This is a genomic window from Pikeienuella sp. (assembly GCF_046290545.1).
Lineage (GTDB): Bacteria > Pseudomonadota > Alphaproteobacteria > Rhodobacterales > Rhodobacteraceae > Pikeienuella.
In genome coordinates, this window is sequence record NZ_JBKAGV010000017.1 from 25001 (window position 1) to 137404 (window position 112404).

Sequence of the window (112404 nt, forward strand, 5' to 3'; positions counted from 1 at the left end):
GCTTCGGCGCCGCCGTCTCCTCCGCCCGGCCCGCGCCCGGGGGATGGCGGGTCGAGACGGCGGACGGGCGCGCGGAGATCTACCGCTTCCTGATCTGCGCCAGCGGCGCGACATGGGACGCCGCTGCGCCCGCGATTCCCGGCGAGTTCGCCGGCCGGCTCCGCCACGCGCGCGATTATCGGGGCGCGGAGGAGTTTGCGGGCCGGCGCGTCCTCGTCGTCGGCTGCGGCAATTCGGGGGCGGACATCGCCTGCGACGCGGCGCAGCGGGCGGCCTTCGCCGCGATCTCGCTCCGCCGCGGCTACTGGTTCATCCCGAAGCATTTCGCGGGCATGCCGACCGACGTCTACGCCGCGCGGCAGCCGAAGGTTCCGCTCCGCCTCCGCCAGTTCGTGCTGAAGCGGCGGCTGAGGCGAATGATCGGAGACATGGCGCGGCTCGGCCTTCCGGAGCCTGACCACGAATTGCTGGAGACGCACCCGCTGATGAACGACCAGGTTCTCCATCATCTCCGTCACGGCGATCTTGTCGTGCGGCCGGACGTGGCGCGATTCGAGGGCGATGAGGTCATGTTCCGCGACGGGACGCGGGAGGCGTTCGACGACGTGGTGCTCGCCACGGGCTACAACTGGTCCCTCCCCTATCTCGCGGACGCGGAGAACCCGTTTGCGTGCGGCAAGGCGCAGCTCCCGCTCTGCGTCTTCTCGCCGGCGCGGGACGACCTCTTCTTCATGAGCTTCATCAAGGCCGCCGGCTCCTCCATCACCCTCTTCGGGGAAATGTCATGGATCGTGGCTCGTGCGATACGGGCGGCGCAGGACGGCGGGGCCGATCACGCAAAGCTGCGGGCGGAGATCGCCGCGAACCGATACGATCTGCGGAAAGGCTTGCGAATGGTCGCTTCCCCGCGGCACGAAGCCTATGTGAACCGGGACGCCTACGCCGAGGCGCTGCGAATCTTGCGGCGCCGCATGGGCTGGCCGGAGACTGAACAGAACGCCGCATGAGGAGCGCGCCATGAAGATAAAGTATCTGCACACGATGGTCCGGGTGAAGGACATCGAAGCCTCGAAGCGCTTCTATTGCGACCTGCTGGGGCTCGAGGAGATCCGCCGGATGGACAACGAGGCGGGGAAGTTCACGCTCGTCTTCCTCGCGCCTCCGGGGCAGACCGAGGCGCAGGTCGAACTGACTCACAACTGGGGCTCCGAGGAGGAGTATGGCGAGGGGCGGAATTTCGGCCATCTCGCCTATGAGGTGGAGGACGTTTACGCCCTCTGCCAGAAGCTCATGGACTCCGGCGTGACCATCAACCGCCCGCCGCGGGACGGGCGCATGGCCTTCGTCCGCTCGCCCGACGGGATCTCCATCGAACTCCTGAACGCCGGCGGCGCGCAGCCTCCGAAGGAGCCCTGGGCAAGCATGGGCAATACCGGACACTGGTGAGCGCGGGATGATCCGGGCGCTTGCCGTCGCCGGGGCGCTTCTGCTCCCCGGCCTCGCGCCCGGAACGGCGGCGGCGCAGGAGCCCTGCGCCGTCGCGCTCGTCCTCGCAATGGACGTCTCGCGCTCCGTCTCCTCCCGCGAATACCGGTTGCAGATGGACGGCCTCGCCGCCGCCTTCCGCGACGAGGAGGTGCTGGAGACGATCCGCGCGCAGCAGGGTGGCGTCCTCGCCACCGTCACGATCTGGGGCGACCGGACGCAGCAGCGCCAGACGACGGACTGGACGCTCCTCCTCGGGGGGGAGGAGACGCTGGCGTTCGCAGACAGCGTGGCGGCGACGCAGCGCTATTTCGGCTTCACTTTGACCGGCCTCGGCGCCGCGATGGCCCATGCCGCCGCGCTTCTCGAAGCGGCGCCGCAGCGTTGCCGCCGGCAGGTAATCGACATTTCGGGCGACGGGGTCTCCAATGACGGCCCGCGGCCGAACCTCGTGCGGGACGCGCTTCCCGCGGGCGTCACGGTCAACGGCCTCGTGATCCTCGGCGCGACGCCGGACCCGAAGCAGCACTATATCGACGAGGTGATCGCCGGGCCCGGCGCCTTCGTCGAGACGGCGGCGGATTTCGAGGATTACGCCCGCGCGATCCGGCTGAAGCTCCTGCGGGAGCTGGCGCCTGCGCTTTCGATGCTGTCGGAATGATGGGCGCGCGCCGCGCCGCGGCGGCGGCCCTTTTCCTCGCCCTTGCGGCCTGGTCCCAGCCGGCGCGGGCGGCTGATTGCGCGCTGGCCCTCGCCCTCGCGCTCGACATCTCCTCCTCCGTCAATGCAGACGAATACGAGATCCAGAAGGGCGGGCTCGTCCGCGCCCTGCGGGACCCGGAGGTGCGCGCCGCGCTCCTCGCCGCGCCCGGCTCCGTCCGCATCCTCGTCTATGAATGGTCGGGCTGGCAGCAACAGGACCTGATCGCCGACTGGACGCTGATCGCCGGGCCGGAGGACATCGACCGGCTCGCGGCGCGAGTCGAGGCGCGGCGGCGGAGCTATGTGGACTTCTCCACCGCCATCGGCCGCGCGCTCTCATGGGGCGAGGCGCAGTTCGCGCGCTTGCCGGTCCCCTGCGCGCGGCAGGTGATCGACGTCTCGGGCGACGGCGTGAACAATGACGATCTCTCGCCCCGCACCGTCCGCGGCATGGGCGGGCTGGGGCGGGTGACGGTTAACGGGCTGGTCATCAAGGGGGCCGATCCGGACCCGGAGGAATACTACCGCACGGAGGTGATCGGCGGGCCCGGCGCCTTCCTCATGGTCGCGCGCAACGGATTCAGGGACTATCCGGACCTGCTGATCGGCAAGCTCCTTAAGGAAATCGAACCGCCGCAATTCATCGGCCTGCTCTCGCCGTGACGCCGGGCTTCACAAGCGGCCCCCGGCTCGCTACATGTAAGCTGTCCCCTCGGGGACTATGGCGATAAACGCGCACGTAATACACGGATCGGACCCGGGGGCGGTACCCGGCGGCTCCACCACGACCCCGTTCATTGGCGGGCGAGGGGCCGAAACAGGATCGACGGACGTCTAAAGGTGTATGCTTTCGCTCGGTGAGCCACCACCGTTATCGGTGCAAACAGTACAGTTGCCAATGACAACCGTGCTCCGGTGGCCGTCGCCGCGTAAGCGGCGCCCAAACCGAACCTAAGTCCCCTGGCTTAGCCGTCAGGGGCGGGGCTCGCAGGCGCCTGGCAACAGAAGCCTGCACCCACCACCCTTGAAAGTGAAGCCCCGTCGAAGCCACGGTCTATCTTCGTCCCGCGAATCGGATATGTTCCGGAAGGCGGACAGGGAAGTGCCGATGCGCGAGGGCTTGAATTACGGCCAGATGATGGAGCGGGCGCTACGCGGCGTGATGGCCCAGGCCTTGGCGCGCGTAGCGGAGTTCGGCCTTCCGGGCGAGCATCACTTCTACATCACGTTCGCGACCGGGCATGGCGCCGTCAGGCTTCCCGCGTGGCTCCGCGAGCAATTCAGCGAGCAGATGACCATCGTGCTCCAGCACGAATTCGACGGGCTCGAAGTGACGCCGGAAGGATTTCGCGTCGGCCTCAGCTTTTCAGGCCGCCCTGCGGAGATCTATGTTCCCTTCGACGCGGTGCTCACATTCGTCGATCCCTCCGTCGAGTTCGGCCTGAAGTTCGAGGCGACAGAGTCGGAAACCGAGGCGGACGACGAGCCCGAGCCGGAGGAAAGACCCCGCGGCTCGGCGGACGTCGTCAGCCTGGATCAGTTCCGCAAGCCCTGACCGTGCCGAGCCGCAATTAACCGCGGCGAAACAACTTGCGGCGAGACAATCTGGGCGGAAGGCCGGAGCCACCTATGGTTCGACAGATCGTTTATATCAGCTCCAGTCCGAGCCGGGAAGAGCCGAAGGAGATCGTCGCGATTCTCGCGGCCGCGCGCCGGAACAATGCGGCGGAGGGAATCACGGGGCTGCTCGCATTCGTGGACGGCTCCTTTCTTCAGGTTCTGGAAGGCGAGGCGGACGCCGTCTCCCGCCGGTTCGAGATCATCCGCAGGGATGCGCGCCACTCCTTCGTCATCAAGCTGCTCGACCGCGATTTGCCGGAGCGGATGTTTCCCGACTGGTCGATGGCGTGGCGCGCCTGCCCGGCGGATCACCCGGCTGCGAGGGAAGTCCGCGCGATCGCGAGCCGCGGCGAGATCATGCCCGGCGCGGGCGACGCGGCGCTCGACGCGCTGATCGCGTCCGTCTTTCGCTCCGTGCCCGCCTGACGGGGCGACGAACGCCAAATTGACGCAGCCTCGCAGGCCCCGCTATAGCGGGGCGACCCACCCGCGCGAGGAGCCGCGACCATGACCACGACCCGCACCGAGACCGACAGTTTCGGACCGCTCGAAGTCCCGTCCGACCGCTACTGGGGCGCGCAGACCCAGCGCAGCATCAAGAACTTCCCGATCGGATGGGAGAAGCAGCCGGTCGCGGTGGTCCGCGCGCTCGGGGTCATCAAGCAGGCCTGCGCCGAGGTGAACATGGCGCAGGGCAAGCTGGACCCGAAGATCGGCGCCGCCATCGTCGCCGCCGCGACCGAGGTGCGGGAGGGGCGGCTGGACGATCACTTCCCCCTCGTCGTCTGGCAGACAGGCTCCGGCACGCAGAGCAACATGAACGCGAACGAGGTGATCTCGAACCGCGCGATCGAGATGCTGGGCGGCGTGATGGGCTCGAAGAGCCCTGTTCACCCGAACGATCATGTGAACATGTCGCAATCCTCGAACGACACGTTCCCGACCGCGATGCACGTCTCCGCCGCGATGACGGCGCATGACGTTCTTCTCCCTGGCCTCCGCAAGCTCCACGCGGCGCTGGCGGAGAAGGCGGAGGCGTTCTCCGACATCATCAAGATCGGCCGCACCCATACGCAGGACGCGACGCCCCTGACCCTCGGGCAGGAATTCGGCGGCTACGCCTATCAGGTGGAGCAGGGCATCCGCCGGGTGGAGGCGAGCCTTCCGAATCTCTATGCGCTGGCCCAGGGCGGCACCGCCGTAGGCACCGGGCTCAACACCAAGACGGGCTTCGCCGAAAAGGTGGCGGAGGCGGTCGCCCGGATCACCGGCCTTCCCTTTGTCACCGCGCCCAACAAGTTCGAGGCGCTGGCCGCGCATGACGCCGTGGTCGAGGCTTCCGGGGCGGTGAAGACGGTCGCCGCCTCGCTCTTCAAGATCGCGAACGACATCCGGCTGCTCGGTTCGGGTCCGCGCTGCGGGCTTGGCGAGCTGATCCTGCCGGAGAACGAGCCCGGCTCCTCGATCATGCCCGGCAAGGTCAACCCGACCCAGTGCGAGGCGCTCACGATGGTCTGCGCCCATGTCTTCGGCAATGACGCGGCGATCGGCTTCGCCGGCAGCCAGGGCCATTTCGAGCTGAACGTCTACAAGCCGATGATGTCCTACAACCTCCTGCAGTCGATGCAGCTCCTCGGCGACGCCGCCGCCGCCTTCACCGACAATTGCGTGGAAGGGATCAGCGCGGACGAGGAGCGTATCTCGAAGCTGATGTGGGAGAGCCTGATGCTCGTCACCGCGCTCGCGCCCGAGATCGGCTACGACAACGCCACGAAGGTCGCCAAGACGGCGCACAAGAACCGCACCACGCTGAAGCAGGAGGCCATCGCCCTCGGCTTCGTCGATGCGGAGACCTTCGACCGGGTCGTGCAGCCGAAGGACATGCTCGGCCCGAAGGACTGACGGGCGCCGCCGCGCAACCGCGCGGCGAGGCTGGCGAGGCGCTTCGCGGCTCGGTCGAAGGATGGCCGCTTCATAGTCGATTGCGCCGGTTTTCGCCCGACAGGAGACACGTTTTCGCCATGATTTGCCCCCCTCCTGCCGCCGCCCGGATCGGGGCCACGGAAGGAGGGGACGAGTCTGCATGCCAAGTTATACGCGCCCGGCGAAGCGATCCCTCACGCTCTGCGGCCACCGCACGAGCGTCACTCTGGAAGAGCCGTTCTGGCGCGCATTTCAGGTTGCGGCCAGGATCGAAGGCGTCTCCGTCAATGCGCTGGCCGCGCGAATCGACGCGACGCGGCCGCAGGGCGTGGGCCTCGCATCGGCAATCCGAGTCTATGTGCTCGAAGAGGCGCTGAAGGCGCCGGAGCGCTTCGCCGCGGAGTGACCTTCACCGCGGCACCACCAGAAGCCTGATCCCGCTTGCCGAGCGGAGCGTCAGCCGGGCGACGGGGCGCGGCGGAGACCCTTTCGCCGGAGCGAATGAGAAGCGCGCGAGCAGAATGGCGAGCGAGAGGACACCCTCCATCATCGCGAATCCCGCGCCGGGGCACACGCGCGGGCCGGTGCTGAAAGGAATATAGGCCTCCCGTCGCGGCGCGGCCTCCTCCGGCCGACTCCATCTTTCAGGATCGAAACGGTCGGGCTCGGGCCAGATGCGTTCATGCCTGTGCAGATGCCACGGTGAGAGAATGAAGAAGGAGCCGCGCCTTATGTCGCGCTTGCGGAGAAGCTCGGGCCGCGCCGTCTCCCGCACGAGCATCGGCACCGGCGGATAGAGCCGGAGCGCCTCGCGAAACACGTCCCGCGTGAAGGGGAGCCGGCGCAACATGGAAGGGGAAGGCGGGCCGGCGGCGTCTATCTCGGCCCGCGCGCGCGCCTGCGCCTCCGCGTCATTGGCGAGGAGCCAGAGCGCCCAGGCCAGCGCGCTGGCCGAAGTCTCGTGCCCGGCGAGGAAGAAGATCATCACCTGGTCCAGCATCTCCGCGGCGCCGAAAACGGCGCCCGTCCCGGGGTCGGGCGTCGTCATGATGCGGGTTGCGAGATCGTCCGGCGCGGCTCCCGCGGCGATCTCCTCCGCCCGGCGCGCGACGAGGGCGCCGACGAGCGCGCGGATCGCCCGCGCCTCCCGCCGCCCGCGCCTGAGCCGCGGGGCCCAGCGCGGTGCGCCGATCACATCGAGGAGGGAGACGACCGGCCCAGCGGCCTGGTAACGGCTGAACGCGTCGAAGACCGCCGCCGCCTCCGCCGCCCCGATCGGCGCGGAAAAAAGCGCGCGGAAGATGATGTCGGCGGCGAGGCGGCTCGCCTCCGCCTCGATCTCCACCGGCTCTTCGCCCGCCCGGGCCGCGAGCCGTTCCGCCGCCGCCTCCGCCGCCTCCAGCATCGACGGAAAGATCGCCTGAAGCTTTCCGCCCTCGAAGGCCGGGTCGATGATCCGCCGCTGGCGCTCCCATTGCGGGCCGTTCGTGACGAAGACGCTCTCGCCCAGAAGGTCCGCGAGGGCGGTGGCGATGGCGTCCGCCTTGGGGAAGTCCTGAGGTCGGCTGACGAGGGCGAGACGGACGAGATCCGGCTGGTTGACGAGATAGGCGTCGCGAAGCGGGGTGCGGACCTCGGCCATCCACGCGCGATAGAGGCCGGGCTTGAGCGCGGAAAAGAGATCGCGCCGCGCGCGCCGCCATCGGCCGAGGACGGATACGCCCTCGGGCCGGTGCGGGGGGCGCGGGGCGAGGAAGCGCGCCATGTCAGCCGGCCCCGAAACGGTTGCGCCGGTCCGCACGCGGCGAGTCGCGGCGCCCGGCGAAGCACGGGCCCAGCCGCTCCGGCCCGGCCGTCACGGCGAAATAGTCGAAACCCGCAGGCCGCTCGAAGGCGCAGAGATATTGTATGTGCTTTCGGAACCACCGCCCGCGGAGCGCCCTTCGCGTCTCGGGCGCGAGCCCGTCGGCGAACCGGGCGGAGATCACCTTCGGATTCCGCCCGGGCGGCCCGCCGCTCACCGCCGCAGCGTCGGAAAGCGCGTAGCAGCCGCCATCGGCGGGGGAGGACACATCCACCCAGTCGAGCCGCGGCTCCGCGGCGAGCGCGGCGAGCTCCGCGCGGAGCCGCTTCGCGCCCGGAAGGAAGCTCAGCATCGGGATCGTCTGCCCGAGCGTCAGAAGCGAGAGCGCGGCGCCTGGCCGGGCGGCGGAGAGCGCCCGCGCCGCGGCGCTCGCGGCATAGGCCGCGCCGGAGGAATGGCCGACGAGCAGAACCTCGTCCCAATCCTCCGCCATCGCCTCGCCGATGCGGTGGGCGAAGGCGTCGATCCGCGCCTCCATCTCCGGCGCGCGCCCGGCGGCGTGATCGGCGGTGAAGCCGAGATCGGCCATGAGATAGTAGACGAGCGTCGCGCCGTCCGCCCGTTTCGAGAACCGCATGACGCCCCAGGCCGTCGCCGCGCCGCAAGGAGCGGAAAGCCAGAGCGGCGCGCCGAGGCCTGCCGCCGCACCATGGACCAGCGCGCCCGCGAGACAGGCGCCGGCGAGATAGAGCAGCATCATCAGAGGCGGATAGAGGCCCACGAGCGTCGAGACCAGACGAAGGCGGCAGAGGCGGAAGAAAGCGCCGGTGAAGACATAGGCGGCGAAGGTTCGCGCCATGAGAATATAGAGCGCCGGGAGCGGCCTTCGCATCCGCGAGCGTGCGATATCGTCCCAGCGGAGCATCTCGAACGCCGCCTCCGCCCCCTCCCGCGAGACGCTCCAGCGCGCGGCGCCGGGCGAGAGGCGAAGCGGGCCGACCTCTATCGGGTTGCCGTCGATCCCGCCTTGCCGCGCCGCCTCGGCCCGGTAGAGCGCGTGGTACCGGCGCGGGCCGTTCGGATCGAACCCCGAGACGAAGAAGACGCGCCGCCGCGTGACCCGTCCCCGCCCGTCCGCCTCCGCCATGCGCGCCCTCCGGCGGCCAAAGCGGCCGCTCGGGGTCACTATCCGGCGAAATCCTGCGCGCTCAAGCCCGGCCCGTTCAACCGATGGTCGCGAGCGCCGGGAATGTGTCCAGGAGCCAGAAGGCGGCCCGCTCGAACTGCCCCGTCGCCATGGCGACGCCGACCACGATGAGGAGCAGGCCCATCGCCTTCTCCACCGTCGGCAGATGGCGGCGGAAGCCGCGCATCCACCGCATGAAGGGCCGGATGAAGAGCGCCGCGAGGATGAAGGGGAGGCCGAGGCCCGCCGCATAGACCGCGAGCATGGCGACGCCGCGCCCGATCGTCTCCTCCTGCCCGGCGAGGACGAGGATCGTCCCGAGGATCGGGCCGATGCAGGGCGTCCAGCCGAAGGCGAAGGCGAGGCCGATCACATAGGCGCCGGCATAGCTCCCCGCCGCGCGCCCCGCGTCCAGCCGCGCCTCGCGATAGAGGAACGGGATCCGGATCACGCCGAGGAAGTGGAGGCCGAGCAGGGCGATGATCCCGCCGGCGATCTGCCCGAACAGGATCTTGTTCTGCAGCAGGACCTGACCGATTGCGGAGGCCGTCGCGCCGAGGGCGACGAACACCGTGGCGAGCCCGAGCACGAAGAATAGCGAGGAGATGAAGACGCGCCGCGCCAGCGCGTCGTCCACCCCGTCATCGTCCGTCAGCTGGTCGAGCGTCGCGCCGGCGATGAAGGCGAGATAGGGCGGCGCCAGCGGCAGCACGCAGGGCGAAAGGAAGCTGAGCACGCCGCCCGCGAAGGCGGTGATGAATTCGAGCATTGTCCGGTCTCCGTCGCTTGCCGGATTAGCGGAGCCGCGCCGCCCCGTCGCCTCACAATCGCATCAGCGCGTGTTTCAATTCGCCGCGCCGGAGAGAAGGAAAGCGACGAGCTGCTCGATCTCGAGCGCGGTCAGCCGGGTGCGGCCCACAAGCGCCTCCTCAACCTCCCCGGCGAGGCCGGGCGTGTAGTAGGCGGGCATTTCCGTCTCCGGATAGACGACGCGTGGCTCCACGATCATGAGCCTGATCTCGCCCGCCGTCAGCCGGGAGCCTGCGCCTTCCAGCGCCGGCGCGCGCCCGCGCTGGTGGCATTCGGCGCAACCGGCCTCGCGCCAGAGCGCCGCGCCGGGTTCTGGGCCGCCGGTCCATTCGGCGAGCGGATCGGGGATCGCCGACGCATTCTCTACGACGTAGTCGACATGTTCAGCGGCTGCGCCGGCGGCCCAGACGACGAGGGTAAGAAAGGCATAGCGCGCACGTGCCATCGCAATGCGAACCTATCGCATTGCCGCGCCTCCGCAACCGGACTAATCAGGCGCCCGTCGAAACGGAAGGGCGCGGACATGGGCTTCAGATGCGGGATCGTCGGGCTGCCGAATGTCGGCAAGTCCACCTTGTTCAACGCCCTCACGCGCACCGCGGCGGCGCAGGCGGCGAATTTTCCCTTCTGCACGATAGAGCCCAATGTTGGGGAGGTTTCCGTCCCCGACGAAAGGATCGGAAAGCTCGCGTCCATCGCGGCGTCGAAGGAGATCATCCCGGCGCGCTTCACCTTCGTGGACATCGCCGGCCTCGTGCGCGGCGCCTCGAAGGGGGAGGGGCTCGGCAACCAGTTCCTCGCCAACATCCGCGAGGTGGACGCCATCGCCCATGTTCTCCGCTGCTTCGAGGATGACGACATCACCCATGTCGAGGGTCGGATCGACCCGGTCGCGGATGCGGAGACGATCGACACCGAGCTGATGATCGCTGACCTCGAAAGCGTGGAGCGGCGCGTCCAGAACCTTCAGCGCAAGCTGAAGGGCGGGGACCGGGAGGCGCTGCAGCAGGCGCGACTGCTCGAGGCGGCGAAAACCGCGCTGGAGGAAGGCCGCCCCGCCCGCTCCGTCGAGATCGCGGAGGAGGACGCGAAGGCGTGGCGCGGCCTTCAGCTCCTGACCGCGAAGCCGGTTCTCTATGTCTGCAACGTCGCGGAAGCCGAGGCGGCGACGGGCAATGACTGGACGCGCAGGATCGCCGCGCTGGCGGAGGCCGAGGGCGCCGGCTGCGTCACCATCTCCGCCGCCATCGAGGAGGAGATCGCACAGCTCGATCCGGAGGAACGCGAGGTCTTTCTCGCCGAGCTCGGGCTCGCCGAGGCCGGGCTCGACCGGCTGATCCGCGCCGGATACGACCTCCTCGGCCTCGTCACCTATTTCACTTGCGGCCCGAAGGAGACGCGGGCGTGGACAATCCAGCGCGGCTGGACCGCGCCCAGGGCGGCGGGCGTGATCCACGGAGACTTCGAGAAGGGTTTCATCCGGGCGGAGACCGTCGCCTATGACGATTATGTCCATCTCGGCGGCGAACAGAAGGCGCGCGAGGCGGGCAAGCTCCGGGCCGAGGGCAAGGCCTATGTCGTCGCCGACGGCGACGTGATGCATTTTCTCTTCAGCCGCTGAGCTCGGCGAATCGCGCGAGAAAGGCTCGCGCCGCCTCCTGCGCGGGAAGGGGCCGGAGACGGATCGACTCCCATCCCTCCACCTTCGGCCGCGCGAAAAGCCGGTTCGCCTCCGCCGCCTCGAACCCGGCGAGCTGCACCGCCTCGATCCAGGCCGCCGCCCGGTCCGCCCGCTTGATCCGGGCCTTCAGCGCCGCGGTCGTCTTCGCGGGCAGGCCGAAGCGGAGATGGATCGCGGCCTCCAGCCGATCCTCGAAAGCCCGGTAGTCGAGCCCGAGCGCGGCCTTGAACGGTGAGATCATGTCTCCGATCACATATTCCGGCGCATCGTGCAGCAGGGCGGCGAGTTGCTCGGTCACATCCGGGGCTGGACGGCTCCCGCTGAATAGCCGCTCCACGAGGAGGGAATGCTCCGCGACGGAAAAGGGCCATTCGCCCTTCGTCTGCCCGTTCCAGCGCGCCACGCGGGCGAGGCCATGGGCGATGTCTTCGATCTCGACGTCGAGCGGCGAGGGATCGATCAGGTCGAGCCGCCTGCCCGACAGCATCCTCTGCCAGGCTCGCCGCTCCGCCATCGCTATCTCCGCCTGATGCCCGCGACGCCCGTGCGCGTTGCCCGTCGCCGGCTTCGCTGTTATAGCGCCCGCCGACCGGAGACCAGCGCGCCGTGCGCACAAGGAGCCACAGATGCAGGATCATATCGTCAGGGACATCGGCCTCGCCGAATTCGGGCGCAAGGAAATCGCGATCGCCGAGACCGAGATGCCGGGGCTCATGGCGCTGCGCGACGAGTTCGGCGCGGCGAAGCCGCTGAAGGGCGCCCGCATCGCCGGCTCGCTCCACATGACGATCCAGACCGCGGTTCTGATCGAGACGCTGGTCGACCTTGGCGCTGATGTCCGCTGGGCCTCCTGCAACATCTACTCGACGCAGGATCATGCGGCCGCCGCCATCGCGGCCGGCGGCACGCCGGTTTTCGCCGTGAAGGGCGAGTCGCTGGAAGAGTACTGGGCCTATACCGACCGGATCTTCCGCTTCGCCGAGGGCGGCGCGAACATGATCCTCGACGATGGCGGCGACGCCACCATGTACGTCCTGATCGGCGCGCGCGTCGAGGAAGGCGAGACGAGCCTGATCGAGACGCCGACCTCGGAGGAGGAGGAATACTTCTTCGCGCAGATCCGCAAGCGGATGGCGGAGGAGCCGGGCTGGTTCGTGAGGCAGCGCCACATGATCAAGGGCGTCTCCGAGGAGACGACGACCGGCGTTCACCGGCTCTACAAGCTGATGGAAAAGGGCCACCTGCCCTTCCCCGCGATCAACGTGAATGACAGCGTCACCAAGTCGAAGTTCGACAACAAGTATGGCTGCAAGGAGTCGCTCGTGGACGGCATTCGCCGCGCGACCGACACGATGATGGCGGGCAAGACCGCCGTCGTCTGCGGCTATGGCGATGTCGGCAAGGGCTCCGCGGCCAGCCTGCGCGGCGCCGGCGCGCGCGTGAAGGTGACGGAAATCGACCCGATCTGCGCGCTTCAGGCGGCGATGGACGGCTATGAGGTCGTCACCCTCGAGGATGCGGTGAAGACCGCCGACATCTTCATCACGACGACCGGCAACAAGGACGTGATCCGCATCGAGCACATGCGCGAGATGAAGGACATGGCGATCGTCGGCAATATCGGCCACTTCGACAACGAGATTCAGGTCGCGTCGCTGAAGAATCACAAGTGGACGAACATCAAGGACCAGGTGGACATGATCGAGATGCCCTCGGGCTCCCGCATCATTCTCCTGTCGCAGGGTCGTCTCCTCAATCTCGGCAATGCGACGGGGCACCCCTCCTTTGTCATGTCGGCGAGCTTCACGAACCAGGTGCTCGCGCAGATCGAGCTTTGGACGAAGGGCGACGAGTACGCCAACGAGGTCTTCGTTCTTCCGAAGCATCTGGACGAGAAGGTCGCGCGCCTTCACCTCGCACGCATCGGCGTGAAGCTGACGGAACTGCGGCCGGATCAGGCGGACTATATCGGCGTGGCGGCCGCGGGCCCGTTCAAGCCGGATCACTATCGCTACTGACCGTCCGCGCGGCGCGCGCCAGACAGGGGTCGCGCCGCAAGGCGCGGCCCTTTTTTGTTCTGGGGATGGCGCGCCTGTCGTCTGGCCTGGCGTCTGGCAGCTCATCGCGCCGTTGCCGGGATTCGCCGCCAGCGCACCGGATCCCTATCGCCCTTGATCGTCCTCCCGCCGGCCGGATCGGGGACCGCGAGCCAAGACATTTCCCCCTTTTCTTGCGCAGCAGACGGCGCGCCTACCCCCGGCCTGATGCCGATCTGGTCGTGGATCCCGGTGCGGTTTGCGCGCCCGGGACGGCGGATTGCCATCGCTCTGGTTCATCTCCGCTCAGGCGCAGGCTACGTCCGGGGGCGGTGACGCGAGACATAGGTCCCTTCGCGTGCGGAGCAGACGGCGTGCCTGCCCCTTCCCTGATTCCGATTTGATTGTAGCGGCCAGCCCGGAATGCGCGGCGGGCGCACCCTGTGTGATGTGCGTCAACGCGCGGCCCCTCTTCTCGTATGGAAGTCAGCGCTTTCGTCGGGACAGCTCCATCCGTCACTTCCTCACAGGTGCGTCGGCGTCTCACTCCTGGCCGAATCATCGGGCGTGAATGGTGCTGCCTGAAGCGCAGTCTCTGCATGGATGGTATGATTCTTCGCGAATCTTGTCGCGCTGCGAATGGATGGGAGTCATTCCAGGGAAGTGTTTTCGCCCCTTCGATGGCTATGAGATCCCGTATACCCGCTATGGTTGTCTCCATTCATGCAGGAATGTCTCCACTCATGCTCAGACGGCGGAAAATGGCTCTCCACTCATGAATCTTTCATGATGCAGGAGCTGAACCATCGGTTTTCGCTTTGCCCGTCGACAAAAATGCGCAAATGTCGGTTCAGGGGATGGGAGCGAGGTCGCATCCGAGAATGTCGACGATCTCGAACCCGCTGTGTGTGGAGGGGTGATGTTGAGTGTGTCGCGTTTCTGCAGGTCGCAGCTGCGCCTTCTGACGCTTGGCGTCGTGTTTGGGGCGAAGTGCGCGCTGGAGCCGGGGTTCTCGGGGGAGAATCCCGGCCGACCGGGCGGAGACGATTTGCCGGGGCCAGACGGCGGTGCGGGGGCGCCGCCGTCTGTGCTACGCCCCAGATCCGCATCCTTCACAGCGTTCACGCTCATCCCCCCTCGTCGGCGGGCGAACAGGAGCGGCGAATTCGATCCGGGTGAGGCCGCCGCCTCGTTTCCGAGACAGGCGCGCGCCAACGCTCGCGCCTTGTCAGCGCACTCGGCTTGTCACACGCCGGTTCCTGGGGAGTTCGCCTGATGACCGCCACCCGCACGTACAAATTCACGGCCTTCACAGCCGATGATCTTCTTCGCGCCGGCGACGGAGCGCTCGGACGGGGAGACGTCTTCACAATGCCGGCGGAGGCGACGACGCTGTTCGTCGTCGGGGATGACGACAAGGCTCTCTCAGGCGACAACCTGCGCAACGAGAACGCCAACGACACGTCGGGACAGACGGCCTCCATCAGGGACGGGAACGGCGCAGAGCTCGGAAACGGGCGGCAGATCTACGCCGAAAGCTACCACTGGGTCTCCGACCAGCATGGCAACTGGTACGTGCTGATCGAGATCGAGCAGGAAGGCGTCAGCGGCGGCCTGAACGACTATTTCACCTTCTACACCGGCGGCTGCTATTCCGTGCCGCCCGCAGGGGCCGTCCTGACGGTACATGGAGCGTGCAATGTCTGTGGCGACTGGCTGAATTACTGCGATATGGACGGCGGCGACGCGCCGCCGCCTCCGTCGCCCCCGGGCGCGGTTCATGGCCGGTTCTTCTTCGACGAGGACCATGACGCCACGGAATGGAACGCGGATACAGGCGGCTGGGAGCCCGGCGTTTCGGGCGCGGTGGTCAAGCTCCTGGACGCGTCGGGCGCGGTCGTCGCGACGACGACGACGAGCGCCGATGGAGGCTACGCCTTCCTCAACGTCCCGCCGGGCGACTACCGGGTCAAGTTCTTCTCCCCCGAGGGATACGAGTTCGTGCGGAAGGATGTCGGCTCCTGGAGCGCGGATTCCGATGCGAATGCGAACGGAGTCACGGATCTCTTCCACGTCGCCGCGGGCGAAAAGAAGACGAATATCGACGCAGGCGTGAAGATGGACCTCGGCTCGATCCAGGGCCGTTTCTTCCTCGACGCAGACGGCGACGACACGGAATGGAACGCGGCGACCGGAGCCTGGGAAGCGGGCGTCGCGAACGCCGAGGTCCGGCTGATCGACGCTGCGGGCGCGGTGGTGGCGACCACAACGACGGACCCTGACGGAGGCTACCGGTTCGACGGCGTCCGCGCCGGCGATTATCGCGTGAAGTTCTTTTCTCCCGAAGGCTTCGAGTTCGTCAGGAAGGATATCGGCGGGCCGGGGATCGACTCCGATGCTGACGCGGCGGGCCTCACCGACCTCTTCCACCTCGCAGCCGGCGCACATCTCTGCAATATCGACGCAGGTATCGCACGCGTCCTCATCCTTGATGCGGTGGACGACACCCTGACGGTTCTGGAGACCGAAGGGGCCGGCGAAACGGATCTGAACGTCCTCGCCAACGACATCGACGATTTCGGGCCGGCCGGCCCCGTCCTGATGGTGGACGGCCAGAGCGCCGCCGTCGGCCAATGGATCGACCTCGCAGGCGGCGGCAGGGTCCGGCTCGACGCGAACGGAGAGCTGGACTTCGACGCCGGCGGCGATTTCGACGCCCTGAACGCCGGCGAGTCCGCCACCGTCTCGCTCACCTACACGATCGCGGAGATCGAGACGGCGCCGCCGGTCTATCAGTGCCTCGACTTCAACCATCTGGCGCGCGGAACCATCGTCACCAACCAGTTCACTTCGGCCGGGCTGACGGTAACGAGCGCGAACCCGTCCAAGCCGGTCATGATCTTCGACACGGCGAACCCGACCGGGGGTGACTGGGACCTTGCGACCTCGAATCTCGGCAAGGCCCTGATCATCTCGGAGAACGGCAGCACCACCAATCCGGACGACAACGCAGGCGGCGGAACCTTCATCTTCACCTTCGACCGCCCCGCGCAGGTCACCTCGCTGACCTTCCTCGACACCGAGGAGCCGGTCCCCGTCATGCGCTTCTTCGACGAGGGCGGGTCGCTGATCGCCACGATCAACGGGCCGGTGACCGCCGACAACGGCCAGGGCGTTTCCCATTTCAACGTGTCGGGCGTGGCGCGGATGGAAGTGAAACTGGCGGGCTCCGGCGCGATCGACAATCTCGTCTACACGCTTCCGGGCGTCGAGACGGTCATCGCGGAGGATACCGCGACCGTCACGATCATTGTCGAAGGCGTCGACGATCCGAACGCGCCCCCGGTCGCCGTCGATGACGCGATCACGATCGACGAGGACGGCGCCATCGCGCCCGATGCCGCCGCCGCGCTCAACGTTCTCGCGAACGACACCGACCCTGAAAATGGCCCGCTTGTCGTCTCCGCTGTCGAGGGTGGAGCTGTCGGCGCGCCCGTGACCGTGCGGACGGCGAACGGCGTCGATGTATCCGTCATCCTCGAAGCGAATGGCGATCTCCGCTTCGATACCGCCGGTCTTTTCGACGATCTGCCGCTCGGCGCCTCGGACAGCTTCACGCTTGGCTACACCGCAGCAGACAACGAGGGGGCGCTGGCGACGGCGACGATCACTGTCGTGATCGAAGGGCTTAACGAGCCGCCAGTCGCCGAAGACGATTCGATCACCATCGGCGAAGCCGATGAGATCGGCGGCGTCGGCGCGTTCGCGCTGAACCTTCTCGACAATGACGTCGACCCGAATGGCGACTCGCTCAGCGTCTCCGCCGTGGAGGGCGTCGCACTCGAAGGCGGCTCCGCGATCGTCACCGCGACAACGGCGGGGGGCCGCATCGTGGACGTGACGATTGCGGCGGACGGCGCGGTCTCCTTCGCCACGGCAGGCGCGTTCGACGACCTGAACGAGGGCGACACCGACAGCCTGACCCTCGCCTACACGGCGGCGGACGGAAATGGCGGGGAAGACGACGCGACGCTGACGATCACGATCAACGGAGAAGGCCCGGCGGCGCCGACGGTGAGCTACAACATCATCTTCCTGCTCGACGCCTCCGCATCGCTCGTTGGCTCTTCCGGCGCCGGCGCCGCGATCATCGGCGCCGACGAGAACGGGCAGCAGCGAGTGCTCGACCTGAATGGCGACGGCGTCTTCAACTCCGAGTTCGACGCCTCGCTGCTCATCACGCAGAAGCTCGTCTCCCAGCTTGGCGCGCTCGGCCTCGGCGATGTCGAGATCGGCATCGCGACCTTCGACTCGGAGCTCGGCTTCGGAACGCCCAACGCTCCGGTCGAGCGGTTAACGGATACGGATGGGGACCAGATCTTCGCCGCGGGCGCCGATCTTTCCTCTTCCTTCCTTGGGACGGGCGGGAGCGGCTTCGCCTTCTACAACACGGCCATCGACGGGGCGAACGACTTCTTCGCCGAGACCACGGCGAACGACGCGGCGTCGACCGTCAACCTCGTCTTCCTGTTGACGGATGGAACGGGCCTCAACTGGACGGCGGGCGGGAACCCTGCGCTCGCGGCGGAACTCGCGGAGCTTCGCGGCTTCGACGCAACGCTCGACGCGCTGCTTCTCGACGCCGCGGGGGCAGGCTCCCCGCTCATCGCGCAGATGGAGGCATCGTCGGGGGACGGCGCAGCCTCGATCCTGGACGACGACCTTGCCGTGACCGCCTATGTCGGCGGCCTCGGCGACCAGCTGATCGCCTGACAGGGGCCTCTCGGGCGATCGGGAACGGCGCGCAGGGGGGCTTGCGCGCCGTTCATTTCGTTCACGGATTCGTCGCGCGCATCCACGGCTGTTCGGCGAACTTCGCCCCCCAGGCGGCGAGACCGGGCCGCCCTTCCCGCCAGTCTCCCCAGCCGCCCATTTCCAGCCGGAAATCGAGATAGCCGAGCGCGCAGCCGACCGCGACCGTTCCCATGTCGAGCGGTCCGGCGAGATGCGCGAGCCAGCGCGCCTCCAGCGCGTCGAGCCCGCGCCCGATCTTCGCCCGCTGGCCCGCCACCCACTCCGCCGAGCGCAGCCCCTCCTCCCGCATCCGGACCTCATAGACGCAGAGCAGCGCCGCATCGAGCATTCCGTCCGCATGCGCCTCGAGCGTCAGCGTCGTCCAGATCGCCTCGCCCGAAGGGTAGAGACCCGTTCCATACAGGGCGTCGAGATAGCGGGTGATGACGCGGCTGTCATAGAGGGCCGGGCCATCATCGCGCACGAGGCAGGGGATCTTGCCGATCGGGTTGGCGGCGACGACGGCCGGATTCGGCGCGCTCGGCGCCGTGGCGCCGTCGATCAGGGCGACATCGCCCGTCTTGCCCGCGATTTCGAGCACCGCCATGACCTTGCGGACATAGGGCGAAGGGCCGGCGTGAAAGAGCTGCATTGGCGATTTCCTCGGAGTTCGTGGTCTTGAGCACAGCAGAGCGCCGGCGTGGAGCTACAGCATGATCCGCCTCTGCGCCGGGGGCAAGACCGCCGCCTGGGCAGTCTTCCGCCGGGAGCGAGGAAGCCAGGCCCGCCGCTTCAGAAGCGGTATTCGACCCCGGCAGTGACGGTGAAACTGTCGAGGTCGAAGGTTCGGATGTTCGACTCGCGCAGGTAGTATTCGGCCCGCGCCACGGCCGCGAAGCCCTGCTCCAGATAGGCCGTGTGGCCGATCGAGAAGCGAAGATCCACGTCTTCCCGGTCCGTCGCAGGGTCGAAGATCCCCGGCGCGTCGAACTGGCGCCAGACGGCCCGCGCGCCGAGGTCGAACGCCCAGGGCCGCGCCGCAACGTCCATTCCGCTCTCGTAGCGGACCGTGGCTACGCCGCCGAGACCGAGCGACAGGTTCTTCTCGGAATCCGTCCGCGCGCCATCGAATTCCAGGAGACCGAAGCCGACAAGGCTCAACTGCTCGTCATGCACGTGGGAGACGCCTGCGCGGGCGCGGATGTTCGCGCCGTCCTTGTCGATCCCGGCCGCGCGCTCGTGGTTGTCGCGCCAGCCGACCCTGAGGTCGGAGAAGGCCACCGTCGCCGCCCCAAGAGGGGCTGTCATCTCCAGGCCGAAGCCGAACGTCGTGTGGAGCGCGTCGTCGCCATAGCGGACATGGTCGAACTCGATATAGGGGCGGCCCTTGATCCCGTTCCGCTCGTCATCGAAGGCGAGGCTGGGCCCTGTACGGAGAACGAGGACGGCGGTGTTGCCGCTGTCCACCTCCCCGAAGCGCACGCCGTACACCGCCGCATCCGAACGCCATTCCTCGCCGAGCGGGCCGCCGAGATCCTGCACCCAGGTGACCTGGCCGGTGACGGCGACGCCGCCATCCGTCTGCGCGGTCGCGTTAGGGTCGGTCAGCTGCGCCGGCACGCCGAGGAACTCGATGGTGCGGGAGCCGGGTCCGTTGTTCGCGTTCGTGGTGAAGAGCGCATTCACGGTGACCTTGCCGGTGAAGTAATCCGTGCGCATCCGCCGCTCGATCTCTTCGAGGTAGAGCGCGACGCGCGCTTTCAGGTCGGCCGGCGAGGCCGGATCGGCGGCGACCTCGGAGAAGTACTGCCGCGCGACAGGATAGGAGCCGATCCGGAAATAGGAGGCGCCAAGCTCGGTCCGCACCTGAGGCAGGGCCGGATCATAGATGAGAATCCGCTCCAGCGTGCTGATCGCGGCCTCATAGTCCTGCAAGCGGATCGAGACGAGCGCGTATCGGAACATCAGGTCGAGATCGGCCGGAGCCGCGAACATCTCGGAGAAGAGCTGCGCCTGCTCCGCCCGGAGCGCCGCCGCATCGGCTTCTTCCTGTGCGGCGACCGGCGCGGAGATCGCGCCGAACGCAAGAACGGCGGAGAGAATGATCTTCTTCACGGCATATCCCCCTCGGATGACCGTCAGTTGTTTGCCGAAATCAGCGCGAGCGAATCCCGGAGATTGTCGATGGCGAGGTCGAAATCCTCGATCGCGATGCGGATGCCGCCGATATCGACGATCTGGCCGGAAGCCGACCTTATGCCCGTGAAGATCGGCGTTCCCTGGTAGTTGATCGCGAAGGAGCCGTTGAGCCGGTCCGAGGTCGAGATCGTGAAGTCGGCGTTGTCGACGGAGCCGAACAGGGCGGTCGTCCGGATCGGATCCTCCACGATCCTGTCCCCGTCCTGCACGACGATGAAAAGGTCGCCGACGAAATCCTGCCCCTCGATGCCCGAACTCTGGAGATCGGGCGCGAGCTCGGCAGGGTAGGACACGCTCGCGAGCCCCTGCCCCCCGGCGATCGAATAGCTGAGCGAGAACGGGAAGTTACCCGTGACGTTCTGCGTGCCGCCGGCGTTGATGTCCGCGGCGTAGAGACCGCTGAAGACGATGACGTCCATCTCCTGGCCCGGCCGCTCCGCCAGCTCCTCCGCGAGGTTGGCTGTCGCGAAATCGTCGGAAGGGGACTCGAGCGCCGGGTCCGGCCCCTCGTCGAACGCCGCGGCGAAGCGCTCTCCGGTGGTGGAGATCGCAGGGGCGGTGACCGCGCCCTCCACCCCCGACACCACCGCCGCGACGGCGGCCACCGCCCCGCCGGCGCCGGACGCATCGCCGCCGCCGCCGCCCTTCCCGGCGCCGGAGGAAAGCGCCGCGGCGAGCGCCTCGGGCGTGGCGAGCCCGAGATATTCGAGCGCGCCATCGAGCGCGATGCGGGCATAGCCCCCTTCCCGCGTGATCGTGAGGGAGCCGCGCGGGCTCGTGATCGTGGAGGAAATGCCGGCGAAGTGGAAATGCAGCGCCGTCCCGTCCGGCGCCACCACAGTCTGTCCGATGCCGCCGCGGATGCCGATGGTCGCAGTCGGCGTTCTTATCGTCGCCTCGCCCGTCTTGGTGATCCTGCCGCCCACGAGACGCAGCGCGCCGCGCGCCACGCTCACCCCGATCGCGCCGGTCTGCGCGTCCGGGTCATAGACGTACTCGTCGAGGACAATGTCCGAGTTCGGGGAGAGCGTGAGAGAGGTCTGATCGAGGAAGAGAATCTGCCCGCCGCCCTGCTCCGATGTCGCGATCCTTTCATTCCGGACCAGACGCTCCTGGATGAAGACCGGCCGCGGCGGCTCTGCGGGCCGCGCGCCTGTCATGTCGCGGTTCACGGCGGCGAGCACGCCGATTTCCGCCGAAGCGGGCGTCGCGAGGGCGCCGCAGAGGCCAAGGATCATCATGGAACGGAGCGCATTCATCACGTTTTCTCCGGATCGAACACGTTTGCCTCACAGGCTTAGTGCGGCCAATTCGACCCGTCGAGAGGGAGAAGCGAGGAATTCGCGGCGAGGACGTCCTTAACATCGCCTTCAGCCATTGAATTTTCATACATGCCGGCGCAAGAGGCGCGCGAACCCGGCCCCGGCGCCGGCCGTCGCGAAGAAAATATCAGGACCGTCTTCATGTCCACGAACACCGCACCGATCCCCGAACTCTATGTCTCCGGCGATAGCGCCGCGAAGCTGAAGACCGAGGCGGGCGCACTTCTCTCCTGGGATCTCACGCCGCGCCAGATCTGCGACCTCGAGCTTCTGATGAACGGCGGCTTCAATCCGCTGAAGGGCTTCCTGGGCGAGGCCGACTACAATTCGGTCGTCGAGACGATGCGCCTCGCCGACGCGACGCTGTGGCCGATCCCGATCACGCTCGACGTGTCGGAGGCCTTCGCGGAGAAGGTGGGGCCGGATACGGACATCGCGCTCCGCGATCAGGAGGGCGTCATCCTCGCCATCATGTCGATCACCGACAAGTGGCTTCCGAACAAGGCCCGCGAGGCGGAGAAGGTCTATGGGGCGGACGATCTCGCCCATCCCGCGGTCAACTATCTCCACCACACGGCCGGGAAGGTCTATCTCGGCGGGCCGATCACCGGCATCCAGCCGCCTGTCCACTACGACTTCAAGGCCCGGCGGGACACGCCGAACGAGCTGCGCGCCTTCTTCCGCAAGCTCGGCTGGCGCCGCGTCGTCGCCTTCCAGACGCGCAACCCGCTCCACCGCGCGCATCAGGAACTGACCTTCCGCGCGGCGAAGGAGGCGCAGGCCAACCTCCTGATCCATCCCGTCGTCGGCATGACGAAGCCGGGCGACATTGACCATTTCACGCGCGTCCGCTGCTACGAGGCGGTGCTGGGCCAGTATCCCGCCTCCACAACGCACATGTCGCTTCTCAACCTCGCCATGCGCATGGCCGGGCCGCGCGAGGCGCTCTGGCACGCCCTGATCCGGAAGAATCACGGCTGCACGCATTTCATCGTCGGGCGGGACCATGCGGGCCCGGGCAAGAACAGCCAGGGCAAGGACTTCTACGGCCCCTATGACGCGCAGGAGCTGGTGACGCAGTACGCCGGCGAGATCGGCATCGAGATGGTGCCGTTCAAGCAGATGTCGTACGTGCAGGAGCGCGCCGAATACATGCCCGCGGACGAGGTGCCGGCGGGCTCCACGGTGCTCGACATTTCCGGCACGGAGCTGCGCCGCCGCCTGCAGGAGGGGATCGAGATCCCCGACTGGTTCTCCTTCCCCGACGTGGTGGCGGAGCTTCGGCGCACGAAGCCGCCGCGGGCGAAGCAGGGCTTCACGGTATTCTTCACCGGCCTCTCGGGATCCGGCAAGTCCACCATCGCGAACGCGCTGATGGTCAAGCTGATGGAGCTCGGCGGCCGCCCGGTGACGCTGCTGGACGGCGACGTGGTGCGGAAGCACCTCTCCTCCGAACTCGGCTTCTCCAAGGAGCACCGGGACATCAACATCCGCCGCATCGGCTATGTCGCCTCCGAGATCACGAAGAACGGCGGAATCGCCATTTGCGCCCCCATCGCCCCCTACACGGCGACGCGCCGCGCGGTGCGCGAGATGGTGGAGCAGTACGGCGCCTTCCTCGAAGTCCACGTCGCGACCAGCGTCGAGGAATGCGAGAAGCGGGACCGGAAGGGCCTCTACAAGCTGGCCCGCGAAGGCAAGATCAAGGAATTCACCGGCATCTCCGACCCCTACGAGGCGCCGGAGACGCCCGAACTCCGCGTAGAGACGGTGAACACCACGCCGGACGATTGCGCGGCGGACGTGATGCTGAAGCTGGAGAGCATGGGGCTCATCACGGGGTGAGCCTTCATCGCCACGCTTGACCGCCGCGGCGGACATGCCATCCTCCCTGTCCGGACAGGCGGGAGGGTTCCATGAGCTGGTTGAACGACTCGGTGATGGCGAAGCGCGGCGTCGCGAAGGGTGCGGCGGGGGCGCGGCATGTGCTGACGGAGGAGGCGCAGGGGACGTTCCATTACGTCTACGGCCCCTATTCCGAGCCCGTGATGCACATTCGCCCCGGCGACGTGGTGGAGGTGGAGACGCTGGACGCCTTCGGCGGCGCCATCAAGTCCGAGGCGGACATGCCTTCCGCCGTTCTCAACATGCCGTTCGTGAACCCGCAGAACGGGCCCATCGCCGTGGAAGGGGCGGAGAAGGGGGATACGCTCGCCGTCTACATCCATTCCCTGCTCCCCCGCGGGCCGCAGCCGGCGGGGACGACGGCGCTGATCCCCGATTTCGGCGGCCTCGTCTCCACCGGGCTCACCATGCTCAACAAGCCGATCCCCGAGCGGGTGAAGAAGATGGAGGTGACGCCGGCGGGCGTGAAGTTCTCCGACCGGATCACGCTCCCCTACGAGCCCTTCGTCGGCACGATGGGCGTCTCCCCCGAGATCGAGGCCATCTCCTCGCTCCAGCCCGATTACTGGGGCGGCAACATGGACCTGCCGGACGTCGCGCCGGGCTCCGTCATCTACTTCCCGGTCAACCGCAAGGACGCGCATTTCTTCATCGGCGATTGCCACGGGCGGCAGGGCGACGGGGAGCTGTGCGGCGTCGCGGTGGAGATCAACGCGACCGTCACCGTGCAGATCGACCTCATCAAGGGCTGGACGATCCCCGGCGTGCGACTGGAGACGGAGGAGTTCATCATGTCCGTCGGCTCCGCCCGCCCCATGGAGGATGCCGCGCGGATGGCCTATCGCGATCTCGTGCGCTGGCTGGTGGACGATTACGGCTTCGACGAATCCGAAGCCTATTTCCTCTGCACGCAGGCGGGGAAGATGCGCGTCGGCAACATGGTCGACCCGAAATACACGCTCGGCGCGTCGATGAAGAAATCCTGGCTGGGAGCCTGAAGATGGATCTGGGTCTGAAAGGTCTGCGCGCCGTCATCACCGGCGGCACGAAGGGAATCGGGCGGGCGGCGGCGGAGATCTTCGTCGCAGAAAGCGCGCGCGTCGCGCTCTGTGCGCGGAACGAGGGCGAGGTGCGAGATACCGTCTCCGCCCTGATGAAGGGCGGCACGCCCGCCTTCGGGCAGGCGGTGGACGTCTCGAAGAAGGCCGCGCTCGAAAGCTTCGTCGGCGAGGCCGCGAATGCGATGGGCGGGATCGACATCGTCGTCGCCAACGTCTCCGCCCTCGCCGTGGCGGATGACGAGGCGGCGTGGAAAGCAGGGTTCGAGACGGACATGATGCATTCCGTCCGCCTCGTGAACGCCGCTATGCCCTGGCTCGAAAAGTCGAAGGCCGCTTCGATCGTGCTCGTCTCCTCGGTTTCGGGGCGGGAGATCGACTTCACGGGGCCCGCATACGGCGCCTTCAAGGCGGCGCTGGTGCATTATGCTCAGGGCCTCGCCTACAAGCTGGCTGGGAAAGGCATCCGGGCGAACACTGTCTCCCCGGGCAACACCTATTTCCCAGGCGGCATCTGGCAGCAGATCGAGACAGGCAACCCGGACCTCTTCAAGACCGCCCTCGGCCTCAACCCGACGGGGCGCATGGCGACGGCGGAAGAGATCGCCCGCGGAATCGTCTTCCTCGCCTCCCCCGCCTCAAGCTTCACCACTGGGACGAATCTCGTGATAGACGGTGCGTTGACGAAGGGCGTGCAACTCTAGACGCTCAGTCAGGACCCTGAGGGGGGCTCCATCGATGCCGGGCGGCCAGAAGAAGGTTCAGATCGTGATCGTCGGCGGCGGAGCGGGCGGGCTTGAGCTCGCCCGCAAGCTCGGCGCCCGCTACGGTCGCGCCAATCACGACGTGATCCTGATCGATCGCAACCGGACCCATATCTGGAAGCCTCTGCTCCACGAAGTGGCCGCCGGCTCGCTCGACGCGAACATGGACGAAGTCGGCTATGGCGGCCACGCGGCGCGCTGGGGCTACCGTTTCTTCAACGGCTCCGTGGAGCGGATCGACCGGGAGAGGCGGCGTGTGATCTGCGCGCCTATGCTGGACGAGGAGGGGCGGGAGATCATCGGCCGCCACGAGATCCGCTATGACTGGCTCGTCCTCGCCTTCGGCGGCGTCTCCAACGATTTCGGCGTCCCCGGCGTCCGCGAGCACGCGCTCTTTCTGGAGAACCGGGAGCAGGCGGATTCCTTTCGCACCCGGCTCCTGAACGTATGCCTCCGCGCGAACTACCGGCACGAGCAGGGAGACCACGAAAGCCGCGTGCGCATCGCCATTGTCGGCGGCGGGGCCACCGGCGTTGAGCTTTCCGCCGAACTCTACAACGCCGCCAAGGGCCTGCGGAACTATGGCCTCGAAGTCTTCGACGAGTCGAAGCTGGAGGTGACCCTGCTCGAAGCCGGCCCGCGCATTCTCCCCGCGCTCGACGAGGAGCTTTCGGAGACGGTGACGGAAGAACTGCGCGCCCTCGGGGTCCGCGTCCTGCAATCTACCCAGGTCACCGAAATAGCCGAGGGCGCCGTGCGCACAAAGGCGAGCGGGGACATCCCGGCAGACCTGATCGTCTGGGCGGCGGGGGTGAAGGGGGCGGATTTCGTTCCCGGTCTCTCGGACCTTGAGCTCAACCGGCTCAACCAGATCGTTGTCCGCCCCAGCTTGCAGACGACGAAGGACGACCGCATCTTCGCCATCGGCGATTGCTGCTCGTGTATCCTGCCGGGCTCCGAGCGGCCGATCCCGCCGCGGGCCCAATCGGCGCATCAGATGGCGAGCGCCGTCTTCGCCAATCTGGGCCATGCGATGAGCGGCCGGCCCCTCGTCGATTTCGTCTACCGGGACAAGGGCTCCCTCGTCTCGCTCTCCCGCTATTCGACGGTCGGGAGCCTGATGGGCAATCTTGTCGGCGGGCGCATGGCGATCGAGGGGCGGCTGGCGCGGCTGGCCTATCTCTCGCTCTATCGCCTCCACCTGATCGCCATCCACGGCTGGCTGCGCGGCACGGCGCTGATCGCGGTCGGCCATGTAAACCAGATCGTGCGGCCCCGGCTCAAGCTGCACTGAGCGGCAAGTGCGTCAGGCAAGACGGGCGGCGCGAAGAATGGCCTCTGCGTCCCTCAGAAGCGCCTCGTTCGTCTCCGCACATTCGAATTCGGTCTCCGCGGCGACGATGATCTTCATGGCCAGATCCTCGAGCGAGCGGACGGGCGCCGCAAAGAGATCGCGCTCGGCGGCGTCCCGGGCGTCGTGCGCGTCGGCCTCCAGCCGCTCCGACGCTTCATCCTTTCCCACACGGCGAAGATCATCCGCCTGCGCCTGGAGAACGATGAGGCGTTCATCCGCGAAGCGATACGCCTCCATCGCGGCGGCGACGCTCAGGGAGCGGTTCAATCCTTCAGCGCACGGCACGGGCTGCGGCGCCGAAACGAGGCGCAGGTTGCGGGTCATGGGCGGGGTCCGTTGTTTCTCGGGCGTCTGTGGCGGCGTTCGCTCCGACGCGGCGCGCAGTTGATGCAGAATCGTCGCCAACGCCAGTGATCTGGCGAAAAACTGCTGTTTATTCCTCTGATCGTTGCCGAACTGCAACTTCAGCGCGAGAAGATTTCCTCGGCCGTCACGATGGTGACCGGGCCGTCGAGCAGCCCGCCCGCCTCCGCGAAGAACGTCTTCGAGCCTTCCCCTTCGTTATGCGTCATCATCGCCGCCGCGTCCGCGAACCTTTCATAGGTCGTGAAGCGGGCCGCGTCCTGAGGATCCTGCGCAACGAAGTAGTCGAGCGTTCCCGGTTCGTGGGCGCGCACGAAGTCGCCGACCTTGAGAAGCGCGGCGCGGACCCTGTCCTCCGCCCCGGGTTTCGCGCGTATGATTGCGGTGAGAGTCGCAGTCATGGCCTCGCCATCTCCTCTTGCATGCGGAACTTCTGCGGCTTGCCGGTCGCGGTGAGCGGATACTCCGCGACGAAGCGGACATGGCGCGGAATCTTGTAGCCGGCGATCTTTCCCTTGCACCAGGCGCGGAGCGCCTCGGCCTCCAGTTTCGCGCCGGGGCGGAGGATGATCCAGGCCGCGACCTCCTCGCCGAGGCGTTCGTCGGGCATGCCGAAAACCTGCGCCTGCTGGATATCGGGATGCGTCATCAGGAAGTTCTCGACCTCGACGGGATAGACGTTCTCGCCGCCGCGGATCAGCATGTCCTTGATCCTCCCGTCGATCCGGCAATAGCCCTCCTCGTCGATCACCGCGAGGTCGCCGGTCTTCATCCAGCCGTCATCTATGCTCTCGGCCGTGCGCTCGGGATCGCCCCAATAGCCCTTCATCACAAGATAGCCGCGAGTCCAGAGCTCGCCCTTTTCCCCGACCGGTAGCGTTCCGCCATCCTCGCCGACGACCTTGCATTCGACATGCGGCTGGATGCGCCCGACTGTGGAGACGCGGCGCGCCACCGGGTCGTCCACCGCCGACTGGAAGGAGACTGGGCTCGTCTCCGTCATGCCATAGGCGATGGTGATCTCGGAAAGATGCATCTTTTCCATGACCTTGCGCATCAGCGGCTCCGGGCACGGGGCGCCGGCCATGATGCCCGTGCGGAGCGAGCGAAGATCGAACCGCTCGAAATCCGGATGGTCGAGCATCGCGGCAAACATGGTCGGGACGCCGTGGAGCCCGTTGCAGCCTTCCGCCTCCACCGCCTCCAGCGTCGCCCGCGGCTCAAAGCCCTCCCCGGGGAAGACCATCTTCACGCCATAGGCGCAGGCGGCGAGGTTGCCGAGGACCATGCCGAAGCAATGGTAGAACGGCACCGGAATGCAGAGCGCCTCCCCCGGCTGAAGTCGCATGGCGCGGGCGACGGAGACGCCATTGTTGACGATGTTGCGATGGGTCAGCGTCGCGCCTTTCGGCGCCCCGGTCGTACCCGAGGTGAACTGGACGTTGATCGCATCATCAGGCTTCAGAGACGCGGAAATGGCGTCGAGCCGCGCGAGCCCCCCGGCCCCGCCCCGCGCCATGACCTCCGCGAAGGAGAGCGCGCCGGGCGCCGGGTCCGGCCCGAACTGCACGACAGCGCGAAGATCGGGGAGCCGCGCCGCTTCAAGCGCGCCGGGCGCGGAAGCAGCCATTTCGGGCGCAAGCTCCGCGATCATCGCCATGTAATCCGATCCGCGGAATTCGGGCGCGACGAGCAGCGCCTTCACGCCGACCTTGTTGAGCGCGTATTCCAGCTCATGCGTCCGATAGGCCGGGTTCACGTTCACCAGCACGGCCCCGATCCGCGCCGTCGCGAACTGGGCCAGCAGCCATTCCGAACGGTTGGGGGACCAGACGCCGACCCGCTCGCCCTTGTATACGCCGAGCGAGAGCAGCCCTGCGGCGAGCCGGTCCACCTCGGCGGCGAACTCCCGATAGGTCCAGCGGACGCCTTCAGCGCGGAACACGGCCGCGGGGCGCTCGCCGTGCCGGCGCACGACCTCGGCGAGAAAGGCGGGGATCGTCGCCTCGATCAGCGGCCGCTCGGTGGAGCCCCTGACATGGGAAAGGCCCCTGATCGGCCGCACCCCCGGTTCGGCGCCCATCGTTCTCTCCTCACATCCCCCGCCAGTCCCCCGCCCGCTCGAAGGCGCCGGCGGCCCGATAGATCGTCGCCTCCTCGAAGCGCCGCCCGACCAGCATCATGGAGACGGGCAGACCCTCCGACATGCCGCAGGGTATCGCCATCGCCGGGTGGCCGGAAGAGTCGAACGGCGCCGTGTTCGCCAGCATCTCGAAGGCGCGCTGGATGTAGAGCGAGAGCGGGGCGTCCTTCGGCGGCAGCGGCGTCGCCTTCATCGGCGTCGTCGGCATCAGCAGAAGATCGTAGGCGGTCAGCGCCTTGTCGTATTCTGCGCGGAGCTGGCGCGAAAGATTCTGCGCCTTCGCATAATAATGCCCGCGATTGTGCTTGAGATGATACTGCCCTACCATCATCGAGATCTTGAGGGACTCGGAAAGCTCGTCCGCCCGCGCGCGCCAGTTCGCGTGATAGTCTAGCAGAGAGGTGGTGTAGAGCCCCTCCCAGCCGGTTCCCATGCCGTTGCCCGCCATCATCTGGTTCATCAGGCCTTCGAGGGCGATGGGCGTCCAGATCGCCGAGCCATGGTTGTGCCAGGGGATCGAGATCTCGTCGACGGAGGCGCCGAGGCTGCGGAGCGTCTCCGCCGCCGCGCGGTTCTTCGCGTCGACATCGCGCTCGCTCTCCGGCCGCCCGAAGCCTTCCTTCACGACACCGATCCGGAGGCCGGAGACGCCGCGGCTGATTGCGGCGGTGTAGCGGTCGGTCTTCACGTCGTATTGCCGCGGGTCGAGCCCGTCAGGCCCGGCGATGACTTCGAGCATCAGCGCATTGTCCGCGACATTCCCGGTCATTGGGCCAAGATGGTCGATCGTCGTCTCGATCGGCATGGCGCCGGTATAGGGAACAAGGCCGTGCGTCGGCTTCATCCCGTAGCAACCGCAGAACGAGGCCGGCATCCGCACGGAGCCGCCCTGGTCCCCTCCGATCGCCATGTCCACGAGCCCGGCGCCGACAAGCGCGCCTGAGCCGGAGGAGGAGCCGCCGGCGCTGTAGCCATGCTTGTGGGGGTTGTGGACCGGCCCGGTCGCATTCGTGTGGCTCCCCCCCGAAAGGCAGAAATACTCGCAATGCGCCTTGCCGGCGATCGTCGCGCCCGCCTCCAGCAGCCGCGTGACGACCGTCGCGTCGATATCGGGCGTATAGCCCTTCAGCGTGGAGGCGCCGTTCATCATCGGAACGCCCGCAACGCAGACATTGTCCTTGATCGCCACGGTCCGGCCGAGAAGCGGGCCGCGCGGGGCGCCCTTGATCTCGGTCTTCACATACCAGGCGTTCATCGGGTTCTCCTCCGGCGTCGGGCGATAGCCCGAGGTGCGCGGATAGAGGACGGGCGGCAGGTAATCCGGCAGGGAATCGACCACGTCATAGGCGTCGAGCGTGCCCTGCATCACGTCGAGGAATTCCTGGACGCGCGCATCGGACATGTTCATGCCGAGCTCCGCCACGATGACCTTCATCTGCGAAAGCGTGGGGCGCTGGACGGTCATGTAGGCGATCCTTTCCTGAATCGGCGCGGACGGGGCGGGCGCCGCCGTTTTCGGCGCGCCCTGCGCCGGCTTGGCTGCCGGCGCGGAGACGGCGGAGGGCGCGGGCGCGGCGCCGGCCTTGCCACCGCCAAAGCCGGTGAATTCGTCGATCAGCGCGGCGCCCGCGGCGTCGTCGCCCGAGACCTCGCCGATGATCGCGCCCTTCTGGATCAGAAGCACCCGGTCCGAAAGCGCGGTGATGAAGTCGAGGTTCTGCTCGACGAGCACGACGGCGACGCCCGTGCGCTTGTTGAGCGCCTTCAGCGTGTCCACGATCTCGTCGAGGATCGAGGGCTGGATCCCCTCGGTCGGCTCATCCAGGAGGATCAGGTCGGGCTCGGAAATCAGGCAGCGCGCAAGGGCGAGGAGCTGCTGTTCGCCGCCGGAAAGCGCGCCGCCTTCCCGCTCCAGCAGCCGCTCGAGCCGCGGAAAATCCGCGAGGATGCGGCTGATCGCCTCCTCCTCGTCCATCTCCTGCGCCGCGACGCCCATGCGCAGGTTGTCGCGAACCGTAAGCGCCGGGAAGATCCCGCGCCCCTGAGGGACATAGCCGACCCCCATCTGCGCGCGGGCGGAGGGGCGGAGCCGGGCGAGGTCCTCGCCGTCGAAACGCATGGTCCCGCCGGTCGCCGGGACGATGCCCATCAGCGTCTTGAGCAGGGTCGTCTTGCCCATGCCGTTATGGCCGAGGACGCCGAGTATCTCCCCTTCCGCCACGTCGAGGTCGATCCCGTGCAGGATCGGCACGCGGCCATAGCCGGCGCGAAGGCCCCGGACTTCCAGCAGCGCGCTCATGCGCTCCGCCCGAGATAGATCTCCCGCGCCCGTGGGTCGGCGGAGATCGCGTCCATCGTATCCTCCATCAGGATGCGCCCCTCGTGGAACAGGGTGACGGTGCGGGAGATCATGCGGATGAACTGCATGTCGTGCTCGACGACGATCAACGCCGCCGTCTCGTTGATCTCGCGGATGATCTCGGCGGTCCGCGCCGTCTCGTCATGCGTCATGCCGGCGGCGGGCTCGTCGAGGAGGACGAGCCAGGGCTCCATCGCCACCACCATGCCGAGTTCGACCCATTGCCGCTGTCCGTGGGCAAGCCGGCCGACGAGGCTGCGGCGGATGTCTCCGAGCCGCAGCCGTTCGAGCACCTCCGCCGTCAGGCTCCGCGCCCGCGCCGCACCGTGCCAGCGACGGGCGGCGAGCCAGAGATTCTCCTCCACCGTCACCCCGTCGAATACGTTCGGCACCTGCGTCTTGATGCCGACGCCGAGGCCCGCGATCTCGTGCGGCTCCGCGCCCGTCGTCTCCCGCCCGCGGATGGTCACCTCTCCATGCGTCGGGCGGAGCTGGCCCGTAAGGCACTTGAAGAAGGTCGACTTGCCCGCCCCGTTGGGCCCGATCAGGCAGCGCAGCTCCTTGTCGTAGAGCGTGAAATCCACCTGGTCGACGGCGCGGACGCCGCCGAAATGCATGGAGAGGCCGCGGGTCTCCACCACCGCTTCGCCGCGGCGCGCCTTCGGGTTCATGCGCCGCCCTCCGGCCGCGCACGTCGCCGACGCGTGCGCCCCGGCGCGCGGCGACGACCGCGCGTCCAGTCGACAATCGTCGGCGCGACGCCCTTGGGGACGAGCAGCACGAAGAGGATCAGGATGATCCCGAGCACGAGGTTGTTGTTGAAGACGCTCTGCCCGCCGAGCGAGGCGGTGAGATAGAAGAGCCCGAACGTCGCCCCGATCGGCCCGATCAGCGTGCCCCGCCCCCCGACGATCACCCAGATGATCGTCAGCGCGGCGTTGTAGAGGCTGAAGACATCCGGCGTCACCCGCCCGACCCCATTGCAGAAGAGCACGCCGCCGATCGCAGCGATGCCCGCGCCGATTGTGAAGATGCCGAGCTTGTAGAGCCGCGTGTCATAGCCGAGCAGCTCCGCCCGCGTCTCGTTTTCCCGTATTGCGACGCAGACCCGCCCGAAATGCGTCGTCACCAGCCAGCCGACGAAGACATAGAGGATGATGAGCGCCGCCATCGCGACATAGAAGACCTGTTCCGGGAAGAGGATCGCCCGCGCATCCCAGGGCGCATTGAGCGGCGGGGAGGAAACGCCGTTGAACCCGCCGAGGAGAGCGTTGCCGATCTTGTATTCCGGCCCGCTCGTCCGCCGGATCAGCGAGAACAGGATCAACGTCACCGTCAGAGTGATGACGCCGAGATAAACATCCGAGACCCGGCCATAGAAGATGAAATAGCCGAGCGCCGCGGCGAAGGCGGAGGCGACCATGACCGCGACGAGGATCGCCCAGGTCGATCCGCCGAAATTGATCGCTCCGATCGTATAGGCATAGGCCCCGAGCCCGAAGAAGGCGACCTGCCCGAAGCAGAGTATGCCGCCATAACCCCAGACGAGCGCGAGGCTGAGCGCGAGAACGGCGAGGGCGATCGCCGTCGTCAGGTTGATGATGGTGAAGAGCTGGAGCACGGAAGGCGCCGCCAGCGTGAAGATCACGCCGATCAGCGCCCAGACAAGCGTCGGCCGCAATTCGCGGAGCGTCCCGCCCATGTCAGAGCGACTTCCGGAAGAAGCGCCCGGTGATCCCGCGCGGCATGAGGCGCAGAAGCACGATGGCGGCGAGAAGGAGCGCGACCTCCCCGAAGGTCGGCCCGGTGAGGAACGAGAAGATCCCGTTCACCAGCCCCAACAGGACCGAGCCCGCTGCCGTCCCCGAAAGGATCGAGGCGCCGCCCGAGATGACGGTGATGAAGGCCTTGGCGATATAGGTCGCGCCGATGGTCGGCAGGACGCCCGTGACAGGCGCGAGGAGCCCGCCGGCGAGCCCCGTCACGGCGGCGCCAAGGCCGAAAGTGATCATGTAGATGCGGCTGGTGGAGACGCCCAGCGCGGACGCCATCTCCGCATTTTGCATCGTGCCGCGCGCGACCAGGCCGAGCTTCGTGAGCTTCAGCACGGCATAGACCGCGCAAAGGAGACCGAGCGTCACCCCGATCAGGAATAGATCGTATCCGGAGACGGAATACTCCCCGATCCGGATCACGCCGATCGGGACGGAGACCGTTGTGGCGGTCGACGCCCCGAAAATCGAGGTGACGACCCCGATCAACAGCAGCGAAAGGCCCCAGGTCGCCAGGAGCGTGTCCACCATCCGGCCATAGAGCCAGCGGATCAGCAATCGCTCCACCACCACCCCGATCACCCCGACGACAAGCGGCGCAAGGATCAACATGGCGATCCAGAGGTTGACGCCATTGTTCGTCGCCACGACGACCGTATAGCCGCCGAGCATCAGGAACTCGCCATGCGCCAGATTGATGACGCGCATCATCCCGAAGATGATGGCGAGGCCCAGGCTGATGAGCGCTAGGTTGGCGACGCCATAGACGAGCTGAATGACAAGGGCGGCGACTTGATCCACGCAGGGGCTCCCGGGCCGAAAGAGAAAGGGCCCGGCCCCGAAGGGCCGGGCGGCGCGGGGTCAGAGCTTGATGCCGGCGGCTTCGAGCCCGTTCTCGAACAGGAACGTGTTCTGGTTCGGATTGGCGTTGAGATCGCAGACGAGCTGCGTGTCCGCCGGCGGCTGGTCCGAGAAGCTTTCGAGGATCTCGAACATCTGGTTCTTCACCTCGGCGATGTAGACGTTCTGCACCGCATGGTTGGTCTGCGGATCGATCGTCACCACACCCGACGGGCCGCTATATGATTGCGGCGCGCGGAGCGCCTCGATCACCGCGGCGCGGTCCGCCGTGCCGGCCGCCTTCACCGCCTCGGCCCAGAGCATCGCGCCTTCGTAAGAACGGACGGAGAGCTCGTTCATGGTCGGCCGGCCAGGGCCGAGCCGCGCGGTGAGCCGTTCGAGGAAGGCCTTGTTCACCGGGTTGTCCACCGCCTCGAAATAGGAATAGGCGGCGATGAGACCCTCGCCCTCTTCGGCGGAGATCAGCGTCTGCTCGTTGCCGACGCCGAAGGTGGTGGAGGCGATCGGGATCTCCTTGTTCATGCCGGCGGCGGCGTACTGCTTGTAGAAGGAGACATGCGCGCCGCCGACCAGCGCCGAGATCACGAGGTCGGGCTTGGCGCCCTGGATCTTCTGGATGGTCGGGCCGAAATTCGTCACGTCCAGCGGGAAGAACTCGACGCCCAGCGTCTCGCCGCCATTGTCCTTCACGAACTTCTGCATCCACTGCGCAGTGATCTGCCCGTAATTGTAGTCCGCCGCGACGATGTAGACCTTCTTGCCCCACTTGTTCATCACATAGGGCACGACTTTCGCAACCGTCTGCGCCGGCGTGGAGCCGGTGTTGAAGTTGTTGAAGTCGCAGACGCCGCCCTCATACTGGGTATTGTAGAAGTAGAGCGTGTTGAAACGGGCGAAGGTAGGCCTGATCGCCTCGCGGCTGGCGGAGGTGATGCCGGCATGAACAACGTCCGCCCGGTCCCCCGCCGCGGCCTGCGTCGCGTACTGGGTGTAGAGCTGGATGTTCGACTGGGCGTCATAAAGGATCAGCTCGACCTCGCGGCCGTTCAGGCCGCCGGCGGCGTTGATGTCGTCGACCGCCATCTTCGTGGTCTCGACCATCGGCGCGCCGTAGATATCGAGGCCGCCCGACTGGTCGAGGATCGACACGAACTTGATCTTTCCGTCCTGCGCCCGGCCGATCGTGGCGGGCGCCGCGAGCGCGATGGCGGAAGCGCCGGCGACGAAGCTTCTGCGGGTCAGTTTCATCCTGGTCTCTCCTGTCGGGTTGCCCGGCCGTCGCGGCCGGATCGTTGGGTCGTCTCTGGCTTCAGTCTTTCTTCGGTTTCCGGGCCTCGTCGCGGCGCGCGACGCCTTCGGCGAGCCCTTCGAGCCCGCCGCCGACATTGAGGCCAACCTCCTCGCCCAGCTTCTTCACGGCCGGGAGCTGGAGCGCCATCGCGAGCACGCTGTCCACCACCTGGTTGACCGCGCTCTTCTCGCCGGATGTCCCGCCCTCGCCGCCGGCTCCGCCGAAGCCGCTGATATGGTTGATGCGGATGGACTCGATCCGCTCGGCCGGCTTCAGCATCCGCTCCACGACCTCGGGCAGGGCGCGAAGCCGCGCCTCCTCCAGCTTCATGGAGATGAGCGCCTCGCTCTGCCCGTTCTCGGCGGCGATCACGGCGACGCGCCCCTCGGCCTCCGCGAGCAGCCGGTCCCGCGCCGCCTGCGCGCGCTCGAGCGTCGCCTTCGCCTCCGCCGCGGCCATCGAAAGGATCGTGTCGGCCTCCGACTTCACCCTCGTATCGTCCACCGCGGCCTGCTCGGAGGCGCGGATGAGGGCGAGGGCCTTCTGCCGCTCCGCCGCCGCCGTCTCCCGCACCGTGCGGACATCTTCCTCGGCTTTCGCCTCGCCGGCCTTGGCGGCGACGGCCGCCGCCTCCGCCTCGGCCTCCTCGACGCGCTTGGCGGCGAGCTGAACCGCATTCTCGGCCCGGGCGAGCGCCGTGGCCAGTTCGCTGTCCAGCGCCTTGCGCCGCAATTCCCGGTCCCGTTCGATCTCAGAGAGGCGGATCTCCCGCTCCCGCGCAATCCGCGCCGCCTCGCGCCGCTTCTCGGATTGCGCCTGCTCCTCCGCCGTCTCCGCGAGGCTCCGGGCGCGCGCGATCTCGATTTCGCGCTGCTGCTGGATCATCGCCTCCTCTTCCTCGCGGGAGATGGTCAGCTTGCGCTTGGTCGCGTCGAGATGGCTTTGCCGGACCGCGACCTCGGCCTCGGATTCGATTGCTGCGCGCTCCTTCTTGTTGACCGCGATGATCTCCGCGAGCCGCCGCATGCCGAGCGCGTTGAAGGCGTTGTTCTCATCCAGCGCGTGGAACGGCGTCTGGTCGATCCGCGTCAGGGATACGGATTCGAGCATCAGCCCGTTCTGCGCCAGATTTTCCTTGAGCATCTCGGAGACCTCGCGCGCATAGGCGCCGCGATTGTCCTGCAGGTCGTCCATCGTATAGCGCGCGGCGACGGAAAGCATGGCGTCCACGAGCTTGCCTTCGAGCGTCTCCGCAAGCTCGGCCGGGCGGAAGGACTTGCCGGCGAGCGCCTGGGCCGCGGTGGCGACGCCGGCGGCGCTGCCCTCCACGCGGACATAGAACTCGGCCCCGACATCGACGCGGAGGCGGTCCTTCGTGATGATCGATTTCGGCCCCAGCCGCTCGATCTCGAGCCGGCTCGTGCGCATGTTCACCTCTGCCACCTTGTGAAGGAACGGCAGGGCGAGGCATCCGCCATCCAGCACGACCCTCTGCCCCCCGGCGCCCGTCCGCACGATGGCGATTTCCCGCGTCGCCTTCCGGTAGTAGCGATTGAGGAACAGGATCAGAAGGATCGCGACGACGACAAGGATGATAAAGCCGACGAACCAGGCCATGAACGCCTCCCTCCCAGCCCGCGTTCATCGTCGCGTGGCGGCACATACGTCCGGACAAGTTAACGAGGTGAGAAGAGTCGCTGTCAAGCGATTCGAGCGAATCGACCGCCATGTGGCCCGGTCAGGCCGGCAATGCTCCGCGCCCGCCGAAATCCGCGGTGGCCGCCCTCGCCGCCGCGAGCGCCTCCGCCGCAGCGTCGCGGTGCGCCGAAGGGTTGAGTCGCGCCGAGGGGCCGGCGACCGTGATCGCCGCGATCACCGCGCCGAGTTCGTCGAAGACCGGGGCGGCCGCAGCGCGCATTCCGATCGCCTGCTCCTCGTCATCAAGGGCGACGCCGCGCGCACGGATTTCCCGCGCCTCCGCGATCAGCGAATCCGCGTCGGCGATCGTCCGCTCCGTCAGGCGGGAGAGCTCGGCTCCCCGGATCAGACGCATCATCACATCATCCCTGCGGAACGCCAGAAGCGCCTTTCCGGCCGCGCCCGCATGAAGCGGCGCGCGTCCGCCGATCACGAAGACGGCGCGCATCTCGTTCGCCGATTCCGCCTGCGCCATGCACACGACTTCGGCGACGTCCGCGATGAACAGCGCCGCGGTCTCCCCCGTCCGGTTTCTCAGAGTCTCGAGCGCCGGGCGCGAGATCTCGACCAGGTCGCGGGACCGGGCGAAGGCGGAGCCGGTGGAGAACGTCTCGACCCCGACTCGCCACCGGTTGTCTGTCGCGGATATGCGCACGAAGCGTTGCGTCTCCAGCGTCGTCAGAAGCCGGTGCGTCGTCGACGGGGCAAGGCCGACCCTCTGCGAGAGTTCGGTCAGCGTAAGACCCGCCGCTTCGCGCCCCAGTTCCCGGAGGATCCCGAGGGCGCGCGCCAGGGCGCGCACCTGTCCTGGCGTTCGTTCGTCGTAGCGATCTGTCGGCGTTTGAAGCACGATCCACCCTTCGGCGACGCGGCGTCTGCGCGCCAGAGATCGAAGTAGCACGGTTTTCGCGCCCGTCCAGCGCCGTCGCGCTTGACCTCGAGCCGGTCTCTGCCCGCTATGACGCAGACCGTGACGAGACAGGGGGCGGGGTGTCCGAACGAGGCGCGACAGATCAGGCGCTCTTCGAAGCGAAGGGCCTCAGGAAGGCCTTTCCAGGCGTCGTCGCCAATGACGACGTCTCTCTCAGCGTCGGAACCGGCGAGATCCATGCGCTTCTCGGCGAAAACGGCGCAGGCAAGTCCACGCTCGTCAAGATGATCTATGGCCTGATGCGGCCCGACGGCGGCGAAATGCGATTGCGCGGCGCCCCCTTCGCGCCGGCCCGGCCGAGTGAGGCGCGGGCGGCCGGGATCGGCATGGTGTTCCAGCACTTCTCGCTCTTCGAAGCGCTGACCGTGGCGGAGAATGTCGCGCTCGGCATGAACGACGCGCCCGGCGCCCGGGCGCTCGACGCGCGCATTCGCGAGGTGAGCGAGGCCTACGGGCTTCCGCTCGATCCGGGCCGGCGGGTTGGAGAGCTTTCGGTGGGCGAGCGCCAGCGGATCGAGATCGTGCGCGCGTTGCTGCAGGCCCCGCGGCTCCTCATCATGGACGAACCGACTTCGGTGCTCACGCCGTCCGAAGCGGAGACGCTGTTCGGCACGCTGAGGACGCTGGCGGCGGAGGGCGTCTCGATCCTCTATATCTCGCACAAGCTCGAGGAAATCCGGACGCTTTGCTCGGCGGCGACGATCCTGCGGGGCGGAAAGGTCAGCGGACGATGCGACCCGCGGGCGGAAACCGCGCGGAGCCTCGCCGAAATGATGATCGGCCGCGCCCTCGCCGCGCCCAAGGCGACGGACTGGAAGCCCGGCGCGGCGCGCCTCAGCGTCGAGAAGCTGACGCTTCCCTCGGCTGAACCCTTCGGCGTCACCCTCCGGTCGCTCGACCTGACCCTGCGCGCGGGCGACATCCTCGGCGTCGCCGGTGTGGCGGGCAACGGGCAGGACGAGCTGATCGCCGCGCTTTCCGGCGAGACGCGGACCCGGCCGGAGGCCATCCGGCTCGGAAACACGCCGATCGGCGGGCTCGGCCCGCAGGCGCGGCGTGCGCTCGGCCTTTCCGTCGCGCCCGAAGAACGACTGGGTCACGCCGCGGCGCCCGACATGTCGCTCTCGGAAAACACGATCCTCACGGCAAGGGGCCGCTCCGGCCTCGCTTCGCGCGGGTTCCTGCGCAAGACGGCGGCCGAGGCGTTCGCAAGGCGCATCGTGGCGGAATTCGGAGTCAGAACAGCGGGGGTCTCCCACGCCGCCAGGTCGCTTTCGGGCGGCAACCTCCAGAAATTCGTCGTCGGCCGGGAAATCCTGCAGAAACCCGATATCCTCATCGCCGCGCAACCGACCTGGGGCGTGGACGCGGGCGCGGCGGAGACGATCCGCGGGGCGATCCGGTCGCTCGCCGCGGGCGGCGCGGCGGTGATGGTGGTCTCGCAGGACCTCGACGAGCTGATGGAGATCTCGACGCTTCTGTCCGTGATCTCGGAGGGTCGCCTATCCTTCCCTGTGCCCGTCGCCGACATCACGGTGGAGCAGATAGCCATTCTCATGGGCGGCGGGGCGCGCGCCGAGGCGGAAGCCGATGCTTGAGCTCGTCGCACGGAAGGAAGCCTCCCGGTTCATGCTCTGGCTTACGCCGGTGCTGGCGGTGATCCTGACGATGCTGTCCGGGCTCGCGCTCTTCGCGCTGCTCGGCAAGGATCCCTTCGAAGCGGTCCGCGTGATCTTCGTCGAGCCGCTTCTGGACCCTTTCAGCCGCACGGAGCTTCTGGTCAAGGGCGCGCCGCTCGTGCTCATCGCGATCGGGCTCAGCTTCGGATTTCGGGCCGGCATCTGGAACATCGGCGCGGAGGGGCAGTTCACCATCGGCGCGCTCGCGGCGGGCGCCGTCGCCCTCGCCTTCTGGAATATCGAGGGTATGTGGCTTCTGCCGCTCATGGCTCTCGCCGGCGCGGCGGGCGGCGCGGCCTGGGCGATGATCCCGGCATGGCTCAGGATCCGCTTCAACGCGAACGAGATTCTCGTGTCGCTCATGCTTGTCTATGTCGCCGAGCTGTTGCTCTCGGCGATGGTCGGCGGCCCCCTGCGGAATCCGGACGGATTCAACTTCCCCGAAAGCCGGATGTTCCATGACAGCGCGACCCTGCCGATCATCATCGAGGGGAGCCGCGCCCATGTCGGCGCTCTCGCCGCGCTCGGCGCGGTCGTCATCGCCTATGTTCTGCTCCACCGGCATCTCTTCGGGTTCCAGGTCCGGCTCTTCGGTCAGGCGCCGCGGGCCGCACGGTTCGCAGGGTTTCGGGAGGCGCGGATCGTCGCCGCCTGTCTCGGCCTTTCCGGCGCGCTGGCGGGGCTGGCGGGCATGTTCGAGGCCTCGGGTCCTGTCGGGCAACTGGTGCCCGCCCTGCCTTCCGGCTACGGCTTCACGGCGATCATCGTCGCCTTTCTCGGGCGGCTCCACCCGGTCGGCATCCTGCTCGCGGGCGCGGTGATGGCGCTGACCTATATCGGGGGGGAGACGGCGCAGATGGCGATGAACCTGCCCGGCGCGGCGATCAACGTCTTCCAGGGGATGCTGCTTTTCTTCCTGCTCGGGATCGACGTGCTCGTGAACTACCGCATCCGCCTGCGGAGGACCGTGTGATGGACTTGTCTGCGCTGAACCCGGCGGACCTCGCCTTCAGCCTCATCATCGCGGCGACGCCGTTGCTCTTCGCCGCGCTCGGGGAGCTGGTGGTCGAGAAATCGGGCGTCCTCAATCTCGGAGTCGAGGGAATGATGATCCTCGGCGCGATCGGCGGCTTCGCGACCGCGTACGGGTCAGGTTCGCTCGCGCTCGCCGCGCTCGCCGGAGCGGGGTCCGGAGCGCTGCTGGCGGCGCTCTTCGCGATCATGACTCAATATCTGATGTCGAACCAGGTGGCGACGGGGCTCGCGCTCACGTTGTTCGGGCTCGGCGTCGCGGCGCTGGTCGGCCAGGGCTACGCGGGACAGACGCTGCAGGTGTCGACGCGGCTCGACATTCCCGGGCTGACGGACATTCCGGTGATCGGGCGCCTTCTCTTCGGCCACGATCCCCTCGTCTATCTCTCCCTTGCGGCGACCGCGCTCGTCTGGTGGTTCCTGAACCGCAGCCGGGCCGGGCTCATTCTGCGCGCGGTCGGGGAGAACCATGAGGCGGCGCATGCGATCGGCTATCCGGTGCGGCTGGTGCGGGTTTGCGCGATCCTCTTCGGCGGGGCGATGGCGGGCCTGGGGGGCGCCTATCTCGCGGTCGTGCAGACGCCCCTCTGGGTCGAAGGGATGACGGCGGGGCGCGGCTGGATCGCGCTCGCGATCGTCGTCTTCGCGGCCTGGCGGCCCTGGCGGGCGCTGCTGGGCGCCTATGTCTTCGGCGGGGTCACCATCATCCAGCTCAATCTTCAGGCTTTGGGCGTCGCCATCGAAAGTCAGTACTTGTCGATGGCTCCCTATCTCGTCACCATCCTTGTGCTGGTCGTGATTTCGGCCGACAGGGCGCGAGCGCGGCTCGACGCGCCGGCCTGCCTGGGCAAACCGTTCTACGCTTCGTCCTGACCGTGGAGGACGGGGCGATACAGGGAGAGGAGAAAGGAATGAAACTCTGGAAACAGGCGCTCGCCGCCGTAGCGGGCGCGGCGCTGGCCGCCTTCGCGCTCGGCGCCGCGGCGGCCGATCCGCTGAAGATCGGGTTCGTCTATGTCGGGCCGACCGGCGATTTCGGCTGGACGCACGAGCATGACCTCGCGCGGCAGGCGGTCGAGGCGCATTTTGGCGACAAGGTGGAGACCACCTATGTCGAGAACGTGGCCGAAGGGCCGGATGCGGAGCGCGTGATCCGGCAGATGGCGCAGAGCGGGCACGGGCTGATCTTCACCACCTCCTTCGGGTTCATGAACCCGACGATCAAGGTCGCGAAGCAGTTCCCTGACGTGAAGTTCGAGCACGCGACGGGGTATCAGCGGGCCGACAACGTCTCGACCTATTCGGCCCGCTTCTACGAAGGCCGCCACGTCATCGGCCTGATCGCCGGCAAGATGACGAAGACGAACACGATCGGCTACATCGCCTCTTTCCCGATTCCCGAAGTGGTGCGCGGGATCAATGCCGCCTACCTCGCGGCGAAGTCGGTCAACCCCGCGGTGAAGTTCCGTATCATCTGGGTCAACACCTGGTTCGACCCGGGCAAGGAGGCGGATGCGGCGAACGCGCTGATCGAACAGGGCGCAGACGTGATCATGCAGCACACCGACAGCGCGGCGCCGATCACGATTGCGGAGGAGAAGGGCGTCCTCGCCTTCGGCCAGGCCTCCGACATGACGCGGTTCGGGCCCAAGTCCCACCTTACGGCGATCATCGACAACTGGTCTCCCTACTACATCGCACGCACGCAAGCCGTTCTGGACGGAACCTGGGCCAGCACGGACACCTGGGACGGGATCGCGCCGGGGATGGTGGCCTTCGCGCCCTACAACCCGGTCCTGCCCAAGGAGGTTGTCGCGCTGGCGGAATATGCGCGGTTCGGGATCATGCTGGGCAAGATCCATCCCTTTACCGGCCCGATCAACCGGCAGGACGGCACGCCCTGGCTCGCGGCCGGGGAGACGGCGTCCGAAGGGGATCTTCTCGGCATGAACTTCTATGTCGAGGGCATCGAGGGAGCCCTGCCGAAATGAAGGACTGCACGCGGGTCGCCCGGCTGCGCCTTCCATAGCCGTTCGTCGCCATTGAAGAGGGGAGCAGGGCCGCCTAAACCGGAGGAAACGGACCGGAGGCCCGCATGCCCGAGAGCGACCCGCAGCTCCTAGTCAGCACCGAATGGCTCGCCGATCACCTCGGCGCGCCTGACGTAAGAATTCTGGACGGAACATATCGCCTTCCAGGACAGGGTGGCGACCCGAAAGCAGATTACGAACGGGCGCATGTTCCGGGCGCCCGCTTCTTCGACATAGACGAAATCGCGGACACCTCGTCGCCCTTGCCGCATATGCTGCCGCCCGCGGAGAAATTCGTCTCCCGGGTTCGGGCGATGGGCGTCGGAGACGGTCACCGGATCGTCGTCTACGATCAGGACGGGCTGTTCTCGGCCGCCCGCGTCTGGTGGATGTTCCGGGTTTTCGGCGTTTCGGACGTTGCAGTGCTCGACGGCGGATTGCGGAAATGGCTTGCCGAGGGCAGGCCGGTGGAGGACATGCCGCCGGCCCCGCGGGACCGGCACTTCACCGCCCGAAAGGATTCCTCGCTGGTCCGCGACGTCACGCAGGTCGCGGCGGCGCTGAAACTCGGCGAGGCGCAGATTGTCGACGCCCGCTCCCCCGCCCGCTTCAGGGGCGAGGAGCCGGAGCCCAGGCCCGGGCTCCGCTCCGGACACATTCCCGGCGCCAAGAACGTGCACTATGCGACGCTTCTGGGCCCTGACGGCACGTTGAAACCGGTCCCGGAGACACGGCGAATCTTCGAGGCGGCCGGCGTCGATCTTTCTCAACCGATCGTTACGAGCTGCGGCTCGGGAGTGACTGCGGCGATCCTTGCGCTCGCGCTGGAGCGGCTCGGTCACCGGAAATGGTCGGTCTATGACGGCTCCTGGTCGGAATGGGGCGCTTATCCCGATCTGGCTGTCGAGACCGGATGAGGCGGAGCGACCCCCTGCTTGAATACACGATCACCTTTCTCGAAATGACGTCGCCTCCGGGCGCGCCCCCGCCGCCGCCCTCCGGAGCGGGGGGCCTCGCCCTCATTCGCGCGAAGGAGCCGCCGCGCCGATGGTTCCTTCATCTCTACCAGAGCGTCGGCGCCGGACATGAATGGACGGACTGGCTCCGCGCCGATCCCGCCGAACTCGACGCCTTTCTCCAGAATCCCTCTGTCGCGCTCTATTCCCTGATCCTCGATGGCTGGAGCGGCGGCTTCTTCGTGCTCGACTGGCGGGTCGAGGGCGTATGCGACCTCGCCTATTTCGGTCTGGCTCCGGAAGCACAGGGCCGGGGCCTCGCTCGCTGGCTTCTTGCGGAGGCGCTACGCGCCGGATGGGAAGGGCGCGGGATGCGGCGGATGACGGTGCAGACCAACACACTGGACCATCCGCGCGCCTTGCCGCTCTATCAGCGCGGCGGCTTCACGCCCTATGCGCAGGAGACGCGGCGGCGCGCAGCGCGGCAGGCGAACGAGACCGGTGAAACGCATCTCCCGAAAGCTTGACTCGCCCGGCGCCGATGCCGGGTCTAGATATCGAAGCGGTCTGGGAAATGGCGTTTCGGGGGCGAGGATGGCGGCGACGATGAAGCATGGTTTCTGCCTGGCGATCGGCCTCCTTGCGTCAGGGGCGGCTGCGGAACCCGGCCGCGGAGCCGTTCTTGTGGAGCTCTTCACATCCCAGGGCTGCTCTTCCTGCCCTCCGGCGGATCTCTTTCTTCACGAACTTGCCGACCGGCGCGACGTGATCGCGCTCTCTCTCCATGTCGATTATTGGGATTATCTTGGCTGGAAGGACCGGTTCGGCTCGCCCGCGCATTCGGACCGACAACGCGCCTATGCGGCTGCGATGAAGGATCGGATGGTCTACACGCCGCAGATCGTCGTCGAAGGCCGGGAGAGACTGGTCGGTAGTCAGGTCGACGCCGTGCTCTCGGCCATCGAAACCCGGCTCGCGGAGCCTGAAGACGCGCAGATCGTCCTCACCCTGGACGGCGATACCATCGTCGTGGAAGTCTCCTCGGCTTCCGGTCGGCCTGAAGCCGCCCTTGTTCTGATGGCGTGGTACACGGAGTCCGAACGGGTCAGCATCGCGGCGGGCGAGAATGCCGGACGCGAGGCCGTCTATCGGAACGTCGTGCGGGGCTGGAAGACTATCGGCAACTGGTCCGGCGAAACGACACGACTCGAGGCGCCCGCGCCGAAAGACGCCGACGCCGTGGTGGTGATCCTGCAGCGGCCGGACGGCGGACCGGTTCTCTGTTCGAAGCGGATCGATCTCAGGTGAGGGGGCCCGGCGCCACGTTGCGTCTTCAGCGCATCAAGAGCTGGCAAAGGCCATCGAGCTGATCCAGAGAGGAATAGGAAATCCTCACTTCACCGCCATCTCCCCGATGTGCGATGGACACGCGAAGAGCGAGGGCGGCGGCGAGATCGTTCTCGAGCGCGACGGTGTCAGGATCCTTTGCGCCGCCCCGTGCGCGCGGCTTCGGCGGCCCGGGAACGCGCCGCGCAAGATCTTCCGTCTGCCTCACCGTGAGGCCTTCCGCTACGATCTTCATCGCGAGCGCTGACGGGTCGGCGGCGCCGATCAGCGCGCGGGCATGACCGGCCGAGATGCGGCGATCCATGACCAGATCGCGAACGGCTTCGGGCAAACCGAGAAGCCGCAGCATGTTGGCGACATGCGGCCGGCTCTTGCCGACCGCGCGGGCGACCTCCGCCTGATTATGGCCAAACACCTCGATAAGAGATTGATATCCTTGAGCTTCTTCGATCGCGTTGAGATCCGCGCGCTGGACGTTTTCGACAATCGCGAGCTGAAGCACCTCGTCATCCGTGAGTTCCCTGACAATGACGGGAACCTCATGCAGACCCGCCGACTGGGCGGCGCGCCACCGCCGCTCCCCAGCGACGATCTCGAATCCGCCCTCGTCGCGAGGGCGAACAATAAGGGGTTGAATGATCCCGTTCCGGCGAATCGACTCGGCCAGCTCTTCCATCTCGAGCGGAAGAAAGATCTTTCGCGGCTGATTGGGATTGGGGCGAACGAGATCGATGGCGGCGATCTGCGCGCCCCCTTGGCGGGTCGTATCCGATCCGGCGCCGTCAAGCAGAGACGACAGACCACGCCCGAGACCCCTGCGCTTTCGCATCTCAGACATTGGCTCCGCTCCTTGTTGGTCCCGCGCGCCTGTGCCGTCGCAGGAATTCCGCGGCGAGGGATTGATAGGCGAGGCTCCCGGCTGAGCGATGATCATAGATCAGCGCCGGAATTCCGAAAGACGGCGCTTCGGAAAGACGGACATTGCGAGGGATGGTCGTATCGTAGACCAGCCCACCCAGGGTCTGGCGTACGTCATCCTCGACCTGTGTCGAAAGATTGTTCCGGCGATCATACATCGTGAGCACGACGCCCTCGATCTCGAGCGCAGGATTGGAGCTCCGCCGGATGCGCTCGACCGTCCGCAGAAGTTGCGAGAGACCCTCCAGCGCAAAGAACTCGCATTGGAGCGGAATGAGGACCTTGTGGGCGGCGACGATGGCGCTCACCGTCAGGAGGTTAAGCGACGGGGGACAATCGATCAGGATCACCTCGAAGCGCGAGGTCGCGGGCTGCAAGGCCTCTAGCAGGCGGTACTGCTTCCTCGTATCGCCGTGGAGCTCGATATCGACGCCGCTCAGATCGATCACCGAAGGGAGAACCGACAGGCCTGGCACCGCAGTTTCGCGGATCGTGGTCTCGACGTCCGCCTCACCCAAGAGAAGCTCGTAGGCGCCTGGGGCCCGGCCCTCCGGTCGAACGCCGAGACCCGTGCTTGCATTGCCTTGTGGATCGAGGTCCACGACGAGAACCGCCCTGCCCGTTGCGGCGATGGCGGTCGCCAGGTTGATCGCCGTCGTCGTCTTGCCCACGCCACCCTTCTGATTGGCGATGGCGATGACCTCGGCCGTAGGCGACGAATGGTCCGATTCAGACACGCTGAAGACCTTCCACTTTGAGAATGACGGAATCGCGCTCTGTTTCACTGTCGACAGATATCAGGTTCATCCTCCAGAGGCGAATGGCCTCCTCGATCTCCACCGCGGAACTTCGCCCTTTCGCAAGAATGCAAAGGCCGCCCGGCGCCAGGAGCGGCGCGGCGAGCGAAAGCAGTTCCGCCAGCGGCGCGACAGCCCGGGCTGAAACGACGTCAAAATTCGCTTCAAAGGGGGGCCGCATATCGGGGGCCAACCTGACGCGCTGGATTTCGGCGTCAAGATCCAGGGAGGCGACAACCTCGGCCAGAAAGGCGGCCTTGCGCTCGTCCTTCTCCACGAGGGTGACACGCGCCGCCGGATGCGTCTCCTTAAGGCAAATCGCCACTATGAGACCGGGCAGACCGGCGCCCGAGCCGATATCCGCCCAGCGTCGCAGATCTGGCGGCGCATGCTTCGCAAACTGCGCGGAATCGAGGATATGCCTCCGCCACAGATCGTCTACAGTCGATCTGGCGATGAGGTTGATGCGCCGGTTCCATTTCAGAAGGAGCGCTGCATAGGCGTCGAGGCGATCGAGCGTTTCACGTGAAACACGTCCTGCGAGCCTGTCTCTCGGTTCGATCACGGCCTCACGCAGGTCCATGACAGTTGTGAACGCTGTGAGCCCGAAGAATTTCCAGCGCTGCAGGCGTTACGCCCTCGATCGCCGCCGCCTCTCCGATGGTTCGCGGTCGGTGAATACGGAGCTTCTCCAGGACCTCGTTCGACAATCCGGACCCTGTCAATTCGGCGATCCCCTCCGGCAGGGCCCGCACCCTGTCGGAATCGACCGCTTGAGCCCGCGACGCTTCACTTCGGGTGTAGGGAGCGTAGAGCGCCTCGGCCTCGATCTGTTCTTCCAGGATCGCGTCGACATGTGGAAGGTCGGAAATCAGCCCGCGAACATCGCGTATCTGAAGCCGCTGCTGCGAAATAAGGTCGTAGGCGCTCCGCCGCACACCGTCGCCCCTTACCGCAACGCCAAGCACCTTCCATTCTGCAGGCGACCGCCGGTGCAATGAGAGGGCGTCCCGCAGGGCCGCAAGACCATCCCGCTTGGAGGTGAACGCACGCCACCGCACATCTTGGACGCAGCCGGCTTCGCGACCGACCGGCGTAAGTCTTTGGTCCGCATTGTCCGGCCGCATGGCGAGGCGATGTTCCGATCGCGACGTGAACATACGGTAGGGCTCAGATACGCCCTTCGTGACGAGATCATCGATCAACACGCCGATATAGGCCTGATCACGCCGGACAATGATACTCTCCCGTCCGAGTGCGAGGCGCGCGGCGTTCAGACCTGCGACGAGACCCTGAGCCGCAGCCTCTTCGTATCCCGTCGTCCCGTTGATCTGACCGGCGAGAAAGAGCCCCGGAGCCGCCCGACAAGAGAGGTCATGCGAAAGCGCGCGGGGGTCCACGTAATCGTACTCGATCGCGTAGCCCGGCGTCACGATACGCGCAGTCTCCAGCCCGGGTATCGAACGAACCACCCTCACCTGCATCGCCTCAGGCAAAGATGTGGAGATGCCGTTGGGGTATACGAGATCGCTCTCAAGCCCTTCTGGCTCAAGGAATATCTGGTGCGACTGACGGTCCGCGAATCGATGGACCTTATCTTCTATCGAGGGACAGTAGCGCGGCCCTGTTCCGGTAATCGCCCCCGAAAAGAGCGGTGATTCGGAAAGGCCGGCCCGCACGATGTCATGCGTCGCCGCCGTTGTTCCGGTGACGCCGCAACTTACCTGCGCATTCCTGCGCGCTTGCGTGAGGAACGAAAGAAAGACGGGCTCCGCATCGCTTTCCTGTCGGGCGATTCCGCTCCAGTCGATGCTGTTGCGGTCAAGCCGCGGCGGCGTGCCGGTCTTCAGTCGACCGATCTTCAACCCAAGGTCACGGATCCGGTCGGCGAGACGGACAGACGCGGCTTCGCGAATTCGTCCACCTTCACTGCGGCGAAGTCCAAGATGCAGCACCCCTCGCAGGAAGGTGCCGGTCGTCAATACCACCGCGCTGGCGAGGAGCTTCGATCCATCGGCGAGCTCAACACCGGCGACCTTTCCGGCATCCTGAACAAGATCAATCACCTCCCCTTCGATGACCGGGAGGCCCGCCGCCCGCACGTAATCCTGCACGAAGGCCCGGTAGAGGCTGCGGTCACTTTGCGTCCGCGGCCCCTGGACTGCCGGTCCCTTGCTGCGGTTGAGGAGACGATAATGGATCGCGGCAGCATCGCCTGCCGCAGCCATCATCCCGTCGAGCGCATCGATTTCGCGAACAAGATGGCTCTTGCCAATCCCGCCGATCGCAGGGTTGCAGGACATCTCGCCAAGCGCCGCAAACCGGTGGGTGACGAGCGCCGTTCGCGCGCCGGCACGGGCGGCCGCCAGCGCCGCTTCGGCGCCGGCATGCCCGCCGCCAACCACGATGACGTCAAAGCGCCTGTCGGATTGTTTCACGTGAAACACCTATTTGCCGATGCAGAAGCGGGAGAACACATCGTCAAGAACCTGCTCCACGTCAACCGCACCAACGACAAGCTCGAGCTCGAGCGCCGCCCGCCGGACATGCTCGGCGGCAATCTCAAGCCGGTCTTCCGAACCCGCCGCGCGAAGGAAGGCGGCCGAGCTCGCAAGATGAGCCGCCTGCCGCTCCGTCGCGATCAACGAAGATGCCGGCGCCCGCATCGTGAGCCGTTCGAAGATCGCCTGACGCAACTCATCGATACCGGTATCATCACGGACGGAAACACTGATCTCGCCCCGCCCCGCGCCGATATCGGCCTTGAGCCAGACACTGATGTCGCCAACTCGCGCCGGCTCCGTCTCCTCCGTCCAGGGCGCATCCGCCGATTCGACAAGAAGCCTCAGATCCGCCGCCGCCGCCGCGGATCGCGCGCGCGCCACGCCGATCGATTCGATCTCGTCGCCCGTATCCCTTAGACCTGCCGTATCCACGAGCCAGACCGGCAGCCCGAGCACATCCACACGCACCCGGATGAGGTCCCGCGTCGTCCCCGGCACAGGCGAAGCGATCGCCATATCTTCTCCCGCCATCCGGTTCAAAAGCGTAGACTTTCCGGCGTTGGGAGGTCCGATGATCGCCACGGTGAATCCGTCGCGCAGCGATCGTCCGAAACTGCGCGTGGCCGACAATTCAGCCAACTCATCGGCAAGCGCAACGAGAGAACTGTCGAGACCGGACCCAATCGTTTCGGGAACATCCGCCTCATCAGAAAAATCGATTGCGGCCTCGATGACGGCCAGCGCTTCGATCAACCGGCCCCGCCAGAGCGCGACCTTGCGCGAAAGCTCGCCGTTGAGCAGCGCCAGGGCCTGGGCTCGCTGCATCTCCGTCTCGGCATCGATCAGATCCGCAAGGCTCTCGGCCTGCGCGAGATCGAGCCGTCCAGCGCGCAGCGCGCGCCTCGTGAACTCCCCCGGCTCCGCCATCCGAAGTCCGGGGATCTCGGCGAGCTCCCGAAGCATGCGGGAAACGCTGGCGCGCCCGCCATGAAGGTGCAACTCCACGAGGGACTCCCCGGTGAAGCTGGCGCCCTCCCTGAAGCGAACGACAAGCGCCTGGTCGAGCGGCTCGCCATCGTGAGCCCGCAAGGTCCGCAACGCCATGAACCGCGCCCGCGGCGGATCGCCGGCAAGGAGTCGCAAGGCTTCATCCGCCTTCGGGCCGGAGATCCGGACGACGGCGAGCGCCGCCCGTCCCGGCGCGGTCGCCAGGGCGAAGATCGTTTCACGATCCGACACAGAGGCGGCTTGACCTTGGCGCATCATCCATCCCACTTTCGGCGCGATAACAGGGGAGACGTCCAGAATGGTCAAGCGGATCGAGATCGCCGGGTTCGGCGGCCCGGAACAGATGCTCATCGCGGAACGGCCGGATCCGACGCCTGGGCCCGACGAAATCCTGATCCGCCACCACGCTATCGGCGTCAATTACATCGACACCTATCATCGTAGCGGCCTCTATCCCATACCGCTGCCGTCGGGGATCGGGCTGGAGGCCGCCGGAGTCGTCGAGGCTGTCGGACCTCAGGTCGCCGACCTGAAGGAAGGGGACCGCGTCGGTTACTGTTCCGGGCCGATCGGCGCCTATGCCGAGCGCCACGTCATCAAGGCGAACCGGGCAATCCGGCTGCCGGAACGCATCTCCTACGAGGATGCCGCAGCCTCGATGCTGAAAGGCCTTACAGTTCAGTATCTTATCCGTCAGATCTACCCGGTGGCCGCAGGCGAGACCGTGCTGTTCCACGCTGCCGCAGGCGGCGTCGGCCTGATCGCCTGTCAATGGCTCGCCGCTCTCGGCGTCACCGTGATCGGGACGGTCGGCTCCGGATCCAAGGCGGAGGCTGCGAAAGCCGCGGGCTGCGCCCATGTCATCCGCTATGACATCGAGGACGTGCCGGCGCGCGTTTCGGAAATCACGAACGGCGAGAAACTCCCCGTGGTCTTCGACGGCGTGGGGAAGACAACCTGGCCGATGTCGCTCGACTCCCTTCGCCGTCGCGGCCTGCTTGTCAGCTTCGGAAACGCTTCCGGCCCCGTGGAGAACGTCAATCTCGGCGTGCTGGCGGCGAAGGGCTCGCTCTTCGTCACGCGGCCGACGCTGTTCGACTATACGGCGACGGCGGAGACCCTGAACAGGGCAGCGGACGATTTCTTCGGCGCCCTGCTCGACGGGAGCGTGAAGCTCAACATCCACGCGACCTATCCGCTCGCAGAAGCGACCGCGGCGCACCGCGACCTCGAAGCGAGGAAGACCTCCGGTTCGCTGCTTCTGAAGCCCTGACGATCCTCAGGCGTTCATCGAGTCGAAGAACTCGGAATTGCTCTTGGTCTGCTTGAGCTTGCCGAGGAGGAATTCGATCGCGTCCGTCGTGCCCATCGGGTTCAGGATGCGCCGGAGCACGAACATCTTCGTGAGATCGCTCTTCTCCACAAGCAGATCCTCCTTCCGCGTCCCGGACTTGAGGATATCCATCGCCGGGAAGACGCGCTTGTCCGCCACCTTGCGGTCGAGCACGATCTCGGAATTGCCCGTTCCCTTGAACTCCTCGAAGATCACCTCGTCCATCCGGCTGCCCGTATCGATCAGCGCGGTCGAGATGATGGTGAGCGAACCGCCCTCCTCGATATTGCGCGCCGCGCCGAAGAACCGCTTCGGCCGCTGCAGCGCATTCGCGTCCACGCCGCCCGTAAGCACCTTGCCAGATGAGGGCACGACCGTGTTGAAGGCGCGCCCGAGCCGCGTGATCGAATCGAGCAGAATCACAACGTCCCGGCCATGCTCCACCAGCCGCTTCGCCTTCTCCGCGACCATCTCGGCGACGGCGACATGCCGCGTCGCCGGCTCGTCGAAGGTGGAGGAGACGACCTCGCCCTTCACCGAGCGCTGCATGTCCGTCACCTCTTCGGGCCGCTCGTCGATCAGGAGCACGATGAGGAAACATTCCGGATGGTTGCGTTCGATCGAATAGGCGATGTTCTGCAGGAGCACGGTCTTGCCGGTGCGGGGCGGCGCGACGATGAGGCAGCGCTGCCCCTTGCCGATCGGGGCCACAAGGTCGATCACCCGCGCCGAACGATCCTTGATCGTCGGATCCTCGACCTCCATCTTCAGCCGCTCGTCCGGATAAAGCGGCGTCAGATTGTCGAAATGCACCTTGTGGCGGGCTTTCTCCGGATCCTCGAAATTGATCGTGTGCACTTTGGTGAGCGCGAAGTACCGCTCACCCTCCTTCGGCTCCCGGATCAGCCCTTCGATCGTGTCGCCCGTGCGCAGCGCGAAGCGGCGGATCTGGTTGGGCGAGACATAGATGTCGTCCGGGCCCGGCAGATAATTCGCCTGGGGCGAGCGGAGAAATCCGAACCCGTCCTGGAGGACTTCGAGAACCCCCTCGCCGATGATCTCGACATCCTGTTCCGCAAGCTCCTTGAGGATCGCGAAGAGCATGTCCTGCTTGCGCATGGAGCTGGCGTTCTCCACCTCGAGCTCCTCGGCGAAGGCGAGCAGTTCCGTCGGGCTCTTCGCCTTAAGTTCGGAGAGTTTCAGTTGTGAGATATCCATCGATGGTCCTGGATGGAGCGCCGCATGGCGGTGGGGGGCCGCGCGCATACGCGCAGGAAAGCTGAGGCGCGAACGCGCACGTCTCCTATGTGCGCTCGGAGCCGGTTTGTCAAATGTTCCGTCCCGAAACGGCTCAGAACGGACGGACGATCACCATGATGACGATCACCACCATCAGCAGCGTCGGCGCCTCGTTGGCGAGCCGGTAGAACCGCCCGGAGCGCCGGTTCCGCCCCGCGGCGAAGTCCTTGCGCCAGAGCGATGCGGCGTGATGGAACCAGGTCATCAGGAGCACCATCGCCGCCTTCACCCACGGCCAGCCTTCGGACCAGTCGACGATTCCCGGTGTGAAGACCAGCATCAGCCCGAAGGCCCATGTCGCGATCATCGCCGGATTCATGATCGCCCGCAGGAGCTTGCGCTCCATCTCCTGAAAAACCGGGTCGATCTCGGGCCGCTCCGCCGCCTTCTCCGCATGATAGACATAGAGCCGCGGCAGATAGAACAGCCCCGCCATCCATGCGAGGACGGACATGACGTGAAACGCCAGCGTCCAGGGATAAAGCGCGGCGAGGCTGTCCCCGATCATGCCTTCATCCCTTCACGAGCCGCACGAGCCGCTCCACATTGCGCGGGTCGGCGTCCGGCGTGATCCCGTGGCCGAGATTGAAGATGAAGGGGCCGCCGCCCAGAACCTCGACGATGCGTCTGGCCGCGGCGTCCATCTCCTCGCCGCCCGTGACCATAAGCGAGGGGTCCATGTTTCCCTGAACCGTCGCGACCGGTTGCAGCGCGTCTCTCGCCCAGAGGATATCGGCGTCCTGCCCGATCGCCACCCCGTCCACGCCGGTCGCTTCGGCGAACCTGACCGCCCGCGCGCCAACGCCCCGCGGGAAACCGATCACCGGCACACCGGGATGTCGGGCCCTGAGCGCCGAGACGATCCGCCGGCAGGGCTCGACGGAGGCCATCTCGAACCACGGGTCGGGCAGCGAGCCCGCCCAGCTGTCGAAAATCTTCACCGCCTCTGCGCCGGCTTCGATCTGTCGGGAAAGGTAGAGGATCGTCGCATCCGTCACCCGCTCCAGAAGCGCGGCGAAGGCCTCGGGCCGCTCGCGCATGAGCGCATGAGCCGGGCCCTGGTCAGGCGTCCCGCGCCCGGCGATCATGTAGCTGAGCACGGTCCACGGGGCCCCGGCGAAGCCAATCAGCGCCACGTCTACCGGCAATGCCGCGCGCACCGTCGAAACTGTCTCGTAGACCGGCGCAAGCTTCTCATGGACTTCGTCCGCGGGCCGAAGCGCTCCGGCGTCGGAGACCGCATCCAGCCGCGGGCCCTCGCCCGGTTCGAACCACAGCTTCTGGCCAAGCGCGTCCGGGATCAGGAGAATGTCCGCGAAAAGGATCGCCGCATCGAAACCGAACCGCCGGATCGGCTGGAGCGTAACCTCCGTCGCCAGCTCCGGATTGTAGCAAAGGTCCAGAAAGCCCCCGGCCTGTTCCCTCACCGCGCGATATTCCGGAAGATATCTGCCCGCCTGCCTCATCAGCCAGATCGGAGGGCGCGGGAGCGTTTCGCCGGCAAGCGCTCTCAGAAGCAGCTTCGGGCTCGTCTTTTCTGTCTCGTTCATAGTCTTCTTTATATTGAGTGATTGTAGTTGGGGGTGCGCAAAGCGGGGATTAACATAATCCCCGGATGACTCACAGGCTTATCCGTTCGCCGGATCGCTCCGCCCTGTCGGCTCCGGCATCCGGGGATAACGGGGATGGTCGCGGGAAGTCCAGCCGGCGTCATTCGTTTCCCCTCATCCGCCGTCCGGGACGGAAAGCGATGACGCCGTCGCCGAGCTGTTCGTCACCGTTTCGCGCAGCCCGATGGGGGAGAGACCGGGTTGTTCGGGAACGGCGCCGGCTTTTCGCATGGCCGCTCCGGGGCCGGCTTGTTGTCCCCGTTCCGAGCCCTTATCCTCAACGCCGGTCGGCGGCGGGCGCCGTCCTCAGCCCGGCTTGGTTCATGGCGAAGACCGTTCATCTTCTCTCGGACTCGACCGGGGAAACCGTATCGCGGATCGGCTCCGCCGCCCTGTCCCTGTTCGAGGAGAGAGTCGAGAAGCGTCTCCACATCTTCCTGCGCAGTCCGGCGGAGATCGACGCGGCCATCGACGAAATCCGCGCAGCGCCCGGCCCCGTGATCGTCACCATGGTCGACGAGGCGCTTCGCCGCCGGGTGCTCGATGCGGCGGCGGAAATCGGCGTCCCCGCCACCCCTGTCCTCCAGCCCGTCATCGCGATGCTCGAAGCGGAGTTCGGCGCCCCGGCGCGTCCGCGCATGGGCGGCCAATACGTGGTGGACGATCTCTATTACCGCCGCGTCGATGCGATAGACTACGCGATGGCCATGGATGACGGCGCCCTCTCGCAGCGTCTCTCGCGTGCGGATGTGATCCTCTCCGGCGTGAGCCGCACCTCAAAGACGCCGACCTGCATCTACCTCGCCGTGCGCGGGGTGAAGGCGGCGAACGTGCCTCTGATCCCCGGGGTCGAGCCGCCCGAGGCGCTGTTCGAGGCGGCGGCGAAGGGCGTCCCCGTCGTCGGCCTCACGGCCAGCCCGACCCGCCTCGCCCAGATCCGCAGCCACCGGCTCGAAGTGATCGGCCATGATCGCGGCGCGGAATACGCGATGCTCGATCAGGTGCGCCGCGAGGTGGCGGAGGCCCGGCTCCTGTTCGAGCGCATCGGCGCGCCCGTGATCGACGTGACGCGCCGCTCGATCGAAGAGACGGCGGCCGAGATCATGGCCATGCTTCGCGCCGCCGGCCGCGCATGACCGAAGCCTCCGCATCACTCATCCTCGCCTCCACCTCCGCCACGCGGGCGGACATGCTCGCCCGCGCCGGGATCGTCGTCGCCAGCGTTCCGCCGCGGGTCGATGAGGAGGAAGCGAAAGTCGCCCTGCGCGCCGCCGGCGCCTCCCCCCGCGACCAGGCCGACGCGCTGGCCGAGATGAAGGCGCGCCGCGTCTCCGCCCGCGCGCCGGGCGCGCTCGTCATCGGCGCCGACCAGGTCCTCGATCTCGGAGGGGAGGCCTTTGACAAGCCGCGGACCCGGGAAGAAGCGCGCGACCAGCTCCTCCGTCTCCGCGGCGGGCGCCATCACCTCTACAGCGCCGCTGTCGTCGCCCGCGACGGCGCGCCGATCTGGCGCCACATCGCCCGCGCCACGCTCACGATGCGGGCCTTTTCGGACCCCTTTCTCGAACGTTACCTCGATGAAGAAGGCGACGCGGTCTTCTCCACCGTAGGCGGCTACCGTATCGAGGCCCGGGGCGTTCAGCTCTTCTCGCGGATCGAGGGCGACTGGTTCGCGATCCTCGGCCTGCCGCTCCTCGAACTCGCAGCCTGGCTGAGGGTGACCGGAGCGCTGGAGGAATGAGCGGGCCGGGTCTCCGCGCCGGCGTCATGGGCTGGCCCATCGCGCATTCCAGATCGCCGCGCCTTCACGGCTTCTGGCTTCGCCGCTACGGGATCGACGGCGCCTACGATCCGGTCCCCGTCCCGCCCGGAACCTTCGAACGCGAGCTCCGCCGGCTGGTCGAAGAGGGCTGGCGCGGCGCCAACGTCACCATTCCGCACAAGGAGGCGGCGCTGGCCGCGGCGGACGAGGCGACGCCCCGCGCCCGGGCCATCGGCGCTGCGAACACGCTCCTCTTCGGCGCCGGAGGCCGCATCCTCGCCGACAATACCGACGCCTTCGGGTTTCTGGAAAACCTGAAAGACCGGGCGCCTGCATGGCGCCCCGCCCGGCCCGCCCTGGTCCTCGGCGCCGGCGGCGCCTCCCGCGCGGTGATCCACGCCCTGCTCGAGGCCGGCGCGCCCGAGATCCGCCTCGCGAACCGCACCGTCGCGCGCGCCGAGGCGCTGGCCGCCGCCTTCGGCCCCCGGGTCCGCGTCCTGCCCTTCGCGGAAGCGGGCTCGCACCTCGCCGGGGCCGGCCTCATCGTCAACACGACGAGCCTCGGCATGAAGGGCGCGCCGCCCCTCGATCTTGACCTCGCCGGCGCCGAGCCCGACGCGCTGGCGACGGATATCGTCTACACCCCGCTCATCACGCCGTTTCTGGGGGCCGCCGCCGCCCGTGATCTCGCCATCGTGGATGGCCTCGGGATGCTGCTCCACCAGGCCCGCCCCGGTTTCGCCGCCTGGTTCGGCGTTGAGCCCGAGGTTGACGACGCGCTCCGCGCGGTGATGCTCGAACCATGATCTCCATCGGCCTCACCGGTTCCATCGGCATGGGAAAATCCACCACCGCCGCCCTCTTCCGGGAAGAGGGCGCGACGGTCTGGGATGCGGACGAGGCCGTGCGCCGCCTCTACGCGGCTGACGGCGCCGCCGTTCCCGCCATCGCCGCCCTTGCCCCGGGGGCGATCCTAGACGGCGCCGTTGACCGCACGCGCCTCCGGGAGGCGATTCTTGCCGACCCCCCCCTCCTGAAGCGCGTGGAGGCCGCTGTCCACCCGCTCGTCGCGGCGGATCGCGCGGCGGCCCGGGCGCAGGCCGAGGCGGCGGGCGCGCGCGTCGCCGTCTTCGACATTCCCCTCCTCTTCGAGACGGGCGGCGAGGGCGCCTTCGATCTCGTCGTCGTCGTCTCGGCCCCGGAACCGATGCAGCGCGCCCGCGTCCTCGCCCGGCCGGGGATGACCGCGGCCGCCTTCGAGGCGATCCTCGCGAAACAGACCCCTGACGCGGAGAAGCGGCGGCGCGCCGATGTCGTGATCGACACCGGGGCCGGGATCGAGGCCGCCCGGGCGGAGGTCAGGGCGCTGATGCAGCGGCTGGAGCAGGAGGGCGGCGATGCGTGAGATCGTGATGGATACCGAGACGACCGGGCTGGACCCGGCGGAAGGCCACAGGATCGTCGAGATCGGCGCGGTCGAGCTTCTCAACCATCTGCCGACCGGCCGGATCTACCACCAGTACATAAACCCCGAGCGGGACATGCCGGCGGAAGCTTTCGCGGTCCACGGCCTCTCGGCCGAGCGCCTTGCCCGCGAGCCCGTCTTTGCGGCGATCGCCGAAGCGTTCCTCGCCTTCATCGGCGAGGCGCCGCTCGTCATCCACAATGCGTCATTCGACATGAAGTTCCTGAATGCGGAACTCTCCGCCCTCGGCCTCTCGCCCCTGCCGGTGGAGCGGGCGGTGGACACGCTCGCCATCGCCCGGCGCCGCTTTCCCGGCTCGCCCGCCGGGCTCGACGCGCTCTGCCGGCGCTTCGGCGTCGACAATTCGGCGCGGGAGAAGCACGGCGCGCTGCTGGACAGCGAGCTCCTCGCCGAAGTCTATCTCGAACTGATCGGAGGCCGGCAGCCGGACCTCGTCGCCGCCTTCGCGCCCACCGCACGGCCGGAACAGGGCGGGTCGGCCCAGGTCGCCGGAAACTGGCGTCCGGGGCCCCGGCCCGCCCCGCTCCGCCCCCGTCTGACGGAGGCGGATCTCGCGCGCCATGCCGCCTTCATCGCCACGCTCGGCGAAGGCGCGCTCTGGCGGCGGTGAAGCCTCAGGCGTTCCCGGCGGTCGCCGCCTCGGCCGCGCGCCGGCGCTCGACCTCCGCCCGATAGAGCGCCGCGAAATCCACGAGGTCGAGCATCAGCGGCGGATAGCCGCCGTCCCGCGTCAGGTCGGCGACGATTCGCCGCGCGAACGGAAACAGGAGCCGCGGGCACTCGATCAGGAGATAGGGATGAACCTGCGCCTCCGGCACGCCCGTCAGCTCGAAGAGCCCGGCATATTCGACCTCGACGACGAACATCGTCTCCTCGCCGGCGCGGGCCGTGCCCGTGACCTTGAGGATGACCTCAAAGAGCGAGGCGGAGCGCTTCTTGGCGTCGAGATTCACGGCGACCTGAATCTCGGGCTTCACGTCCATCCGCCCGTCGCCGCTCCGCACGGCGATGTTCTCGAACGAAGCGTCGCGCACATATTGCGCCTTGATCGAAACCCGCGGCGTCGCCGCGCCGTCCTGAACTGCGCCCGCGCCCGCGACCTTGTCCGCTTCCGCCATGACATCCCCCGAAATCGGTTTTCCGGCCCGAAAGCACGGGCCTTTCCCCGGTTCCGCTAGCACGGCGGTCCCGTCGGAGCAATCGCGGCTCAGCCGTCCCGGGGTCCGGGCCGAGGTCCGTCCCGGGATTCGGGCCGCGGTCCGGGCGGGCGTGTCCAGCCGCTTTCGCCGCGCGGCTCCGCCTCGTCGATCACCTCGTACTCCGCCGAGATCGGCGCCTCTCGCCGCGTCGCGCCGCCCGCCCGGTGCGCGGTCGCGCGCGCGGCGAGGCGCGGCCCGGCCCATGCGATCACCGCATGCCGGACGGGCGGCAGGAGGAACATAAGCCCCAGTGCATCGGTGAAGAATCCCGGCGTCAGCATCAGCGCCCCGGCGACGAGGATCATCGCGCCCTCGGCGAGCGGCCCGCGCGGGTCCTCGCCCCGCTCCGTGGCGTCGCGCATCTTCATCATCGCCGCGAAGCCCTGCGCCCGCATCAGCCCCGCGCCGAGCGCGGCCGTGACGAGGATGAGCGCCAGCGTCGGCCACAGCCCCAATGCTCCGCCGATCTCGATGAAGAGCCCGATCTCGATCAGCGGAACGAGAATGAGCACGGCGAGCAGCCACATGAAGCCTCCTGACCGGGCGCCCCCCTTCGCAACGCCGCGGTTCGGGCGGCGGCGTGGACAGGGGCGGCCCTCGCCCTTAAATAGGGGAGGAACGCGGCCTGCGCCAACCTGGCCGCTACAGGAGACGATCTCATGGGCGACGGCCTGCTCACGCTTCTCATCCTCGCGGGGATCACGGTGTTCCTCGTCATGAGGCTGAAGAACGTGCTGGGCACGAAGACCGGGCTGGAGAAAAAGCCCGAGCCCGTGTTCGGGGACCGCTCGGCTTCCCGCCCCGCTCCTGCGCTCGAGGAGAAGGCGGAGCCCGAGCCCATCGCCGCGAACGACCCGCTGTCGGAGACCTGGGCCTCCATGCGCGCCGTCGAGGCGGATTTCTCGCCCCGCGATTTCACCGAAGGCGCGAAGCGCGCCTACGAGATGCTGCTGATGGCCTTCGAGAACGGCGACAAGCAAACGCTCGAATCCTACCTCTCTCCCGATGTGTATCGCGACTTCGCCGCCGCGATCGACCAGCGCGCCGACGAAGGCCTGACGGTGGACGCCCGCTTCGTCGGCGTCCGCGAGGCGAAGATCGTCGCCGCCCGCTTCGACGAGGAGGAGCAGATCGCCGAGATCGACATGCGCTTCGTCGGCGAACTCGTCACCGTGGTCCGCGACGCCGAGCATCGAATCGTCGAGGGCGATCCGAACGAAATCCGGCGCGAGACGGATCAGTGGACCTTCGGCCGTCGCCTCGGCGCGCCAGATCCGAACTGGCTCCTCATCGCCACGGGGGAATGAGCCGGGGTCCGGATCGGCGGGCGCTGCTCGCGGGGCTTGCAGCCTTGGCCGCCCTTCCCGCCGCCGCCGCGCCCCGTCGTCTCTCCTTCGGAGAACTTCCCGGCTGGGCGGAGGCCGATCACGAGGCGGCGCTTCGCGCGTTCCGCGTCTCGCTCGAAAAGGCCCGCCCCGCCGGCGCCGTCCGCGGCGAGGACTGGGCCGAGATCGCATCGGCGCTTCCTCCTGGCGCCGGCGAGGCGCGCTCGGTCTTCGAGGCGCTCTTCGTTCCCGTCGCCCTCGCCCCGGACGCGCTCTTCACCGCCTATTACGAGCCCGAAATCGCGGGCGCGCGCGCCCCCGATTCGCGCCACCGCCACCCGATCCGCCGAAAGCCGTCCGACCGGGCCCTTCTCTCCCTCACGCGAGGGGAGATCGCGGCCGGAAGGCTGGACGGGCGCGGGCTCGAACTGCTCTGGCTGGCCGACCCGGTCGAGGCGTTCTTCCTCCACATCCAGGGATCGGGCCGCATCCGCCTGCCGGACGGCGGCCTCGTCCGCGTCGGTTTCGCCGGCCGCAACGCCCATCCCTACCGCTCCATCGGGCAGGCGCTCGCGCGTCGCGGCCTGAAGGGGGAGGCGGCATCCGCCGGCGGGATCAGGCGCTGGCTCCGCGCCAATCCCGCCCGCGCGCAGGCGCTGATGAACGAGAACCCGTCCTACATCTTCTTCGAGGAGCGGCCGGGCCTCGCCGAAGATGAAGGGCCGGTCGGCGCGCTCGGCGTGCCGCTCACCGCGATGGTCAGCGCCGCGGTCGACCCCTCGCTCCAGCCGCTCGGCGCGCCGCTCTGGGTCGAGGCGGCGGCGGAGGGATTCGCGGGGCGGCTCATGGTGGCGCAGGATGTCGGGGCCGCGATCAAGGGCCCGGGCCGCGCCGATCTCTTCATCGGCGCGGGGCCGGAGGCCGGCCGCCGGGCCGGCCGCATCAAGGCTCCGGGCCGGCTGGTCACCCTTCTGCCGCGCGGGGCGGCGCGGCGGATCGGCGCGTGAGCCGCCGCGGCCGCCGGCCCACGGCGGAGGAACGCGCGCTCTGGGATGCGGTCGCCGGCGCCTGGAACCGGCGGGCGGAAACAGCTCCGCCCCCCGCCCCGCCGAAGCCCGTGAGCCTCGCGCGCCCGCCCTCCGCCACGGAGGAGACGGCCGAGGCCCCGCGCGCGGCCCCGGTCATCCTTCGCCCGCAAGGCCGCTCCGAACCGCCCGTCTCCCTGCCCCGCCCCCGCCCCGCGCCGCCGAGCGGTCTTGACCGCGCCACCGAGGCGCGGCTCCGCAAGGGCCGGCGCGCGCCCGATGCGCGGATCGACCTGCACGGGATGACGGCTCTCGCGGCCCACCGCGCCCTCTCCGCCTTCCTGTTCGAAAGCCGGGCCGCCGGCCGGCGCTGCGTGCTTGTCATCACGGGCAAGGGCGGCTTCGGCGAAGGCGCCCCGGGCGTCCTCCGCCGCGAGACGCCGTTCTGGCTGGAGACGCCGCCGCTCTCTGAAATCGTCGTGAACGTCACCCCCGCCCATCCGCGCCATGGCGGCGGCGGCGCGCTCTACGTCTATCTCAAGCGGGCGCGCTGAATGCGCCGGCGCGCATCCGCGCCGCGAGCCCCCGGTTGATCTCCGCGCCGAGCGAGGGGCCGGCATAGACCATCGCCGTATAGAGCTGCACCGCAGAGGCCCCGGCCGCGAGCCGCTCGGCCGCATCCTCCGCGCTCGCGATCCCGCCGACCCCGATCAGCGGCAGCGCGCCCCCCGTCTCGATCCGGAGCCGGCGAAGCACATGCAGCGCCTTCGCCTTCAGCGGCGCGCCCGAAAGCCCGCCCGCTTCCCGCGCATGGGGGGAGTGGAGCCCCTCGCGGGAGAGGGTCGTGTTCGTCGCCACGATCCCGTCGATCCCCCCCGCCATCGCCGCCGCCGCCAGCGCGCCGATCTCCCCGTCCGTCAGGTCCGGCGCGATCTTCAGGAGGAGCGGAAAGCGCGGCGCGCCGAGCGCCTCCCGCGCCTCCGCCGCGCGGGCGAGCAGGGCGGAAAGCGCCGCCGGCCCCTGCAAGTCCCGAAGCTTCTCGGTGTTCGGGGAGGAGACGTTGAGCGTCATCGCTCCGACAAGCCCGTGCAGCCCTCGCATCACGGCGACATAATCCCCCGCCCGGTCCTCGCTCTCCTTGTTCGCGCCGAGATTGGCCCAGAGCCGCGCCCGGTCCCCCCGGAAGGCCCGGAGCCGCGCGGCGACCGCGTCGAGCCCCTCGTTGTTGAAGCCGAACCGGTTGATCGCCGCCCGGTCCTCCGCGAGCCGAAAGAGCCGCGGCCGCGGATTGCCCGCCTGCGGGCGCGGCGTCACCGCCCCGATCTCGACGAAGCCGAAGCCCGCCCGCAGCATCGCCTCCGGCGCCGCGGCGTTCTTGTCGAACCCGGCGGCGACGCCGACCGGCGAGGGAAGTTGCAGCCCGAACAGCGTCACAGCAAGGATCGGGTCCGGCTCATGGCGCGGCCCGAGCCCGAGCCGCAGCGCGGCGAGCGCCAACCCGTGCGCCCGCTCCGGGTCGAGCCGCCGCAGCGCGGCGAGGGCGGCGCGCTCCGCGAGGCTCACGTCATGTCCGGAAAGACATGCGCCCCGGAGGCCGAGAGCGGCAGCGGCTTCGCCCAGAGAACCCGGTCGAGCCGGAGCGGCGCATAGAGATGCGGGAAGAGCGCGCCGCCGCGCGAAGGCTCCCATTTCAGCGCATCGCCAACCGTCTCCGCCGCTACCGCGACGAGCATCAAGCCTTCCCGTCCGGCGAAGTGCCTCGCCGCCGTCTCCGGCGCCTGTTCCGCGGTGGAGAAGTGGATGAAGCCGTCGGCGAGGTCCACCGGCGCGCCCGCCGTCTCCCCGTCCCGCTCCAGCGCGGCCCATTCCGCCGCCGCGAATATCTTGAAGATCAGCATGAACCCTGCTTCCGTCCCCGCGCGCGTAAGGTCAAGGAGGGGCTTCGCCATGCCGGGAAGAATCACGGTCGCGGGATGCGGCCGCATGGGCCTGCCGATGCTCCGCGCGCTCCGCGCCGCCGGCTTCGACGCGCGCGGCTTCGACATCCGCCCGCCTGCCGATCTCGGCGCCGCGCCGGAGGAGATGATCGACGCCAAGACCATGCTGGCCGAGACGGAGACGCTCTTCAGCATCGTCCGCGATGCGGCGGAGACGGAGGGCCTGCTCTTCTCCGATCAGCGCGCGCTTTCCGCGCCGCGCCTGCGCACGCTCGTCATCTCCTCCACCCTCTCGCCGCGCCTCCTGCCGGAAATCGCGGCGCGGGCGCCCGCGGGCCTCGCCCTCGTCGATGCGCCGATGTCGGGGGCCCAGGTCGCGGCGGAGGAGCGGCGCCTCTCCTTCATGCTCGGCGGGGAGTCGGAGGCGCTCGCCCGCCTCCGCCCGCTCTTCGAGGCGATGGGGCGCAACATCCACGTCATGGGCGGTTTCGGCGCCGGGATGACGGCGAAGGTCCTCAACAACTATGTCGCCGGCGCCGCCGTCGCCGCAACGCGGCAGGCGCTCGAATGGGCGGATGCGACGGGGATGGACCGGGCGCGCCTCCTCGCCCTGATGAACGATTCCTCCGGGCAGACCTGGTTCGGCTCCAATTTCGACCGGATCGAGTTCTCGCGGGACGGATACTCGACGGACAACACGATCGGCATCCTGCAGAAGGACGTCGCGGCGGCGCTGGACGGCGCCGGCGCGCCGGAAGACGCGGTCGGCCAGGCGGTGATCGCGCGGCTCCGCCGGCTTTCTCCGATGATTTGAGGCGAAGCCGAAAGGCCCGGCCGTCGCCGCGCGGCTACCGAATCGGATAGTCTGCGGCGCATGCGTATGTTGTGGGAGCGTATCCGAGATGCTGGAATCCCTCGCCGTCTTCGCCTTTGACACGCCGCTCGGCGTCCTGCTCGTTCTCTCTGCGGCGGCATGGCTCTGCCGGTTCGCGATGATCCTCTGCCTGCCGGACCGCATCGCCGGCCCGCGCGGCGTCCTGATCGACACCGAAGAGGGGCGCGGCGCGCTGGATCTCGCCCGGCCGCCAAGGGAGTGAGCGGCGCAATCAGCGCCTGAGAATTTCCCGCAGCGTCCGCTTCAGCGCCGCCGCCTTCGCGGGGGAAAGCGCGCGCGCCTCGTGTTCCCGCGCCTCCGCCACCAGCCCCTCGGCCAGCGCAAGCCCTTCCGGCGTGAGCGAGACGGAGACGCGCCGCCGGTCAGCGGCGTCGTCCGCACGCCGGACAAGGCCCTGCGCCACTAGCCGGTCAACGATCCGCGTCATGGTCGGCTGCTTCGCGAGGCAGGCCTCGGAAAGCTCCCCGATCGTCAGCGCCGCATCGGGATAGAGCGAGGCGAGGATCCGCCAGGTCGAGACAGGCACCCCCCGTGACGCCAGCCAGCCATGGAACTCGGCCGAAAGCGCGGCGCTCGCCTGCGCGGCGAGATAGAGGAGATAGTCGTCGGTGAAGCGGCCCATGCCGTCATCCTAGCGCAAGAGAATGAAATTGCATCCTATGATTTTTCATATAACCTCATTGGCAGGAGGATCGCCATGCTGACCGACCGGATCGAACCCGCCTGGATCGACGCGTTCGAGGAGGTCTTCTCGCTCTGCCGCATACGGCCGGAGGAGCAGGTCGTCATCCTCTCCGAATCCCAGTCCCGCCCGCTGACGCGCCATCTGGCGGAACTCGCGCTGGCGCGGATGAAGGTTCCGTTCTTCAAGCTGGAGGTGCCGACGCCGCCCTCGCCCGCCGGTCCGGTGATGCGCTCCACGGGCGCCTCAATGGCGCTGACGGGGCAGGGGCTCGCCGTCCGCACCCTCGCCGCGGCGGATGTGGTGGTCGATCTCACGCTCGAAGGGTTGATGCATGCGAAGGAGACCGCCGAGATCCTGAAGGGCGGCGCCCGGATCATGAACGTCTCCAACGAGCATCCGGAGGCGCTGGCCCGCACCGTTCCGACGCCGGGACTGCGGGAGCAGGCGAAGGAGGCTGTCGCGCGCTGCCGGGCGGCGAAGGCGATGACGGTCCGCTCCGCCGCCGGAACCGACCTTCGGGTGAACATGGAGGGGGCGGCCACCGTCGGCGTCTGGGGCTGGACGGACCGGCCGGGGACTCTGGCGCACTGGCCGGGGGGGATCATCGTCTCCTTCCCGAAGGCGGGGTCGGTCGAGGGGCGCATGGCCTATCGGCCGGGGGACGTGAACCTGACCTTCAAGCGCTATTTCGAGAGCGCGGTCGATCTGACGCTCGAGAACGACTACGTGACGAGGATCGAAGGGTCCGGCGCCGACGCCGCGCTGATGCGGGATTACTATGCCGCCTTCGGGGAGAAGGAGGCCTACGCCGTCTCCCATGTCGGCTGGGGCTTCAACCGGGGCGCGCGCTACGAGGCGCTGACGATGTATGACCGGCGGGAGACGAACGGGACGGAGCTGCGCGCCGTGGCCGGCAACTTCCTCTTCTCGACCGGGGCGAACGAGTTCGCCGGGCGGTTCACGCGCGGGCATTTCGACCTGCCGATGATGGGCTGCGACATCGCGCTGGACGGGGTCCCGGTGGTCGCCTCCGGGCGGCTCGTCTGACCGAATTCATGGAGATTTCCATGGAAATCGAAGTCATGTCCCTGAAAACAAACAATAAAACAGTTAACGCGCCGGAATCCGGCGCCGCTGGCCGCACGGCGAAGGGAGCCTGAGACATGCCCATCCTGGCCGGGATCGACTATGAAGAGGCGGGGAGCGGCCCCGCCGCGATCTGCCTGCACGGCATCGGCGGGGACGCGACCAGCTTCGGGCCGCAGTTCGGCGCCCTGCCCGCCCGCGTCATCTCCTGGTCGATGCCGGGCTATCGCCAGTCCCTCCCCGGCAAGCTCACCTTCGGCGGGCTTTCCGGCGCGCTGGAGCGGTTCATGGACGCGCTCGGGCTCGAAGACGCGCATATCGTCGGCCATTCGATCGGCGGCATGATCGCGCAGGATTTCGCGCTCCGGCATCCCGCCCGCGTCCGCTCCCTCGCGCTGATCGGCACGACGCCGGCCTTCGGCGGCAGGGACCCGAGCTTCGCCGAAGCCTTCCTGAAGGACCGGCTCGCGCCGCTCGACGCCGGCATGAGCATGGCGGAAATGGCCCGCGCCGCGGCGCCGCTCGTCTGCGGCCCCGACGCGCCGCCCGAAGTCCACGCCGCGGTGGAGCGGCCGATGGCGAACGTGCCGGAGCCGGTGTGGCGGGACATCCTCGCCTGCCTCACGACCTTCAACCGGCGCGAGGAGACGGGGAAGCTGACCATGCCCGCCTGCCTCATCGCCGGGTCGGAGGACAGGAACGCCCCGGCGAAGACGATGGAGAAGATGGCCGCCGCCATGCCGGACGCCGAATATCATCTCATCGAGGGCGCCGGCCACATGATCAACCAGGAAGCGCCGGAGCGGGTGAACGCCATCCTCTCCGCCTTTTACGGGAGGCTCGCATGAACAAGCCCGTGCAGGTGAAGACCGCGACAGGCGACGCGCCGATCTTCGAGCCGGAGGCCTGGGGCCTCACCCCGAAACAGGCGGAGCTGACGGCGCTGGCCCGCACGCTCGCCGCCGAGAAGTTCGCGCCCCGCGCCGCGGAGATCGACCGGGAGGCGCGGTTCCCGACCGAGAATTACCGGGACATGGCGGAGGCCGGGCTCCTCGGCATCTGCATCCCGGAGGATCAGGGCGGGCGCGGCGCCGACCTCAAGACCTACATGCTCACCGCAGCGGAGATCGGCCGCTATTGCGGGGCGACGGCGCTGACCTTCAACATGCACGTTTCTTCCTGTCTCTGGACGGGCGCGTTGCTCGACGCGCTGGAGATCGCCCCGGCGCTCCGCGCCGAGCATGAGGAGAAGCGGAAGCTGCACTACGCCCGCATCGTCCGGGAGGGGAAGATCTATTCCCAGCCCTTCTCCGAGGGCGGCGCCGCCGCCGCCGGGTTCAAGGCCTTCGGCACCACGGCGCTGAAGGTCGAGGGCGGCTGGCGGATCACGGGGAAGAAGATCTTCGCCTCCCTCTCCGGCCATGCCGACTATTACGGCGCGCTCTGCACCGCGCTTGACCACCCGGATGAAGACCCGTCCCGCCGCAACACGATGTATCTCGCGGTTCCGGCGGATGCCGAGGGCGTGGAGGTTGTGGGCGAGTGGGACCCGCTGGGGATGCGCGGCACCGTCTCCCGCACCCTCCTCTTCAAGGACGTGTTCGTCGGCGAGGACGCGCAGCTCATGCCGCGGGGAATCTACCCCGAGGCCGCGACGCGCTGGCCGCACATGTTCATGACGCTGACGCCGACCTATATGGGCATCGCGCAGGCGGCCTATGACTTCACGGTCAAATACCTCCGCGGCGAGGCGCCGGGGACGCCGCCGGTCAAGCGGCGGATGTATCCGACGAAGCAGCTCGCCGTCGCCGAAATGCGGGTGAAGCTCGAACAGGCCAAGGCGCTCTGGTTCGCCGCGATCTCCGAGGCGCGGCCCGACCCTTCGAAAGATTCCCTCATGCGCGCCTGGGCGGCGCAGAACACGGTGATGGAGACGGCGAACGCCCTCGCCGCGCTCGCCATCCGCACCTGCGGCGGGCAGTCCATGCTCCGCTCGCTCCCGCTCGAACGCCTCTACCGGGACAGCCGCTGCGGCTCGCTGATGCTGCCCTGGACGGCCGAGCTCTGCATGGACATGCTGGGCAAGGCCGCGCTCTACGAGCGGGGCGAGACGGATGAGGAGTGAGGCCGGGTTCGACGCGCGGATCGACCTCTGGCCCGCGCGCGCCGCGGCCACGGCGCCCTCGAGCCCGGCGATCCTCTTTCGCGGCGAGACCTGGAGCTATGAGGCCTTCGCCCGGCGGATCGACGACCTGGCCGAGACGCTGGAGGCCATCGGCCTGAGGCGGGGGGACCGGGTGGGCTGGCTCGGGCTCAACCATCCGAAGGTCTTCACCCTCCTCTTCGCCTGCGCCCGGCTCGGCGCCGTGCTCGTCCCCTTCAACTGGCGGCTGGCGGCGGCGGAGCTGGCGCGCATTGCCGAGGATTGCGGGCCGCGGCTCATCCTCCATGACGACGAGTTCGCGCATCAGGCGGCGGCGCTCGCCGGGCCGGGGCGGGTCATCGCCCATCATGCGCGGGCGATCCCGCCGCTGAAGCACGATCCTGAGCCGCGCGCCTTCCCGGCCCCGGACCCGATCCGGGGCCCCGAGGGGTTCGCGCATGAGAACGGGGCCGAAGCCCCCCTTCTGATCGTCTACACTTCGGGCGCGACCGGGCGGCCCAAGGGCGCCGTCCTCCCCGTCCGCGCCGTGGCGGCGAACGCGGCGATGAGCGTCGCGGCGCACGGGCTGACGCGGGAGAGCCGGGCGCTCGTCGTCCTCCCGCTCTTCCATGTCGGGGGGCTCAACATCCTGCCGACGCCTTCCTTCTCCATCGGCGCGGCGGTGGAGATCCATGAGCGGTTCGAGCCGGCGGCGGCGCTCGCGGCGCTCGCCGGGGGCGTCACCCACGCCATCATGGTGCCGACCGTGGCCCAGGCGATCATGGCGCAGCCCGGCTGGGCGGCGGCGGACCTCTCCCGCCTCCGCGCCCTCTCCATCGGCTCGACCGACGTGCCGCGGGAGATCATCGACGCCGTCCACGCCCGCCTCGTGCCGATGCCGCAGATCTACGGCGCGACGGAGACGGGGCCCTTCGCGATCTACCAGACGGTTGCGGACGCAATGGAGAACCCCGGCTCCATCGGCCGGCCCGGCGCGCTCTGCGAGATCAGGCTGGCGCGGCCCGACGGCTCCGAGGCGGCGCCCGGCGAGCCGGGGGAGATCCTCGTGAAGGGGCCGAACATCCTCTCCGGCTACTGGCGGAACGAGGAGGAGACGGCGCGCGCCATCGTCGACGGCTGGTTCCATACCGGCGACATTGCCTTGCGGGACGAGGCCGGGCTCTTCTGGTTCGCGGACCGGATCAAGCATGTCGTGATCTCCGGCGGGGAGAACATCTATCCGGCGGAGCTGGAGCGGGTGCTCCGCCCGCATCCGAAGGTGCGGGAGGTGGCGGTGGTCGGCCGGCCAGACCCGAAATGGGGGGAGGTCCCGGTCGCCGTCATCGCGCCGCGCGAGCCGATGACGGAGGCGGAGGCGCTCTCCGCCTTCAACGGCGTCCTCGCCCGCTACAAGCACCCGCGCGCCGTCGTCTTCGTCGATGCGCTGCCGCGGAACGCGATGGGGAAGGTCGTGGCCGCGGAGGTGCGGGCGATGATCGGGGCGGGGTGAGGTGTGCGCACACGCTGTGCAGGGGGGTTATATGATTGAATTTGTGAGATAATCAAGAATTCGGCTGAAACAGGGGAGTCGTGCGTCGCTCGCCTCCTGGCCCGGTCGACCAGACCGGGCCGCGGCCTCCCTCCCCCCAGGGAGGCCGCATTGCGACGTTGCAAGACGTGCAACCGCGGAAGTTCCTGACGCCATAGAGCACGCGGCCCAACCCGCCCGAGGCGGCCCCCCGAGGGAGGCCGCGCCCCTTCGCGCCCCGCTCCGCGGTCGCATTGCGCGCCCTTCCGCCCCCCAGTATAAACCGGCCTCCCCGCAGGAAGCGCCCGACGCAAGGGCCGCGCGCGGGGCGGGGAGGCTGACATGTCCGACAGATCGCAGCTCGACGAAGACGCGCTCGCCTATCATTTCCTCGCCCCGGCGGGGAAGGTCGGCATCGTCGCCACCAAGCCGATGGCGACGCAGCGCGACCTCTCCCTCGCCTATTCCCCCGGCGTCGCCGCCCCCGTCCGCGCCATCGCGGCGGACCCGGAGGCGGCGTTCGACTATACGAGCCGGGGCAACATGGTCGCCGTCATCTCGAACGGCACCGCGATCCTCGGCCTCGGCGACCTCGGCGCGCTGGCCTCGAAGCCGGTGATGGAGGGCAAGGCCGTGCTCTTCAAGCGCTTCGCGGACGTGAACGCCATCGACCTCGAGCTCGACACGAAGGACGCGGACGAATTCTTCAACGCCGTCAGGCTGATGGGCCCCTCCTTCGGCGGCATCAACCTGGAGGACATAAAGGCGCCGGACTGTTTCATCATCGAGCAGCGCCTGCGCGAGACGATGGACATTCCGGTCTTCCATGACGACCAGCACGGCACGGCGATCATCTGCGTGGCCGGGCTCATCAACGCGCTGCACCTCACCGGGCGGCGGATCGGGGAAGCGCGGATCGTCGTCAACGGCGCCGGCGCGGCCGGAATCGCCTGCGTCGAACTGGTGAAGTCGCTCGGCGCGAAGCCGGAGAACTGCCTTCTCTGCGACACGAAGGGCGTCGTCTTCCAGGGGCGGGAAGAGGGCATGAACCAGTGGAAATCCGCCCATGCCGCGCCGACGGAGGCGCGCACGCTGGCGGATGCGATGAAGGGGGCGGACGTCTTCCTCGGCGTCTCCGCCAAGGGGGCGGTGACGGCGGAGATGCTCGCCTCCATGGCGCCGAAGCCCATCGTTTTCGCCATGGCGAACCCGGACCCCGAGATCACGCCGGAGGAGGCGGCGGCGATCCGCGGCGACGTCATCATGGCGACGGGGCGTTCGGATTATCCGAACCAGGTCAACAACGTCCTCGGCTTCCCCTTCATCTTCCGCGGCGCGCTGGACGTGAACGCGCGCACGATCAACGAGGAGATGAAGATCGCCGCGGCGGAGGCGCTGGCGATGCTGGCGCGGGAGGATGTGCCCGATGAAGTGGCCGCCGCCTATGGCCGCCGCCCCGTCTTCGGGCCGGACTACATCATTCCCGCGCCCTTCGACCCCCGCCTTATTCACGTCATCCCCCCCGCGGTGGCGGAGGCGGCGATGAAGAGCGGCGTCGCCCGCCGCCCGATCATCGACATGGAGGGCTACGCCCGCGCCCTCCGCGCCCGGCTCGACCCGACGGCGAACATGCTCGAAGCCCTCGCCGCCCGCGCCCGGCGGGAGCGGAAGCGCGTCCTCTTCGCCGAGGGGCAGGACGAGCGCGTGCTCCGCGCCGCCGTGGCCTGGGCGCGCGGCGGCTATGGCGAGGCGGTGGTCGTCGGGCGGGAGGACGAGGTGGCGGAGATGCTGGCGAAGGCCGGGCAGGCCGACGCCATCAGCGAGATCGAGGTCGTGAACGCCGAGACGACGCCCTACCTCGCGGATTATGTCGCTTCGCTCTACGCCAAGCTGCAGCGCCGCGGCTTCCTCGAGCGGGATTGCTATCGCCGCGTGGCGCGGGACAGGCACATCTTCGCCGCCTGCATGCTCGCCGCCGGCCACGCCGATGCGATGGTCACCGGCGTCTCCCGCAAGTCCTCCGTCGTGCTGGACGATATCGGCCGCGTGTTCGAGACGCGGCAGGGGCGGAAGGTCGTCGGCGTCTCCGCCGTGCTGGCGCGGGGGCGCACCGTGCTGGTGGCCGACACGATGGTGCACGAGATGCCGACGGGGCCGGAGCTCGCGGACATCGCGGAGCAGGCCGCCCGCGTCGCCCGCCGGCTCGGGCTCGACCCGCGCGTCGCGCTCCTCTCCTATTCCACCTTCGGCTATCCGACTTCGGAACGCTCCAGCAACCTCCGCGAGGCGGTGAAGCTGCTGGAGGCGCGCGGCGTCGATTTCGAGTTCGACGGGGAAATGGCGGCGGACGTGGCGCTCGACCCGGCGGCGATGGCCGCCTACCCGTTCTGCCGCCTCTCGGGCCCCGCCAACGTCCTCGTCATGCCCGCCCGCCATTCCGCCTCGATCTCCACCAAGATGCTCCAGCAACTGGAGGGGACGACGGTGATCGGCCCGATCCTCACCGGGATCGAGAAGCCCGTGCAGATCTGCTCGATGGGCGCGACCGTATCGGACATCCTCAACATGGCGATCATCGCGGCGACGGATGTGGGGTAGGGCGAAACCCTTCCGAACGGAGCGCGGAGGGCCGCGGCCTCCCTCGGGGGGCCGCCTCGGACTGATTGGTCGTCGCGGTTTATGGCGTCACGGCCTCGGACGATTGCACGTCTTGCGCCGTTGCGATGCGGCCTCCCACGGGGGAGGGAGGCCGCGGCCCGGGCTGGTCGCCCGGGCCAAGGGATGCAGGGGGAGCGCCCGCGATTGTTTCAAAACCGATCACGGGAAAAATCGTTCCGAATCAAACCTCCGACCCCGATAACCATGGTTATGGGCCGAAAACCTCCCGAATCCGGCCTCACTTCACCCTCTCGTCCCACCCCATCAGCTTCCGCATGACGGCGAGATAGGCGCGGTTGGGGAGGAGGCCGATCGTCTTGAGGAGGATCTCGAACCGGCGCGGGAAGGCGATCTCGAAGCCGGGCTTCTTCAATCCCTCCACGATCCGCTTCGCCGCCTCGTCCGCCGGGATGACGAAGGGCATCTCGAAATCGTTCACCGAAGTCGCATCCGTCTTCACGAAGCCGGGGTTGATGACGGAGATGCGGACGTCGAGGTCGATCAGGTCGAAGGCCAGCGCCTCCGCCATCGTTATGAGCGCCGATTTCGTCGCCCCGTAGGCCGCCGCCCGCGGCAGGCCGCGATAGCCGGCGACGGAGGCGGTGATCGCCACATGCCCGTCCCGCCGCCCGATCATGTGCTTCAGCACCGGGTCGAGCCCGTTGGCGACGCCGTTGAGGTTCACATCGAAGGTCTTCGCCGCCTTGCCCGCGTCGAATTCCTGCGCCCGTAGCGGGATGTAGAGCCCGGCGTTGAGGATCGCGAGGGCGAGCGGCCCCTCCGCCGTGATCGCGGCGACGGCGGCGGCCATGCCGCCCCGGTCCGTCACGTCGCAGGGGAGCGGCAGGATCTTCCCCGGCCGCTCGGCGGCGAGCGCCTCCAGCGCGTCGGCCCGCCGCGCCGTGGCCCAGACCGTCCAGCCCTCGTCCGCCAGCCGCAGCGCGACGGCGCGGCCGATGCCGGCGGAGGCGCCCGTCACCCAGGCGGCCCCGTCAGCGGGCCGCATCCGTTTGGACCAGACGCTCACGAAAGCCTCACAGGGAGGCGGTCCAGACCGGGGCGAAGGCGGGGGCGACGGATTGCGGCGCATAGACCGCCGGCTCGCCCCCCGCCGTGAACTCGACGGAGAGCCATTCCCCGCCGGCGTAGTGGAGGATCACGTCCAGCTTCTCGCCCTTCGCCGTCCAGCGTTCGGTGGCGATGGGCCCGTTCGGCCCGCCGATCTCCCCCGGCCCGATCGCGGCGGTCGTCACCTCGATGGGCACGCCGGTCTGCGTGTTGATCCAGATTCCGCGCTTCAGGAAGTCCATCGACCAGTAGGTCGTGCTCACCGTATCGCCCGGCACGCGGCCGGAGAACATCGAGCCCTCGATCTCCAGCTCGTCCCCGACCTGGCGGACGCGGGAAAAATCCGCGTCCCCGTCATCGTCCGTCTCGCTGTCCATCGAGACGAGCCGCCCGCCCTTCCAGACCTCGCGGTTCCGCATGGAATAGCGATAGGCGGTGATGCCGAGGATCTTCACCTGCAGCTGGATGTCGATATCCACCTCCGCCGCGCCGTCCGCCCCCGGCCGGACGTCGATGCGGTGCGTGCCCATCTCGCTCCCGTCCCGATAGACGGTGAATGTCCGCGACCCGCCGCCGGCGGCGAGAAGCGGGAACGGGGAAACAAGCGTTGCAGCGCCGACCCCAAGGATCAGCGACCTCCGTGTCGGCGTCATCACGTCCTCCTCAGGAGAAAAGATTGAGCGCGCGCCCGAACCTGCCGGTAAATGTAAGACCGCCCGAGAGAACCGCAAGGCAGATGCAGGGACGGTCGCCCCCCGCTCGCGGGTGATGGTCCACGCTCGGGTCCGCGAAGGCGACGTCGCCGGGGCCGTAGCGCCGGTCCCCGTCCACCAGCTCGCCGTCGAAGACGACGGTCAGTTCCTCCGCCTCGTGCGTATGCTGGGGGATCGCCGCGCCGGGGCGGACGCGGAGGAGGCTCACGCTCTCCCCCTCCTCGTTGCGGAAGGAATATTCGTGGACGCCGGGAAGGCGGAAGCGCCACGGAATCTCGTCAAAATTCATGCCCACCGCCGCCGCCACCGGCGCGGGGAGCGGCCCGCGGCGGAGCGGCGCGGGCGCCGCGCCCTCCGTCTCCGCATCGTCCAGCCGGGCGAGGGCGGCTTCGAGATCGGGCTCGCCCTCCGGCCCCTCCGTCTCCACCAGCGCGCCCGCGAGCGCCTCCAACCGCGCGACTTCGGCGCGGCAGGCGGCGCAATAGGTCAGATGCGCCGAGACGGCGAGCTCCGCCCCTTCCGTCGCGCGGCCGAGAGCGTAGGCGGCGAGGAGCCGCTTGGAAGGATGTCCAGTTTCCATGACAGGCGATGTGTTCCGTCGTCGATGCGTTTCAAGCGAGAATACGCGATCTCGATGCAAACGGATCACCGCCGCGTGAACGTTTTCACAGGGCGGAGCGCCCTTGCGCCGGCCCGCGCCCCGGCGATAGACCTTGCGCCGAAGCGAGGATCGGGAGGAACCACAGGATGCGCGTGTACAAAGACCTGGCCGACGCCGTCGGCAACACCCCGCTCATCCGCCTCCGCCGCGCATCGGAAGAGACGGGCTGCGAGATCTACGGCAAGGCCGAGTTCATGAATCCCGGCCAGTCGGTGAAGGACCGCGCCGCGCTCTCCATCATCCGCCACGTCGTCGCCTCGGGCGAGTTGCGCCCCGGCGGCGTGATCGTGGAGGGGACGGCGGGGAACACCGGCATCGGCCTCGCCCTTGTCGGCGCCTCGATGGGCTTTCGGACCGTCATCGTCATCCCCGAGACGCAGAGCCGCGAGAAGAAGGACATGATCCGCCTCGCCGGGGCCGAGCTGGTGGAGGTGCCGGCGAAGCCATACCGCAATCCCAACAACTTCGTCCGCTATTCCGGGCGGCTGGCCGAGGCGCTGGCGAAGACGGAGCCGAACGGCGCGATCTGGGCCAACCAGTTCGACAATGTGGCGAACCGCCAGGCGCATATCGACACGACGGGGCCAGAGATCTGGGAGCAGACGGGGGGGAAGGTGGACGGCTTCATCTGCGCCGTCGGCTCCGGCGGCACGCTCGCGGGCGTCGCCATGGCGCTGCGGGAGCGGAACCCCGCGGTGAAGATCGGGCTGGCGGACCCGATGGGGGCGGCGCTCTACAACTGGTACGCAAATGGCGAGCTGAAGGCCGAAGGCTCCTCCATCACCGAGGGCATCGGCCAGGGCCGCATCACCAGGAACCTCGAAGGGCTGGAGGTGGACATGCCCTTCCAGATCCCCGATTCCGAGGCGATCCCCCTCGCCTTCCGCCTGCTGGAGGAAGAGGGCCTCTGCCTCGGCGGCTCCTCGGGGATCAACGTCGCCGGCGCGATCCGGATGGCGAAGGCGATGGGGCCGGGCCATACCATCGTGACGATCCTGTGCGATTATGGCACGCGGTATCAGAGCCAGTTGTTCAACGCGGAGTATCTGGGCTCGAAGGGCCTGCCGCTGCCGGGGTTTCTGGCGCGGGGGAAGGCGGAGTTGCCGGGGGTGTTTGAGGCGGTGGAGGAGTGAGGGGGGCGCGCAATGGAGCACGCAAATTTGAAAGCCCTTAAAATGATTTGCTAGATTAGCTTCGGGTTAATTTCATTTATAAATCTCTTGTATAGAGAATCCTTAACTTTATTCATGTTTGCTCGCTCCGTAGACCTGAGCTTATTAAGCGGAATACCTCCTTTATTTATCAATATCGCGTTCCCTTTTGCGTCTGCCGACAGGCTATCGTAGTGAGCCACAAACAAAGGCACTCCCATCGAAAGAGTCGCATTTCCAGCATCAAGGGTGCCCCCTTTCTCGCCGGCCTCAATCACTATCATCGCCCCACTGAGACCAATGATAACTTTATTTCGCTCCATTGCCCGATATGCCTGCCACACGCTACTCGGTTCAAATTGGCTAACGACCAAGACACGATTCCAGTCCCAAACAGACGAAAACGACTTACGAATTCGAAAATTATTTATACCTTCTGGAAGAACTAAAATCGTTGTACCACCAGAGGCGAGCGCCATGTAGTGCGCAACTTCATCTACCCCAGCTGCGTTTCCCGAGACAACATTTAATCCTAGTTCTGCGGCCTGAGAGGCGCAATCATTTGCAACGGCGAGACCTTGCTCAGATGCTCTGCGTGAACCACAAAAGCCAACACTAGGTTTCTGCAATAGATCGGTGTTGCCCATACAGTAGATGTTACCAGGCGCCTTACCCCCCAATATATCGGATAGAGAACGCGGATAACCACGCTGACCCCTCCTGATCTGCTGTACATCAGACATCGACTACCGTATTGTTATCAGTATCTCGGAGTGTCTTCACCATAGACAGTCCATGCACACTGCTACAGCCAAGCTCTAACAGCTTACTTGCAAAAAATTGCTGCGTAATTCCTGATTGATATTTGTCATCTAATATAATAACGCTTAGACCTGCGAGGCTGGGCCCGCTGTATTTGAAAATACACCTCTCCCAATTGTCCCATTTTTCGGAAAGAGCATTCTCCTTCGAAGAAAAATCTTTCCCGTCTAAATCAAAAAACCCTGTTACATCAAACTTTCCAGTAATACGCGATGCAATTCGAGTAATCTCTCTTGGCAGGTCGAAAATTTTATCTTTAAGCGCTGGAACGGCGCATATGGCATGTGTTTCATGCAAATAAGATACGCCTGAAATTGTGATGCTGCTAATTTCTGCCAAACGCTTTATTGCGTCTGCATCTTGATGATGCTTTGCTCTCTCCTCCAAATTTCCAATATCTGTCTTTGCGCCAGATACGTTGTCGAAAAAATTCACATCTAACGCCAAGCTAGACCGCAATAGATTTCTAATGAAAACTCTGGAACCTTGACTGCGCTCCCAATCTTCCGCCATAGAAATCTTCTGGGGTGTGTCAAGAAAGCAATAAAATTGCTTGTACTCAGCATTGTGTCTAAGAGACAGGCCAGTACCATCAAAAAAGTGCTTACAAAGACCATTGTCAAATGGAACTGAGAAAGTAGGCCTTGCTTTTTGCTTTTGAACACCTGAACTTTGAGAAAATTGCTTCCTGTGGGTGTCTCCATCACCCAACATAGAAAGCACATTCTCCTTCGTTATACGTGTCATTTGTCTTCCGTATTTTTTGGGAAATAAGAACATATAGAGAACCGTCATTCGAGTCAAGACGGCAGGATCGTCATGAGTCGCAAGCTACGACACACTCAAAGAGTGGTGGACCAACTCTTAGTAGTCAAATTTCAGCGCGTTCAGATTTCGATCTGAGCGGAGAAAGGAGTTAGCCATACCTGATAAATATAAAATAAAATCAAATACATAACCCACCGCTCACGCGTGTGCGCACCCTCCGCCCCCATCCCCTCTGGCGCCGCCCCCGCCCTTCCGCCACAACGCTCTCGGGAGGGCCGCCGATGCAGACCGTAACGCTCCGCGCCGAAGGGGCCGCCATCGTGGCCGAGGTTCACGCCGTCGAGGGGGCGCGGCTGGAGGCTGGCGCGCTGATCCTCGTCACCGAGCTGATGAAGATGCGCCATGAGCTGCGGGCGGAGCGGGCGGCTTCCGTGGAGGCGGTGCTGGTCGAGGCGGGGGATGCGCTGGCGGGCGGGGAGCCGCTCGTCCGCCTCCGCTGGCTGGAGGAGGAGGCCGCGCCCGCCAAGGCCGCGCCCGCCGCGCCGCGGGCCGACCTCATAGAGTTCGAGGCGCGGATGGCGCTCCTCGCGGACGAGGCCCGGCCCGAGGCGGTCGCGAAGCGCCGGGCGCTCGGGCTCCGCACGGCGCGGGAGAATCTGGCCGATCTCTTCGATGCCGGGAGCTTCACCGAATACGGCGCCCTCGCCGTCGCCGCCATGCGCCGCACGCGCCCCCTCGCGGAGCTTCAGGCCCGCACCCCGGCGGACGGGATCGTGACAGGGACGGGAACCGTGGCGGGCCGCCCCGTCGCCGCGATGGCGGTGGATTACATGGTGCTCGCCGGCACGCAGGGCTTTCACCATCACCGGAAGATGGACCGGCTGATCGAGGTCGCGCGGCGGGAGCGGCTGCCCATCGTGCTCTTCGCGGAGGGCGGCGGCGGGCGGCCGAATGACGGCGACGTGGCGGAGATCATGGCCGCCTGGCTCAACGTCACGAGCTTCCGCCATTTCGCGGCGCATGAGGGGCCGAAGATCGGGATCGCCGCCGGCTATTGCTTCGCCGGCAACGCCGCGCTTTTCGGCGTCTGCGATGTGCGGATCGCGACGGAGCGGAGCTTCATCGGCATGGGCGGCCCCGCGATGATCGAGGGGGGCGGGCTCGGCAAGGTCGCGCCGGAGGCGGTCGGCCCCTCCGGGGTTCAGGCGAAGACCGGCGTGATCGACCTTCTGGTGAAGGACGAGGCGGAGGCCGTGGCGGCGGCGAGGCGCCTCCTCACCCTCTCCGCCCCCTCCGAGCCCGGAGAGGGCGACGGGGAGGCGCTCCGCGCCGTCGTGCCCACGGACCGGACCCGCGCCTATGACATGCGGAAGGCCGTGGCCGCGCTGGCGGATGGCGGCGAGTTCCTCGAATTCCGCCGCGGCTTCGGCGCCGGGATGATCGCCGGGTTCCTCAGGATCGGCGGCCGCGCGCTCGGTCTCCTCGCCAACAACCCGCTCCATCTCGGCGGCGCGATCGACGCGGAGGCGGCGGCGAAGGCGGCGCGGCATCTCCAGCTTTGCGACCGCTGGGGGCTGCCCATGCTGACGCTCTGCGACACGCCGGGCTTCATGGTCGGGCCGGAGACGGAGGCGACCGGGCAGGTCGCCCATGTCTCCCGCCTCTTCCTCGCGGGCGCGCATTTCTCGCAGCCGCTGGTCACGGTGATCCTGCGGAAGGCCTATGGCCTCGGCGCGATGGCGATGGCGGGGGGCGGGTTCGACCGGCCGGCCTTCTGCTGCGCCTGGCCGACGGGCGAGGTCGGCGCGATGGGGCTCGAAGGCGCCGTCCGCCTCGGCGCGCGGGAGCGATTGGCGGCGATTGCGGACGAAGGGGAGCGGGAGGCGGAGTTCCGCCGCCTCGTCGACGAGCTTTACGAGCGGGGCAAGGCGCTCAACGCCGCCTCCCTCCTCGAATTCGACGCGGTGATCGACCCGGCGGAGACGCGCGCGGCGATCCTTCGCGCGCTGGCGGCGGCGGGCCCGGCGCGGCCGGGGCCCCGCTATGTGGACGCGTTCTGACGGGGCCGCGCCCCTTCCCCCGCCCCGCCCCCTCGCCTACCCTCGCGAAAAATCCGAGGGAGCCCGCCATGCCCGCCACAGCCCCGTTCCGCGCCGATCATGTCGGCAGCCTCCTCCGCCCCGCTTCCATCGCCGCCGCGCGGAAGGCGCGCGCCGAGGGTCGGCTCGACGGGGCAGGGCTCCGTGAGGCGGAGGATGCGGCGATCCCCGCGCTGATCGGCATGCAGGAAAACGCCGGGCTGAAGGCGGTGACGGACGGGGAGGCGCGGCGCTCCTTCTGGCATTACGACTTCATGGGGATGCTGGAGGGGATGGAGCTGGTGGAGCGGGCCGAAGGCGTCCAGTTCGCCGGCGTGAAGCTCCGCCCTATCTTCCCGACCATCACGGGCCCCCTCGCCTTCCCCGACGATCACCCGATGCTGGAGCATTTCCGCTTCGTCGCGGCGCATACGTCCGTGACGCCGAAAATCTCCATCCCCGGCCCCTCCTGCCTCCATTTCCGCACGGCGAAGGCGGACATCGCGCCGCCCGAATACCGGGACCCGGAGGCGCTCTTCGTCGCGATCACCGGGGTCTACCGGAAGGCGGTGGCGAAGTTCCACGAGGCCGGCTGCCGCTATCTCCAGCTTGACGACATCTTCTTCGCCTATCTCTGCGACCCGAAGCACAGGGCGGACAAGGCGGCGGAGGGCTTCGACCCGGACGCGCTGATCGCCAGCTACGCCACGATGATGCGGGAGGCGATCAGGGACCGGCCCTCCGACATGGTGATCGGGATGCACATGTGCCGCGGCAATTTCCGCTCCACCCACGCCGCGACCGGCGCCTATGACCTGGCGGCGGAGGCGATCTTCTCCACCGGGGTGGATGTTTTCTTCATGGAATATGACAGCGAGCGCGCGGGCGGGCTCGAGCCGCTGCGGCTCCTCCCGAAGGGGCGGCAGCGCGTCATGCCCGGCTTCGTCACCACCAAGACCGGCGCGCTGGAAAGCCTCGACGATCTCCGCCGCAAGTTCGACGAGGCGGCGCGCTACGCCGATCTCGGCCAGCTTGGCATAGCGCCGCAATGCGGCTTCGCCTCGACGGAGGAGGGCAACGCGATCACCGAGGACGACCAGCGGCGGAAGCTCGACCTCGTCGTCGCCTGCGCGGAGGCGATCTGGGGCGAGGTTTGACCTCGATCAAGGCGCGCGCCCCCCGCGCCGCGCTTCATCGGCGGGCCGGCCAAGGGCGCCGCGCATGCAGACGAGGCGAAAACCATGTTCCCAGTGGGGCAGAAACGATCCCTTGCCGGCTTCCTGATCGCGGCGGCGGCATTCCCCCTCCACAGCGCCGTCGCCGCGCCTTTCGATTTCAGCGGCTCGCTCGGGGAGGGCGGCTTCACCCGCTACGTGCCGCCGGTGACCAACCCGATCTTCAACGAGACGCCGCTGATCACGACGGAGATCCGGCCGATCTATTTCCGCCAGAAGATCCCTTCGGATTTCCCCTCGGGCGGCGGCGATATCGACGTCGTCGCGGCGCAGCTCCGCGTCGCCATCACCAACCGGCTCGGCTTCCTCGCGACGACGGACGGCTACGCCTGGGCGGATTTCGACGCCGCGCTGCCGGATTCCTCCGGCTTCGCCGACCTCGCCGTCGGGCTCAAATACGCCGTGGTCTATGACCCCTCGGCCGGCGAGGTGCTGACCCTCGGCCTCCGCTACACGCTGCCGAGCGGGAACCTCGATGTCGGGACGATCGACCTCACCGGCTACGGCGCCGGCTCGCTCCACATCTTCGCCAGCGGGCTGAAGCAGAGCGGGCCCTGGCAGCTCCAGGGCAATGTCGGCGTGCAGCAGGCGCTTTCGGGCGATGCGACCTCCTTCGCCTATGGCTCGGCCCATGTGAGCTACGAGATTCTTCCCGGCCTCTATCCGCTCGCGGAGCTCAACGTCTTCCTGCCCTATGACGGCGGGGACCGCCTGCCCGGCTCGCAGCTGACGGGCGTGGACGTGGCGGATTTCGGCTCGTCAGACCCGAAGAACAGCGTCACGGTCGCGGGCGGGCTCCGCTACCGCCCGGCGGAGAACGTGATCCTCGGCGGGGCGTTCGAATACAACGTCTCGGAGAGTGCGGACCATCTGATGGAATGGCGCGCGATGTTCGACGCGGTGATCCACTTCTAGGCGGCGTCAGGCCGGCCGGGACGAGGCGAGCCGCAGCACCTGCCAGTAGCTGCGGCCGATCTCCATCCGCGGCCCGTGCCCCTTCTCCAGCATCAGCGCATGGAGCTTCGGCAGGTTCCGGCAGGGGACGTGCATCACGAGGTGATGTTCGAGGTGGTAGTTCACCCAGTAGGGCGCGAGGAGAAGGCGGAGGAGCCAGCCGGCCTTCGTCGTCCGCACGTTCCGCAGGGGATCGTCCGAGAATTCCACGGCCCCGTGCTCCGCGATGTTGCGGACGCGGAGGACGAGCTGGAACCAGGTGAGGAGCGGCAGGAGCCAGAAGGCGAACCACCACCACCACGCGCCCGCCGCCCACATCGCCGCGAAGAGGGCGGCGTTGGCGACGAGCGCGCGGCCGAGCACCGGGCCGGAGAAGGCCTGCGCGAGGTCCTGGCTCGTCGCGCCCTCGCTCTCCCCCGCCATCTTGAAGGCGAACATGATCTGCTGCGCCCGTTGCCGCACGCCGGTCTGGCCGGAGATATCGCGCCAGAGCTTCCGCAGGAGCGAGGCGCGGGTGCAGGGGAAGGGGCGGGAGAGCGTGAGGTCCGGGTCCTCCTCCGTCTGCGTGAAGCGGTGATGCTTCAGGTGGTAGCGGCGATATTCCAGCATGTCGGCGAGGATCGGCCGGCCACAGAGCCATTCGCCCGCCCATTCGTTGAGGGCGCGGTTGCGGAAGAGCGCCGAATGCGCCGCCTCGTGCATCAGGATCGCGAGGCCGAGCTGGCGCGAACCGATCAGCACCACCGCGAGGAGGAAGGTGAGCGGGTTCGGCCAGAGCGCGAAGAGCGCGAGCGCGGCGGCGATCACGCCCCAGCAATGGAGGAGGAGGAGCGCGCCCCAGAGGTCGGACCGCCGCGCGAGGGGGCGGATTTCCTCGGGCGTCAGGAAGGCCTTTCCGGGGGTCATCGGAACCTCGCGGGCCGTTTCTCCAGGAAGGCCGAGGCGCCCTCGATTCCCTCCGCCCCGCCGAGCGCGTGGGCGATGGAGACCGCCTCCGCCTCCAGCTGCGCGTCGAGCCCGGCGCCTTCCGCCTGCCGGATCAGCCGTTTGATGCCCGCCATGGACTCCGCGGGCCCCTCGGCCAGCTCCGCCGCCCAGGCGAGCGCGGCCGCCACCGGATCGGGCGCGAGGCGGTTGACCATGCCGAGGTCGTGGAGGCGGGCGGCGGGGACGCGCCCGCCGGTCAGCGCCATCTCGGTCGCGAAGTGCCGCGGCAGGGCGCGCGCGAAGCTCCAGGTCGCGCCGCCGTCCGGCGTGATGCCGATCTTCACATAGGCGAGCATGAAATAGGCGTCCGGCGCCGCCACGATGAGGTCCGACGAAGCGGCGAGCGAGGCGCCGGCGCCCGCGGCGCCGCCCTCCACCGCCGCGATGACGGGGCGCGGGCAATCGCGGATCGCGCGGATGAGCTCGTGGAGCCGGTCCACCCCCTCCCGCCGCTTCTCGAACGGCTCCTTGTGGGCGACGGCGAGGCGCTTCACGTCGCCCCCGGCGCAGAAGAACCCGCCGGCGCCGGAAATCACGACGGCGCCGACATCCGGCGCGGAGGCCGAGGCGATGGCGGGGATCATCCCGTCATAGAAATCCATCCCGAAGGCGTTGCGCTGTTGCGGCGCGTTGTTGACGAGGTGCAGGACGCGCCCGACTCGCCGGACGATCACCCGCTCCGCCATATCCGCAGCCGCATCAGACATGTCTCTCTCCCGCATCTTCGAGGGGCTTCGCGCGGCCCCGTCCCGCAACCCTGATATCGCCGAAGCGCCGTTCGAGATAGAATTTCGTGAGAAGGTTCCGCGCCGCGCGCATCCGGTAGGCGGCGCCGGCGCGATGGTCGCTGAGCGGTGCGAAATCCTCCTCCAGCGCGGCGGCGGCGGCGGCGATGGCGGCTTCGTCGAGCGGCCTTCCGAGCAGCGCCCGCTCCGCCGCCCGCGCCCGCTTTGGCACGCCCGCCATGCCGCCGAAGGCGATGCGGGCGAGCGTCGTCATTCCCGCCTCCTCCCGCACATGGATGGCGGCGAGGAGGGAGGAAATGTCCTGGTCGAAGCGCTTCGAGATCTTGTAGCAGCGGAGGTCCATCGGGTCGGCGGGGCGGGGAACGTCGACGAACTCGACGAACTCGCCGGGCCGGAGGTCCTGCCGCCCGTATTCGATGAAGAAGGTCTCCAGCGGAATCTCGCGCCGCGCCTCCCCCCGGCGGAGCGTGAGCCGGGCGCCGAGCGCAATCAGCGCCGGCGCGGCGTCCCCGATCGGGGAGCCGTTGGCGATGTTGCCGAGAAGCGTGCCCGCGCCCCGGACCTGCGGCGAGGCGAAACGGCGCCAGAGCTCCCCGAGATCGGGCGCGAGCGGGGCGAGGGCGGCCATCGCGCGCTCATGGCTCACCGCGGGGCCGAAGCGGAGGCCGGCCTCATCCTCCCCGATCTCGTCGAATTCCGCGACGTCGCCGACCCAGAGGAACATCGCCGGCCGGAAGCCGCGCTTCGTGACCCAGAGGCCGATATCGGTCGCCCCGGCGAGGATCGTCGCCTCCGGATGGGCGAGGCGGGCGGCGGCGAATTCCTCCGCGCTGCGCGGGGCGAGGAAGCGCGCGCCGGCCGCCCGATGGTCGAGCGTCAGCGTCAGGTCGCGGCGGAGCGCCCTGAGGCGGGCGAGCGCGGCGTCATGGTCGGGGGCGGCGGCCGGCTCGGCGCGGGCGGCGGCGGCGGCGGCGAGGATCGGGCCATAACCGGTGCAGCGGCAGAGATTGCCGGCGATCTGGTCCGCCACCGCCTCCGGCGCGGCGCTCGCGCCCGTCTCGTAGGCGTGCGCGAGGCTCATGACGAAGCCCGGCGTGCAGAAGCCGCACTGGCTGCCATGCCCCTCGGCCATCGCGCGCTGGACGGGATGGGCGCCGCCGAGCGCCTCCACCGTCACGACCTCCCGGCCGTGGAGCATCGGCAGCAGCTGGATGCAGGCGTTCGCCGTGCGCTGACGGAGCGCGCCGTCCGGCGCCAGCTCCCGCACGATGACGGTGCAGGCCCCGCAATCGCCCTCGGCGCAGCCTTCCTTGGTTCCGGTGAGCCCCCGCGCCTCCCGCAGCCAGTCGAGCAGGGTCGTGGTCGGCGCGGCGCCGGGCGCTGCGACGCGCTCGCCGTTCAGGATGAACCTCACGCCTTCGCCCATCTCGCACCGCCGCGTCGCATTGCCGGCAGTTTCCGTTTCGGCCGGAGGATTGTCCAGCGCCGGGACGGCATTTAAACGTAAGTTAGCGATTGCGACTCCATATGTCCTGAGTTCACGCGGGATATCCATGTCGTCCGAGCGAGACCCAAGGCCGTCAGCACTCGTCGCCGCCAGGCGGCTCGCGCTGCTCATGGCGGCGGCGCTCGTCGCGCTCGTCTCGGGCGCGCTCGTCGCGGTCTTCTGGATGGCGGCGGCCTATGACGATCTCGGCAAGACCAGCGCGGAGCGGATGATCTGGGGCGGTGTCCACGATCTGGAGGTCAGCCTCTCCGTGACGACGGAAGACTATTCGGTCTGGACGGCTTCATGGGAGGCGGCGCGGGCGAGGGACTGGCCGTGGCTGGCCGAGAACATGGGCTCCGGCGTCTATGACGGCGAAGGGACGATCGCGGATCTCTTCGTGATCTTCGAGCCGGGCGGAGTCGTCGAATATGGCTGGACGGAAGAGACGGGCGCGGAGCCGACCCCGGGCCTTCTCGACCCGGAGGCATTGGCCGTCGTCAACGAGGCCTTCGATGCGGCGCCCGAGGCGTTCGGCGAGGCGCTCACGCTCTATGTGCGGTCGCGCGGCGAAGTCTGGCTGCTGGCGGCGATCCGGATGACGCCGACGGAGGGCGCGCTCGATGGCGTGACGGATGCCGAGACGCCGCGATTCGTCTCCGGCCGCAAGCTGACGCCGGAGTTGCTGCAAGCGCTCGGCGAGAAGTTCCTCATTTCCGGCGCGACGCTTTCGGACGCCGCGCCCGGAGACGGTCTGGACGGGCTGATCGTCCCCGATCCGGCCGGGGCGCCGCTGGCCTGGATCGTCTGGGAGCCGCCGGCCTCGGGCGCGGACATTCTTGGAAACCTCCTTCCGCCCGTACTCGCCGCGCTCCTCGCCGCGGCGCTGGCGGGATGGCTCGTCACGCGCCGGATGCTGGCGGCGACCGGACGCCTCCAGGGCGCGCTCTTCGAGGCGGAGGCGGCGGACCGGGCCAAGACGGCGTTCCTCTCCAATGTCAGCCACGAGCTGAGGACGCCGATGAACGGCGTCATGGGCATCGCCCAGCTTCTGCGCCTCCGGACGGGAGACGCCGAAAGCGGCCGCCTGATCGACGTTCTGATGACCTCGGCGCGCCATCAGCTCGCGCTCATCAACGACATCCTTGAAATGGCGCGGATGGAAGGCGGCGCGCGGCGCCTCGCGGAGACGCCGTTCGACCCGTCGACGGAGCTCCTCTCCGTCATCGCCATGCTGAGGCCCGAGGCGGAGGGCAAGGGCCTGACCCTGCGCGATTCAGGCGTCGCCGAGAGCGGCCTCGTGACCGGCGACCCTCTCGCCTTTCGGCAGATCGCCGTGAACCTCATCGGAAACGCGCTGAAATTCACGGAAGCCGGCCATGTCCGGATCGGGCTCTCCGCGGCGCGGAGCGGCGCGATCGTTTCGCTCCGGCTCGAAGTGGCCGATACCGGCCCCGGCATTCCCGAAGCCTGGCGCGCCCGCATCTTCCGGCGCTTCGAGCGCGGTGAGGCGGCGGAACGCGGCGCGGCCAGCGGCGTCGGGCTCGGCCTTTCGATCACCCGGTCGCTGCTCGAGATGATGGGCGGCTCGGTGGAAGTTTCGGAGGCGCCCGAGGGCGGCGCGCTCTTCTCCGTCATCGTCTCCCTGCCCGCGGCCGGAGCCGAGGAAAAAGCCGAAGCGGCCTGAACGCCTCCCGCCACTTACGCGGGCGGCGCGGATGCGTTAAGCATCTCCCGCGGGAAGTCGGGGGATGGCCTTGTCGAAACGACCCGATTGCGGAGCCTGCGGCGCGGAGCCCGTGGCGGGAGCGCGCTTCTGCCATCTGTGCGGCGCGGCGCTCGCCCCCGTCTGCGCGGGCTGCGGCGCCGAATTGCCGCCCGACGCGCGCTTCTGCCACATGTGCGGCGTCCCCGCAGGGGCGTCAGCCGCCGCTCGGCCTCCCGCGGCGCCCGACGCGCTGACCCTGGCGGGGGAGGCGGAACGGCGGCAGATGACCGTTCTCTTCTCCGATCTCGTCGGCTCCACCGCGCTCTCCGAGAGCGTGGACCCGGAAATGCTGCGCGAGCTTCTCGCCGCCTATCGCCAGATCTGCGCGGAGGCGGTGGAGCGGCAGGGCGGGACGGTGACCAAGCTGGTCGGCGACGGGCTCGACGCGCATTTCGGCTATCCGGTGGATTACGAGGACAGCGCCGCCCGCGCCGTGCGCGCCGCGCTGGAAATCGCCTCCGCCGTGCCCTTCCTCAGCGGGCGGTTCCCGGGCCTCGCCGCGCCGCTTTCCGCGCGAATCGGGATCAATACGGGGCTCGTCGTGGTCGGCGACGTCGGCGCCGGCGCGCTGCGGGAAAAGCAGGGCGTGATCGGCGACACGCCGAACGTCGCCGCGCGGCTCCAGGCGGTGGCGGAGCCCGGCCAGGTGGTGATCGGCCAGGCGACGTGGCGGCTCGTCAGCCACGACTTCGTCTTCGCCCCGCTCGGCCCGAAGCGGTTGAAGGGCGTCGCGCAGCCGCTCGAATGCTATGTCGTCCTCGCCGAACGGGCGGAGCGCGAGCCCGATGCGCCCGGCTCCCGCACCCGGCTCGTCGGGCGGGAGGGGGAAATCGCGGTGCTGCGCCAGAACTGGCGCCGCGCCGCGGGCGGCGACGGGCGGACCGTGCTGCTGACGGGGGAGGCCGGCATCGGCAAGTCCCGCGTGGTGGAGACCTTGCTGGAGGAGTTGCGGCGGGAGCCGGACTTCGCGGAGCTGAAGCTCTTCGCCGCCGCAGTCCACACCGCCACCGCCTTCCGGCCGCTGATCCGGGAGCTGGTGCGCCGCGCGGGCTTCGCGGATGGCGAGCCGGATGCGGCCCGGCTCGACAAGCTGGAGGCGCTGGTGGACGATCTCGGCCTCGACCGGGAGATCTACATGCCGCCGCTCGCCTCCACGCTCAGCGTGGACCTCGGCGGGCGCTACACGAAGGCGGCCGACGCCTCGGTGGTGAAGCATCGCTTCCAGGCCGCCTGCGCCGCGATGATCGACAAGGCGGGCGAGGGGCGGACGCTCCTCCTCCTCGTGGAGGACCTGCACTGGGCGGACCCCTCGACGCTCGAATTCATCGACCAGTGGATCACCGAGACGGCGCGCCGGCGCTGCCTGACGATCCTCACCTTCCGGCCCAGTTTCGACCATGGCTGGCGGGACGAGAGCCATCTCTCCACGCTCAACCTCAACCGCCTCAGCCGGGTCGAGAGCCGGGAGGTGATCGGCCTCGTCGCGCGGAAGCCTCTGCCGGAAGAGGTCGTATCCACCATCGTCCAGCGCACGGACGGCGTGCCGCTCTTCATCGAGGAGCTGACCAAGATGGTGCTGGAAAGCGGGCTGATGCAGGAGACGGCGGCGGAATACCGCCTCACCGGCCCGCTGCCGCCGCTCGCGATTCCGGACAGCCTGCAGAACTCGCTCATGGCCCGGCTCGACCGGCTGGCGACGGTGAAGGAGGTGGCGCAGATCGCCGCGGCCATCGGCCGGCGCTTCCGCCACTCGCTGCTCGCGGAGGTGACGGGCGACCCGGACGGGGAGCTGGAGGCGGCGCTCGCCAAGCTGGTGGACGCCGAATTGCTCCAGCGCTTCGGCTTCCCGCCCGATGTCGAATACGAGTTCCGCCATGCGCTGGTGCAGGACGCCGCCTATGGCTCGATGCTGAAATCCTCGCGCCACCGGGTCCATGCGCGCATCGCCGCCGCGCTGGAGGCGAATCCGAGATCGCGGGAGCTGGAGCCCGAGATCATCGCCCGCCATCATCTCGCCAGCGGCGCGCCGGTGAAGGCGGCGCCCTTCTCCTTCGCCGCCGGCCAGCGCGCGCTCGACGCCTCCGCCCATCGCGAGGCGATCGGCCATTTCGCCGCCGCGCTCGAACATCTGGAGGACATGCCGGACGACCCCGGGCGCCGGCGGCTCGAGCTCGACATCCGCATGGCCTATGGCGTCCCGCTCCAGACGCTTCGGGGCTACGCCCATGCCAGCGTGCGCAAGAACTACGACCGGGTGGAGGCGCTCGCCACCAGCCTCGGCGCGACGGCGGAGCTGATGCCGCTCTATTACGGCATGTCGCGCTATCACATGCTGAGCGCGGATTACGAAAAGGCGCTGGTGGGCGGGGAGAAGCTGCTCGCTGCGGCGGAGGCGGCGGGCGACGCGATCTTCCTTGCGGCGGGGCGGCGCATCCTCGGCTCGATCCGGTTCTATACCGGCCGGTTCACGGAGGCGCGGGAGATGCTGCTCGCCGTCCTCTCCTCCGGCCTCGTCGAGGCGGATTACTCGCTCGCGCGGCAGGTCGACGTGGTGGATTTCCGCGCCGCGGCGAACGCCTACATGGCCTGGGTCGAATATGCGGAGGGGCGGCCGAACGCCGCCCGCACCTATGCTGCTGACTCCATGAAGGTCGCCTCCGGGCTGTCGCACCGCTTTTCCGAGGCTTTCTCGATCTGTTTCGCGTGCTGGACCCATGAATTCTGCGGAGACCGGGAGCGCGCGCGGGAGCTTGCGGCGAAGGGGCTCGCCATGTCCCGCGAGCACGGCTTCCAGTTCTGGATCGGCTGGACGGAGGTGATCCTCGCCGCAACGGGGGGCGAGAGGAAGTCGGGCCTTTCGGCCGCCGATTATGCGCGGGAGGGACTGGCGGACTGGGAGGAGGTCGGCTCCCGCCTCGGGCTCACCTATCTCCTGTCGCTGACGGTCGAGCTTCTCGCGAAGGAGGGGCGCAAGGACGAGGCGGAGGAAGTTCTGGCGGAGGCCGAGCGCTTCATCGCCGAGACGGGGGAGCGGTTCTGGGCGCCGGAGATCATCCGGTTGAAGGGCGTGCTCCGCCGCCGCTCACGCCCTGCGGAGGCGGAGGCGCTGTTTCTCCGCGCGCTGAAAGAGGCGGACGCGATGGGCGCCCATCTCCTCTCGCTTCGCGCCCTCCTCTCGCTGGCGGAGACGCCGGGGCGGCGCGAGGAGGCCGCGGCCGCGCTCCGCGACCGGCTCTCCGCCTTCCCGGAGGAGGAGGAGAGCGCCGAGCTGGAGGCGGCCCGCGCCCTCGCCGCGCAGCCGGCGCAAAGCCGCAGCGCATGAGGCCTCAGAAGATGAAGTCGTCTTCCCCGAACGCCGCGGCGTTCTGGTTCTCGAAGAGGATCGAGCCGCGGGTGTAGCTGACGAGCACGTCGTCGCCCTGCTGCTCGATCCGGAGCTCGTCGAAGCCCGAGACGCCGCGCTTGAACTCGACCTGATCCGCGCCCTGCTGGAAACGCTGGATCACGTCCGCCCCGTCTCCCGGCTTGAAGCGGAACGTGTCCGGCCCGCCGCCGCCCGTCAGCGTGTCGGCGCCCTTGTTCCCCTCGATCGTGTCGGCCCCGCCGCCGCCGATGATCCGGTCCGCCCCGCCGCCGCCCTTCAGGAAGTCGCCGCCGCCGCCGCCCTTCAGCGTGTCGTCGCCGCCCTGCCCGAACATCCGGTCGGCCTGGCCGCCGCCCTTTAGGCTGTCGTCGCCCCCGCCGCCGCGGAGCACGTCCTCCCCCCGCTGGCCGAGCAGCGTATCGTCCCCGCCGCGGCCCCTGACCGTATCGTCCCCGGCCAGCGCCGCGATCCGGTCCGGCCCGCCGGTTCCCCTCAACACATCGTCGCCCATGGTCGGCCCGGCGGGCGGAGTGGTTGGGGGCGTCACGGGCGGTTCGACCGGCGGGGTGACGGGCGGGGTGACCGGTGGCGTCAGGGGCGGCGGCGGCGCCGCAAGCTCGAAGGCGCCGAGGTCACGAATCCCGCCATTCGCGACACCGGGGAAGTCCGCCGCCGCCACGCCGTTCGCTCCCGAAGCCGTCGCCCCGGCCCCCGAAGCGTCGAGCGCCGGGTTGTTCGCCGCGTCCCGGAGCGCGACCGTCATCACCGCCCCGCCATTGTCCGCCAGCCGCCCGTAGCTCTGGCCGCCATAGACCCCCGTGCTCGCGAAGAGCAGCGCGGCCCCGGCGTTCGCGACATTCGCGAAGCCGGTCGTATCGAAATCGCCCGCCGTCGCGCCGACAAGGTTGCGCCCCGTGAAGACGATGTCCCCCGGATCGGGAGCGGAGTTGTTCTTCGCGAGATCATTGGTGAAGGAGCCCGGATTGCCCACGATGATCGAATTCGAGATCGTCGCGATCCCGCCGAAGAACACCCCGCCCCCGGAATTTGCGCTGTTTCCTGCGCCGTTCCCGGTGATGGTGACATTGGCGAGCGTCACGTCCCCGCCCGAATGGATCGCCCCGCCGCGCGTGTCGTAGCCGTAGCCGCGGTTGCCGACGAAGGTGGAATCGGTCGCGGAGACGCCGGTCTTCGAATAAAGCCCGGCCCCGTGGACGGCGTTTCCCTGCGCCGTGTTGTTCGCGATCGTGGAGCCGGTGACGGTGATCTCGCCCTCAGCCTTCACGCCCGCGCCGCGGGCTGCGTTCCCAGTCGTCGCGTTGCCGCTGATCGTGGAGCCCGTGATCGTGACCGCGCCGGTCGCGAAGATCCCGCCGCCGCCATAGCGCTCGGAATTCGCGTCGAAGAAATCGCTGTCCGGGTCGCCTCCCGCGGCCCTGTTGCCGGTGACCGCGCCGCCGCTGATGACGAGATCGCCGGCGACGAAGACGCCGCCGCCGGTCCCCTCGGCGTAGTTGTCGGCGATTTCGCCGCCGCTGATGGCGACATCGCCTTGCGCGTGGATCGCGCCGCCGCTTGCGTTGTCCTCCGGGTTGTAGGCGGCGTTGTTCATGAAGATCGAGTTCGTCAGCGTGAGCGAGCCGGGCGCGCTCACGAAGATCGCGCCGCCGCCCAACCCGTCCTGCACAATGTTGCCGCTGAAGACGCTGTTCACGATCGTCAGGTCCGCGCCGGTATAGATCGCGCCGCCGCCATTCGCGGAATTGTAGACGACGTTGCCGATCACGTTGGAATTGCGGATCGTCAGGTCCGTGCCATAGGCGTCGATGGCCCCGCCATAATTCCCGTCCCGCCCGCCCGTCAGGTTCAGCCCGTCGAGCGTCAGGGAGTGCCCGGCCGCCGCCCCGGCGAGCGAGAAGAGCTTGCTGTTGTCGTCCAGATCGCCCGCGTCGGAGGCGCGGATGTCGGTGAAGCCGTTCACCAGAACGTCGTCGTTCTCGACATCGCCGGAGATCGTGATCCGCCCGTCGCCGTAGATCCCCATCGAGGAGGCGATGCCGAGCGCGGGGCCGGCGAGCCTCATCGTCCCGGAAAGCGCTTCGTCGAAAACGATGCGGTCGAAACCCGGATTCGCGTCCGCCAGCGCCATCGCCTCGCGGAGCGAGAGCCCGGTTCCCCCCGGCGCGCCCACGCTCGCGCCCATGTCGTTCTCGTCGATCAGCGTCGTGACGATGATGTCGGCCATTCGTCCCCCTCGCCTCGCGCGGCGTCCTCAGAAGAGGAAATCCTCCGCCCCGAAGGCGCCGGCGTTCTGGTTCTCGAAGAGGATCGAGCCACGGGTGTAGGTCACCAGCACGTCGTCGCCCTGCTGCTCGATCCGGAGCTCGTCGAAGCCCGAGACCCCGCGCTTGAACTCGACCTGATCCGCGCCCTGCTGGAAACGCTGGATCACGTCCGCCCCGTCTCCCGGCTTGAAGCGGAACGTGTCCGGCCCGCCGCCGCCCGTCAGCGTGTCGGCGCCCTTGTTCCCCTCGATCGTGTCGGCCCCGCCGCCGCCGATGATCCGGTCAGCAGCGCCGCCGCCCTTCATGAAGTCGGCGCCGCCGCCGCCCTTCAGCGTGTCGTCGCCGCCCTGGCCGAACATCCGGTCGGCCTGGCCGCCGCCCTTCAGGCTGTCGTCTCCCCCGCCGCCGCGGAGCACGTCCTCCCCCCGCTGGCCGAGCAGCGTGTCGTCCCCGCCCCGGCCCCTGACCGTATCGTCCCCGGCCAGCGCCGCGATCCGGTCCGGCCCGCCGGTTCCTGTCAGCACGTCGTCGCCCTGAGTCGGCCCGGCGGGCGGGGTGGCCGGGGGCGTAACGGGCGGCGTCACGGGGGGCTCCGGCCGTGGCGTGGCCGGGGGCTCCGACGGCGGCGTGACGGGGGGTTCCGCCGGCGGCGTCACAGGGGGCGTCACAGGGGGCGTAACGGGGGGCGTAACGGGAGGCGTGACCGCGGAAAGGCTCCGCGCGCCGTCCGCGAAGCGGAACGTCTCCACCTCCAGAACGGTCGTGGTCTCGCCCGCGCGGGAGAGGCGGAGGCCGCCCTCCGCCGCCACGACGGCGTAGTCCGCGAAGGCGCCCTCGAACACGGCTTCGTCCTGCCCCGCGCCGCCCTCGATCCGGTTGACGCCGGGCCCGCCATGCAGCGTGTCGTTCCCGCCCGCGCCCCGCAGCAGGTCGTCATCCTCGCCGCCGAGCAGAAGGTCCCCGCCCGGCCCGCCGCGCAAGGTGTCGTTCCCGCCCCCGCCTTCGAGCGTGTCGCCGTCGTCGAACTGGGCGGTGAGGTCGTTGTCCTCCGCCAGGTCGGCGGCGAAATCGCTGAGGAGGCGGGTGGAGACGGTTCCGGTCGTTGTCAGCGGATCTCCGCCGGGGATTCTCGCGCTCTCGATGGTGAAGGCGACCGTTTCCGGCGCCTCGAAGGCGCCGTCCACCACGGTCGGGAGGCGGATCACGGCGCCGTTGTTGGCGCCGGAAAGGCGGACGGAGCCGGAGAATTCCGTCCCCTCCGCGAAATCCGACTCGTCAAGGGATATTCCCCCGACGCCGACGAAAGCGCGCCATTCCACATCGAGGATGCCGAAGAAGAAGGCGTCGATCCGCCCGATGGCGAAGGCGATCTCCTCCCCCTCCGTCGCCTCCTCCGCGAGGGCGCGGGCGAAGACGAGGTTTCCGGCGGTTTGCGGCGCGGGGGCGCCGATGACGAGGTCGGAGGCGGCGCCGGGGTCGCCGGGGAAGCCGGAGCTGAAGGCGAACGGTCGCCCGCCCGCCGAGCCGCTGGCGGCGCGCCCTCCAAAGGTCTGTTCGCCGCCGTCGCCGCCCGACCCGGCCGTCCCCCGGTCTCCCGCCCCGCCCAGGGCTCCCGCGGTTCCCGCGATTACCGGGGCGACCTGATCGTCCAGCGCCAGCGCCGTTTCAAAGGTGACTGACCCGCCGATGTTCAGGATTCCGGCGGCCGCGTCGCCGCCGTCGCCGCCGCGGCCGCCGGAACCGGGCCGCCCGGCCGAGCCGCCGTCGCCGCCTTCTTTCGCGCTCGTGTTGAAGACCACGGCGACGAAACCGTCGCCTCCGGTTCCGCCGTCGCCGCCGCTCCCGCCGCGGCCGCCCTTGCCCCCATTCCCGCCGTCGCCGGCCTCGGCCCGCATGTTCGGGCCGAAGGCGCTGTCGATCAGGGTGAGGTCCCCGCGGTTGAGGATGGCGCCGGCGGCGCTCCCGCCCGCTCCGCCGCGCCCGCCATCGGCGCCCTCGTTGCCGTCGAAACCGTCCCCGCCGGCGGTCGCCACGACGAAGAGCGCGCCGTCCGTGCCGTCGAATCCGTCCGGCGCCGCGCCGCCTGCGCCCCCCTGCCCGCCATTCCCGCCGTCCTGCGCGATGGCGAGCGTGTCGTTGATGCGCACCCGGTCGAGCGTCAGCGTCCCCTCGTTGAGGATCGAGCCGTAAGCGTCCCGCCCGTCATCTCCTGCGGGGCTTCGGTTTGCGCCGGTCGCGGCGCCGCCGTCCTCAGCCGGGGCGAGCACGGCCATGCCGCCGCCGGTCAGCTCCAGCGCCTCCAGCGTGACCACCGCCCCGGCGGCGATCTCGAAATGGGGGGTGACGGAGAAGACGCCATTGATGGTGAGACCGCCCCCGAAGATCTCGACATCCGCGAGCCCGTCTCCGTCGAAATCGCCGTTGATCGTCAGCCCGTCGCCCGACGTGATCCGGAAGGCGTTGCTCGTCGTCGCCGCCGCTGTGGGCAGGGTCGAGACCCGCTCCATGTCGATCCGGTTTAAGCCGCCCGCGAAGGCCGCCGGGTCGAACACGATCTGGTCCGCCCCCGGAGTCGCGTCCGCGAGGCGGATCGCCTCGCGCAGAGACATCAACCCCCCGTCCGCATTCACCTCGTCCCGGTCGAGGTTCGTATTCACGACAATCCGCATCGGCGGGAACATTTCAGCCGCCGCCTTGATTTTCAATGCACTTTTACACTTATCGTGCCTAACGGCGGAAGCGGCGTTCGGACCGCCGCATCTTTCCATCCCCCGCGAAGGGGTTTATGAGCGCGGCGCTTCCTCTCAGGAGACGACAAGATGGGCTATCGGATCGCCGTCGCGGGCGCCACCGGCAATGTGGGCCGCGAAATGCTGAACATCCTCGCAGAGCGCGAGTTCCCCGCCGACGAGGTCGTCGCGCTGGCGAGCCGCAAATCGCTCGGGCAGGAATGCGGCTATGGCGAGCGGACGCTGAAGACGCGCGATCTCGACACGTTCGACTTCACGGGCTTCGACATCGCGCTCTTCGCCATCGGCTCCGGCCCGACGAAGACCTACGCGCCGAGGGCGGCCGCACAGGGCTGCGTCGTGATCGACAATTCATCGCTCTATCGCTACGATCCGGATGTCCCGCTGATCGTGCCGGAGGTGAACCCGGACGCGGTGATGGGCTACGCGAAGAAGAACATCATCGCGAACCCGAACTGCTCCACCGCGCAGATGGTCGTCGCGCTGAAGCCGCTGCATGACCGCGCGCGCATCCGCCGCGTCGTCGTCTCCACCTACCAGTCCGTCTCCGGCGCGGGGAAGGAGGCGATGGACGAGCTCTGGAACCAGACCAAGGGCATGTACGTGCCGGGGCAGGAGGTCGAGCCCGCGAAGTTCCAGAAGCAGATCGCCTTCAACGTCATCCCGCAGATCGACGTCTTCATGGAGGACGGCTCCACCAAGGAAGAGTGGAAGATGTCCGCCGAGACGAAGAAGATCCTCGACCCGAAGATCGGGGTCCACGCGACCTGCGTGCGCGTGCCTGTCTTCGTCGGCCATTCCGAGGCGATCAATGTCGAGTTCGAGGACGAGCTGGACGAGGACGAGGCGCGGGAGATCCTGCGCGAGGCGCCGGGCGTGCTCGTCGTCGACAAGCGGGAGCCGGGCGGCTACGTCACGCCGGTCGAGTGCGTGGGCGACTATGCGACCTATGTGAGCCGCATCCGCACCGACCCGACGCAGGACAACACCCTCTCCTTCTGGTGCGTCTCCGACAATCTCCGCAAGGGCGCGGCGCTCAACGCCGTGCAGATCGCGGAGCTGCTCGGGCGGCGCGTTCTGAAGAAGGGGTGAGGGCCTGACGCGTTTTCCGGTCTGACCGGGCCTGTCAGACCGGAAATCGCTCCGGCGGGACCGTTCGCCGGGGCCGCGGCCCCGGGTCGTCGGCGCCGCCGGCGGCCGCGCCCGGCTCCCGCCCCGGCGCATCCTCCGCTCAGGATTCCCATTGTCTTGTTGCGGCGCGGCGGTAAGACTTGCCTCCATAACGCCGGCGGAATGAGAAACCCGGCGACCCGTCAACAGGAGGCGTGAATGAATATCCTCAAGTCCGCCGCGCTCGGCGCGCTGGCGCTTTCCTTCGCCGTGACGGCGAAGGCCGATGTGGAGCTGACCTATTCCTCGTGGCTCCCCTGGACCCACCCGGTGAACGAGGCGATCTACATCCCGTGGATGGAGGCGATCGAGAAGGAGAGCGAGGGCCGCATCACCTTCAAGCGGCTGCCGAAGCCCGTCGCCTCCCCGCCCGCGCATCTCGACGCGGTGCGCACCGGGCAGGCGGACGTCGCCTTCACCGTCCACGGCTACGCGCCGCAGCGCTTCGCCGCCTATCTCTTCGCGGAGCTGCCGCTCCTCGGCGACAGCGCGGTGGCGACCTCGATCGCGCTCCAGCGGACGCATGACAAGTTCCTGGCCGACAAGGGCTATTACGAGGGCACGCATCTCATCGGGATGAACACGCACGGCCCGGGCGTGATCCACCACTCGAAGAAGCACATCCTCTCCCCGGAGGACATGGCGGGGCAGAAGATGCGGACGGGCGGCCCGATCCCCAAGGCGGTGGTCGAGGCCTGGGGCGGCGTCTCCGTCGCGCAGCCGGCGCCGAAGAGCTATGAGATCCTCTCCACCGGCGTGGCGGACGGGATCACCTTCCCCTATGAATCGCTGCCGAGCTTCAAGATCACGGAGCTGGTGCCCTATTCCACCTACATCCCCGGCGGGCTCTATTCCTCCTCGCATTTCCTCGTGATCAACGAGGAGGTCTATAACGGCCTCTCCGACGAGGACCGCGCGGTGATCGACAAGTTCTCCGGCGAGGCCTTCGCGAGGTTGGCCGGCGAGGGATGGGACAAGATCAACGCCTGGGGCCTCGGCGAGGCCGAGAAGGCGGGCAACAAGATCGTCACGGCCCCCGCGGAGCTGATCTCCGAGGTGGAGAAGCTGAACGAGAAATTCGTCGCCGATTATTTCGAGCAGGCGAAGGCCGTCGGCGTGGACGGGGAGGCGATCTACGCCTTCTTCAAGGAAGAGGCCGCGAAGCTCGCCGCCGGGACGAACTGAGTGAGCGAAGCCGCACACGGCGCGGGGCCGGCTTCCGGCCCCGCGATGCGGCTTGCGGAGGCGCCGGCGAAGGCGCTTTCGCTCGTCGCATGCCTGATGCTCTTCGTCATGATGATCATCACCTTTCTGGACGTGGTCGGCCGCTACTTCTTCTCCAGTCCGCTGCCCTCCGCCTATGAGCTCGTCTCGCTCTGCATGCCGGCGATCATCTTCTGCGCCCTGCCGCTCGCCAACCTGCGGGAGGAGCATGTGACGGTGGACCTGCTGGACGGTGTGACGCCCGGCCTCGTGAAGCGGGCTCAGGGCGTGATCGTCAACCTCGTTGTCGCGGGGGCGACCGGCTTCGTCGCCTGGCGACTCTGGGTCCGCTCCTCGGATCAGGCGCGGTTTTCCGAGGTGACGGAGGCGCTGTTCCTGCCGCTCTGGCCGTTCAGCCTCGCCATGGCCGCCCTTTGCGCCGTGGCCGCGCTGGCCAGCCTCGCCGCGGCTTTCGCCTGGGCGACCGGCGCGCGGAGGCGGGCGGAAACATGACCGAAGCCCTGATCGGCCTCGCCGCGCTGCTCGGCCTCGCCTTCCTGCGCGTGCCCATCGCCTTCGCGATGATCGTCACCGGCTTTTTCGGGATGATGTATGTGGGCTCCACGCGCGGCGCCCTCGCCAATGTCGGGCAGACCGCCTTCGACGCGGCGATTTCCTATGAATTGTCCGTCGTCCCGCTCTTTGTGCTGATGGGCAATTTCGTCGCCCGCGCGCGGCTGGCGGGGGAGCTTTACGACGCGTCCAACGCCTTTCTCGGGCACCGGAAGGGCGGGCTCGCCATGGCGACGGTCGTCGCCTGCGGCGGCTTTTCCGCCATCTGCGGCTCCTCGCTCGCCACGGCGGCGACGATGTCCAAGGTCGCAATGCCCTCGATGCGCCGCTACGGCTACGATGACGGGCTGGCGGCGGGCTCCATCGCCGCGGGGGGGACGCTCGGCATCCTGATCCCGCCCTCCGTGATCCTCGTGATCTACGGCATCCTGACGCAGACGAGCATCGGCAAGCTCTTCGCCGCCGGGGTGATCCCGGGCCTCATCGCCGTCCTCTTCTACCTCGCCGCCGTGCGCTGGGTGACCTTCCGCGACCCTTCCAAGGGCCCGGCGGGCGAGCGTATGGGCTGGCCGGAGCGCTTCCGCCTCCTTCGCTCGGTCTGGGGCGTGCTGACGCTCTTCGCCATCGTGATGGGCGGCATCTATGGCGGCGTCTTCAGCCCGACCGAGGCGGCGGGGATCGGCGCCGTGGGCGCCTTCCTCTTCGCGCTCTTCCGCGGCGCGCTGACATGGACGACGCTGAAGGAGGTGCTGCTCGAAAGCGCGATGACGACGGCGATGCTCTTCGCCGTGCTGATCGGCGCGCTGCTGTTCGCGAATTTCATCAACCTGACGGATTTCCCGCAAATGTTGCTGGAGATCGCGGGCCAGTTCGCGGAGACGCCGTGGCTGGTGATCCTCGCCATCCTCGTCATCTACATCCTGCTCGGGACGGTGTTCGAGAGCCTCTCCATGATCCTCCTCACCGTGCCGATCTTCTTCCCGCTGGTGATGGAGCTCGGCTACGATCCGGTCTGGTTCGGGATCGTGGTGGTCGTTGTGACGGAGATCAGCCTCATCACCCCGCCCGTCGGCCTCAACGTCTTCGTGCTGAAGGGCGTGCTGCCGGACGTGCGGACCTCGACCATCTTCCGCGGCGTGACGCCGTTCTGGGTGGCGGACCTGTTCCGGCTCGCGCTTCTGGTCATGGTCCCGGCGCTTTCGCTCTGGCTGCCTTCCTTCGTGCGGTGAGGGCGTTAACTCTTTTGTCTCATGGAATCAGCCGCTTGGCCTCGATAACCATGGTTATGGGCGCTCCGACCCCGCGATTCCCCGCGCCGCGAGCCAGCTGAGCGCGGCCATCGCCGCCGCCGTCCCGAGGCAAAGCGGGAGGCCGCCGGCCTGGTAGGAGAGGCCGGAAAGGAGCGTGCCGAGGAGGCGCCCCACCGCGTTCGCCATGTAATAGAAGCCCACATCCATCGTCACCCGCCCCGCCGGGGAGAGGGCGAGGATGAGGTAGGAATGGAGCGCGCTGTTGAGCGCGAAGACGGCGCCGAAGACGAGGAGCCCGGCGACGACCGCGCCCGGCAGCCACTCCCCCCCGACCAGCGCGAGCCCGGCGAGCCCCGCCGGGATGAAGGCGAGAACGAAGACCCAGCGCCGCGCCAGCCTGACGATCTCCGCCAGCGGCTTCCCCTTCGCCTTCAGGATCGCCGGGGTGAAGCCCTGCACCGCGCCGTAGCCGATGATCCAGCATGCCATGAAGGCCCCGATGAGGAAGAACGCCTCCCGGTTCCCCTCCGCCGTCCCGTCCGAGAGGACCGAGTAGAAATAGACAGGGATGCCGACGACGAACCAGACGTCCCGCGCCCCGAAGAGGAACATCCGCGCGAGGCTGAGGCGGTTCACGTCCCGGTCCTTCGACCAGACCTCGCGGAACTTGGCCTCTTTCCGCCCCGCAGGCAGCCCCGCCGGCATGAAGAGCGCGACCGCCGCCAGCACGAACGCGAGCGCCCCCGCCATCGCCATCACCGAGGCCTCGAAGCCGAAGAGGCCGAGCGAGGCGGCGCCGATCAGGAACCCCGCACCCTTCACCGCGTTCTTCGAGCCGGTCAGCGCCGCGACCCAGCGGAAGAGCGCGCCCTCCCCCTCCGGCGCGAGGAGCTTCACCGCGCTCTTGGCGCTCATCTTCGAGAGGTCCTTGGCGACGCCGGAAAGCCCCTGCACGACCATGACATAGACGACCGAGAGGAGGAGCGCCCATTCCGGGTCGAGCGCGGCGAGCAGCAGGAGCGCGCCGATCTGGAGCGCGAGCCCGGCATAGAGCGTGGAGGTCAGCCCGAACCGCGCCGCGATCCAGCCGGTGGAGAGGTTCGTCACCACGCCCATGAATTCGTAGAGGAGGAAGAGGAAGGCGAGCTGGAACGGCGTGAAGCCGAGGACGTGGAAATGCAGGAGCACCAGCATCCTGAGCGCGCCGTCCGTCAACATGAAGGCCCAGTAGGCCGCCGTGACGGCGATGTAGGCCGGGAGCCCCGCGGGCCGCGTCGCCGCGGTCACAGCCCGGCCCCGACGAGCCGGGCGATGTCGGCCATGCGGCGGGCGTAGCCCCATTCGTTGTCATACCAGGCGTAGACCTTCGCCTGCGTGCCGTTCACCACCATCGTCGAGGGCCCGTCCACGATGGCCGAGCGCGGGTCGTTCAGGAAGTCGGAGGAGACGAGCGGCCGCGTCTCGAACCCCAGAATGCCCTTCAGGGGGCCATCGGCGGCGGCGGCGAAGAGGCCGTTGATCTCCTCCGCGCTCGTCTCCCGCTCCATCTCGAACACGCAATCGGTGAGCGAGGCGTTGAGGAGCGGCACGCGGACGGCGTGGCCGTTCAGCCGGCCTTTCAGCTCGGGGTAGATGAGCGTGATGGCGGTGGCGGAGCCGGTCGTCGTCGGGATGAGATTGGTCAGCGCGGAGCGGGCGCGCCGCGGGTCCTTCGCCGGGCGGTCCACCATGACTTGCGTGTTCGTCACGTCATGGATCGTGGTGATGGAGCCGTGGCGGATGCCGATGGATTCGTGCAGCACCTTCACCACCGGCGCGAGGCAGTTCGTCGTGCAGCTCGCCGCGGTGACGAGCCGGTGCGCGGCCGGATCGTAGAGATCGTGGTTCACGCCATAGACGAGGTTGAGCGCGCCGCCATCCTTCACCGGCGCGGAGACGACCACCTTCTTCGCCCCCGCCGCAAAGTAAGGCTCCACCTTCGCGGCGGTCTTGAACACCCCGGTGCAGTCGAGCACGAGATCGACGCCGAGCGCGGCCAGCGGCAGGTCCTCGATCCGCTTCTCCTGCGTCAGCCGCATCCGCAGGCCGTTGACGGAGAGACTCTCCGCGTCGTGCGCCAAGGCGGCGGGCCAGCGGCCGTGCACGCTGTCGAACTCGAGCAGAAGGGCATGCTGCTCAGGGTCCCCGCCCGGATCGTTGAGGAGGACGATTTCCCCCGGCGTTCCGTTCTCGATCAGCGCCCGGAGCAGGAGCTTGCCGATGCGGCCGAGGCCGTTGATCGCGATGCGGGCCATGAGACTCCTTTCAGGCGGGGAACCAGCCGCGCGTCCGGTTGGCGAAGGCGACGAGGGAGAGCATCACCGGCACCTCCACCAACACGCCGACGACCGTCGCCAGCGCGGCCCCGGAATTGACGCCGAAGAGCCCGATGGCGACGGCGACGGCGAGTTCGAAGAAGTTCGACGTGCCGATCAGCGCGCAGGGCGCGGCGACCTTGTGGGGGATGCGCCAGAGCTTCGCCGCCCAATAGGCCAGCGCGAAGATGCCGTAGGATTGCAGGAGAAGCGGAACCGCGATCAGCAGGATCACCAGCGGCCTGTCGAGAATCACCCCGCCCTGAAAGCCGAAGAGGATCAGCACGGTGGCGATCAGGCCGATGACGGAGGCTGGCTTCACCCGCTCCTTGAACGCCGCCACCGCCGCCTCCCCGCCCCGCTTCACGAGACGCGCGCGCACCGTAAGCCCGGCGGCGAGCGGGATGACGACATAAAGGAGGACGGAGAGCAGCAGCGTCTCCCACGGGACGGAGAGCTCCGTCAGCCCGAGGAGGAGCGCGACGATGGGCGCGAAGGCGAAGACCATGATCGCATCGTTGAGGCTGACCTGCGCGAGCGTGTAGGTCGGGTCGCCCTTCGTGAGATTGGACCAGACGAAGACCATCGCTGTGCAGGGCGCGGCACCGAGGAGGATGAGCCCGGCGAGATAGGAATCCGCGTCCTCCGGCGGGATCAGCCCGGCGAAGACATGGTGGAAGAAGAGCACGCCGAGCGCCGCCATGGTGAAGGGCTTCACCAGCCAGTTGACGCCGAGCGTCACGACGATCCCCTTCGGCCGCGCCGCCACATGGCGGAGCGCGGCCGGGTCCACCCCGACCATCATCGGGAAGACCATCGCCCAGATTAGGACGGCGACGACAAGGTTGACGGAGGCGTATTCGAGCGCCGCCAGCGCGGCGAAGAGACCGGGCGCCAGAAAGCCGAGCCCGATCCCCGCCGCCATCGCGAGCGCGACCCAGAGCGAGAGCCAGGCCTCGAAGAGGCCGAGCCCGCCGGTTCCGCCTTCCGCCTCCGCGGCGCTCATCCGGCCCGCCGCTCATCCGTCGCGGCGCTCAGGCCGATGGCGTCGAGCCGCTTCTGGAGCGAGATCCGGTCCAGCGTCGCCACGGGGAGGGAGAGGAAGCCGGTCATCCGGTGGCGGAGCGTGCGATAGGCTTCGGTGAAGGCCAGCGCCTTCTCGGCCGTCGTGCCGACGGCCTTCACCGGGTCGGGCATCCCCCAATGCGCGGTGATCGGCTGGCCCGGCCAGGGCGGGCATTCCTCGTTCGCCGCGCTGTCGCAGACGGTGAAGACGAAATCCATCTTCGGCGAATCGGCCTGCTGGAACTCCTCAACGTTCTTGGAGCGGAGACCCGAGATGTCATGGCCGAGGCGCTTCAGCACCGCCACGGCCTCCGGGTTCAGCTCCGAATAGGGGCGCGTGCCGGCGGAGAAGGCGCGGAAGCGCCCCGCGCCCTCCTTCGCGAGGATCGCCTCGGCGAAGATCGAGCGGGCGGAATTGCCGGTGCATATGAAAAGCACGTTGAAGATGCGGTCGGTCATGATTCCGGTTCCTTCGTCGAGGCGGCGGAGCGCCTGGGCGGCGAGCGGCGCGCAAAGCTCGGGGCGGCCGCGGCAGCAATCGTTGACGAGAAAGGCGAGGAGCGCGCCGACCCGTTCGAGATCGACGGCGTAGAGGATCGACCGCCCGTCCCGCCGGGAGGTGGCGAGGCCGGCGCGGGCGAGCGCGGCGACATGGACCGAGAGCGTGTTGGGCTTCAGCCCCAGCGCCTCCGCGATCTCCCCGGCGGGAACGGAGCCCGGCGCCCGCCGCGCGAGGAGGCGGAAGACGGCGAGCCTGCCGGGATGGGCGAGGGCGGAGAGGGCGTCGGTTTCGGCTGTCGATTCCATATTTCATGGATAGTTGAAATATGGAGGCGCGACCAGTTCCCGATTGTGAAACCTTTGCGACAGCCGCGCGTCAGGCGCGGGGCATCGTCACTTCGAGGAGTTCGAGATCGGCGCTCGGCGCGGCGTAGGTGGTGGCGAGGCCCGGCGGCGTGGTGAAGGCGTCCCCCGCCTCAAGCAAGCGCGGGGCCTGCCCGGCGGCTTCGAGCCGCATCGAGCCCGCGCGGAGGAAGGTGAAATGAATGTCGGCCTCGGACGCGAGCGGCGCCGCCTCGCCCTCGCCCGTGGGACGGAGGACATGAACGGCGGCGACCCCGCCCGTCGCCCGCGCCACGCCCGTATCGCGATGGATGAAGCCGGGCCGCGCCGCCGGCCGCCATTCCGCCCCCGCCTCCCGATGGAGGAGGAAGACCTGCCCGTCAAAGACGCGTTCGGGGCGATGCGCCTCGGTCGGCAGGGTCATCGCGTGGTCGATCCGGGTCACGTGATCGGCCGGCGCGCCGATCTCCACCACTTCGAGCATGTCGGAGGCGTGGAGCACGCGGTGGCGGATGCGCGGCGGCTGGATCACGCAATCCCCCGCATGAAGGCGGAAGGGCGGCCCCTGATCCTCATAGACGAGATCGACCCAGCCGGCATGGCAGAAGATGAGCTGGAAGCCGACCTCGTGGAAATGCACCATGTCCGGCACCGGCCCGCCTTCGGGGATGCGGATATGGCTTGCGATGAAGGCGCCGCCGAGCCTCCCGGGCGCAAGGTCCCGGTAGTGCATCCCCGCCCGTCCGATCACCCAGGGCGCGCCGTCGCTGAGCCGCTGGACGAGGAAGGCGGGCTCCGCCTTCGGGGCGGGCAGCTCCTCCCCCGGCGGGGCGATCTCGATGCGGTGGCCGCTCGGCGAGAGCAGCGCGCGAACCCCGCCCGCAAGCGCGGGATCGTCCGTAAGGATACGGATCGTCCCCGGCGCCTCCGCCGCCCCGCGCTGGAGCCGGATGCGGAGCCCGTGGCCGGAGATGACGGCGACGGCGGGATCGTCCGCCGGGTGGATCAGGTCGAGCCGGAAGCCGAGCGTCTCGAAGAAGGGGAGGTCCTGATGAAGATCGGCGGTGGGGAGGCGGATCTCCGCGACGCTCGTCAAGGATGCGCCTCGTGCAGCACCGAGACGCCCTCGGCGCCGCGGCGGCGATGGCGCCGCCGGTACATGTAGGCCGCGAAGAGGGAGACCAGAAAGGTCTTGCGCCCGGCCTCGATCACGACCTCGTCCGTCCAGATCGCGCCGCCCTCCGGCCGGGGGGTGATGGAGAGAACGTGATCCCAGCGCGGAATGCTGGGATTCGATTCGGCGAAGACGATGCTCCGCGCGTCGCGGTCCAGCCGCGCGACCCTGATCCGATGCGACCCGCCGGGAAGGCGACCGAGCCAGGTGATGACGATCTCGAAATCCTCGCCCTCGCGCACCGGCGCGTCGGGAAGACCCTCGTAGATGGCGAGGCCGTCCATCGCCTGCCGGAGATCGCGCCAGTGGAGCGCATCGGCGAACAGATCCTCGGCGGATCGGGAATAGGAGCCGCAGGTCTTGACGATTCGCGTCATCACGAAGGCATACTCAACTTAAGGAAGAGTTACGAATGAAAAAATCGCGTTCACGCCGCCGCCGCTCATCCGAAGTCCTCCACGAGGCGGAACCGCTCGCAGACGAGCAGCATGTCGGGCGAGAAGCCGCAGGTGCGGCGGAACCATCCTTCATGGTCTCGGCGCCAGCCTTCGAGGCTGTCGTTCTCGCCTTCGGCAAGGGCGAAACTCTCGTCCACCTCGTCGAAGCGACGCGTCTCCAGCGAAACCGTCTCGATCACAAGCGCGGGGGCGCCGTCAGAGCCGAGCGCAATGTCGCGCCGCCCGACCGCCGGCGCCGTCTCCCCGCCGGATTCGTAGACGGACAGCGCCTGACAGGTGGCCGTCTTCAGGCCCGAGCGAACGAGCGCAAGAAGCTCCGCGTTGAGGCCCGGGTCGCCGTCTGCGAAGCGGAAGGTCGCCGCGCCCGGATACTTCGCCAGAGCTTCGTCGAGCGTCATCCGCCCGTGTGGGACATGTGGCGCGAGACCTCGCCCGAGACGCGCTGGCGCGAATAGTCGAAATCGTGGCCCTTGGGCTTGCGGGCGATGGCGGCGCGGATCGCCTCGTTCAGCGGCGCGTCCGTATCGGGATGCGCGCGCATCGGAGCCCGCAAGTCCGCCTCGTCCTCCTGCCCGAGGCACATGAAGAGCTGCCCGGTGCAGGTGAGCCGCACGCGGTTGCACCCTTCGCAGAAATTGTGCGTCAGCGGCGTGATGAAGCCGATCCGCCCGCCCGTCTCCTCGCAGCGGAGATAGCGGGCGGGGCCGCCGGTGTTGAGCGGCAGCGGCGTAAGGCGCCAGCGCTTGCCGAGGTCCTCCCGGAGCTGGCGGAGCGAATAATACTGGTCGAGCCGGTTCTCGTTGCCGATGTCGCCCATCGGCATCACCTCGATGAAGGTGAGGTCGAAGCCGCGCGCGCCGCACCATTCGACCATGCGGTGGATCTCGTCGTCGTTCACGCCCTTCAGCGCGACGGCGTTGATCTTGACCTTCAGCCCCGCCTCCGCCGCCGCGTCGATCCCGTCCATCACCTGGTGGAAGCGGCCCCAGCGGGTGATCTTCGCGAATTTCGCCTCGTCCAGCGTGTCGAGCGAGACGTTGACGCGGCGCACCCCGACCTCCGCCAGCGGCTTCGCGAAGCGGCGAAGCTGGGAGCCGTTGGTGGTGAGCGTCAGCTCCTCCAGCCCGTCTCCGAGCCGGCGGCCCATCGCCTCGAAATATTTCATGATGTCGCGGCGGACGAGCGGCTCGCCGCCGGTGATCCGCAGTTTCTTCACGCCGAGGTCGATGAAGGCGTTGGAGACGCGGGCGAGCTCCTCCAGCGTCAGAAGCTCCTGCTTCGGCAGGAACGTCATGTCCTCCGACATGCAGTAGACGCAGCGGAAATCGCAGCGGTCGGTCACCGACACGCGGAGATAGGTGATCGGGCGACCGAACGGGTCGATGATGGGGGCTGTCTGGACCATGAACGAAAGGTAAGCCGGCGCCGCTCCGCTTGCAATCGGCGCCTTCGCGGCGTGATGCTGCGGCGCGGGATGAAAGGAGCGGGGCATGAGGCGAATGGCGGCGATCCTGGCGGCGCTGGCCTTGTCGGGCTGCGAGGCGGTTCCTGCGTTCGCGCCGCAACCCTCGGCCGTCGCTCCGCCGCCGGTCGAAGCTCCGGCCGCTGCGGCCCCTGTCCTCGTGGAGAGCGGGGCCGAACCGGCCCCCGGCGCCGCCTTCCGCATCTCCAACCTTCCCGCCGAATGGGACGGGGAGGCGACGGCGGGCGGGCTCTGGGTCGCGCTGCCCTACCTCCCGGCCTTCGAGCGCGTGCTGATCCGCAATCCTGAGACCGGCGAGGCGGTCGTCGCCCGCCTCTTCTGGCGGGACGGGGCGGCGAAGGAGGCGATGCTCTCCAGCGCCGCGGCCGAGGCGCTCGGCCTTCCGCCCGGAACGGCCGTGATCGAGGCCGAGGTGCTGGAGTGATCGCCTTCCCCGAGATGCCGGAGGCGACAAACTGGGCCGCGGCCCGCGCCGGCTTCCGCTGGGCGCCGCCCGCCCGCTACAACATCGCGGAGCTGATCTGCGGGCGCTGGGCGGAGGCGGCGCCGGAGCGGACGGCGCTGATCGCCATCGGCGCGGAGGGGCGGCGCGTCTGGCCCTTTCGCGCGCTCTGGCGCGCCTCCGCCCGCTTCGCCAACGCGCTGGAGGCGGCGGGCGTGGAGGCGGGGGACCGCGTCGCCGTCCTCCTCCCGCAATCGGCCGAGGCGCTCATCGTCTGGCTCGGCGCGATCCGGCGCGGGGCGGTGATCTGCCCGCTCTTCACGCTCTTTGGGGAGGACGCGCTCGAATTTCGGCTCCGCGACTCGGGGGCGAAGGCGCTCGTGACGGACGCGGCGAACATGCCCAAGGTCGCCGCGATCCGGGATCGGCTCCCCGATCTCCGCGCCGTCTGGTGCGTCGAGGGGGCGGGCGAAGGCGCGGACAGCCTGCCCGAAACCCTCGCCCGCGCGAAGGACGAGGCGCCCGTGGCGCGCACGGGGCCGGACGACGCGGCGCTCCTCTCCTACACCTCCGGCACGACAGGCCCGCCCAAGGGCGCGCTCCACGCGCAGCGCGTGCTGGCGGCGCATGTGACGGGCGCGCGCATCGCCTACGATTTCCTCCCCCATGAGGGGGACGTGATGTGGACGCCTTCGGACTGGGCATGGATGGGCGGCTCGATGAACGCGATGGCGCCCGCGCTCTTCCACGGCGTTCCGCTCGTCGCGCACCGGATGGCGAAGTTCGACCCGGAGCGCGCCTTCGCGCTGATGGCGGAGGAGGGGGTGCGGCTCGCCTTCCTCGCGCCCACCGCGCTGAAGCTGATGCGCCGCGTCCCGAACCCGGCGCAGACGCGGCTCCGCGCGCTCGGCTCGGCGGGCGAATCGCTCGGCGCTGAGACCCTCAACTGGGGGCGGGAGGCGTTCGGGCTGACGATTCACGAATTCTACGGCCAGACCGAATGCAACATGGTGATCGGCAACAACGCCCGGCTCATGCGCCCGAAGCTGGGCGCGATGGGGCTCGCCATGCCGGGCCATGACGTCGCCGTGCTGCGGCCGGACGGGGCGGAGGCGCGGGTCGGGCAGGTCGGGGAGCTCGCCGTCGCCGCGCCGGATTTCGGCATGTTCCTCCGCTACTGGAACCAGCCGGAAAAGACGGCGGAGCGCTTCGTCGAGGGGCCCGGCGGCCGGCGCTGGATGCTGACGGGGGACGAGGCGAGCCGGGATCCGGAGGGCCGCTTCCGCTTCGACAGCCGGACGGACGACGTCATCACCTCCTCGGGCTATCGGGTCGGACCGACCGAGATCGAGGACTGCCTCGCCGGCCACCCCGCCGTCGCCGTCGCCGCCGTGATCGGAACGCCGGACCCGGTGCGGACGGAGGCGATCCGCGCCTTCGTGAAACTCGCGCCCGGCGCCGAGGGCGGGGACAGGACCGCCGCGGCGCTGATCGCCCATGTCCGCCTGCGGCTCTCCCCCCATCTCGCCCCCGTCTCGGTGGACTTCGTGGAGGAATTGCCGATGACGGCGACGGGGAAGATCATGCGCCGGGAGCTGAGGGCGCGCCTTTCGCCCTGAGCGTCAGCCGCGCGGCGAGGAGGATCGGCAGGCAGGCGAGAATCATCAGCGCCCCGGCGTCGAAACTCGCCGCCGCGGTTCCCGCCGCCTCCGCCGCCGCGCCGCCGATCGCCGGGGCGGCGAGGGAGAGGGCGTAGAAGATCGCGTAGAAAAGCCCCATCCCCGCCGCCCGCGTCTCTGGCCGGAGCGCAGCGGCGGGCATCGCCATCACCGTTCCCGCAGGGATGCCCGCCGCGACGCCGATCAGCGCGAAGGCGAGGGCGGGCGGCGCGCCGGCCCGCGCGGCGAGAAGGCCGAGCGCGAAGAGGAGGAGGCCGAAAGCCGTCATCAGGTCGCGCCGCCCCGTCCGGTCCGCGACGAGGCCGCTGAGCGGCGCGGCGATGCAGAGCGCCCAGATCGAAAGGCTCGTCGCCCCGCTCGCCGCGGCGAGGGCGAAGCCCCGCTCCGCCAGCAGCGCGGGGCCGAAGCTGAACACCATCGAGAAGCCGCCATTGTAGAGCCCCCAGATCGAGGCGGCCATGAGCGTGACGGCGAGCGCCCGTCCCCGCGGAAAGGCCGCCGGCGCCGCCGCGCCCGGAGCGCGCGGCGCCGGGCGATGGCGGAGGAGGATGAGCCCGAAGCCGAGGACGACGAAGCCGAGCGAGAGGCCGAGCGCGGCGCCGAGCCCGCCCGCCCCCGCGACCAGCGGCAGGACGGAGAGCGCGGCGGCGATGCCCACGGGCCAGGAATTGACGAAGACGGCCATCGCCGTCGCGATCTCCCGCCCCGCGAACCAGTCCGCCGCCATCTTCGAGAGGACGACGTTGACGATCACCCCGCCCGTTCCCGCGATGAGCCGCGCGGCCAGCGCCAGCTCCCATGTCGGCGCGACGAGGGCGAGCGCGCCGCCCGCGGCCATCAGGCCGAGCGCGAGGAGGACGATCCGCCTGTCCCCGAACCGCCCGGCCAGCGCGCCGCCGGGCGCGGCGAAGACGATTCCGGGCGCGACATAGAGCCCGATCAGCACGCCGATCTCGGCGAGGCCGACGCCGTAGCGCTCCGCGAAGAGGGGGGAGAGGGCGCCGACCGTCTGGAACTGGAAGGCCATCGCGGCGCGGACGGCGAAGAGGAGCGCCAGCGCCCGCCATCTCGCCTCGATCCGCATGGCGGCCATCCTCCCCTGCCCCGGATTTCGTCCCACGCCGCCGCGGCGCCCGTCAATCTTGCGCATTGCGCGCGCCGCGCGCAGGCTCCGCCCGAAACGGGAGGACGGGATGGACCGGAAGACGGGCGCGCTCCTCGGGGCGCTGACGGCGGATGCGGCGGCGATGGGGCTGCACTGGCTCTATGACCAGCGGCGTATCGAGGAGGTCGCCGGGGCGGCGCCGGAGTTCAGGGCGCCGAACGCGGCGGATTTCACGGGACCGGAGGGGAAACCGCTCGGCTACTTCGCGCATGGCGGCAAGCGGGCGGGCGAGCCCTCGCATTACGGCGCGCAGATGCTGGCGATGGCGACGAGCCTCGCGCGCGCGGGGGCTTATGACGCGGAGGATTATGCGAGGGCGTTCCGGGAGGCGTTCGGGGCGGGCGGCGGCTGGACCGGCTATATCGACCGGCCGACGCGGGCCGTGCTCGTTTCGATGGATGGCGCCGCGGAGGGCGCGCCGCTTTCCGCCTGCGGGGCGGACGATGCGCAGCTCCCCGCGCTTTCGAAGCTGCCGCCGCTCCTCGTGCGCCATCACGGCGAGGCGGCGCTCCCGGGGATGGTCGAGAGCGCGGTGCGCGTGACGAATGACCGGGATGACGCAGCGGAATGGGGCGCGGCCTTCGCCGCCATGCTCGCCGCGGCGATCGAGGGCGCAGCGCCGGCGGACTGCGCCGCGGCGGCGCGCGGGATCTCGGCCCGGATCGACGCGCAGGCGGAGGCGGCGCTGGCGCGGCGGGGCGAGACGCCGGAGGCCGTCGCGGCGGATTTCGGGCTTCATTGCCAGCTGGAGGTCGCCTTCCCCGTAATCCTCCAAATGCTTGCGACGGCGGCGGACTTCGCCTCCGCCGCACAGGCGAACATCCGCGCGGGCGGGGATTCCTGCGGGCGGGCGATTCCGCTCGGGGCGATCCTCGGGGCCTCGTTCGCGGGCGACGGGGCGCGCGGGGTTCCGGCGGGCTGGCTTTCGCGGGTCAGCGTTCCGGGGGCGCTGGCGGCGCTTTTCTAGCGGTGGCGCGCCGCCTCGGGCCGGGCGAGCAGCGCCGACGCCTGCCGCGCCGCGAATTTCGCGATGCGCGCGTCGGCGAAGCCCATGAGCGAGAGCCCGGTGGCGGCGTTCGCCACCTCGTCGTAATCCGCGATCAGGCCGTCGCGGAGCCTGAGCACCGCCACGCCTTCGAAGAGGGCGCGCCGCCCCTCCGCGCCCGGCAGCTTCGAGCGGTAGGAGAAGAGATAGCGGACATAGCCGCGATCCCCCGCCGCCACCGGGTCGATCATGTCCCAGCGGAAATCTTCTCCGTCCCGATGGAAGACCTCCTCCAGCATCCGGGCGATCTCCGCCCGGCCCGCGAAGTCTCCGTAGAAGACGTCGTGATAGACGCCGTCCTCCGTGAAGCAGGCGGCTAGCGCTGCGCCGTCCCCCGCCTCGGCGGCGGCGGCGAAGCGGGACATGAGGGGGGCGAGGTCGGTCATGGCGCGAGGCTCGCCCGCGCGGGCGAGCCCGTCAAGCCGGCTCAGCCGCGGTGGATCAGGCTTTCGAAGAGATGCGGCTCGACGCCCGGCGCGGCGAAGGCATCGCCCCGGCTCAGGACCGAAACCGCGTCATGGCTGTGGAGCGATTCCTGGTGGCTGGCGGCGACGCGGAAATCGCCGACCCGGAGGTCCTGCTCCAGCGCCCCGGCGAGGAGGCGCGCGGCGTCCTCCACGAAGATCGGGTTGGCGCCGTTGAGCTCGGCGAAGGCTTGCTCGTCCTCCCGCTTCACCATCACCTGCGTCTCGGTCGGGATCGCCTCGCGGCACATCTCCACGAGTTCCTCGATCCAGAGCGTCCCCTCGCCCGTCAGCGCGGTGGAGATGCGGGCGACGGAGCGCTGCGAATGCGGCGTCGCGATCTGACCGCGGGAGATGCGGGCGTGTTCGGACAGCTCCAGAGAGCAGGGGCAGGTGGAGGCGTAGACATAGTCGAGATGCAGCGCCTTCAGCCGCTCCCCGTTCCGCTCCGCCGTCTCCAGCGCGACGTCGTAATATTGCCAGCCGGAGAGGCCGGAGCGCAGGCTCTCCTTCAGCATCGGATAGCGGAAGCGGAGCGCGAGGCGGGCGTCGAAGCTGCCGAGGTCGCGCTTGTAGCGGTCGATGATCGCGGCCATCGCGTCGATGTCGAAGGGCGCCTCCGCCTCGGCGTAGAAGCTCCGCATGATGCGGCTCATGTTGATGCCCTTCTTCGTCGCCGCGAGGGAGACGGAGCCGGTCACCGACGCTTCCAGCACCTTGTCCCCGCCCTCGCGCGCGCGGATCGCGAGCGGCAGGCGGAAGTTGGAGATGCCGACATGCTGGATTTCCGCCCGCGCGCCCTTGATGAGGCTCGCCGGGCCGTTCTGGAGATCGGGGAGCGTCGCGCGATAGGCCTCGTCCGCCACGAAGCCTTCCGGATAGTCGCGCCGGAGCGCG

The 112404-nt window shown here is 68.5% G+C and carries 103 protein-coding genes and 1 other RNA gene (2 of these 104 only partly in view); 52 read left to right on the forward strand and 52 right to left on the reverse strand.

What is annotated here, in order from left to right; genetic code table 11:
* From ACE37J_RS16665 to ACE37J_RS16705, 9 genes are all read left to right on the forward strand, one after another.
* Window positions 1–1007: the 3' portion of a flavin-containing monooxygenase gene (locus ACE37J_RS16665; RefSeq protein ID WP_409712963.1), read on the forward strand. 301 nt of this gene lie to the left of the window's left edge; 1007 of the gene's 1308 nt are visible here — the last part of the coding sequence; its start codon lies off the left edge, out of view; its stop codon occupies window positions 1005–1007.
* 10 nt (window positions 1008–1017) lie between these two features.
* Complete coding sequence (locus ACE37J_RS16670; RefSeq protein WP_409712966.1) at window positions 1018–1446, forward strand: lactoylglutathione lyase; 429 nt, start codon at window positions 1018–1020, stop codon at window positions 1444–1446.
* Window positions 1447–1453: 7 nt separating this feature from the next.
* The gene (locus tag ACE37J_RS16675; protein WP_409712968.1) at window positions 1454–2146 is read left to right on the forward strand and encodes a DUF1194 domain-containing protein; all 693 of its coding nucleotides are present in this window, start codon (window positions 1454–1456) and stop codon (window positions 2144–2146) included.
* On the forward strand, window positions 2143–2850 hold the full coding sequence (locus tag ACE37J_RS16680; protein ID WP_409712971.1) for a DUF1194 domain-containing protein: 708 nt from the start codon (window positions 2143–2145) through the stop codon (window positions 2848–2850). Before ACE37J_RS16675 ends, ACE37J_RS16680 begins: the two co-directional genes overlap by 4 nt.
* Before the next feature lie 4 nt (window positions 2851–2854).
* Window positions 2855–3203: a transfer-messenger RNA gene (ssrA, locus tag ACE37J_RS16685) on the forward strand.
* A 92-nt stretch (window positions 3204–3295) separates the two neighbouring features.
* A complete protein-coding gene (locus tag ACE37J_RS16690) occupies window positions 3296–3742 on the forward strand; it encodes an SspB family protein (RefSeq protein WP_409712974.1) in 447 nt (148 codons plus the stop codon).
* A 74-nt stretch (window positions 3743–3816) separates the two neighbouring features.
* A complete protein-coding gene (locus tag ACE37J_RS16695) occupies window positions 3817–4233 on the forward strand; it encodes a BLUF domain-containing protein (RefSeq protein WP_409712977.1) in 417 nt (138 codons plus the stop codon).
* 81 nt (window positions 4234–4314) lie between these two features.
* Window positions 4315–5709 carry a class II fumarate hydratase gene (gene fumC / locus ACE37J_RS16700; protein ID WP_409712979.1) on the forward strand — a complete coding sequence of 465 codons (1395 nt, stop codon included), beginning with the start codon at window positions 4315–4317 and terminating at the stop codon, window positions 5707–5709.
* Window positions 5710–5890: 181 nt separating this feature from the next.
* The gene (locus ACE37J_RS16705) at window positions 5891–6136 is read left to right on the forward strand and encodes a ribbon-helix-helix domain-containing protein (protein ID WP_409712982.1); all 246 of its coding nucleotides are present in this window, start codon (window positions 5891–5893) and stop codon (window positions 6134–6136) included.
* Between the two features lie 3 nt (window positions 6137–6139).
* On the opposite strand, the gene ACE37J_RS16710 is transcribed toward ACE37J_RS16705, so the two are convergent.
* The 4 genes from ACE37J_RS16710 to ACE37J_RS16725 all read right to left on the reverse strand — a co-directional run bounded on the left by ACE37J_RS16710 (window position 6140) and on the right by ACE37J_RS16725 (window position 9975).
* The gene (locus ACE37J_RS16710) at window positions 6140–7495 is read right to left on the reverse strand and encodes a cytochrome P450 (RefSeq protein ID WP_409712985.1); all 1356 of its coding nucleotides are present in this window, start codon (window positions 7493–7495) and stop codon (window positions 6140–6142) included.
* Window position 7496: 1 nt separating this feature from the next.
* Window positions 7497–8681, reverse strand: a complete 1185-nt coding sequence (locus tag ACE37J_RS16715) for a hypothetical protein (RefSeq protein WP_409712988.1) — start codon at window positions 8679–8681, stop codon at window positions 7497–7499.
* 76 nt (window positions 8682–8757) lie between these two features.
* Complete coding sequence (locus ACE37J_RS16720) at window positions 8758–9489, reverse strand: cytochrome c biogenesis CcdA family protein (protein ID WP_409712991.1); 732 nt, start codon at window positions 9487–9489, stop codon at window positions 8758–8760.
* A 75-nt stretch (window positions 9490–9564) separates the two neighbouring features.
* A complete protein-coding gene (locus tag ACE37J_RS16725) occupies window positions 9565–9975 on the reverse strand; it encodes a c-type cytochrome (RefSeq protein WP_409712994.1) in 411 nt (136 codons plus the stop codon).
* Between the two features lie 78 nt (window positions 9976–10053).
* Between ACE37J_RS16725 and ychF the strand changes: the two genes are divergently transcribed.
* Window positions 10054–11151 (forward strand): redox-regulated ATPase YchF, encoded by a 1098-nt coding sequence (gene ychF / locus ACE37J_RS16730; protein WP_409712997.1) that lies wholly within the window; start codon window positions 10054–10056, stop codon window positions 11149–11151.
* Here the strand turns inward: ychF and ACE37J_RS16735 are convergent.
* The gene (locus tag ACE37J_RS16735) at window positions 11141–11725 is read right to left on the reverse strand and encodes a hypothetical protein (protein WP_409713000.1); all 585 of its coding nucleotides are present in this window, start codon (window positions 11723–11725) and stop codon (window positions 11141–11143) included. The genes ychF and ACE37J_RS16735 overlap by 11 nt on opposite strands.
* 112 nt (window positions 11726–11837) lie before the next feature.
* Between ACE37J_RS16735 and ahcY the strand changes: the two genes are divergently transcribed.
* Window positions 11838–13229: an adenosylhomocysteinase gene (gene ahcY / locus ACE37J_RS16740; RefSeq protein WP_409713002.1), complete on the forward strand. Its 1392-nt coding sequence runs from the start codon at window positions 11838–11840 to the stop codon at window positions 13227–13229.
* A gap of 1293 nt (window positions 13230–14522) precedes the next feature.
* A complete protein-coding gene (locus ACE37J_RS16745; RefSeq protein ID WP_409713005.1) occupies window positions 14523–18020 on the forward strand; it encodes an SdrD B-like domain-containing protein in 3498 nt (1165 codons plus the stop codon).
* A gap of 61 nt (window positions 18021–18081) precedes the next feature.
* On the opposite strand, the gene ACE37J_RS16750 is transcribed toward ACE37J_RS16745, so the two are convergent.
* From ACE37J_RS16750 to ACE37J_RS16760, 3 genes are all read right to left on the reverse strand, one after another.
* Window positions 18082–18693, reverse strand: a complete 612-nt coding sequence (locus tag ACE37J_RS16750) for a glutathione S-transferase (protein ID WP_409713008.1) — start codon at window positions 18691–18693, stop codon at window positions 18082–18084.
* Between the two features lie 140 nt (window positions 18694–18833).
* Window positions 18834–20156 carry a tetratricopeptide repeat protein gene (locus ACE37J_RS16755; RefSeq protein WP_409713010.1) on the reverse strand — a complete coding sequence of 441 codons (1323 nt, stop codon included), beginning with the start codon at window positions 20154–20156 and terminating at the stop codon, window positions 18834–18836.
* 23 nt (window positions 20157–20179) lie between these two features.
* A complete protein-coding gene (locus ACE37J_RS16760) occupies window positions 20180–21499 on the reverse strand; it encodes a FecR domain-containing protein (RefSeq protein WP_409713013.1) in 1320 nt (439 codons plus the stop codon).
* A gap of 204 nt (window positions 21500–21703) precedes the next feature.
* Here ACE37J_RS16760 and ACE37J_RS16765 point away from each other — a divergent pair, with 204 nt between their 5' ends.
* The 4 genes from ACE37J_RS16765 (at window position 21704) to ACE37J_RS16780 (ending at window position 26583) form a co-directional block, all read left to right on the forward strand.
* The gene (locus ACE37J_RS16765; RefSeq protein WP_409713016.1) at window positions 21704–23407 is read left to right on the forward strand and encodes a bifunctional sulfate adenylyltransferase/adenylylsulfate kinase; all 1704 of its coding nucleotides are present in this window, start codon (window positions 21704–21706) and stop codon (window positions 23405–23407) included.
* A gap of 71 nt (window positions 23408–23478) precedes the next feature.
* Window positions 23479–24465: an acetamidase/formamidase family protein gene (locus ACE37J_RS16770; protein ID WP_409713019.1), complete on the forward strand. Its 987-nt coding sequence runs from the start codon at window positions 23479–23481 to the stop codon at window positions 24463–24465.
* Between the two features lie 2 nt (window positions 24466–24467).
* Complete coding sequence (locus ACE37J_RS16775; RefSeq protein WP_409713022.1) at window positions 24468–25229, forward strand: SDR family NAD(P)-dependent oxidoreductase; 762 nt, start codon at window positions 24468–24470, stop codon at window positions 25227–25229.
* A 34-nt stretch (window positions 25230–25263) separates the two neighbouring features.
* Window positions 25264–26583: an NAD(P)/FAD-dependent oxidoreductase gene (locus tag ACE37J_RS16780; protein ID WP_409713025.1), complete on the forward strand. Its 1320-nt coding sequence runs from the start codon at window positions 25264–25266 to the stop codon at window positions 26581–26583.
* 12 nt (window positions 26584–26595) lie between these two features.
* Here ACE37J_RS16780 and ACE37J_RS16785 read toward each other — a convergent pair whose 3' ends face one another.
* The 10 genes from ACE37J_RS16785 to ACE37J_RS16830 form a co-directional block, all read right to left on the reverse strand.
* Window positions 26596–27105 (reverse strand): hypothetical protein, encoded by a 510-nt coding sequence (locus ACE37J_RS16785; protein WP_409713028.1) that lies wholly within the window; start codon window positions 27103–27105, stop codon window positions 26596–26598.
* 2 nt (window positions 27106–27107) lie between these two features.
* Window positions 27108–27407 carry a putative quinol monooxygenase gene (locus tag ACE37J_RS16790; protein ID WP_409713031.1) on the reverse strand — a complete coding sequence of 100 codons (300 nt, stop codon included), beginning with the start codon at window positions 27405–27407 and terminating at the stop codon, window positions 27108–27110.
* Window positions 27404–29089, reverse strand: coding sequence for an AMP-binding protein (locus ACE37J_RS16795; RefSeq protein ID WP_409713034.1), 1686 nt, complete (start codon window positions 29087–29089; stop codon window positions 27404–27406). Before ACE37J_RS16795 ends, ACE37J_RS16790 begins: the two co-directional genes overlap by 4 nt.
* Window positions 29090–29099: 10 nt before the next feature.
* Window positions 29100–31448, reverse strand: a complete 2349-nt coding sequence (locus ACE37J_RS16800) for an amidase (RefSeq protein ID WP_409713037.1) — start codon at window positions 31446–31448, stop codon at window positions 29100–29102.
* Complete coding sequence (locus tag ACE37J_RS16805; RefSeq protein ID WP_409713040.1) at window positions 31445–32179, reverse strand: ATP-binding cassette domain-containing protein; 735 nt, start codon at window positions 32177–32179, stop codon at window positions 31445–31447. Before ACE37J_RS16805 ends, ACE37J_RS16800 begins: the two co-directional genes overlap by 4 nt.
* Window positions 32176–33210 (reverse strand): ABC transporter permease subunit, encoded by a 1035-nt coding sequence (locus tag ACE37J_RS16810; protein WP_409713042.1) that lies wholly within the window; start codon window positions 33208–33210, stop codon window positions 32176–32178. The genes ACE37J_RS16805 and ACE37J_RS16810 overlap by 4 nt, the downstream gene beginning before the upstream one ends.
* Window position 33211: 1 nt before the next feature.
* Entirely contained in the window at window positions 33212–34081 is an 870-nt protein-coding gene (locus tag ACE37J_RS16815; RefSeq protein WP_409713045.1) for a branched-chain amino acid ABC transporter permease, read from the reverse strand.
* A gap of 60 nt (window positions 34082–34141) precedes the next feature.
* A complete protein-coding gene (locus ACE37J_RS16820) occupies window positions 34142–35389 on the reverse strand; it encodes an ABC transporter substrate-binding protein (RefSeq protein WP_409713047.1) in 1248 nt (415 codons plus the stop codon).
* Between the two features lie 61 nt (window positions 35390–35450).
* The gene (locus tag ACE37J_RS16825; RefSeq protein ID WP_409713050.1) at window positions 35451–37049 is read right to left on the reverse strand and encodes a flotillin family protein; all 1599 of its coding nucleotides are present in this window, start codon (window positions 37047–37049) and stop codon (window positions 35451–35453) included.
* Window positions 37050–37170: 121 nt separating this feature from the next.
* Window positions 37171–37932, reverse strand: a complete 762-nt coding sequence (locus tag ACE37J_RS16830; RefSeq protein WP_409713052.1) for an IclR family transcriptional regulator — start codon at window positions 37930–37932, stop codon at window positions 37171–37173.
* Window positions 37933–38120: 188 nt separating this feature from the next.
* On the opposite strand from ACE37J_RS16830, the gene ACE37J_RS16835 reads away from it, so the two are divergent.
* The 7 genes from ACE37J_RS16835 (at window position 38121) to ACE37J_RS16865 (ending at window position 45066) form a co-directional block, all read left to right on the forward strand.
* Window positions 38121–39659, forward strand: coding sequence for an ABC transporter ATP-binding protein (locus tag ACE37J_RS16835; protein ID WP_409713055.1), 1539 nt, complete (start codon window positions 38121–38123; stop codon window positions 39657–39659).
* On the forward strand, window positions 39652–40713 hold the full coding sequence (locus tag ACE37J_RS16840) for an ABC transporter permease (protein WP_409713058.1): 1062 nt from the start codon (window positions 39652–39654) through the stop codon (window positions 40711–40713). Before ACE37J_RS16835 ends, ACE37J_RS16840 begins: the two co-directional genes overlap by 8 nt.
* Window positions 40713–41645 carry an ABC transporter permease gene (locus ACE37J_RS16845; RefSeq protein ID WP_409713061.1) on the forward strand — a complete coding sequence of 311 codons (933 nt, stop codon included), beginning with the start codon at window positions 40713–40715 and terminating at the stop codon, window positions 41643–41645. Before ACE37J_RS16840 ends, ACE37J_RS16845 begins: the two co-directional genes overlap by 1 nt.
* 38 nt (window positions 41646–41683) lie before the next feature.
* The gene (locus ACE37J_RS16850) at window positions 41684–42763 is read left to right on the forward strand and encodes a BMP family ABC transporter substrate-binding protein (RefSeq protein WP_409713064.1); all 1080 of its coding nucleotides are present in this window, start codon (window positions 41684–41686) and stop codon (window positions 42761–42763) included.
* A gap of 104 nt (window positions 42764–42867) precedes the next feature.
* Entirely contained in the window at window positions 42868–43719 is an 852-nt protein-coding gene (gene sseA / locus ACE37J_RS16855) for a 3-mercaptopyruvate sulfurtransferase (RefSeq protein ID WP_409713067.1), read from the forward strand.
* Window positions 43716–44285 (forward strand): GNAT family N-acetyltransferase, encoded by a 570-nt coding sequence (locus tag ACE37J_RS16860; protein WP_409713070.1) that lies wholly within the window; start codon window positions 43716–43718, stop codon window positions 44283–44285. Before sseA ends, ACE37J_RS16860 begins: the two co-directional genes overlap by 4 nt.
* Before the next feature lie 67 nt (window positions 44286–44352).
* Window positions 44353–45066 (forward strand): DUF1223 domain-containing protein, encoded by a 714-nt coding sequence (locus ACE37J_RS16865; RefSeq protein ID WP_409713073.1) that lies wholly within the window; start codon window positions 44353–44355, stop codon window positions 45064–45066.
* A 25-nt stretch (window positions 45067–45091) separates the two neighbouring features.
* Here ACE37J_RS16865 and ACE37J_RS16870 read toward each other — a convergent pair whose 3' ends face one another.
* Genes ACE37J_RS16870 through mnmE form a run of 5 tightly spaced genes read right to left on the reverse strand, consistent with a single transcriptional unit; the run spans window position 45092 to window position 50638 of the window.
* Window positions 45092–45943, reverse strand: a complete 852-nt coding sequence (locus tag ACE37J_RS16870) for a ParB/RepB/Spo0J family partition protein (RefSeq protein WP_409713076.1) — start codon at window positions 45941–45943, stop codon at window positions 45092–45094.
* On the reverse strand, window positions 45936–46760 hold the full coding sequence (locus tag ACE37J_RS16875; protein WP_409713079.1) for a ParA family protein: 825 nt from the start codon (window positions 46758–46760) through the stop codon (window positions 45936–45938). The genes ACE37J_RS16870 and ACE37J_RS16875 overlap by 8 nt, the downstream gene beginning before the upstream one ends.
* Window positions 46753–47403 carry a 16S rRNA (guanine(527)-N(7))-methyltransferase RsmG gene (gene rsmG / locus ACE37J_RS16880; RefSeq protein WP_409713082.1) on the reverse strand — a complete coding sequence of 217 codons (651 nt, stop codon included), beginning with the start codon at window positions 47401–47403 and terminating at the stop codon, window positions 46753–46755. Before rsmG ends, ACE37J_RS16875 begins: the two co-directional genes overlap by 8 nt.
* Window positions 47390–49258, reverse strand: coding sequence for a tRNA uridine-5-carboxymethylaminomethyl(34) synthesis enzyme MnmG (mnmG, locus tag ACE37J_RS16885; protein ID WP_409713085.1), 1869 nt, complete (start codon window positions 49256–49258; stop codon window positions 47390–47392). The genes rsmG and mnmG overlap by 14 nt, the downstream gene beginning before the upstream one ends.
* Before the next feature lie 9 nt (window positions 49259–49267).
* Window positions 49268–50638: a tRNA uridine-5-carboxymethylaminomethyl(34) synthesis GTPase MnmE gene (gene mnmE / locus ACE37J_RS16890; protein WP_409713088.1), complete on the reverse strand. Its 1371-nt coding sequence runs from the start codon at window positions 50636–50638 to the stop codon at window positions 49268–49270.
* On the opposite strand from mnmE, the gene ACE37J_RS16895 reads away from it, so the two are divergent.
* Window positions 50631–51605: a quinone oxidoreductase family protein gene (locus ACE37J_RS16895; RefSeq protein WP_409713091.1), complete on the forward strand. Its 975-nt coding sequence runs from the start codon at window positions 50631–50633 to the stop codon at window positions 51603–51605. The genes mnmE and ACE37J_RS16895 overlap by 8 nt on opposite strands.
* A gap of 6 nt (window positions 51606–51611) precedes the next feature.
* Here the strand turns inward: ACE37J_RS16895 and rho are convergent, their stop codons facing one another.
* The 3 genes from rho to hemE form a co-directional block, all read right to left on the reverse strand.
* Window positions 51612–52883, reverse strand: a complete 1272-nt coding sequence (gene rho / locus ACE37J_RS16900) for a transcription termination factor Rho (RefSeq protein ID WP_409713094.1) — start codon at window positions 52881–52883, stop codon at window positions 51612–51614.
* A 133-nt stretch (window positions 52884–53016) separates the two neighbouring features.
* Window positions 53017–53472 (reverse strand): protoporphyrinogen oxidase HemJ, encoded by a 456-nt coding sequence (hemJ, locus tag ACE37J_RS16905; RefSeq protein ID WP_409713098.1) that lies wholly within the window; start codon window positions 53470–53472, stop codon window positions 53017–53019.
* A 4-nt stretch (window positions 53473–53476) separates the two neighbouring features.
* On the reverse strand, window positions 53477–54514 hold the full coding sequence (gene hemE / locus ACE37J_RS16910) for a uroporphyrinogen decarboxylase (protein WP_409713101.1): 1038 nt from the start codon (window positions 54512–54514) through the stop codon (window positions 53477–53479).
* A 383-nt stretch (window positions 54515–54897) separates the two neighbouring features.
* Between hemE and ACE37J_RS16915 the strand changes: the two genes are divergently transcribed.
* The 5 genes from ACE37J_RS16915 to dnaQ are packed head-to-tail and all read left to right on the forward strand — an operon-like array spanning window position 54898 to window position 58432.
* The gene (locus ACE37J_RS16915) at window positions 54898–55710 is read left to right on the forward strand and encodes a pyruvate, water dikinase regulatory protein (RefSeq protein ID WP_409713104.1); all 813 of its coding nucleotides are present in this window, start codon (window positions 54898–54900) and stop codon (window positions 55708–55710) included.
* Entirely contained in the window at window positions 55707–56315 is a 609-nt protein-coding gene (locus ACE37J_RS16920; RefSeq protein ID WP_409713107.1) for a Maf family protein, read from the forward strand. Before ACE37J_RS16915 ends, ACE37J_RS16920 begins: the two co-directional genes overlap by 4 nt.
* Entirely contained in the window at window positions 56312–57142 is an 831-nt protein-coding gene (locus ACE37J_RS16925) for a shikimate dehydrogenase (protein ID WP_409713110.1), read from the forward strand. The genes ACE37J_RS16920 and ACE37J_RS16925 overlap by 4 nt, the downstream gene beginning before the upstream one ends.
* Window positions 57139–57741: a dephospho-CoA kinase gene (coaE, locus tag ACE37J_RS16930; RefSeq protein WP_409713113.1), complete on the forward strand. Its 603-nt coding sequence runs from the start codon at window positions 57139–57141 to the stop codon at window positions 57739–57741. Before ACE37J_RS16925 ends, coaE begins: the two co-directional genes overlap by 4 nt.
* Complete coding sequence (gene dnaQ / locus ACE37J_RS16935) at window positions 57734–58432, forward strand: DNA polymerase III subunit epsilon (RefSeq protein ID WP_409713115.1); 699 nt, start codon at window positions 57734–57736, stop codon at window positions 58430–58432. The genes coaE and dnaQ overlap by 8 nt, the downstream gene beginning before the upstream one ends.
* A 4-nt stretch (window positions 58433–58436) precedes the next feature.
* Here the strand turns inward: dnaQ and secB are convergent, their stop codons facing one another.
* Window positions 58437–58940 (reverse strand): protein-export chaperone SecB, encoded by a 504-nt coding sequence (secB, locus tag ACE37J_RS16940; RefSeq protein ID WP_409713118.1) that lies wholly within the window; start codon window positions 58938–58940, stop codon window positions 58437–58439.
* An 89-nt stretch (window positions 58941–59029) separates the two neighbouring features.
* Window positions 59030–59548: an FxsA family protein gene (locus ACE37J_RS16945; protein WP_409713121.1), complete on the reverse strand. Its 519-nt coding sequence runs from the start codon at window positions 59546–59548 to the stop codon at window positions 59030–59032.
* A 132-nt stretch (window positions 59549–59680) separates the two neighbouring features.
* On the opposite strand from ACE37J_RS16945, the gene ACE37J_RS16950 reads away from it, so the two are divergent.
* Genes ACE37J_RS16950 through ACE37J_RS16960 form a run of 3 tightly spaced genes read left to right on the forward strand, consistent with a single transcriptional unit; the run spans window position 59681 to window position 61925 of the window.
* Complete coding sequence (locus ACE37J_RS16950) at window positions 59681–60328, forward strand: Tim44/TimA family putative adaptor protein (protein WP_409713124.1); 648 nt, start codon at window positions 59681–59683, stop codon at window positions 60326–60328.
* Window positions 60329–60372: 44 nt separating this feature from the next.
* Entirely contained in the window at window positions 60373–61353 is a 981-nt protein-coding gene (locus tag ACE37J_RS16955) for a murein transglycosylase A (protein WP_409713127.1), read from the forward strand.
* Window positions 61350–61925 (forward strand): Smr/MutS family protein, encoded by a 576-nt coding sequence (locus ACE37J_RS16960; protein WP_409713130.1) that lies wholly within the window; start codon window positions 61350–61352, stop codon window positions 61923–61925. The genes ACE37J_RS16955 and ACE37J_RS16960 overlap by 4 nt, the downstream gene beginning before the upstream one ends.
* On the opposite strand, the gene ACE37J_RS16965 is transcribed toward ACE37J_RS16960, so the two are convergent.
* Both ACE37J_RS16965 and ACE37J_RS16970 read right to left on the reverse strand, forming a co-directional pair.
* On the reverse strand, window positions 61909–62934 hold the full coding sequence (locus tag ACE37J_RS16965) for a quinone-dependent dihydroorotate dehydrogenase (protein ID WP_409713133.1): 1026 nt from the start codon (window positions 62932–62934) through the stop codon (window positions 61909–61911). The two genes, ACE37J_RS16960 and ACE37J_RS16965, sit on opposite strands and share 17 nt — an antisense overlap.
* The gene (locus ACE37J_RS16970; RefSeq protein WP_409715452.1) at window positions 62931–63269 is read right to left on the reverse strand and encodes a DUF952 domain-containing protein; all 339 of its coding nucleotides are present in this window, start codon (window positions 63267–63269) and stop codon (window positions 62931–62933) included. Before ACE37J_RS16970 ends, ACE37J_RS16965 begins: the two co-directional genes overlap by 4 nt.
* A gap of 49 nt (window positions 63270–63318) precedes the next feature.
* On the opposite strand from ACE37J_RS16970, the gene ACE37J_RS16975 reads away from it, so the two are divergent.
* Together ACE37J_RS16975 and ACE37J_RS16980 are read left to right on the forward strand one after the other, a co-directional pair.
* Window positions 63319–64122 carry an NAD(P)-dependent oxidoreductase gene (locus ACE37J_RS16975; protein WP_409713136.1) on the forward strand — a complete coding sequence of 268 codons (804 nt, stop codon included), beginning with the start codon at window positions 63319–63321 and terminating at the stop codon, window positions 64120–64122.
* Window positions 64123–64210: 88 nt separating this feature from the next.
* Window positions 64211–64405, forward strand: coding sequence for a hypothetical protein (locus tag ACE37J_RS16980; protein ID WP_409713139.1), 195 nt, complete (start codon window positions 64211–64213; stop codon window positions 64403–64405).
* Between the two features lie 9 nt (window positions 64406–64414).
* Here ACE37J_RS16980 and ACE37J_RS16985 read toward each other — a convergent pair whose 3' ends face one another.
* Window positions 64415–64825, reverse strand: coding sequence for a MarR family winged helix-turn-helix transcriptional regulator (locus tag ACE37J_RS16985; RefSeq protein WP_409713142.1), 411 nt, complete (start codon window positions 64823–64825; stop codon window positions 64415–64417).
* Window positions 64826–64900: 75 nt separating this feature from the next.
* On the opposite strand from ACE37J_RS16985, the gene ACE37J_RS16990 reads away from it, so the two are divergent.
* From ACE37J_RS16990 to ACE37J_RS17010, 5 genes are all read left to right on the forward strand, one after another.
* Complete coding sequence (locus tag ACE37J_RS16990; protein ID WP_409713145.1) at window positions 64901–65935, forward strand: peptidase M29; 1035 nt, start codon at window positions 64901–64903, stop codon at window positions 65933–65935.
* Window positions 65936–66051: 116 nt separating this feature from the next.
* Window positions 66052–66822, forward strand: a complete 771-nt coding sequence (locus ACE37J_RS16995) for an alpha/beta fold hydrolase (RefSeq protein ID WP_409713148.1) — start codon at window positions 66052–66054, stop codon at window positions 66820–66822.
* On the forward strand, window positions 66819–68099 hold the full coding sequence (locus tag ACE37J_RS17000; protein ID WP_409713151.1) for an acyl-CoA dehydrogenase family protein: 1281 nt from the start codon (window positions 66819–66821) through the stop codon (window positions 68097–68099). The genes ACE37J_RS16995 and ACE37J_RS17000 overlap by 4 nt, the downstream gene beginning before the upstream one ends.
* Window positions 68089–69627: an AMP-binding protein gene (locus tag ACE37J_RS17005; RefSeq protein WP_409713154.1), complete on the forward strand. Its 1539-nt coding sequence runs from the start codon at window positions 68089–68091 to the stop codon at window positions 69625–69627. Before ACE37J_RS17000 ends, ACE37J_RS17005 begins: the two co-directional genes overlap by 11 nt.
* Before the next feature lie 360 nt (window positions 69628–69987).
* Window positions 69988–72243 (forward strand): NADP-dependent malic enzyme, encoded by a 2256-nt coding sequence (locus ACE37J_RS17010; protein WP_409713157.1) that lies wholly within the window; start codon window positions 69988–69990, stop codon window positions 72241–72243.
* 298 nt (window positions 72244–72541) lie between these two features.
* Here the strand turns inward: ACE37J_RS17010 and ACE37J_RS17015 are convergent, their stop codons facing one another.
* The 3 genes from ACE37J_RS17015 to ACE37J_RS17025 are packed head-to-tail and all read right to left on the reverse strand — an operon-like array spanning window position 72542 to window position 74664.
* A complete protein-coding gene (locus ACE37J_RS17015) occupies window positions 72542–73330 on the reverse strand; it encodes an SDR family NAD(P)-dependent oxidoreductase (RefSeq protein WP_409713160.1) in 789 nt (262 codons plus the stop codon).
* 7 nt (window positions 73331–73337) lie between these two features.
* Window positions 73338–74024, reverse strand: a complete 687-nt coding sequence (locus ACE37J_RS17020) for a DUF6134 family protein (RefSeq protein WP_409713163.1) — start codon at window positions 74022–74024, stop codon at window positions 73338–73340.
* Between the two features lie 10 nt (window positions 74025–74034).
* A complete protein-coding gene (locus ACE37J_RS17025) occupies window positions 74035–74664 on the reverse strand; it encodes a ChrR family anti-sigma-E factor (protein ID WP_409713166.1) in 630 nt (209 codons plus the stop codon).
* A 167-nt stretch (window positions 74665–74831) separates the two neighbouring features.
* Here ACE37J_RS17025 and ACE37J_RS17030 point away from each other — a divergent pair, with 167 nt between their 5' ends.
* Complete coding sequence (locus tag ACE37J_RS17030) at window positions 74832–75878, forward strand: cysteine synthase A (protein WP_409713169.1); 1047 nt, start codon at window positions 74832–74834, stop codon at window positions 75876–75878.
* 50 nt (window positions 75879–75928) lie between these two features.
* Here the strand turns inward: ACE37J_RS17030 and ACE37J_RS17035 are convergent, their stop codons facing one another.
* Both ACE37J_RS17035 and ACE37J_RS17040 read right to left on the reverse strand, forming a co-directional pair.
* Window positions 75929–76639 (reverse strand): DNA-processing protein DprA, encoded by a 711-nt coding sequence (locus ACE37J_RS17035; protein ID WP_409713173.1) that lies wholly within the window; start codon window positions 76637–76639, stop codon window positions 75929–75931.
* Window positions 76632–77513 (reverse strand): hypothetical protein, encoded by an 882-nt coding sequence (locus ACE37J_RS17040; RefSeq protein WP_409713176.1) that lies wholly within the window; start codon window positions 77511–77513, stop codon window positions 76632–76634. The genes ACE37J_RS17035 and ACE37J_RS17040 overlap by 8 nt, the downstream gene beginning before the upstream one ends.
* Before the next feature lie 254 nt (window positions 77514–77767).
* Here ACE37J_RS17040 and ACE37J_RS17045 point away from each other — a divergent pair, with 254 nt between their 5' ends.
* The 3 genes from ACE37J_RS17045 to ACE37J_RS17055 all read left to right on the forward strand — a co-directional run bounded on the left by ACE37J_RS17045 (window position 77768) and on the right by ACE37J_RS17055 (window position 81714).
* Window positions 77768–79546 carry a carboxyl transferase domain-containing protein gene (locus ACE37J_RS17045; RefSeq protein WP_409713179.1) on the forward strand — a complete coding sequence of 593 codons (1779 nt, stop codon included), beginning with the start codon at window positions 77768–77770 and terminating at the stop codon, window positions 79544–79546.
* Between the two features lie 68 nt (window positions 79547–79614).
* Window positions 79615–80721, forward strand: coding sequence for a 5-methyltetrahydropteroyltriglutamate--homocysteine S-methyltransferase (locus tag ACE37J_RS17050; RefSeq protein WP_409713182.1), 1107 nt, complete (start codon window positions 79615–79617; stop codon window positions 80719–80721).
* A gap of 84 nt (window positions 80722–80805) precedes the next feature.
* Window positions 80806–81714 (forward strand): hypothetical protein, encoded by a 909-nt coding sequence (locus tag ACE37J_RS17055; RefSeq protein WP_409713185.1) that lies wholly within the window; start codon window positions 80806–80808, stop codon window positions 81712–81714.
* A 6-nt stretch (window positions 81715–81720) separates the two neighbouring features.
* On the opposite strand, the gene ACE37J_RS17060 is transcribed toward ACE37J_RS17055, so the two are convergent.
* From ACE37J_RS17060 to xdhA, 3 genes are read right to left on the reverse strand one after another with little or no spacing between them, the layout of a single operon-like run.
* The gene (locus ACE37J_RS17060) at window positions 81721–82659 is read right to left on the reverse strand and encodes a fatty acid desaturase family protein (RefSeq protein ID WP_409713188.1); all 939 of its coding nucleotides are present in this window, start codon (window positions 82657–82659) and stop codon (window positions 81721–81723) included.
* A complete protein-coding gene (locus tag ACE37J_RS17065) occupies window positions 82656–83447 on the reverse strand; it encodes an oxepin-CoA hydrolase, alternative type (RefSeq protein WP_409713191.1) in 792 nt (263 codons plus the stop codon). Before ACE37J_RS17065 ends, ACE37J_RS17060 begins: the two co-directional genes overlap by 4 nt.
* Window positions 83440–84912 (reverse strand): xanthine dehydrogenase small subunit, encoded by a 1473-nt coding sequence (gene xdhA, locus ACE37J_RS17070; RefSeq protein WP_409713194.1) that lies wholly within the window; start codon window positions 84910–84912, stop codon window positions 83440–83442. The genes ACE37J_RS17065 and xdhA overlap by 8 nt, the downstream gene beginning before the upstream one ends.
* A 127-nt stretch (window positions 84913–85039) precedes the next feature.
* On the opposite strand from xdhA, the gene ACE37J_RS17075 reads away from it, so the two are divergent.
* Together ACE37J_RS17075 and ACE37J_RS17080 are read left to right on the forward strand one after the other, a co-directional pair.
* On the forward strand, window positions 85040–86659 hold the full coding sequence (locus ACE37J_RS17075) for an ATP-binding protein (protein ID WP_409713197.1): 1620 nt from the start codon (window positions 85040–85042) through the stop codon (window positions 86657–86659).
* 70 nt (window positions 86660–86729) lie between these two features.
* A complete protein-coding gene (locus ACE37J_RS17080; protein ID WP_409713200.1) occupies window positions 86730–90062 on the forward strand; it encodes an ATP-binding protein in 3333 nt (1110 codons plus the stop codon).
* A 4-nt stretch (window positions 90063–90066) separates the two neighbouring features.
* Here the strand turns inward: ACE37J_RS17080 and ACE37J_RS17085 are convergent, their stop codons facing one another.
* Window positions 90067–92349, reverse strand: coding sequence for a right-handed parallel beta-helix repeat-containing protein (locus ACE37J_RS17085; protein ID WP_409713203.1), 2283 nt, complete (start codon window positions 92347–92349; stop codon window positions 90067–90069).
* A gap of 27 nt (window positions 92350–92376) precedes the next feature.
* Window positions 92377–95058: a calcium-binding protein gene (locus ACE37J_RS17090; RefSeq protein ID WP_409713205.1), complete on the reverse strand. Its 2682-nt coding sequence runs from the start codon at window positions 95056–95058 to the stop codon at window positions 92377–92379.
* 150 nt (window positions 95059–95208) lie between these two features.
* On the opposite strand from ACE37J_RS17090, the gene ACE37J_RS17095 reads away from it, so the two are divergent.
* The 4 genes from ACE37J_RS17095 to ACE37J_RS17110 all read left to right on the forward strand — a co-directional run bounded on the left by ACE37J_RS17095 (window position 95209) and on the right by ACE37J_RS17110 (window position 99314).
* Window positions 95209–96231, forward strand: coding sequence for an aspartate-semialdehyde dehydrogenase (locus ACE37J_RS17095; protein WP_409713208.1), 1023 nt, complete (start codon window positions 95209–95211; stop codon window positions 96229–96231).
* Between the two features lie 237 nt (window positions 96232–96468).
* Complete coding sequence (locus ACE37J_RS17100) at window positions 96469–97494, forward strand: TRAP transporter substrate-binding protein (RefSeq protein WP_409713211.1); 1026 nt, start codon at window positions 96469–96471, stop codon at window positions 97492–97494.
* Complete coding sequence (locus ACE37J_RS17105) at window positions 97495–98025, forward strand: TRAP transporter small permease (RefSeq protein ID WP_409713214.1); 531 nt, start codon at window positions 97495–97497, stop codon at window positions 98023–98025.
* The gene (locus ACE37J_RS17110) at window positions 98022–99314 is read left to right on the forward strand and encodes a TRAP transporter large permease (protein ID WP_409713217.1); all 1293 of its coding nucleotides are present in this window, start codon (window positions 98022–98024) and stop codon (window positions 99312–99314) included. Before ACE37J_RS17105 ends, ACE37J_RS17110 begins: the two co-directional genes overlap by 4 nt.
* 54 nt (window positions 99315–99368) lie before the next feature.
* Here the strand turns inward: ACE37J_RS17110 and arsJ are convergent, their stop codons facing one another.
* The 8 genes from arsJ to moaA all read right to left on the reverse strand — a co-directional run bounded on the left by arsJ (window position 99369) and on the right by moaA (window position 106634).
* Window positions 99369–100622, reverse strand: a complete 1254-nt coding sequence (gene arsJ / locus ACE37J_RS17115) for an organoarsenical effux MFS transporter ArsJ (RefSeq protein WP_409713220.1) — start codon at window positions 100620–100622, stop codon at window positions 99369–99371.
* On the reverse strand, window positions 100619–101629 hold the full coding sequence (locus tag ACE37J_RS17120) for an ArsJ-associated glyceraldehyde-3-phosphate dehydrogenase (protein WP_409713223.1): 1011 nt from the start codon (window positions 101627–101629) through the stop codon (window positions 100619–100621). The genes arsJ and ACE37J_RS17120 overlap by 4 nt, the downstream gene beginning before the upstream one ends.
* A 10-nt stretch (window positions 101630–101639) precedes the next feature.
* On the reverse strand, window positions 101640–102695 hold the full coding sequence (gene arsB, locus ACE37J_RS17125) for an ACR3 family arsenite efflux transporter (RefSeq protein WP_409713226.1): 1056 nt from the start codon (window positions 102693–102695) through the stop codon (window positions 101640–101642).
* Window positions 102692–103561 (reverse strand): metalloregulator ArsR/SmtB family transcription factor, encoded by an 870-nt coding sequence (locus tag ACE37J_RS17130; RefSeq protein WP_409713229.1) that lies wholly within the window; start codon window positions 103559–103561, stop codon window positions 102692–102694. Before ACE37J_RS17130 ends, arsB begins: the two co-directional genes overlap by 4 nt.
* A 70-nt stretch (window positions 103562–103631) precedes the next feature.
* Window positions 103632–104693: a cupin domain-containing protein gene (locus ACE37J_RS17135; protein WP_409713232.1), complete on the reverse strand. Its 1062-nt coding sequence runs from the start codon at window positions 104691–104693 to the stop codon at window positions 103632–103634.
* Window positions 104690–105148 carry a hypothetical protein gene (locus ACE37J_RS17140; RefSeq protein WP_409713235.1) on the reverse strand — a complete coding sequence of 153 codons (459 nt, stop codon included), beginning with the start codon at window positions 105146–105148 and terminating at the stop codon, window positions 104690–104692. Before ACE37J_RS17140 ends, ACE37J_RS17135 begins: the two co-directional genes overlap by 4 nt.
* 65 nt (window positions 105149–105213) lie before the next feature.
* Window positions 105214–105627: an ASCH domain-containing protein gene (locus tag ACE37J_RS17145; RefSeq protein ID WP_409713238.1), complete on the reverse strand. Its 414-nt coding sequence runs from the start codon at window positions 105625–105627 to the stop codon at window positions 105214–105216.
* A complete protein-coding gene (moaA, locus tag ACE37J_RS17150; protein ID WP_409713240.1) occupies window positions 105624–106634 on the reverse strand; it encodes a GTP 3',8-cyclase MoaA in 1011 nt (336 codons plus the stop codon). The genes ACE37J_RS17145 and moaA overlap by 4 nt, the downstream gene beginning before the upstream one ends.
* Window positions 106635–106719: 85 nt before the next feature.
* Between moaA and ACE37J_RS17155 the strand changes: the two genes are divergently transcribed.
* Together ACE37J_RS17155 and ACE37J_RS17160 are read left to right on the forward strand one after the other, a co-directional pair.
* Window positions 106720–107136, forward strand: a complete 417-nt coding sequence (locus ACE37J_RS17155; protein ID WP_409713243.1) for a hypothetical protein — start codon at window positions 106720–106722, stop codon at window positions 107134–107136.
* Entirely contained in the window at window positions 107133–108773 is a 1641-nt protein-coding gene (locus tag ACE37J_RS17160; RefSeq protein WP_409713246.1) for an acyl-CoA synthetase, read from the forward strand. The genes ACE37J_RS17155 and ACE37J_RS17160 overlap by 4 nt, the downstream gene beginning before the upstream one ends.
* Here ACE37J_RS17160 and ACE37J_RS17165 read toward each other — a convergent pair.
* Complete coding sequence (locus ACE37J_RS17165; protein WP_409713249.1) at window positions 108736–109917, reverse strand: MFS transporter; 1182 nt, start codon at window positions 109915–109917, stop codon at window positions 108736–108738. The two genes, ACE37J_RS17160 and ACE37J_RS17165, sit on opposite strands and share 38 nt — an antisense overlap.
* 109 nt (window positions 109918–110026) lie before the next feature.
* Between ACE37J_RS17165 and ACE37J_RS17170 the strand changes: the two genes are divergently transcribed.
* Window positions 110027–110965: an ADP-ribosylglycohydrolase family protein gene (locus tag ACE37J_RS17170; RefSeq protein WP_409713252.1), complete on the forward strand. Its 939-nt coding sequence runs from the start codon at window positions 110027–110029 to the stop codon at window positions 110963–110965.
* Here the strand turns inward: ACE37J_RS17170 and ACE37J_RS17175 are convergent.
* On the reverse strand, window positions 110962–111429 hold the full coding sequence (locus ACE37J_RS17175) for a nuclear transport factor 2 family protein (RefSeq protein WP_409713255.1): 468 nt from the start codon (window positions 111427–111429) through the stop codon (window positions 110962–110964). The genes ACE37J_RS17170 and ACE37J_RS17175 overlap by 4 nt on opposite strands.
* A 41-nt stretch (window positions 111430–111470) precedes the next feature.
* Window positions 111471–112404, reverse strand: the 3' portion of a protein-coding gene (gene folE2, locus ACE37J_RS17180) for a GTP cyclohydrolase FolE2 (RefSeq protein ID WP_409715455.1). The gene runs 128 nt beyond the window's last position; only the last 934 of its 1062 coding nucleotides appear in the window; its start codon lies beyond the right edge, outside the window — the gene reads right to left on this strand; the stop codon is at window positions 111471–111473.

Bases quoted from the DNA above. Each gene is read 5' to 3' on its own strand.
- ACE37J_RS16720 (WP_409712991.1), bottom strand. From the start codon at position 9,489: ATGCTCGAATTCATCACCGCCTTCGCGGGCGGCGTGCTCAGCTTCCTT.
- ACE37J_RS16925 (WP_409713110.1), top strand. From the start codon at position 56,312: ATGAGCGGGCCGGGTCTCCGCGCCGGCGTCATGGGCTGGCCCATCGCG.
- ACE37J_RS16970 (WP_409715452.1), bottom strand. From the start codon at position 63,269: ATGCTGATCTTCAAGATATTCGCGGCGGCGGAATGGGCCGCGCTGGAG.
- ACE37J_RS16765 (WP_409713016.1), top strand. From the start codon at position 21,704: ATGTCCACGAACACCGCACCGATCCCCGAACTCTATGTCTCCGGCGAT.
- hemE (WP_409713101.1), bottom strand. From the start codon at position 54,514: ATGAACGAGACAGAAAAGACGAGCCCGAAGCTGCTTCTGAGAGCGCTT.
- ACE37J_RS17095 (WP_409713208.1), top strand. From the start codon at position 95,209: ATGGGCTATCGGATCGCCGTCGCGGGCGCCACCGGCAATGTGGGCCGC.
- ACE37J_RS16680 (WP_409712971.1), top strand. From the start codon at position 2,143: ATGATGGGCGCGCGCCGCGCCGCGGCGGCGGCCCTTTTCCTCGCCCTT.
- ACE37J_RS16760 (WP_409713013.1), bottom strand. From the start codon at position 21,499: ATGAATGCGCTCCGTTCCATGATGATCCTTGGCCTCTGCGGCGCCCTC.
- ACE37J_RS16710 (WP_409712985.1), bottom strand. From the start codon at position 7,495: ATGGCGCGCTTCCTCGCCCCGCGCCCCCCGCACCGGCCCGAGGGCGTA.
- ACE37J_RS16775 (WP_409713022.1), top strand. From the start codon at position 24,468: ATGGATCTGGGTCTGAAAGGTCTGCGCGCCGTCATCACCGGCGGCACG.
- ACE37J_RS17175 (WP_409713255.1), bottom strand. From the start codon at position 111,429: ATGACCGACCTCGCCCCCCTCATGTCCCGCTTCGCCGCCGCCGCCGAG.
- ACE37J_RS16745 (WP_409713005.1), top strand. From the start codon at position 14,523: ATGACCGCCACCCGCACGTACAAATTCACGGCCTTCACAGCCGATGAT.
- ACE37J_RS17045 (WP_409713179.1), top strand. From the start codon at position 77,768: ATGCAGACCGTAACGCTCCGCGCCGAAGGGGCCGCCATCGTGGCCGAG.
- ACE37J_RS16980 (WP_409713139.1), top strand. From the start codon at position 64,211: ATGCTGGAATCCCTCGCCGTCTTCGCCTTTGACACGCCGCTCGGCGTC.
- sseA (WP_409713067.1), top strand. From the start codon at position 42,868: ATGCCCGAGAGCGACCCGCAGCTCCTAGTCAGCACCGAATGGCTCGCC.
- ACE37J_RS16820 (WP_409713047.1), bottom strand. From the start codon at position 35,389: ATGAAACTGACCCGCAGAAGCTTCGTCGCCGGCGCTTCCGCCATCGCG.
- ACE37J_RS17165 (WP_409713249.1), bottom strand. From the start codon at position 109,917: ATGCGGATCGAGGCGAGATGGCGGGCGCTGGCGCTCCTCTTCGCCGTC.
- ACE37J_RS17025 (WP_409713166.1), bottom strand. From the start codon at position 74,664: ATGGAAACTGGACATCCTTCCAAGCGGCTCCTCGCCGCCTACGCTCTC.
- dnaQ (WP_409713115.1), top strand. From the start codon at position 57,734: ATGCGTGAGATCGTGATGGATACCGAGACGACCGGGCTGGACCCGGCG.
- hemJ (WP_409713098.1), bottom strand. From the start codon at position 53,472: ATGATCGGGGACAGCCTCGCCGCGCTTTATCCCTGGACGCTGGCGTTT.
- ACE37J_RS16845 (WP_409713061.1), top strand. From the start codon at position 40,713: ATGGACTTGTCTGCGCTGAACCCGGCGGACCTCGCCTTCAGCCTCATC.
- ACE37J_RS16780 (WP_409713025.1), top strand. From the start codon at position 25,264: ATGCCGGGCGGCCAGAAGAAGGTTCAGATCGTGATCGTCGGCGGCGGA.
- ACE37J_RS16850 (WP_409713064.1), top strand. From the start codon at position 41,684: ATGAAACTCTGGAAACAGGCGCTCGCCGCCGTAGCGGGCGCGGCGCTG.
- ACE37J_RS16895 (WP_409713091.1), top strand. From the start codon at position 50,631: ATGGTCAAGCGGATCGAGATCGCCGGGTTCGGCGGCCCGGAACAGATG.
- ACE37J_RS17000 (WP_409713151.1), top strand. From the start codon at position 66,819: ATGAACAAGCCCGTGCAGGTGAAGACCGCGACAGGCGACGCGCCGATC.
- ACE37J_RS17060 (WP_409713188.1), bottom strand. From the start codon at position 82,659: ATGACCCCCGGAAAGGCCTTCCTGACGCCCGAGGAAATCCGCCCCCTC.
- ACE37J_RS16865 (WP_409713073.1), top strand. From the start codon at position 44,353: ATGGCGGCGACGATGAAGCATGGTTTCTGCCTGGCGATCGGCCTCCTT.
- ACE37J_RS17100 (WP_409713211.1), top strand. From the start codon at position 96,469: ATGAATATCCTCAAGTCCGCCGCGCTCGGCGCGCTGGCGCTTTCCTTC.
- ACE37J_RS17035 (WP_409713173.1), bottom strand. From the start codon at position 76,639: ATGTCTGATGTACAGCAGATCAGGAGGGGTCAGCGTGGTTATCCGCGT.
- ACE37J_RS16870 (WP_409713076.1), bottom strand. From the start codon at position 45,943: ATGTCTGAGATGCGAAAGCGCAGGGGTCTCGGGCGTGGTCTGTCGTCT.
- ACE37J_RS16990 (WP_409713145.1), top strand. From the start codon at position 64,901: ATGCTGACCGACCGGATCGAACCCGCCTGGATCGACGCGTTCGAGGAG.
- arsB (WP_409713226.1), bottom strand. From the start codon at position 102,695: ATGAGCGCCGCGGAGGCGGAAGGCGGAACCGGCGGGCTCGGCCTCTTC.
- ACE37J_RS17140 (WP_409713235.1), bottom strand. From the start codon at position 105,148: ATGACGCGAATCGTCAAGACCTGCGGCTCCTATTCCCGATCCGCCGAG.
- ACE37J_RS16995 (WP_409713148.1), top strand. From the start codon at position 66,052: ATGCCCATCCTGGCCGGGATCGACTATGAAGAGGCGGGGAGCGGCCCC.
- ACE37J_RS17055 (WP_409713185.1), top strand. From the start codon at position 80,806: ATGTTCCCAGTGGGGCAGAAACGATCCCTTGCCGGCTTCCTGATCGCG.
- coaE (WP_409713113.1), top strand. From the start codon at position 57,139: ATGATCTCCATCGGCCTCACCGGTTCCATCGGCATGGGAAAATCCACC.
- ACE37J_RS17040 (WP_409713176.1), bottom strand. From the start codon at position 77,513: ATGACGGTTCTCTATATGTTCTTATTTCCCAAAAAATACGGAAGACAA.
- ACE37J_RS16860 (WP_409713070.1), top strand. From the start codon at position 43,716: ATGAGGCGGAGCGACCCCCTGCTTGAATACACGATCACCTTTCTCGAA.
- ahcY (WP_409713002.1), top strand. From the start codon at position 11,838: ATGCAGGATCATATCGTCAGGGACATCGGCCTCGCCGAATTCGGGCGC.
- ACE37J_RS17120 (WP_409713223.1), bottom strand. From the start codon at position 101,629: ATGGCCCGCATCGCGATCAACGGCCTCGGCCGCATCGGCAAGCTCCTG.
- ACE37J_RS17170 (WP_409713252.1), top strand. From the start codon at position 110,027: ATGGACCGGAAGACGGGCGCGCTCCTCGGGGCGCTGACGGCGGATGCG.
- ACE37J_RS16690 (WP_409712974.1), top strand. From the start codon at position 3,296: ATGCGCGAGGGCTTGAATTACGGCCAGATGATGGAGCGGGCGCTACGC.
- ACE37J_RS16750 (WP_409713008.1), bottom strand. From the start codon at position 18,693: ATGCAGCTCTTTCACGCCGGCCCTTCGCCCTATGTCCGCAAGGTCATG.
- ACE37J_RS17085 (WP_409713203.1), bottom strand. From the start codon at position 92,349: ATGGCCGACATCATCGTCACGACGCTGATCGACGAGAACGACATGGGC.
- ACE37J_RS16675 (WP_409712968.1), top strand. From the start codon at position 1,454: ATGATCCGGGCGCTTGCCGTCGCCGGGGCGCTTCTGCTCCCCGGCCTC.
- ACE37J_RS16800 (WP_409713037.1), bottom strand. From the start codon at position 31,448: ATGAGCGCGCTGCTGGAAGTCCGGGGCCTTCGCGCCGGCTATGGCCGC.
- ACE37J_RS17155 (WP_409713243.1), top strand. From the start codon at position 106,720: ATGAGGCGAATGGCGGCGATCCTGGCGGCGCTGGCCTTGTCGGGCTGC.
- secB (WP_409713118.1), bottom strand. From the start codon at position 58,940: ATGGCGGAAGCGGACAAGGTCGCGGGCGCGGGCGCAGTTCAGGACGGC.
- ACE37J_RS17010 (WP_409713157.1), top strand. From the start codon at position 69,988: ATGTCCGACAGATCGCAGCTCGACGAAGACGCGCTCGCCTATCATTTC.
- ACE37J_RS16770 (WP_409713019.1), top strand. From the start codon at position 23,479: ATGAGCTGGTTGAACGACTCGGTGATGGCGAAGCGCGGCGTCGCGAAG.
- ACE37J_RS16695 (WP_409712977.1), top strand. From the start codon at position 3,817: ATGGTTCGACAGATCGTTTATATCAGCTCCAGTCCGAGCCGGGAAGAG.
- ACE37J_RS16915 (WP_409713104.1), top strand. From the start codon at position 54,898: ATGGCGAAGACCGTTCATCTTCTCTCGGACTCGACCGGGGAAACCGTA.
- ACE37J_RS17090 (WP_409713205.1), bottom strand. From the start codon at position 95,058: ATGCGGATTGTCGTGAATACGAACCTCGACCGGGACGAGGTGAATGCG.
- fumC (WP_409712979.1), top strand. From the start codon at position 4,315: ATGACCACGACCCGCACCGAGACCGACAGTTTCGGACCGCTCGAAGTC.
- ACE37J_RS17050 (WP_409713182.1), top strand. From the start codon at position 79,615: ATGCCCGCCACAGCCCCGTTCCGCGCCGATCATGTCGGCAGCCTCCTC.
- ACE37J_RS16670 (WP_409712966.1), top strand. From the start codon at position 1,018: ATGAAGATAAAGTATCTGCACACGATGGTCCGGGTGAAGGACATCGAA.
- ACE37J_RS17020 (WP_409713163.1), bottom strand. From the start codon at position 74,024: ATGACGCCGACACGGAGGTCGCTGATCCTTGGGGTCGGCGCTGCAACG.
- ACE37J_RS16790 (WP_409713031.1), bottom strand. From the start codon at position 27,407: ATGACTGCGACTCTCACCGCAATCATACGCGCGAAACCCGGGGCGGAG.
- moaA (WP_409713240.1), bottom strand. From the start codon at position 106,634: ATGGTCCAGACAGCCCCCATCATCGACCCGTTCGGTCGCCCGATCACC.
- ACE37J_RS16975 (WP_409713136.1), top strand. From the start codon at position 63,319: ATGCCGGGAAGAATCACGGTCGCGGGATGCGGCCGCATGGGCCTGCCG.
- ACE37J_RS17145 (WP_409713238.1), bottom strand. From the start codon at position 105,627: ATGACGCTCGACGAAGCTCTGGCGAAGTATCCGGGCGCGGCGACCTTC.
- ACE37J_RS17030 (WP_409713169.1), top strand. From the start codon at position 74,832: ATGCGCGTGTACAAAGACCTGGCCGACGCCGTCGGCAACACCCCGCTC.
- ACE37J_RS16950 (WP_409713124.1), top strand. From the start codon at position 59,681: ATGGGCGACGGCCTGCTCACGCTTCTCATCCTCGCGGGGATCACGGTG.
- ACE37J_RS16825 (WP_409713050.1), bottom strand. From the start codon at position 37,049: ATGGCCTGGTTCGTCGGCTTTATCATCCTTGTCGTCGTCGCGATCCTT.
- ACE37J_RS17110 (WP_409713217.1), top strand. From the start codon at position 98,022: ATGACCGAAGCCCTGATCGGCCTCGCCGCGCTGCTCGGCCTCGCCTTC.
- ACE37J_RS16805 (WP_409713040.1), bottom strand. From the start codon at position 32,179: ATGAACCCGAAGGCGCGCCGCGGCGAAGCGGTGGTGGAGACCCGCGGC.
- ACE37J_RS16725 (WP_409712994.1), bottom strand. From the start codon at position 9,975: ATGGCACGTGCGCGCTATGCCTTTCTTACCCTCGTCGTCTGGGCCGCC.
- ACE37J_RS16840 (WP_409713058.1), top strand. From the start codon at position 39,652: ATGCTTGAGCTCGTCGCACGGAAGGAAGCCTCCCGGTTCATGCTCTGG.
- rsmG (WP_409713082.1), bottom strand. From the start codon at position 47,403: ATGGACCTGCGTGAGGCCGTGATCGAACCGAGAGACAGGCTCGCAGGA.
- ACE37J_RS17005 (WP_409713154.1), top strand. From the start codon at position 68,089: ATGAGGAGTGAGGCCGGGTTCGACGCGCGGATCGACCTCTGGCCCGCG.
- ACE37J_RS16985 (WP_409713142.1), bottom strand. From the start codon at position 64,825: ATGGGCCGCTTCACCGACGACTATCTCCTCTATCTCGCCGCGCAGGCG.
- ACE37J_RS17075 (WP_409713197.1), top strand. From the start codon at position 85,040: ATGTCGTCCGAGCGAGACCCAAGGCCGTCAGCACTCGTCGCCGCCAGG.
- ACE37J_RS16715 (WP_409712988.1), bottom strand. From the start codon at position 8,681: ATGGCGGAGGCGGACGGGCGGGGACGGGTCACGCGGCGGCGCGTCTTC.
- ACE37J_RS16810 (WP_409713042.1), bottom strand. From the start codon at position 33,210: ATGGGCGGGACGCTCCGCGAATTGCGGCCGACGCTTGTCTGGGCGCTG.
- ACE37J_RS17065 (WP_409713191.1), bottom strand. From the start codon at position 83,447: ATGTCTGATGCGGCTGCGGATATGGCGGAGCGGGTGATCGTCCGGCGA.
- xdhA (WP_409713194.1), bottom strand. From the start codon at position 84,912: ATGGGCGAAGGCGTGAGGTTCATCCTGAACGGCGAGCGCGTCGCAGCG.
- ACE37J_RS16945 (WP_409713121.1), bottom strand. From the start codon at position 59,548: ATGTGGCTGCTCGCCGTGCTCATTCTCGTTCCGCTGATCGAGATCGGG.
- ychF (WP_409712997.1), top strand. From the start codon at position 10,054: ATGGGCTTCAGATGCGGGATCGTCGGGCTGCCGAATGTCGGCAAGTCC.
- ACE37J_RS16735 (WP_409713000.1), bottom strand. From the start codon at position 11,725: ATGGCGGAGCGGCGAGCCTGGCAGAGGATGCTGTCGGGCAGGCGGCTC.
- ACE37J_RS16705 (WP_409712982.1), top strand. From the start codon at position 5,891: ATGCCAAGTTATACGCGCCCGGCGAAGCGATCCCTCACGCTCTGCGGC.
- rho (WP_409713094.1), bottom strand. From the start codon at position 52,883: ATGGATATCTCACAACTGAAACTCTCCGAACTTAAGGCGAAGAGCCCG.
- ACE37J_RS16920 (WP_409713107.1), top strand. From the start codon at position 55,707: ATGACCGAAGCCTCCGCATCACTCATCCTCGCCTCCACCTCCGCCACG.
- ACE37J_RS16795 (WP_409713034.1), bottom strand. From the start codon at position 29,089: ATGGGCGCCGAACCGGGGGTGCGGCCGATCAGGGGCCTTTCCCATGTC.
- ACE37J_RS17130 (WP_409713229.1), bottom strand. From the start codon at position 103,561: ATGGAATCGACAGCCGAAACCGACGCCCTCTCCGCCCTCGCCCATCCC.